Origin of the sequence: Pseudomonas cichorii, from assembly GCF_015471405.1 — a bacterium.
Lineage (GTDB): Bacteria > Pseudomonadota > Gammaproteobacteria > Pseudomonadales > Pseudomonadaceae > Aquipseudomonas > Aquipseudomonas serbiensis.
This window is the reverse complement of sequence record NZ_BLVZ01000004.1, coordinates 343,429-453,725: the sequence shown is the minus strand read 5'-3', so window position 1 is coordinate 453,725 and position 110,297 is coordinate 343,429. Positions and strand designations below refer to the sequence as shown.

Sequence of the window (110,297 nt, the reverse complement as noted above, 5' to 3'; positions counted from 1 at the left end):
TGGATCAATCCGGATCCGGCGGGAGTGGTGGATGGTTTGAATCTGTTCCGCTTCGTTCGCAATTCACCTCTGCGGTATACCGATAGTGAAGGCGCTGATCCCCGCGATGTCATTGTTGCGAAGGGGTTTTCCAATTTTACCCCCCTGCAGCAAGCCAAGCTGAAAGATGCTCTTGATGTGTCTGCCAAGCTATTGCGACGCACCATCGTTGAGCTGGGCAAAAGTCGCCCTGAGCATGGTGTTTCAAAAGCCTTTGCTGCAACCTATGGGCGGGATCTGCCTCCGGAATTAAAGAAGCTTACTGTTGCTGGAGTACGAAAAGAGCTAATCGAACAGAAAAAATTCTTGTCATCCATTCTTAAACCGAAAATAGCCAAATCCCTTGAGCTTTTCGACACCGATACTGACTTATTGGCCACAACGCGTATGACTAATGAAGTGTTCAGTAAGTTTCTCAGGATGCGAATATCCAGAACACATCTTGAATCACATAACGTGCTGAACGTTGCCCATACATTGATTCATGAAGCGTCTCACGCTGTTAGTGGTGCCTTGGATGCTTTTTACAATGAGGAGTTTATTCTTCCAGACAAAGTCAGCCCGGTAGTGGTTAAACAGTGGTCAAAAGAAATCAGAAAGACCCTGAAGTACATCGTGCTGAATGGACCGGAGGCACATGAGTTTGCTCCGTCCGATTATCGAGATGCCATGCTGGCTCTCGATGATAATGCGGACATAAGGGCGCGTCGAACAGAAGCATTTGGTGATCCCAAAATCCGGGCTTCGTTATTACGAATGAATGCCGACACTTATGCTGGACTTGTAATGTCTTCAAGACTGCCGGCAAGGCTGATGGCCAAGCGAGTGCGAAGTGAGATGCGTCAAGAGGCTAAACGTCAGAGAGTGGCATGACTGGCATCGGATTGAACCAATAAAAAACCCCCAACAACACCCTGCGGATGGGGATACGCAGGGTGTTGCCGAGGGCCTGTTGCTCTGTCAGCGACAAGTTGCAAGCTACAAGCCTCAAGTTACTTGAAGCTTCCAGCTTGAAGCTTGCCGCTATCTTTTATCGTGCAATCGTCTGCGTTTTCACGCCCGCTTCCAGCGCACCGGAACGGCCATACACATCTTCGTAGCGTTCGATATCGTCTTCGCCCAGGTAGCTTCCGGATTGGACTTCAATGATTTCCAACGGGATCTTGCCCGGGTTTTTCAGGCGATGGACCGACGCGATCGGGATGTAGGTGGACTGGTTTTCAGTCAGCAGGAACACGTTCTCGTCGCAGGTTACCTGAGCCGTGCCGGATACCACGATCCAGTGTTCGGCGCGGTGGTGGTGCATTTGCAGCGAGAGGCTGGCGCCCGGTTTGACCGAGATGCGCTTGACCTGGAAGCGGCCGCCCATGTCCACCGAGTCGTAGGAGCCCCACGGACGATAGACTTCCAGATGGTTCTGGGTTTCGCTGCGGCCCTGTTCGTTGAGGGTGTTGACCATCTGCTTGACGCCTTGGACCTTGTCCTTGTGGGCGATCATCATGGCGTCCTTGGTTTCGACGACCACGATGTTGTCCAGGCCGATCACCGATACCAGTTTGCCGTTGCCGTGGATCATGCAGTTGCGGCTGTCCTGAATGACGACGTCGCCTTTGGTGACGTTGCCATGGTTGTCTTTTTCCTGCACTTCCCACAGTGACGACCAGCAGCCGACATCGCTCCAGCCTGCCGACAGTGGCACGACGCAGGCGCGCTGGGTTTTTTCCATGACGGCGTAGTCGATGGAGTTGTCCGGGCAGCAGGCGAAGGTCGCGGCATCGATGTCTACGGCGCCGCCGTCGTGCTGGCTGCGCTCAAGGGTCAGCAGGCAGGTGTCGTAGATATCCGGATCGTGTTTTTTCAGCTCTTCCAGGAAGCGGCTGGCACGGAACAGGAACATGCCGCTGTTCCAGTAGTAACCGCCTGCCTCGACGAACTCGGCAGCGCGTTTTTCGTCAGGCTTCTCAACGAAGTGCGACACGCGGCTCACGCCTTCCGGCAGCAGCGCATCGGCGGTGGATTTGATGTAACCGTAGCCGGTTTCCGGTTTGTTGGCCGGTACGCCGAACAGGACCATTTCGCCACGCTCTGCTGCGACGGTGGCCAGGGCCAGTGCGCGTTGCAGGGCTTTCTGATCTTCGATCACGTGATCGGCCGGCAGGACCAGCATCAGCTCGTCGTTGCCTTCATTAACCAGCATCATCGCAGTCAGGGCAACGGCGGGTGCGGTGTTACGCCCGAACGGCTCCATCAGGATGGCCTGGGTGTTGAGGTCCAGTGCTGCCAACTGCTCGTTTACGATGAAACGATGCTCCTTGTTGCAGACCACGATGGGCTCTTGCATACCCTCGAACACCAGACGCTCCAGGGTTTGCTGGAACAGGGTGTGTTCGCCTGTCAGTGCCAGGAATTGTTTAGGGAATTGTTTACGCGAAAGCGGCCAGAGTCGTGAACCGCTACCGCCTGACAAGATCACTGGAATCATTTTGTTTCTCCAATAGCATTCAATAAGGGCTGTTCGTGGTTTTCTGTCGTTTCTGTCTTTTTCTTGTACTGCGCTAGCGGGTCCGTGGCTGACAGAGGCCATGAACCCGCCAACTTGATTTTTAGCGAGTCGCTACCGGTGGCTTGACCCAGACTGGCGACAGGTTGCTGCCGCTGCCGGTGATGTACAGCACGGCGGCTTCACCACGTTCCAGGGCAACAGGCTTCACGTCAGTGACTTTCTTGTCGCCGTCGTACAGCGCCAGGCTGACTTTCACCGGGTTGATTTCACGCTCGCCGGTGCCTTTGGCTCCTACGGTCTTGACCACTTCGGTCTTGCCGTCGGCGGTTTTCAGGGTCAGCGATTTGTCGCTGAGGTTCTGGACGCGAACCAGGGACTTCTGCTTGTTCTTGAACGGTGCTTCTTCAACCAGTTGCGGCTTGCCGCTGGCGTTGTTGACCAGGGTGTAATAACGGTCGCTGGCCAGTTTCACCGGTACGGTCTGGCTGCCGAGCTTGGCGGTGTAGTCGCCTTGCGGCATGAAGCTGAACGCAGTGCTGCCCAGTGGCGCGACTTCGTTGAGGTTGGTGTTGCCAACACTGGCGCTGATTTCTGCGTTGCTGGCGTTGTAGACACGCACGAAGGTCGAGCCTTTCGGTGCGGTCGGGCCGTAGAGGGCAGAGTCACCGGCAAGGGCTTGCAGGGACATCAGGCCGAGGGTTGCGGCCAGTGCGCAGGTTTTGAACAGGCTTTTCTTGGCCGAACGATTTGGAGTGTGCTGTAAGGTCATAATTCAGTCCTCTCAGTTTTGCGCCTGGTTGGGCGACTCGGATTGTTTGGTGTTAAGGGCCAGGTTCTCTTGGCTATCACGTGACTTCTTCAACTCGGCGATCCACTGTGGATCGAACTCGCCAAGGTCGTTGTGAGCAGGCAGATAGCGCTCCGGGAATTCCCAGATGACCACTTGTGGTGGTGTGGTCTTGAACGCATCGGTTTGCAGATACTTGAGCATCGGCAGAATCGGCCCGTGACCGTCTTCTGCGTAGTTGACGACGTCGCTGCGCAGTGCCTGCTTCAGGGCGCCGACGAAGTTCCAGTTGGGGTTGGCGCTGTAACTGGTGCCAACCAGGCCGACCGGAATTTCGGTGTCTGCAAACAGGGCATCATCATCGGCGGCAGTTCCTTCGACCGGATTTGTGCTGCGTTGTTGCAAATCATCCGGCTTTGGAAGCAAATTGCTGAACAGCGGATCCAGTGGCAGGAAGTTGGTCAGGTCGCCTTTGTAGGGCGTGACTTCCTTGGCCTGGGTGACGAATTGCTCGGGTTCGCCGTTCAACGTTGTCTTCCCGGAAATCGCGACACCCAGTTGCTGCGCCGCCACTTCTGCACCCATCGGGGTCCAGTGCGTGTCGGTGCGCAGGAACACCTGGCCTTGCTGCTTGGCGGCCTGCAACGGCGCCAGCAGGTCAGGGGCGAAGATGCCGGCTTGCGCGACCTGAGCATGGAACTGTTGATACAGATCGGTGTGCAGCGTGGCCGGTCTGTTATCGCCAATGTGCTCTGGATACAGGCGGGTCTTGGCTGGAACAATTGCCAGCACCAGTTCCGTGCCTTGCTTTTTCAGCTCGTCGCGCACGCCCTGAATCAATGCCAGGTTGTCCGCTTCGTTCTTCTCGCCGTTGGGAATGGCATCGAACTCTTCGTCGGTGTAGAGCCACTGGTCCTTGCCGACCACGACACCCGGGCGGCCTTCATTGAACAGCTTGAAGTCCAGGGCGGCCCAAAGGTTTGTACCCAGGCGTTTGATCGGGAACTCATCGTCGTAATGAGTTTCCGCCGCCTTGGTCCATTTGCCGTCGAGCACTGTGGTTTCGGCCGAGGTCGAGAAGTTGCTGAAACTGCGCAGCGACCAGGCCCCCAGAACCACCAGCAGGGTCATGAACAGGGTGACGTAGAGGATTCGTAATGAACGGGTCATGTCAGGCTCCTCAGAACTGGAAGTAAAGGAACGGCGAGAAGCTCTGCGCCGAAAGTTTGAGAATCGAAGCGATGAACAGCAGCAGGATCAGCGCACGCATGGCGTAGCGAGACCAGTCGGCAGTCCAGTAGGCCGGTTGCACCTGGGCGTTGGTACCGACGGTGTAGCCAGGCAGGTTGATGCTGCCGGGTGCGTCGCCAGGTACGGCCTTGATGGTGCCGGGCTCTGCGGTTGCCGGGCCGTCGGCCTTGGGCTTGTCGCTTTCCGAGCGGCCCTGGTAGAAGTCGCGCAGACCGAAGTACGCCAGGGTTGCGTAGGCCAGGATCAGTGTCGCTACTTGCAGACCGGTCAGGCTTGCACGGTTGAGTTCCGACAGGTTCCAGTCGCCGAAGCTGAACATGGCGCTGTACATGCGGCCTGCAACGTGCAGGTTTTCAGCGCGGAAGATGACCCAGCCGATAACCACCAGCAGGAAGGTCAGCGCCCAGCGGATCGGGTTGAAGCTGTAAGGCTTGGTGTTGATGCCCACCGCTTTTTCGATCGCCAGCCACATACCGTGCCATGCACCCCAGATGACGTAGGTGATGTTCGCACCGTGCCACAGACCGCCCAGCAGCATGGTCAGGAACAGGTTGCGATAGGTCGCGAACTTGCCGCCACGGTTGCCGCCCAGCGTGATGTACAGGTAGTCACGCAGCCAGGTGGAGAGGCTGATGTGCCAGCGACGCCAGAACTCGGTGATCGACTGGCTGATGTAAGGCTGTTTGAAGTTTTCCATGAAGCGGAAACCCATCATCAGGCCCAGGCCGATGGCCATGTCACTGTAACCGGAGAAGTCGAAGTACAACTGCGCGGTGTAGGCCAGCGCACCCAGCCAGGCATCACCCGTGGTCGGGTTTTCCAGGGCGAAGCAATGGTCTGCGACCACGGCCAGGGTGTCTGCGATGAACACTTTCTTGATGAAGCCCTGCATGAAGCGCGTGCAGCCTTCGGAGAACTTGTCCAGCGTGTGGGTACGGTTGTTGAACTGGTCGGCCAGGTCACGGAAACGCAGCACGGGGCCGGCGATCAAGTGCGGGAAGATCGCGACGAATGCAGCGAAGTCGATCAGGTTGCGCGTGGCCGGTGTGTCGCCGCGATAGACGTCGATGATGTAGCTGATGGACTCGAAGACATAGAACGAGATACCGATCGGCAACAGCACGTGGGTCAGGATGAATGGCTCCAGGCCCATCGAGGTCATGGCCGCGTTGATGCTGTCCACACCGAAGTTGGCGTACTTGAAGTAGCCAAGGATGCACAGGTCCACGCCCACGCCGAGCAACAGCCAGCGTTGTGCCGGTTTGGTCCTGACCCCGCTGGCCCCGATCTGTAGACCGATCCAGTAGTTCCAGACTGTGACGGCGATGAACAACGCCAGGAAGTCCACACGCCACCAGGCGTAGAAGATGTAACTGGCTATCAGCAAGAGCAGGTTGCGATAGCGTTGCCCGCTTATGTAGTACAAGCCGAAGAAGATCGGCAAGAACAGAAACAGGAACACGTTGGATGAGAAAACCATCCTTATCTCTCCGTTTGTCCAACATTCAAGGGCTCAAAGCCCCCCCAAACCCCCCATGAAATTCGGGGGGTAAAACACTCACGCTACCTGTCCTGTGGAAGCGGATTCATCTGCGAAGAGTTCTGTATCTTCGCGAATGAATTCGCTCCTACACGTTCGTCACGAACCGCCCTTGTCACCTTTTTCATGGGACGGGTCGTAGACTTTGGTCAGATCGCCGCCCAGACGGAACGTCTTGAACGGTTGCATCTCGTGCTTGTGTTCGATCACATCCGGGCTGCAGGTGTAGAGCGAGCAGAACGGTTCGAGCCAGGCGAATTTCGGATCTTTCTTCAGCTCGCTCATGTCCTGCTTCTCGCCACCGCGCGAGGCGAAGTCGTTCGGGTTTTTCACCCCGGCGAGTACCCGGTCACCCAGGCGTTTGAGTGCGCCATTGTTTTCATTGCGCAGGTCGAGACCGTTGGCCTGGGCGAAGCTGGCGATCATGGCCAGTGGCGGCAGGGCGTAGTTGTGATACGCCAGGGCGCGCTGACGACGTTTCATTTCGTTCGGCAGGAAGCCGTCCCTGTCGACCTGATTGGCGGCGACCTTGTATTCCTTGACCGCCCAGTCGAACAGGTCGCGGCGGTTGGTGGCGACAGCAGTTGCCATCACTGACCATGCGGCCCAGTAGGAGTGGTTGTTGATCTTCTCCATAGGCAGGTTGCTCCAGTCACTGATTACCTGGTCTGCCAGCTTGCTGAACCAGGCTTCGATGACTTGAGTCTGCTGCTGACGGTTGGCCAGCGGTTGCGACTCGGAGAACTTCAGGCGCAGGTAGGACGATGCCATGCTGCCCAGTGCCCATTTGCGCATGGACTTGCCGGTGTGGTTGAACTCACGTGACTCCAGCGCATCGGCCTGAGCCCAGGTAGTGAGCATGTTCAACGCACAGTCGAGTTGTTCCGGGCGACCGTCGCGCATGTACTGCATCACGACCTTGCTGATACCGCGCTCAAGAGTCGTGATGTCTTTGGTGGCATCGCGAAAGGCTTCTTCGGACTCTTCATTGAGCGTTGCACGTGCCTTGTCGGAGCCTTCGTACTTGCTGCGAAACACCAGTTTGTCGGTGTACGGTTTTGGCACGGCATCACACGTGAAGTCGTGGCTGCCGGTTTTCATTTTTTCGATAGGGGCTGAATACCCCTGCGGGGGAACCAGCGTCGTTGTAGCAGATGCACCCGATGCCCATGCCATCGATGACAGGATTGCCATCGAGAGCAGGGTAGGGCGTATCAGTTTCGGAGTCTGCATAAGTCACCTCATAGTCCGGCTTGAGCGGTGTGTTGCGCCGTGCTTGGGAACACATTGCGCTTGCATACTTTTGCTTCGACTTTCAGTGGTGCTGTCCCTGCTTCCGGGCCCTGTATTTCAAGAGCGAGCAATTGTTGGTTTGCCCAGTCTTCGTCTTCGCGCAGTTCAAAGGCGAAACGTCCGTCGGTATCGGCGGTGTCCGGCTTCTCGATTTTCAGGTCCTCGTGACGACCGTTCATGTACCAGAGCCTGGCCTGAAGGGTTTTCACCGAGGTGTCATCGAACCGGATATCGATCTGGTTCTGGCTGTTGCGGATGTCCTTGATGCCATTCTTGCCGTTGACCAACACTTCGTTGTTGCCCGGCTTGAGAGTGGTGCTGGCGCTCATGACCGCAGGCTTGCCTTCGCAACCGTTATCCAGCAGCGCCATCATCTGGCGGTAGATGGTTTCCTGGTCCAGGCGATACAGTGGCGAGAATTCCCAGATCAGGATCTTCGGTGGACGCTGCTGGAAGTCTTCGCTGCCCAGGTACTGCAGCATCGCGCCTTCCAGACCGCCACCAGGGAATGCCACGTTCAGCACATCGGCACCGATGTATTCCTGCAGGAAGCCACCGAAGTTGTAGTTCTTGCCGCTGTGACTGGTACCGACCAGAGTGATTTCCGGGTTTCCGGAATCGCCGAACAGATCGCCGTCACCTGCTTCACCCTTGGGCTCGGTGGTGAACTGATCCATGTACTGAATCGCGTAGCTGGTGCCGCACAATTGACCTGCCATGTTGTGCAGGGTTCCGGTCTTGCCCATGCGTCCGGACTTGTGGCTCTCGAATTCACGCTTGGGAATGTCGGCATAGCCCGGTACTTTTTTCACGGTTTCGGCAACGATTTTCGCGGTGCGTTGTGCGCCGTACGGTGTCCAGTGCTGGTCGCCACGGAAGTAGAAATCATGGGCCTGTTGCTCGTTGGTCAACGGCGACAGATCCGGCACCCAGTAGCCCATCTTGCTGAAGCGACCGAGCATGGCCTGATAGTTTTTCAGGGCCTTGTCGTAGTCGTACTTTTCACGTTCGGCAGGGAACAGTTTGTTGCGATCCACCAGGCCGCGGGTCGGCTGATAGACCATCACCAACTCCACACCCTTGCTCTTGAAGGCATCGTGCAGTTCCTGCAGGCGGCGATAGCCGGCGGGCGTTGTGTCGAACTCGGTGCGCAAGTCTTCCTGGGTACGGAACAGCCAGTCGCCCTCGGCCTGAACCAGGGTGGTGAAGTTCTGCTGATAGCGCGTGGTGTAGTTCTTCGCGTCATGGGCAGCAGGGCACAGGTTGCAGCAAGGTTCGGCGGTGAAGGTCGGCGCTTGCGAGTCATCTGCGCGAGCCGCGCCAGCGGCGGCCATGAGGGCTGCGGTCAGGCTGGAGAGGCTCAGTAGTTTGATCAGTTGTGCGTGCATAAAAATACCTTTCCTCATTCCCGCAGTTCGGTCTGGCTTTCGACGGGGTCGATCAATACGGCTTTCTTCTGGCGTACCAGCAGGTCGAGGATTTCGTCCTGACGCTCACCCAGGATTCCGTTGAGGCTGATGCCTACCGGTTTGGTCGGTGCGAGCATCGATACGCGATAAAGCTCCACGCTCAGTGGCGAGTCGATGGACAGCGGGCCGGAGCCGTTACTGACCAGCTCGCCGCCCACCAGGATCAGCGACACCTCGGCGTCGAAAGGGTCCAGAGCGATATCGCGGTCGGTATTGGTCAGGTCCTTGATGTGCCCGTAGACGCCCATCAGGCCGTTGCCCATGGCGACGTTTTCATAGAGCTTGATGTTCACGCTGTTACGAACGCGGATACCGTGGCGGCGGTTGGCAATGACACGGTTGCCCCACAGCAGGTTGTTGCCGCTTTCGTACAAGGTGATGCCGTCGGTGTGGTTCTGGTAGATCTCGTTATAGGCAACGATGTTGTTGACGCTATTACGGTCCAGTACCACGCCCGACAGTTTGTTGTTGTGGCTCTTGTTGCGGAAGATGAAGCTGTTGTCCACTTCCCGGGAAATGATGATCCCGTGCTTTTTCTTGGTCCCGTATACGTCGTTCTCGGCAATGATCAGATTGTGCGAGCGGTCATGCGGGTCAATGCCGTAGACGATGTTGTCTTTGTAGGTGTTGCCCTTGACGACAAAGTCGCGGGTTTCGTAGCAGTAGAAGCCGTACCACATGTCCGCGAATTCCGAATCGACGATCCAGCCGGTCGGCTCGGGACGCTTGAGGATCTTCGCGGTGTTGGGCGTGTACTGGGAAATACTGATGCCGTAGGACTTGCTCTGGTCGTAACCCATGCTCGACATCCTGGTGTTGGCGATCCAGGTTTCGGAGCCACCCCAGGTCAGTATGAACGGCCGGAATTCGTCAGGCTTGCGATACAGCGCAAGGCCGTTACGCTCTTCACTCCAGGCGTCGACCTTGGTGTGAGTGATCAGCAACTTGCCTTCGCTGACCAGGAACGAACCCTTTTCCTGAGACAGGCGCAGTTCCTTGGTTCTCTTGTCGATCTCGAAGATGCCGGTTTCCTTGACGAGGATCGGCAGGCGAGCGATGTACACGCCTGGCGATACTTCGTTCAGAAACTGTTTGGGCACTTTCTTGGCCAGGTCCTGCAGGGTCACATAGCCGTCGGAAATCATGATGGCTTGCGGGATGCCGCGCTGGCGGGCAACCCATTCGGCCATCTTGTTATCGCCGCCGATGAACTCCTTGAGGCCCGTTTCTTCCATCATGCGCGCCACGGTTACTTTGCCTGGCTTGCTGCGGTCGATCTTTTTCAGGGCCGCTTCAGCGGTGTAGCCGCTGATGTCTGGCAACACAGGCTTGTCCATCGCCAGCGGCTCGATGGGCGCGCTGCTGATGGTGTAGTTCTTGGCCTGTTGCAGTTCCTTGACGTTTGCCGGGACAGGTGCGACCGGCGCAGTGTTGGCCAGCGCTGCGGTGCTGGCCATCAGCAGCGCGCTGCTCAGCACTGCACTTTCGAGCAGGGCGTGAGGCCAGGTGCGGTTACGCACATTGCTTGCTTGACTGTTCATCTCATCGCACTCCTTTGGCGGTTCGCATCAGAAGCGCCAGATGACGTCGACAATGGCGCGGTGCATGTATTCATCCACGCCGTTGTGGTAAGCGTCGCCGGGCTTGAAGACACCGGCACGCAAGCGCACCAGTGCCGAAGGTTCGTCGATCGACTGGCTCACTGCGGCTGGCAGCAGGCCCTGTTTGAAATACTTGGTGACGACCAGATCCATTTCCTGACCCAGGTCCTTGCGGCCGTCTTCCAGCGGCAGGGAACTGAAGGTGTTGGTCGGTACGCCGTTGGCATCAGTGATTTCCCGGTTAGGGTTGATGCCCGCGCCGCCGATGCCCGAGTTGCCGTCCACACGACGGAACTTGTGGTAGATCAGCGAGGCGTCGTATTCGTCGTTCATGCGCCACGAAGCGAACAGAGAGCCGGTTTCCACGTTGGCCATTTCGCCCTGGAAGGCTTCACCGAAGCGGTGGATGCGTGAGCGAGTGCCGGTCCAGTTGGAGCGGTTACTTTCCAGACCGTTCTGTACGTAGTCCTTGCTGGCGCGCGAGTAGGCTGCACCGACTTGCCATTGCGGATCGAGACGGAACCGCACGCCCAGGTCGGTGGCCCAGCCGTTGAGGTCACGGCTGTTCTTCTGACCGGCCAGGTACTGATCGGTGGCAGGGTTGTAGTTCGCGCCGATTTCGTCGCGGTTACCGGTCAGCCAGGTCAGGCTGCCCCAGTAGTTGATCGGGTTGGTATTGCGGTAGTTGTAAGCGTCGCTGTCGGCAGTCAGACCCAGCCAGGTCAGGTCGCCATTGGAAGTCTTGTCCAGATCGTCCAGGACTTCGTTCTGGTTCTTGAGCTTGCCGTCGTCATGGCTGTAGTGGGCGCGAACACCGGCCCAGTGGCCAGGTGTCCATTGGTAGCTGGCCGAGCCGAACAGGTGCTGGCGGTCTTCATCGTCCGGAGCCAGTTCGGTCAGGTCGGTGCGGTATTCGCTGAAGCGTTGTGCAGCGCCCAGTTCGGCACGCAGCAAGGTAGTGTCGAAGGTCCAGTTGATGGCTTCGATGTTGGTGTCGTGCCACTGACCGTCATCGTTGCGCAGACGCTGGCGACCTACCTTGAGGATTTCACCGGGGTAGGGCGTGAAGCCGCTGTAGCCGATCCAGAACTCGCGCAGTGCCGCATAGCTCTTGTCGACTTCGCGCTCGCTGGAGTTACCGCGTGAACGCTGAGTGCCGGTTTCGCCATTGTTGGAAGTCGTGGTCTGTTCCAGCGGGTCGGTCTGGATGGTATCGGTGGCGGTGACCACCTGGCCCATTGCGTAGGCGCTCCAGTTGCCGCTCTGGCCGTAGACCCAAGGGCGCAGATCAAGACCCAGACCTTTGACGTCACCGCCCGAGCGAGTGCCCAGGTCGCGGTCGTCTTCGGACTGCGCGCTGATTTTTACTTCGATACCGAAATTCTGTTCTTCAGTCAGCGCTGCCAACGTCGGGCAGGCCCACAGCAGAGTAAAACCAAGGCCCATGCCGGCGGCCATCAAAGGATTCAACTTCATAGCGCTTCCTCACCGTCTTTTTCTTCTGTCAGGGTCTGCACCAGCACGTTCTGTCTGGCAGTGACACCCCGGACCTTTTGTTCGCGTTGCAGCAACCCTTGGGCGGCGGCGCGTTTTTCAGGCGGTAGTTGAGAGTCGAGTACTTGCGCAAGCTCGGTGGCTTGCGGTGTGCCTTGAGCCAGTGCCAGCTGGCCAAAGACCCAGGCGTTGACCGGATCGGGCTTGGTGCCCTTGCCTTGGGAGAACAGTTGCGCGATGGCAAAGTCGGCGCTGTTCTGGCCGCCACGGGCGGCGGTCAACAATTCGTCCAGTGCCTTCTGTGGATAGACCTCGCCCAGATAGCCGCGGCGGTAGATCTGACCCAGGTAGTAGTGGGCGGAGATTTCAGTGGCAGCAGCTTTCTGCAGGTGTTCTTCGGCTTTCTTCGCGTCGGCCGGCACCCATTTGCCTTCGTAATAGAGCCTGCCCAGCAGCAGTTCGGCGCGGGGTTGATCCGCTGCGCGACCGTTGTCCAGGTACTCCATCATCTTGTTCACGTCACCCAGTTCAGGGAAGTCGTAAAGCAGCTTGGCCAGCGTGACCCACGAAATCGGGTAGCCCGGCGCGATATCTTCCAGCAGTTGCTGGGCAGTCTTTTCGTCCGGAGTGCCGATCTGGCTGTCGCCCAGCACACGGGCTACGCCGTCCACTCGCTGGGCACTGACACGACCCGAAGCATGGGCGCTCTTGAGTTGCTCGATCAGCGCTGCCTGCTGCTCGGTCTGGCCGCGTTTCTGATAAACGGTGGCCAGTTCGACGTAGCAGATGTCAGTGCTGTTCAGAGCCTGTTTGCAGATGCTTTCGACTTCATTCAGATGCTGGTCATAAGTGCCTTGGGTGCGATAGAGCAGCACCTGTGCCAGACCCGCTTCCGGGTAGCCGTTGGCGCGCCACTGGTTGATCTTCTGCTGGGCATCCACGTTCGGGAAGCTTTGCGGGTATTGCAGGTAAAGCATGGCCAGCGGCAGCAGGGTGCCGGACTCACCATTGGCGAATGCCTTGGTGAGCAGCGCTTCTGCTTCATGGTGCTCGGCCAGTGTGGCATCGGGTTTTACGGCCAGCAGGCGCCCCAGACGCGATTGCGCCCGAGGTGAAGTTGCGGCGGCTGCGCGATAGGTGGCTTCTGCCTCTTTGAGCTGGGCAGGATCACCGGTACCGACCTGGATGTCGGCCAGACCGACTTGTGCATCGCTGTAGCCCAGGTCCGCCAGTTGCCGATAGTTCTGCTGCGCCAATGCAGTGTCGCCGTTTTTAAGGGCTTCATTGGCGAGGCGTTGATCGGGCAGGCCGGCACAGCCGCTCAGGCCGAGCGCGACGGCGAGGCTCAATAGCGTGGGGGTCGACAGGCGTCGTAGTGGGCTGTTCATGATTACAGACCCGCAGCCATGGCTTTATCGATCAGCCAGTTCACGGACGGGCCACGGTCGCTGACGACTTCGACAGGGCGGCCAGCCAGGGTGCTGCTCAGGCTTTCGTCAGGCTGGATCTGAACACGAATGTCGGTGGACAGGTCGGTGTTGCTCAGGTTGCTGCTGCTGACGATCTTGCCGGTGCGCAGTTGATCTTCGCCAGCGATCTGGAAGCTCACAGGCGTGCCAGGCTTGACGTCGTTGAACTGGCGATAGGTGAAGCGGGCTTCGACAGTGGCCGGTGCGTTGCGTGGCACCAACTGGAAGATCACCTGGCCTTTGGATGCGAACTGACCGTCAGCCACCAGTTGACGAACCACGACACAATCGCACGGGCTGGTCATGGTGCCGCTCATTTGCTTGCCATAAAGCTCTTCGATCTTGGCTGGTTGCAGGTCTTCGCCAGTCAGGCTGCCCTTGAGCATTTCCAGCATGCTGGTGTTGAAGGTTGCCAGCGGTGCGCCTTTGGCGGCTTCGCCATTGGCGGGGATCAGGCTTTGCACAGTACCTTCGCGCGGCATGGTGACGTCCATGCTCGGCACCGATACCAGACCTGCCGAAGCGTGGCTGACGAAGTACAGGCCGTACACAGTCTTGAAAATGAAACCGAAGGCCGCGAGGCCGACGATGAAGATACCCAGGCTGAAGGTCACAGCACGCAGACGACCCAGGGCGCTCATACCACCGGATTCGTTCTTGCTCTTGCGGGCCTTGGTGAAATTGTCGCGTTGCAAGGTGGCCAGCACTTCACCCAGGCTGACGATGTCGCCGCTCAGGTGGGACGTGATGATGTGGCGCAGGGTGGCGATGTCTTGTGCTTCAAGGTTCTGGAACTGGCAGCCGACACGACCGCTTGCGCTGCTGATGGAGCGCACTTGCATTTCGACGTCCATGGCCAGGCCAAGGTTGTCGATGAGGAACTGCAGGCGGCCCTTGATCACTTCGCCTTCGGTCAGTTTGATCTGGCTTGGGGCAATGAAGCTCAGACCACCGGCCGACAGGTCTTCGATCCGTACCAGAGGAGCATTCTGCTCGCCGGTGAGCAGGCGCAGCTTGGCTGGAATCTTGACCCGTGCGTGTTGGCGCTGGGCTTCCGATTCATGTACGACGTTCGCATTCACGGCTGTATTCATGGCAATTATTCCTACTTGAGCGATTGATTCATTGGCCCGGTCAAACCATCGTCAGCAGTACTGCGACGAAGATGGTGCCAGCTGAAAAAGTCATGGTTCGGGACGACCAGGTGTTGAACCAGCCCTGAAAGCTGGCCATGTCGCGGCTGAGTTTTGTGTCCTGGCGGGTCCAGGACTGTCGGTCCAGGCGGAAGAAAACGTAGATTTTCATCAGGGCGCCGACGATCTGGTTGTAATAGAGAATGATGGGGTAGGCAGGCCCTATCCTGTGTCCCGAGCAGGACAGCAGCAGTGTCAGGATCAGGCGGGTCATGCCGATCCACAGCAGGTACATCAGGATGAATGCGCCGCCGTACTTGAAGCTGGCAATGATGGCGACGGTCAGGCCCAGGATCGATGTCCACATCGACACGCGCTGGTCGAACAACACCACGCTGGTGAACAGACCCAGGCGACGAATGCCCAGACCCAGTGCGCGGGAGTTCTGACGCAGGTTGTTGCCGTACCAGCGGTACATCAACTTGCGACTGGCCTTGAGAAAGCTTTTTTCAGGAGGGTGTTCAACGGTGTTGATGGCGGCATCGGGCACGTAGAACGTGTCGTAACCCAGGCGCATCAGGCTGAACCAGCTCGACTTGTCGTCACCGGTCAGGAACTTGAAGGTCCCTAGACGCCAGTGATTGAGCGAGTCGCTTTCCACGTCGGCAATGAACTCGGGGTCGGTTACCACGGTGGCGCGGAATACCGACATGCGACCGGTCATGGTCAATACGCGCTTGGACAGGGCCATCGAGCACATGTTGATGTGGCGCTGGGCGAAACGCAGCTTGTGCCATTCGCTCATGATGTAGCCGCCGCGAACCTCACAGAACTCGTTGGTGGTCAGGCCGCCGACATTGTCGAACAGGTGGAACCACGGAACGGTCTTGCTGACGACGCCTTCATTGAGCACGGTGTCGCCGTCGATCACGGCCACTACTGCGCGTTCATCCGGAAGGTGACGCGAGATGGCGCGGAAGCCATAAGCCAGGCCGTCGCGCTTGCCGGTACCAGGGATGCGCACGAAGTCCAGCTTCACACGCTCGGGCGGGTTCATCTTGGCCCACAGGCTCTTGACCAGCAGCTCATCGGACATTTCAACCAGCGAGCAGACGATGGTGGTCGGCAGTCCGCAGTTGATCGCCTCACGAATGACCGAGCTGTAAACCTGAGCAGTGGTCAGAGCTTCGATACGGAAGCTGGTGACCATCAGGAACACATGGGAAGGATCTGCTGCCTTGCCCAGCTTTTTCAGCTTGCGGCGCAAGTGTGGGTAGACCACATACAGAAATATCATTCCGCGTACGAAATGCGTGATCCCCATGGAATAGCGCCAGATACCCACGGCGCCAATCAGGAAAATAAAGTTCCTCGACTGTGAGTCGAAGATACTGGTAGGCAATGCAGTTGCGATGCCCATTAACAAACTTAGGTAAAACAGCCAACCGGCGGCCTCTAGTAGGCCGTGTTTTAGCCTGTCCATAGATTTGTATCCCAAAGTCAGTTGCAAGCCTCAAGCCCCAAGCTGCAAGCGGGAGGCTTGAGCTTGTGGCTTGGTGCTTGGCGCTTGCGGCTGATTTACCAGCAGATACCTTCAGCACGGCCGCTTTCGCCGGTGCTCTTGGACATGAAGCCCACCAGGTCTACAACGTGCTTGCCGTGAGGCGTCTGGTCGGCCAGGGCGCGGAAGCGCTCGTCGCGGTTACCCAGGATGATCACGTCGGAATCGTTGATGACCTGATCGAAGTCCGAGTTCAGCAGGGACGACACGTGAGGGATCTTCGACTCGATGTAGTCCTTGTTGGCACCGTGTACGCGAGCGTATTCGACGTTGCTGTCGTAGATGCTCAGGTCGAAACCTTTACCGATCAGCATTTCGGCCAGTTCGACCAGCGGGCTTTCGCGCAGGTCGTCGGTGCCGGCCTTGAAGCTCAGGCCCAGCAGGGCGACTTTGCGGGTATCGTGGCTGGCCACGATGTCGAAAGCGTTCTGTACCTGAGAGACGTTGCTGCGCATCAGGGAGTTGAGCAGCGGTGCTTCCACGTCCAGGCTGCCTGCACGGTAGGTGAGGGCGCGAACGTCTTTTGGCAGGCAGGAACCGCCGAAGGCGAAGCCTGGGCGCATGTAGTACTGGGACAGGTTCAGTTGCTTGTCCTGGCAGACCACTTCCATCACTTCACGGCCATCGACGCCGACTGCCTTGGCAATGTTGCCGATTTCGTTGGCGAAGGTGACCTTTGTGGCGTGCCACACGTTGCAGGTGTACTTGATCATCTCGGCAACGGCGATGTCCTTGCGGATGATCGGTGCGTCGAGTTCTTCGTACAGCGATTGCAGAACGTCACCGGAAGCCTTGTCGAACTCGCCGATAACGGTCATTGGTGGGTGATCGTAGTCTTTGATCGCGGTGCTTTCACGCAGGAACTCAGGGTTCACTGCAACGCCGAAGTCGACGCCGGCTTTCTTGCCCGAGCAGTCTTCCAGAATCGGGATTACCACATTGGCGACAGTGCCCGGCAGCACGGTGCTGCGAACCACGATGGTGTGGCGGGAGGTCTTGTCACGCAGGACATAACCGATTTCGCGGCAGACGGATTCGATGTAGTCGAGTTCCAGGTCGCCGTTCTTCTTGCTGGGCGTACCCACGCAGATCATCGACAGGTCAGTGGCGCGGATGGCTTCGGAGAAGTCCGTGGTGCCGCGCAGTTTGCCGTTGCGAATGCCCTGTGCCAGGAGGTCTTCCAGGCCGGGCTCGACGATAGGCGATTTGCCGTTATTGATAAGGTCGATCTTGGTATTGGAAATATCCACACCAACAACATCATGACCCCGTGCAGAAAGGCAACCGGCACATACTGCACCGACATAACCCAAACCAAAGATGCTGATACGCATCGTACTCTCCTCGATTTTTCACGCCATAAGTTGGCTGGATATTAATTTTGGCCAGCAGATGTCACACGCAAGTCAGTAAGGCTGTTAAGCCACTTAACTAACGCAGGCATATTTAATGAATGAGTGCCTAAACAAACGAGGCGAACTCAAATGACACTAAGTACAAGCGGCAAGTGACCTGTCCATACGGATCAGGGCCATGCTCTCTTGGATGCGGCAAACCACTCCCTGTATAGCGATCCTTGGCAGGTCGATCCGAAAGCCTTGGCTTTGCCGATCTGGAGCCCTGCTCTGCACACCTCATGGTGTTCGCTTGTCTACCTACTTCAACTAGTGATGTGAGTTTGATTTCAGTACCCGAAGTATTGATTCCGCAGAATCAAACTTAATCCCTGGCAACTTCCCTTTGCTCTCGTAGCGCTGTAAGTGATCTCTTACAGGCTTGTCGAGAATTGTTACGGGATGTAGGAGCATGTGGGTTCGCGATTAGTTCCGGGCCGCTCGTCCTGTTTTTGAGAATTTTTTCGATTGGCCTTTTTGACGGGGTGGTTTCAAAATGATGGCAACTAGCGTGAAGCCCTTAGTTGTAGAGGGGTTCAAGTAGGTGGATGTTTTTTTGCTATTACGGAAAAATGACAGAATGCCATCACTCAAAAAAGTTGTTATTTTTTCGAGAAAACCCACTCGAAAAATGAACGCATCGCTTGGTGATGTTTATATGGCGTCATAAAAATGGCAGAGGGGGCTTGAATTAACGAGCCTATGTTGCGTAGTGCCCGGAGCACTACGCAACATTGACGCCATCACTGTTCTGGACTGTCGCGCAGGAAGACCAGTTTGTCGGGTGTCGATTGTTCGACGCTGTAGCGGTAACCCTGCGCATCGAATTCCTTCAGTGCTTCAGGGGTATTGATCTGCTCGCTGATCACGAAACGGCTCATCATGCCGCGGGCTTTCTTGGCGTAGAAACTGATGATCTTGTACTGGCCGTTTTTCAGGTCCTTGAACTCGGTATCGATGATGCGGGCTTTCAGGGCCGAGCGTTTGACCGCAGAAAAATATTCGGTAGAGGCCAGGTTCAGCAGCAAGTCATCGCCTTGCTCAGCCAGTGCCTGATTCAGCCATTCACTGATGCGCGTGCCCCAGAAGGCATACAGATCCTTGCCGCGGGCATTGGCCAGCTTTGTGCCCATTTCCAGGCGATAAGGTTGCATCAGGTCCAGAGGGCGCAGCAGGCCATAAAGGCCTGACAACATGCGCAGGTGGTCCTGAGCATAGGAAAGCTGGGCATCAGTCAGTGTTTCGGCCTGCAAGCCGGTATAAACATCGCCCTTGAATGCCAGCAGCGCCTGCTTGGCGTTTTCGGGTGTGAAGGCTGGAGTCCAGCTGCCGAAACGCGCCGCGTTCAGTCCCGAGAGCTTGTCGGACAGATGCATCAACTCACCGATCTGCGCTGGCGTCAGCTCGCGAAGCTGGGTAATCAGCTCCTGAGAGTGGTCCAGGTATTGCGGCTGGGTGTAGCGCTCGGTGGTCGGCGGGGTCTCGTAATCGAGGGTTTTCGCTGGGGAAATCACCATCAGCATGAAGTCGTCTCCTGTAATCGTCGGGCGATTCTATGGGGTGATGGGGTATGACTCCAGCTATGGTGGCGATAACAGACCGTGTGAAAACTACTGCGCTCGGTCATGCTGCGTTGAAAACAGGCTCGGAATGCTCATTTACAGCCAGTAAAGTCGAGCGCGACTCCGACCGTTCCTCGCCTGTTTTCGCCTTGCCTGACCTTCGCTCGCTACGTTTTCACACGGTCTGTATAGGCCGTGGCTTTGTAACGCGCCGGACATAAGACACCGCCCCGGATCAGCTATAGTGCCGCGCGGGTGATGGCGTTGATATTGGATCGAGAGGGCATTGGTTTTGCGTATTGTTTTAGCAGTTTGCGCGTGTCTGTTCTGGTTTGAAGCTCAGGCGGCGGTGCCTGAAGTCGCCACGATGGATCGCAGTGTGTGGCCTGAGCGTTTCGAGACGCCGGCCTTGTTCGATGTTGCCTCCCGTGCCGAGATTCTGGCTTTCGCCCATGCCCTGGCTGTCAGCGAGACTCTGGACGAAGAAGGGCTCAAGCAGCGCCTGGGCCTGCGTTATGTCAACGTGCCGTCGCTGAATGTGGTTCGTCATCGCCTGTGGTTGCGCTTGCTGGAGAACTATCAGGCGGCGCAGAAGACCTGTGAGGAAGACGCCAACTTCTGTGTGCTGGTCGAGGACATGGAGCAATTGCGCCAGCGCGCCGAGGAGTATCAGGTTTTGCCGGATTCGTTCTATGCCGCATGGGGCAAGCCGAGTTCGATCTTCCATGAGCGTTACCTGAACGAGTTGCTGTACATGGCGGCTCTGTTCCCTCAGACCAGCAGTGAAATCGAGCGCTACAACTCCGATGAAATGAGTGGCGATGAAATGCCGGATCGCACCTTCATGCTCAATTTCGACAGTGGCCCGAGCCCGGCGGATGGCAATACGGACTGGCTGGCCGATTTCATGCGCCAGCAAAAAATGACCGCGACCTTCTTTGTACTGGGGAAAAGCCTGCAGACGCGCCTGGAGAGCAGCTCGGCAGCCAGCCTGCAGGCGCTCTACAGGCAACAATGCGTGGGTGTGCAGGGCTGGGAATATCGTTCGCACAGTAACTGGGTCGACTGGCAGGATTCCGTGCAGCGCAGTGCCGCTCTGGTCCAGCAGATTCTCCCGGACAACTTCGTTCCGCTGTTCAGGCCGCCTTATGGCCATCGTCGTGCTGACAGCGGCGAATACTTCCGTTCGCAGCACTTGCGGGTGTCGCTGTGGAATATCGATTCGCAGGACGCCACAGGCCGCCTCTCGGCCCAGCAGGTCGGGGACCGGGTGCTGACCCTCATGCTGCTCTGGCGTCGGGGTACGGTGGTATTCCATGACATGGGCAACAAGGCGCAGTCGGCGCTGCCTTTGCTGCTGGCCAATACCGCTCAAAGCGAACTGATCTGGGATGACTGTCGAAATCTGTCTGAAACCCAGGAGGAATAAGGGCTTGAGGGCATAAGAGGAAGGGGGGAAGGCGGGTTTTTTCGGCCAATCCGGCCTGAGGTGACTTCCGACTGTAAACGTGCAGGCGGCACTCGCCAAGCGCTATTCGTCATACTGTGAAATAAACTTCAAAAAACTGTCAAAGAGCTTTTTTCTGTCATCGGTTTTGCTGTATTACGAGAACAGACCGCCGAAACCTGCAACACAGGTGGCGTCCTCAACGACCCATCTTGAGCAACATTCTTCCCTGCCTCAAGGGAAGGAACCGGCGGCCTTTTCGTGGCGCAGCTTTGTAGTGGTTCTGCGCCGCCTGGCTTCTATAAAGGTGAGCGAGTATGGATGATCACGGACGCAACCCTTCCACTAACCAGCCTATCCTTTACGTGCTCGATACCAACGTATTGATCCATGATCCAAACGCACTGCTGAATTTCGAAGAACACCGCGTTGCCATTCCGATGACGGTTCTGGAGGAACTGGACAAGCTCAAGGACGGCAAGCATTCGGTCGCTGCCGAGTGCCGTCAGGCCATCCGCCTGATCGACAAGACTCTGGGTGAAGCTTCACCGGAAGAAGTCGAAAAGGGCGTGCCTATCGACCGGGGGACCGGCGTATTCAAGGGCTTCCTGTCGATTCTGATGAGCAAGCGCGAGGAACCCAACAGCCTTCTTCCCGAGCATTTGAACGACAACATCATCATCAACCAGTTGGTCGACCTGCACGCGCGTAACAAGGATTTGCGTCTGGTGCTGGTGACCAAGGACATCAACATGCGCCTCAAGGCGCGGGCCTGCGGGATTGCCGCCGAGGACTACAGCACTGACCAGCTGGTCGATGACGTCTCGCTGCTGTCGCGGGGTTATCACGATATTCCCGGCTCGTTCTGGGACCGGGTCAGCAAGGTCGAAACCCGTCAGGACCATGGCCGCACCTGGCATCGCGTGCAGTTGAGCGAAAGCCTGCCCGCGGTTCACATGAACGAGTTCATCATCGACGAGCAAGGCTTCGTCGGCTGGATCAAGGGCGTCAGGAGCGACGAGCTGCTGATTCTGGACATGCATCAGGAACCCTTGCTGCACCAGGAAGCCTGGGGCCTGAAACCACGCGATATCTATCAAGGGCTGGCGCTGTTCGCGTTGCTCGATCCTGATATTCATCTGGTCAACCTGTCCGGCGCTGCCGGTTCCGGCAAGACCATCCTGGCGCTGGCCGCTGCCATTGAGCAGACCATGGTCAGCAAACGCTATCGCCGCATCATCGCAACCCGCAGCGTGCAAGGCCTGGATCAGGAAATAGGCTTCCTGCCCGGCACCGAGGCGGAAAAAATGGAGCCATGGCTGGGCGCGATCACCGACAACCTCGAAGCCCTGCACATGGATGACGAAAACACCCATGGCAGTGTCGATTACATCCTCAGCAAGGTGCCGTTGCAGTTCAAATCCCTCAACTACATCCGGGGCCGCAGCTTCCAGCAAAGCCTGATCCTGATCGATGAATGCCAGAACCTGACACCGCACCAGATGAAAACCATCATCACCCGTGCCGGTGCCGGTTCCAAAGTGGTCTGCCTGGGTAACCTGGCGCAGATCGATACCCCTTACCTGTCAGCCACCAGTTCGGGGTTGACCTACCTGACGGAGCGCTTCAAGGATTTCCCCAACGGCGTACACATCACCCTGCAAGGGGTTCCACGCTCGGTACTGGCTGAATATGCCGAGAGTCATCTGTAAGCGGTAAGCGGTAAGCGGTAAGCGGTAAGTTGCAAGCTGCAAGCGAGAAGCCGGAACGTGGTTCGCTTGTAGCTTGCAGTTCTTGCCGCTTGTAGCTGACGCCCTTGGCTAACTACAATCGCCACTCCTGTTCAGGAGTAAGGCTGTGCTGACTCATCTCGATTCCCAAGGTCGCGCCAATATGGTCGACGTCACTGACAAAGCCGTGACGTCCCGTGAGGCTGTGGCTCAAGCGCTTGTGCGCATGTTGCCTGAAACCCTGCAAATGATTGTCAGCGGCGGTCATCCCAAAGGGGATGTGTTTGCTGTTGCGCGCATTGCCGGCATTCAGGCTGCGAAGAAAACCAGTGATCTGATCCCGCTCTGCCATCCGCTGATGCTCACCAGCGTCAAGGTCGAACTCAGTGCCCAAGGGGATGATGCGGTGCTGATCGTCGCGCGCTGCAAGCTCGCCGGGCAGACCGGTGTGGAAATGGAAGCCCTGACCGCCGCCAGTGTTGCCGCGCTGACCATCTATGACATGTGCAAGGCCGTTGATCGCAGTATGACCATCGAGTCGGTGCGGTTGCTGGAAAAACTCGGTGGCAAGAGCGGTCACTTCATTGCCGACGAGCCGGGAGCTGCGCAATGAGTGTGCAGGTTCAGTATTTCGCCCGTTATCGGGAGGCGTTGGGGCTGGATGGCGAGCGTGTCGAGGGCACTTTCGCCACGCTGAACGACCTGCGCCAGCACCTGCTGCTGCGCGGTGAAGCCTGGCAAGTGCTGGCCGAGCAGAACCTGATGTGCGCCCGCAATCAAGAGCTGTGTCAGCTGGACGAACCGCTGGCGGATGGCGATGAAGTGGCATTCTTTCCTACCGTGACCGGAGGCTGAGCATGGCGATTCGCGTGCAAGCGGCGGCGTTCGATCCAGGTGCCGAGGTCAATGCACTGCATGCGGCCAATGTCGGCATCGGCGCGGTGGTGAGTTTTGTCGGTTACGTGCGGGACTTCAACGAAGGACGTGAAGTATCGGGCATGTTTCTGGAGCACTATCCAGGCATGACCGAAAAGGCTCTGGCAAAGATCGTGGTTGAAGCCGAACAGCGCTGGCCACTGCTCAGGCTGGAAGTGCTGCACCGGGTCGGCGCACTGGAGCCTGGCGAGCCAATCGTGTTTGTCGGCGTTGCCAGCGCTCATCGTCAGGCCGCATTCGAGGCCTGTGATTTCGTCATGGACTACCTGAAGACTCGCGCACCATTCTGGAAACGCGAAAACACCGCCGAAGGCCCGCGCTGGGTTGAAGGGCGGCATAGCGATCAGGCGGCTGCGGATCGCTGGAAATGAGTGGTGGTGTTCGCGACTGAAGTCGCTCCTGCACAGAACGCTGCAGGAGCGACTTCAGTCGCGAAAAGTGCTCAGGCCTTGCGCACCACAGCCCGCAACAACTCGGTCGGTGGCATTTCGCAGCTGATCTTGCGGCCCAGTTTCTCTTCGATGGCCGGGAGCTGATAGGAATCGTCTTCCCCGGCAAAGCTGATCGAAACGCCATCTGCGCCCGCACGGCCTGTGCGCCCGATCCGGTGTACGTAATCGTCCGGCACTTCCGGCAGGGTGAAGTTGATCACGTGGCTGATGCCATCGATGTGAATACCGCGGCCTGCGACGTCTGTTGCCACCAACACCCGGATCTTGCCTTCGCGGAAACCTTCCAGGGTCTTGATCCGTTTGTGCTGAGGCACATCGCCTGAAAGTTGTGCGGCGTTTACGCCGTCACGCACCAGACGCTCTTCGATACGGCGCACTTCATCCTTGCGGTTGGCAAAGACCATCACCCGTTCCCAGCCATTGTCGGTGACCAGGTTGTACAGCAGCTTGTACTTGTCAGCCGAAGCCACTGCGTAGATATGCTGTTCGACGTTGCTGTTGGCGACGTTCTCGGCTTCGATTTCGACGATGGCCGGGTCGGTCGTCCATTGCTTGGCGAGGTTCATCACGTCATCGGTAAAGGTCGCGGAGAACAGTAGCGTCTGACGCTCGCCCTTGTGCGGGGTCTGGCGAATGATCTGGCGTACCTGCGGGATAAAGCCCATGTCCAGCATGCGGTCGGCTTCGTCGAGGACCATCACTTCGACCATGTCCAGATGCACTTCACCGCGTTGGTTGAAGTCCAGCAGACGTCCCGGTGTTGCAACCAGAATGTCGCAATGACGGGCTTCGAGCTGCTTGAGCTGTTTGTCGAATTCCATGCCACCCACGAACGTCATGACGTTCAGGTTGGTGTATTTGGTCAGCGCTGCCGCGTCCTTGGCAATTTGCACCACCAGTTCGCGGGTCGGGGCGATGATCAGGGCGCGGGGTTCACCCATGTAGCGCTCTTTGGGTGGTGGCGTCTGGGTCAACTGGGTGATGATCGAGATCAGGAACGCAGCGGTCTTGCCCGTACCGGTCTGGGCGCGACCGATAGCGTCCTTGCCCTTGAGGGTGTAACCCAGCACGCCCGCCTGGATCGGCGTGCAGTACGGGAAACCCAGATCATGAATCGCGTGCATCAGTTCGGGGGCCAGATCGAAGTCATGGAAGCGCGTCTTGCCTTCCTGAGGTTCGACAGCGAAATCTTCGAGCTTCCAGGTGACGACAGGCGGCTTGGGCGCTCGCTCTCGACGTGGACGTTCGGCCTTGGGTTTGTCGCTCCTGGCCTGAGTCGGGGCTGCGGGCTCTTTGACCGAAGCCTGCGCCTTGACCGCACGATTCTGCGATTCGTCTTCAGCGACAGCCCTGGAGGCGGGGGTGGATGCTGCGTGGTTGGGCGCGAGCTGCTCAGCCTCGCTTTTACCGAACATCTTTTTAAGTGCTTTGAGCACGGTCATCTCGTCAATTGATTAAGGAATGTACGCCGAGCAGTGTAATGCAAGAATCGGGCGCGGCGTAGTGTCATCCATGGTTCGCTACACAGGCGCCCGATCAGGCCGGTTCAAAGCTCTATTAAAGAAGACGTTACCGAAGCTTCTCGGCAAGCCAGATCTGGATGTCGGAAATTTCCTGGGGTAACACTTGATGCCCCATTGGGTACTCTTTCCATTGAGCGGTTACACCCAGCGTCTTGAGGTACTCGTAAACGGTACGTCCCATGGCATTGTGGACCACTTCGTCGTGAAAACCATGCAGACAATAGGCCGGAATACGCTGCTGGCTGGCTGACAATGTCATCTGGTCATTGAAGGTTGGCGCGTAGGTGGACAATGCCAGCACGCCACCCAGCGGGCCTTGCCAGCGTTTGTAGGCTGTGTGCAGAACCACGGCGCCGCCCTGGGAAAAACCTGCCAGGAAGATTCTCGCGGGGTCGATGCCACTGTCGCGTTGTTGCTCAATCAGGTCCAGAACCTGTTGGGCCGAGGCTTCCATCTCATCGTGATCGATGGAGCGGGCTTCGGAAGTCATGCTCTTGATGTCATACCAGCTCGGCATTTCATAGCCACCGTTGACGGTAACGGCGCGTTTCGGGGCCTGGGGCAATATGAAGCGAGTGGTCGTCAACGACTCCTGAAGGGCTTCGGCGACGGGAAGAAAATCGTAACGGTCGGCACCCAGGCCGTGCAGCCAGATGACGCAGGCATCGGATTCTGCGGTGGGTTGAAGGATCAAAGGCTCGCTCATGAGTGCTCCAATAGGGTGCATTGATTGTTTTTTGGCGCATTAATTAAGTGCGCGTGCAGTTTAAAAGTGAAAGAAGATGTCGCAAGGTTACAAGTTTTCGACTTGACCTGTCGCTAATTCGACATCGCCAGCATGCTGGTACGGGCTTTGCTATGAAACGTGTGGAGTCAAAGCGCTCACATCGATCGGTAACACTATTAGGCTACTACTTGTAACGATCGAAGGCAGCACGGGAGTCCATGCGTCAGGACTCCCGGCATGATTGATCCTGTACCGCTCTGGTCCGGGGAAAACACGGGGCTTTGGTCTTAGGGCTATAAATGAATGATGAAGGTGAGTGACGAGATGATCTTGCGCTCGATTCATGGTCCAGGCCCAACGTCGTATGACCCAAAAAAAAGCCAGCACGGGTCATTAATGCCTCACAAGGGTGCGGCGTAACCGAAGTCCCACACAATAAAGAGCACACTGGAGGTTTGAATGAAGATGTTGAAATCCACACTGGCGGTCGTGACAGCTGTAGCAGCACTCGGCGTGACCGGTGCAGCTAACGCCGGTGCCACACTTGACGCTATCCAGAAGAAAGGTTTTGTTCAGTGCGGTGTCAGCGATGGCCTGCCAGGGTTCTCCGTTCCAGATGCTACAGGCAAGATTACCGGTATCGACGCTGATGTGTGCCGTGCCGTAGCTGCTGCCGTTTTCGGTGACGCAACCAAGGTCAAATTCAGCCAGTTGAACGCCAAGGAGCGCTTCACCGCACTGCAATCCGGTGAAATCGACATCCTGTCGCGTAACACCACCTGGACCAGCTCCCGTGATTCGGGCATGGGTCTGGTATTCGCCGGCGTGACTTACTACGACGGTATCGGCTTCCTGGTAAACAACAAGCTGGGCGTCAAGAGCGCCAAGGAACTGGACGGTGCAACCGTTTGTATCCAGGCTGGTACCACCACTGAGCTGAACGTCTCCGACTACTTCCGCTCCAACGGTCTGAAATACACCCCGATCACTTTCGACACCTCCGACGAAAGCGCCAAGTCGCTGGAAGGCGGCCGTTGCGACGTACTGACCTCCGACCAGTCGCAGCTCTACGCACAGCGCAGCAAGCTGGCCAAGCCTGACGACTACGTCGTTCTGCCTGAAGTGATCTCCAAGGAGCCACTGGGCCCGGTCGTACGTAAAGGCGACGAAGAGTGGTTCTCCATCGTTCGCTGGACCCTGTTCGCTCAGTTGAACGCGGAAGAGGCTGGTATCACTTCGAAGAACGTCGAAGCTGAAGCCAAGGCCACCAAGAACCCTGACGTTGCCCGTATGCTCGGTGCTGACGGCGAGTACGGCAAAGACCTGAAACTGCCGAAGGACTGGGTTGTTCAGATCGTCAAGCAGGTAGGTAACTACGGCGAGATGTTCGAGCGCAACCTGGGCGAATCGACCCCGCTGAAAATCAAGCGCGGCCAAAACGCTCTGTGGAACAAAGGTGGCATTCAGTACGCTCCACCAATTCGCTGATTGACCCGGCGCCCGACAGGCTTTTTTAGCCTGTCGGGCGTTGTTCTGTTCGATTTTTCCTGGGGCATTTCATGGAAAAGCAAATCGTCGCACCAAAGCAAAAGCTCTCTTTGAGCGACCCAAAAGTGCGCGCGTGGTTATTTCAGATCATCACCGTAGTGGCGGTGGTCTCGTTGGGCTGGTTCATGTTCGACAACACCCAGACCAACCTGCAGCATCGTGGTATTACATCGGGTTTCGGGTTTCTTGAGCGCAGTGCCGGTTTCGGTATTGCCCAGCACTTGATCGACTACACGGAAGCGGACAGCTATGCCCGCGTCTTTGTCATCGGCTTGCTCAATACCCTGCTGGTGTCGATCATCGGTATCTTTCTGGCGACTATCCTGGGCTTCATCATTGGTGTCGCTCGTCTGTCGCCGAACTGGATGATCAACAAGCTGGCGACCGTATACGTCGAAGTCTTCCGCAACATTCCGCCGTTGTTGCAGATCCTGTTCTGGTATACCGCCGTCTTCCTGACCCTGCCCGGACCACGTCAGGCTCATGGCTACCTGGACATGTTCTTTGTCAGCAGCCGCGGGTTAAACATGCCCAAGGCAATTCCTTCCGAAGGCATCTGGGCGTTTCTGATCAGCATCGTCATCGCCATTGTGGCGGTGGTCGCGATGGTGCGTTGGGCCAACAAGCGTTTTGAAGCCACTGGCGAGCCGTTCCACAAGTTCTGGGCCAGCCTGGGTCTGCTGCTGGTCATTCCCGGCCTGAGCATGCTGATCTTCGGCAGCCCGGTGCATTGGGAACTGCCTCAGCTCAAAGGCTTCAACTTCACCGGTGGCTGGGTACTGATCCCTGAACTGATCTCCCTGACTCTGGCGCTGACCATCTACACCGCGGCGTTCATCGCCGAAATCGTGCGTTCGGGCATCAAGTCGGTCAGCCATGGCCAGACCGAAGCCGCTCGTTCCCTGGGCCTGCGCCCTGGGCCAACGCTGCGCAAGGTCATCATTCCGCAAGCCCTGCGGGTGATCATTCCGCCGTTGACCAGCCAGTTCCTGAACCTGGCGAAGAACTCTTCGCTGGCGGCAGCGATCGGTTATCCGGAAATGGTTTCTCTGTTTGCCGGTACGGTGCTCAACCAGACCGGTCAGGCCATTGAAGTCATTGCCATCACCATGAGCGTGTACCTGGCGATCAGTATCAGCATTTCCATGCTGATGAACTGGTACAACAAGCGCATTGCGCTGATCGAGCGGTGAGGAAACGCGCATGACAACTCATACTTTCAAACCTGACATGCCACCACCGAGCAAAGTGTTCGGCCCGGTTGCGTGGATGCGGCAGAACCTGTTCTCCAGCTGGATCAACACGCTGCTGACCCTGCTCTCGTTCTACCTGATCTACCTGATCGTCCCGCCGATGATCAGCTGGTCACTGTTGGACGCCAACTGGATCGGCACCACCAAGGAAGACTGCACCAAGGCAGGTGCCTGCTGGGTATTCGTCCAGCAGCGTTTTGGCCAGTTCATGTATGGCTACTTCCCGACTGAATTGCGCTGGAGGGTCGACCTCACCGCAATCCTGGCGATTGTCGGTGCTGCGCCTCTGTTCATCTCGAAGTTCCCGCGCAAGGCGTTCTACGCCATCGGCTTCCTGGTGCTTTACCCGATCATCGCGTTCTACCTGCTGCATGGCGGCGCGTTTGGTCTGAGCATTGTGGCAACCAGTCAGTGGGGCGGCCTGATGCTGACCCTGGTGATCGCGACCGTCGGTATCGCCGGTGCGCTGCCGCTGGGTATTCTGCTGGCACTGGGGCGTCGTTCCAACATGCCGGCCGTGCGCGTGGTGTGCGTGACCTTCATCGAGTTCTGGCGCGGTGTGCCATTGATCACGGTGCTGTTCATGTCGTCGGTAATGCTGCCGCTGTTCATGCCTGAAGGGATGAACTTCGACAAGCTGCTGCGGGCGCTGATCGGCGTCATCCTGTTCCAGTCGGCGTACATCGCCGAAGTGGTGCGCGGTGGCATGCAGGCAATCCCCAAAGGTCAGTACGAAGCGGCCGCAGCGATGGGCCTGGGCTACTGGCGCGCAATGGGGCTGGTTATCCTGCCGCAGGCGTTGAAGATGGTTATCCCCGGCATCGTCAACACCTTCATTGCCCTGTTCAAGGATACAAGCCTGGTGATCATCATCGGTCTGTTTGACTTGCTCAACAGCGTCAAGCAAGCCACCGCCGACCCGTCATGGCTGGGTATGGCCACCGAAGGCTACGTCTTCGCGGCCCTGGTGTTCTGGATCTTCTGTTTCGGTATGTCCCGCTATTCCATGCATTTGGAACGTAAGCTGGACACAGGCCACAAGCGTTAGGAGTTTTGTGATGAGTGAAGTTATCAGTAAGCCTCTGGGCGCTGAAGGCATGATCCGGATGGAAGGCGTACACAAGTGGTACGGCCAGTTCCATGTACTCAAGGACATCAACCTGAACGTGCGTCAGGGTGAGCGTATCGTATTGTGCGGCCCGTCGGGCTCGGGCAAGTCCACGACCATTCGCTGCCTGAACCGTCTGGAAGAACACCAGCAGGGTCGCATCATCGTTGATGGCACCGAACTGACTTCGGACCTGAAGCAGATCGAAACCATTCGTCGTGAAGTCGGCATGGTGTTCCAGCACTTCAACCTGTTCCCGCACCTGACCATCCTGCAGAACTGCACGCTGGCTCCGATGTGGGTTCGCAACATGCCGAAGAAAAAGGCTGAAGAAATCGCCATGCACTACCTGGAGCGCGTGCGCATTCCAGAGCAGGCGAACAAGTACCCGGGCCAGCTTTCCGGTGGTCAGCAACAGCGTGTGGCGATTGCCCGTGCCCTGTGCATGAAACCGAAAATCATGCTGTTCGACGAGCCGACCTCGGCACTCGACCCGGAAATGGTCAAGGAAGTACTCGACACCATGGTCACCCTGGCCGAAGAGGGCATGACCATGCTCTGCGTAACCCACGAAATGGGCTTTGCCCGCACCGTGGCCAACCGCGTGATCTTCATGGACAAGGGCGAGATCGTCGAACAAGCCGCACCAAACGACTTCTTCGACAACCCGCAAAGCGACCGTACCAAACTGTTCCTCAGCCAGATCATTCACTGAGTCGCAGACGCTGCATGAAAAACCCGGACCTTGTGTCCGGGTTTTTTATGCGCTGCGATTTTTATCGCAGGCAAAAGGAGGAGCGGACTAGAGGTAACCGCGTTTTTTTCTTTCAGCGTGCAGCCCGTATAAAAATATACCGAACAGGATAATCCAAAGCGTTCCGAAGATAATCTTTCGATAGAAAATATCGACGTCAATAAATTCTATGAGTGCCAGACAAATAAGCCCGGAATAAAATGTTGCACAACAAATGCTCGGTATCAAGAGGCTAAATAAGGGTGATAAGAAGTCTGTGATAGGGCTTTTTAGTGTGTAGCTATATTGCGGATTAAAAGAAATGGGTAATGAAGCCTTTCTTGAAAACCAGCGTTTAGGCAGGGATTCTCTGGGGAGTGAAATAATGTGTGCCACTGCCATGAAAATAGAGAACCATTGCAGCAAAGGGCTCGCTGGTGTCCCTGAAAAAGGTACCTCAGTCGTTTGTACCAACTGCCAATGGAGAGCTGAAAAAATAAAATTATAGATAAATGCGATCAAGAATCTATCGCCGGAGTAACCATCACCACTCCATCTGGATTTGGCCCATAGAGAGGGAAGGAAGAAGAGTATGCAGAGTGAAATGATGATGGATTGATAGGAGAGGTCATTCATTTTCAAGCCGTAGGCCATGGGTGTTGTCGTTTTCTAGCTTTGACAAAGGCTGCAAAAACAATCGTTTTGCAAGTGGGCGCGTCAAATCCATCGTTTTAAGTTTCTTTCTGAAGGGAGCGCGTACAGGTAGGCAAAAATCATGAAAAAAGAAAACCACTCAATGGGGGACTCTTCTCGTTGCCCGATAAATGGCAGTTGGCTATTTTTTACAAAGTCGAAATGAATGAACATGAATACATAGTTGTACAGCATTGTTCCCCATAGCTTGTTTCGGGAGAAGTCAGTACCTGAAAATGAAGCCCTTGCCCATAGTGAGGGGATGTACAGCAAGATGCTGATCACGGTAAATACTGAATTGAACATTATGTCATTCACTTTTATTACCCCATTCCTCCGCCATGCCCTTTATCGTTACCCCATCCGAGACCCTGTCGAAAAGAAATGCTCGCCTGGATGTAGCCTCATACGCTCGAATATAATCGGCATCGATGTATCTAAATAATCGCCAGGATTCCTTCATTGCACCTTGCCGGTGATTGTCATGTAACCGTGATGTGCCATACATAATCGTCCTGAAGGTAGGCAATCATCTTATTAATATGGCATCAAACAGGCTGTAGGGCGTTTCTGAAAATTACGACGCTTTATGGTCAGTGGGGCCGCGCATTTTTGTGGATATTCAGAGCGAACTTGTATTCGGCAAGGTTCTCCAACAGGATGCACCCCCTTTGCGCAATGCGCTGTAACACATCCTGCCCACGAGAGACTCATGACGACCAAGGCGCCTCAGGCGAGCACGACCTCAATCCAGCACACTCCCACCCTCAAACGCCCATGGCTGTTATTGCTTGGCCTGGTGCTGGTTGCCCTGAATCTGCGGCCCGCGCTCTCCAGCGTTGCGCCATTGCTCAATGCGGTTTCCGACAGCCTTGGGTTGTCGGCGGCCAGGGCCGGGCTTTTGACGACTTTGCCAGTGTTGTGCCTGGGTTTGTTCGCGCCACTGGCGCCACGACTCGCAAGACGTTTCGGCAGCGAGCGGGTGGTGTTGGGGATTCTGCTGTTATTGGCGGCGGGCATCCTGCTGCGTAGCCATTTCGGTGAGGTCGGGTTGTTCGCCGGGAGCCTGTTGGCCGGGGCGAGCATCGGTATCATTGGTGTGTTGTTGCCAGGTATCGTCAAACGTGACTTCCCGAAGCAGGCCGGAGCCATGACCGGCGTCTATACCATGGCGCTGTGCCTTGGTGCTGCGATTGCTGCGGGTCTGACGGTGCCTTTGACCCAGTATTTCGATGATCGCTGGAGTGTCGGTCTGGGGTTCTGGATGATCCCGGCGGTACTGGCCGCACTGGTCTGGTTGCCCCAGGCTCGCGAGCTGCATGCTCATCATCAGGTGGCGTATCGCGTGCGTGGTCTGCTGCGTGATCCGCTGGCCTGGCAGGTCACGCTGTATATGGGCCTGCAATCCTCTCTGGCCTACATCGTCTTCGGCTGGTTGCCTTCGGTGCTGATCGACCGCGGCATGACTCCGACCCAGGCGGGTCTGTTGTTGTCCGGCTCGATCATTGTGCAGTTGATCAGTGCCTTGAGTGCGCCATGGCTGGCGACACGGGGCAAGGATCAGCGTCTGTCCATTGTGCTCGTCATGCTGATGACTCTGGGGGGATTGTTCGGTTGCCTGTATGCGCCGCTGGAAGGGCTCTGGGGCTGGGCCATTCTGCTGGGGCTGGGGCAGGGCGGTACGTTCAGTCTGGCACTGGCGCTGATCGTGCTGCGTTCGCGTGACTCCCATGTGGCTTCCAACCTGTCGGGCATGGCTCAAGGGATTGGTTACACCATTGCTTCCATAGGCCCGCTGGCGGTGGGCGTGGTGCATGATGTGACGGGAAGCTGGGATTCGATTGGCTGGATCTTTGCTGCATTGGGGTTTGGAGCCATTGTGGCCGGGCTGGGTGCAGGACGGGCGTTGCATGTGAATGTCGTCAGCGAGAAGGTTTGAATCTGCGCTGTGTGGAAGCGAATTCATTCGCGAACAACATTTATCCTGCGAATGATGATGGCAAAGTGTCGAGTTGCCGCTTATCGTGCATCATCTTTTGCTTCCAAACGGACCTGCATGCATGAGCAACGAACAAACAAGCCAAGCCAATAGCGCATTGATTACCCGCTTCTACGAGGCTTTTTCCCGTCTGGATGCCGAAGGAATGGCGGCCTGTTACAGCGATGATGTGCTATTCAGCGACCCGGTATTCGGTGAGCTGCGTGGCAGGCAGGCCGGTGATATGTGGCGCATGCTGACCTCGCGCGCCCAGGACTTCTCGGTGGTTTTCGACAATGTCCGCGCCGATGAGCGCAGTGGCGGCGCGCATTGGGTGGCCACTTACCTGTTCAGCCAGACTGGCCGTACAGTGGTCAATAACATCCAGGCCCGGTTTGTCTTCCATGATGGCAAGATCACTGAGCACCATGACAACTTCGATCTGTGGAGCTGGTCGCGTCAGGCGCTGGGCACCAAGGGCCTGCTGCTGGGCTGGACGCCGCTGGTGCAGAACGCGATTCGCGCACAGGCTCACAAGGGCCTCAAAGTGTTTACAGAAAAACGCCATGCCTGACGTTGTGAATGCCGTTACCGATGTCGCAGCATCTGTGGGTAAACCCTGGTTTGTCTATCTGGTGCGTGCGGCCAATGGTTCGTTGTATTGCGGCATCAGTGACGATCCTTATCGACGCTTTGCCGATCACCAGCGGGGCAAGGGCGCACGCTTCTTCCACTCCAGCCCGGCACTTGCGCTGGTCTACGTCGAGGTCTGGGACAGCAAGGGCGAGGCTTTGCGCCAGGAGCGCCTGATCAAGAAGCTGCGCAAGAGCGCCAAGGAAGTATTGGCGGCAAGCTATGCGGGTTCTCCGATCACTCTGCGTGATGCCGTGTCATCAGTCTGATCCTGTAGGCTGTCCGGGTGCAGGGGGTTAAGCTGTTGCTTTCCCAGTGCCCAAGAGGCCAAAGCATGTCAGAGCTGATTCTTCATCATTACCCTGCATCGCTGTTTGCCGAAAAGGCCCGCCTGATGCTCGGCTTCAAGGGGCTCTCGTGGCGGTCGGTGACGATCCCGCCCATCATGCCAAAACCTGATCTGACGGCCCTTACCGGTGGTTATCGCAAGACGCCGGTTCTGCAGGTAGGTGCGGATATCTACTGCGACACCGCATTGATCGCACGTCGTCTGGAGCAGGAAAAGATTTCCCCGACCTTCTATCCCGAAGGCCACGAGTTTACGGTTGCCGGTCTTGCTGCCTGGGGCGATTCGGTGCTGTTCATGCATGCGGTCAGCCTGGTGTTCCAGCCCGCCTCGCTGGCGGTCCGCTTCGCCAAGGTGCCTCCCGAAGCGGTCAAGGCCTTCGTTGCAGACCGGGCAACCTTGTTCAATGGTGGAAGCGCATCACGCCTGCCGCTGGAACAGGCGCAGCATCAATGGCCAACCCTGATGGCACGTCTGGAGCAGCAACTGGAGCGCAATGGCGACTTCCTGTTTGGCGAGCCTTCGATTGCCGACTTTTCCGTGGCCCACACCCTCTGGTTCCTCAAACAGACCCCCGTGACTGCGCCGCTGGTAGACGACTACCCGACGGTTTCGGCCTGGCTTGGTCGTGTGCTGGGTTTTGGCCATGGAGCGCACAAAGACCTCGATGCTGTCGATGCAGTGCAAATCGCCGCCGATGCCACGCCCGCGGCATTGCCCGATGAGGCGTTTGTCGACCCGAACGGCTTCAAGGCCGGTGATCGGGTGGCGATCTCAGCCATTGATTACGGCGTGGATGAAGTGGAAGGCGAGTTGCTGTTCAGTGGCCGCGAAGAGCTGATCCTGCGCCGTGAAGACCCGCGTGCAGGCCTGGTGCATGTGCATTTCCCACGCCTGGGGTTCCGGATCGAAAAGCGGTCGTGAATTAAATGCTCAGGTAGGAGCGGATTTATCCGCGAAGATCATTTTCGCGAATAAGCGGAGCGCCGCCCGATTGCTCCTACTTCAGCGCCGCCAATATGGCGTCTGGCGAAAAGCCGCGAATCAGCGTCCCGTTGACGTCCAGCAACGGGATACCGCGTCCGCCGAGGGCTTCATAGGCCTTGCGGCCTTCTGCTGACTTCTCGATGTCGTACTCAGTGAACGCGATGCCCTTGCTGTCCAGAAAGCGTCGTGTCTGTTTGCAGTAGCCGCACCATTCGGTCGCATACATCACGACCTTTGCCTGGCTGTAGCTCTGCGCAACGCTGGCGGGTTGCGGGTTGAACAGGTTCTCGATCTTGCCCCAGTTCTGATAGACCACGACCACCAGCATGATCAGCGCGAACTTCTTGAGGGTACGCAGCAGCATCGCGGTTATCGCCGTTTCAACTGATCGGTGAGCTGAGTGGGCAGGCCCTTGATGATCAGGGTGCCGGCCTGTTCGTCATATTCGATCTTGTCACCCAGCAGGTGCGCCTCGAAGCTGATCGACAGGCCTTCTGCGCGGCCCGTAAAGCGGCGGAACTGGTTCAGGGTGCGCTTGTCTGCCGGGATTTCTGGAGACAGGCCGTAATCCTTGTTGCGGATGTGATCGTAGAACGCACGCGGGCGGTCTTCGTCGATCAGTTCGGAGAGTTCTTCCAGGCCCATGGGCTCACCCAGTTTGCTCTGGCTGCTGGCGTAATCCACCAGGGTCTTGGTTTTCTCCCGTGCCGACTCTTCCGGCAGGTCTTCGCTTTCCACGAAGTCGCTGAACGCCTTGAGCAGGGTGCGGGTCTCGCCGGGGCCGTCGACACCTTCCTGGCAGCCGATGAAGTCGCGGAAGTACTCCGAGACTTTCTTGCCGTTCTTGCCCTTGATGAAGGAGATGTACTGCTTGGACTGCTTGTTGTTCTGCCATTCCGAGATATTGATCCGGGCAGCCAGGTGCAACTGGCCCAGGTCCAGATGCCGCGACGGTGTAACGTCCAGCTCGTCATTCACGGCCACGCCTTCGCTGTGGTGCAGCAGGGCGATGGCCAGGTAATCGGTCATGCCTTGCTGGTAATGCGCAAACAGCACATGACCGCCCACCGACAGGTTGGATTCTTCCATCAGCTTCTGCAGGTGCTCCACCGACACACGAGAGAACGCCGTGAAGTCGTTTGCGCCATCCAGATACTCTTTCAGCCAGCCGCTGAAAGGGTGTGCGCCGGATTCGGCATGGAACAGTCCCCAGGCCTTGCCCTGTTTGGCGTTATAGCTCTCGTTGAGGTCCGCGAGCATGTTCTCGATGGCCTGGGACTCAGCGAGTTCGGAGTCGCGAGCGTGGAGAACTGCGGGCGTACCGTCGGGTTTCTTGTCGATCAGGTGGACGATGCAATGACGGATCGGCATGGATATCTCGGCTGATGGTGATGAAGAGCAGGCAGCTCGTTGCAAGGCAGCAAGTGTAACGCACGCCCGCGACAAATGGCCTTGCAGAGCCCTGTTTTCCACTCTGTAGGGTGTTTTGTGATCAATTTTTGTTCTATTACGACTTAAAGCTGACCAAAAGGATAGGTAAGGGCGGATATTTGCCCGGCTCTGTGCTAGTTTTGCGCGGTCTTGCGCACTCTAGCGCGCCAAGCATGCAGATCGTTTACGTGTAGGCCGAACCAAAACCCGGTTTCAGTATCTACATTTCGCGATTAATCGTGGCTGCCAGCGGGAGCCTGGTTCATTGCCCGGCCTTTGGCCGACGTTGCGTTCTGCAATCCAAATGAATTTGATAGGGAAGGAACACCACCATGGCTCTTACCAAAGACCAATTGATCGCCGATATCGCTGAAGCTATCGACGCGCCAAAAACCACCGCGCGTAATGCTCTTGAGCAGTTGGGCCAGATTGTTGCCGACCAACTGGAAAACGGCGTTGAAATCACTCTGCCAGGCATTGGCAAGCTGAAAGTTGCTGAGCGTCCAGCTCGCACCGGCCGCAACCCTTCGACTGGCGCTGCCATCGAAATCGCTGCCAAGAAAGTCATCAAGTTCGTACCGGCCAAAGTGCTGAACGACTCGATCAACAAGTAAGCTCACGCTTGCTGTAAAAAAGCCGTGCGCCGGATAACCGGGCACGGCTTTTTTGATTCTGTAGCGAATGAATTCGCTTCTACATGAAGGTCCAGGCCACGAAACGGCTCTGCTTCTGGCCCTGGCCCATTTCCACGACCCGGCTCTGTAGTGCTCCGGCTCTTGTCAGGGCAGCCTGGATTGCTGGCAGGTTCGAGGCTTTGGAAACCAGTGTACTGAACCAGCGCACTTGTTCAGGCACCTGGGAGCTTTCGTGAATCAGTTGGGTCACGAAACCGATCTCGCCACCTTCGCACCATAATTCCTGGGATTGCCCGCCGAAATTCAGCACCGGCAGCTTGCGTTTGGGGTCAGCCTTGCCCAGTGCGCGCCATTTACGCTGACTGCCGCGCTGCGCTTCCTCCAGTGAAGAATGGAAGGGCGGGTTGCACAGGCTCACCTCGAAGCGTTCACTGCTGTCGAGCAGGCCCAGCAGAATGTGCTTGCGATTGGTCTGCTGACGCACGCTGATGGCCTTGCTCAAGCCGTTGGCCTTGATGATGGTCGTGGCTGCCGCGATGGCAGTGCTGTCGATATCCGAGCCCACGAAATGCCAGCCGTAGTCACTGTGTCCCAGCAGCGGATAGATGCAGTTGGCACCGGTGCCGATGTCCAGCGCCTTGATCGAGGCGCCGCGTGGAATCTCGCCATTGTTCTCGCTGGCCAGCAGGTCGGCGAGAAAATGCAGGTAATCCGCACGCCCCGGAATCGGCGGGCACAGATAGTCTGCCGGAATATCCCAATGGGCAATGCCATACAGCGCCTTGAGCAGTGCCCGGTTGAAGACCCGCACGGCCAGAGGGTTGGCGAAGTCGATGCTTTCCTTCCCATAGGGGTTGAGGATCACGAACTCGGCCAGTTCCGGGCTGCTTTTGATCAGCTTGGGAAAGTCGTAGCGACCCTGATGGCGATTGCGCGGGTGCAGTGTGGCCTTCTCGCGAGGTTCTGCGGGCCTGGCAGGACGCTGGGGCTTCTTGCGGGGAGGTTTGGGTTTGTCTGGCGTGGTCATGGGGAGTCGTTCTGAAGATGCGAATGCTGCGCCCCGTAGGAGCGCGCTTGCCCGCGACCTCGTACTCACAGCGGATATTGATTCCGACTGAAGGTACGCTGTCGCGGGCAAGCGCTCCTATGGCACAGGACTACAAACTGGCGATACGTGCGTGTTGCTCGGCCAGCTTGCTCAGGGCCTGTTCGGCTTCGGTCAGCTTGGCGCGTTCCTTGGCGATGACTTCAGGCGGTGCCTTGTCGACGAACGCTGCGTTGGACAGCTTGCCGCCCACGCGCTGGACTTCGCCTTGCAGACGCTGGATTTCCTTGTCCAGACGCGCCAGCTCGGCACCCTTGTCGATCAGGCCGGCCATTGGCACCAGCACTTCCATCTCGCCCACCAGACCGGTCGCGGACAGCGGTGCTTCTGCACCTTCAGCCAGTACGGTGATGGATTCGAGCTTGGCCAGTTTCTTGAGCAGGTAGTCGTTCTCGCTCAGGCGGCGCTGGTCTTCGGCATTGACGTTCTTGAGGAACAGTTGCAGCGGTTTGCCCGGGCCAATGTTCATTTCGCCACGGATGTTACGCACCGCCAGCATCAGGCCCTTGAGCCATTCGATATCGTCTTCGGCAGCCGGGTCGATGCGTGTTTCGTTGGCCACCGGCCACGCCTGCAGCATGATGGTCTTGCCGTTGATGCCGGCCAGCGGCGCAAGGCGCTGCCAGATTTCTTCGGTGATGAACGGCATGAACGGGTGCGCCAGACGCAACGCGACTTCCAGCACGCGAACCAGCGTGCGGCGTGTGCCGCGCTGACGTTCGATCGGTGCGTTTTCGTCCCAGAGCACGGGCTTGGACAGCTCCAGGTACCAGTCGCAGTACTGGTTCCAGATGAACTCGTACAGCGCTTGTGCCGCGAGGTCGAAGCGGAACTGATCCAGTTGGCGGGTCACTTCGGCTTCGGTGCGTTGCAGTTGCGAGATGATCCAGCGATCCGCCAGCGACAGCTCGACTTCTTCGCCGTTCTGGCCGCAGTCTTCGCCCTTGTCCAGCACGTAGCGCGCTGCGTTCCAGATCTTGTTGCAGAAGTTGCGATAGCCTTCCACGCGGCCCATGTCGAACTTGATGTCGCGACCGGTAGAGGCCAGCGAGCAGAAGGTGAAGCGCAGGGCGTCGGTGCCGTAGCTGGCGATGCCGTCGGCGAATTCCTGACGGGTCTGCTTTTCGATCTTCTTGGCCAGTTGTGGCTGCATCAGGCCGCTGGTGCGTTTCTGCACCAGGGTTTCCAGGTCGATACCGTCGACGATATCCAGCGGGTCCAGGACGTTGCCCTTGGACTTGGACATTTTCTGGCCCTGACCATCACGCACCAGACCATGCACATAGACAGTCTTGAACGGCACTTGCGGCGTGCCGTCCTCGTTTTTCACCAGATGCATGGTGAGCATGATCATCCGGGCGACCCAGAAGAAAATGATGTCGAAACCGGTGACCAGCACGTCGGTGGAGTGGAAGGTTTCCAGTGCCTTGGTCTTTTCCGGCCAGCCCAGTGTGGAGAAGGTCCACAGGCCCGAGCTGAACCAGGTATCGAGTACGTCGTTGTCCTGTTGCAGCGCAACGTCCGGCCCCAGGTTGTGCTTGGCGCGCACTTCGGCTTCGTCGCGACCGACGTAGACCTTGCCGGACTCGTCGTACCAGGCCGGAATGCGGTGGCCCCACCAGAGCTGACGGCTGATGCACCAGTCCTGAATGTCGCGCATCCACGAGAAGTACATGTTTTCGTACTGCTTGGGCACGAAGGCGATGCGGCCGTCTTCCACTGCGGCAATGGCAGGTTCAGCCAGTGGCTTGGTGGAAACGTACCACTGGTCGGTCAGCCATGGCTCGATGATGGTGCCGGAACGGTCGCCTTTCGGGACTTTCAGGGCGTGGTCATCGACGCTGACCAGCAGGCCGGCGGCATCGAATGCGGCGACGATCTGCTTGCGCGCCTCGAAGCGGTCCAGGCCGGCGTATTCGGCAGGCAGGCGGCCGTCGACGGATTCGTTGAGCGTGCCGTCGAGGTTGAACACCTGAGCGGCAGGCAGCACCGAAGCGTTCTTGTCGAAGATGTTCAGCAGCGGCAGGTTGTGGCGCTTGCCGACTTCATAGTCGTTGAAGTCGTGGGCCGGGGTGATTTTCACGCAGCCGGTGCCGAATTCAGGGTCGCAATAGTCGTCTGCAATGATCGGAATGCGGCGGCCAATCAGTGGCAGCTCTACGAATTTGCCGATCAGCGCCTTGTAGCGTTCGTCTTCAGGGTTTACCGCGACAGCGGCATCACCCAGCATGGTTTCAGGACGAGTGGTGGCAACGATCAGGTAATCCAGGCCTTCAGCGGTTTTCGCGCCGTCGGCCAGCGGGTAGCGCAGGTTCCACAGGTGACCTTTCTCGTCGTGGTTTTCCACTTCCAGATCGGAAATCGCGGTGTGCAGCTTGGTGTCCCAGTTGACCAGACGCTTGCCGCGATAGATCAGGCCGTCTTCATGCAGGCGCACGAAGGCTTCCTGTACGGCGGCGGACATGCCGTCGTCCATGGTGAAACGCTCGCGGCTCCAGTCCACGGACGAACCCAGGCGGCGGATCTGACGGCTGATGTTGCCGCCGGACTCATCCTTCCATTCCCAGATCTTTTCCAGAAATTTCTCGCGGCCCAGATCGTGACGATTCAGGCCCTGAGCCTCGATGCGGCGTTCAACCAGCATTTGCGTGGCGATACCCGCATGGTCGGTGCCCGGCTGCCACAGAGTATTGCGGCCCTGCATGCGACGGAAACGGATCAGAGCATCCATGATCGCATTGTTGAAACCATGACCCATGTGCAGGCTGCCGGTCACGTTCGGCGGCGGGATCATGATGGTGTAGGAGTCCCCCGCGCCCTGCGGAGCGAAATAGTTTTCGGACTCCCAGGTCTGGTACCAGGAAGTTTCGATGGCGTGCGGCTGGTAAGTCTTGTCCATGCGCGGCGGGACCCTGTGGCATTGATTCAGAAAAGCCGACAAGTATAGACCGGGGGGAGGTTGCAGGCTACAAGTGGTAAGCGGCAGGTTGGAAGCTACAAGCTACAAGCTACAAGCTACTAAGCGGAAAGCCATGAGCTTTTTCTTGCAGCTTAAAGCTTGCAACTTGTAGCTTCAGACCTTCCCGCTTTTGGTTGAGGCTACAAGCCTCTCCAGCCTCGCCTCAAGCCGCCGCTTTATCTCCGTCTCGATATGCGGGGCAAAGTCGTCGATCACGTCTTGCATGATCAACTGCGCCGCAGCCCGTAGTTCGGTGTCCAGATGCAGCAGGGCATCGGGATTCGGGCGGGTTTCGGGTTCAGGGGCTGGCTGGGGCTCTGCCGCTTGTTGTACGGGGTGTTGTACGGGCGTATCGGGCAGCAGAGTCGGAATGTCCGGATTGTCGAAATCCATTTCCAGTGTCATGTCGGGTTTTGTGCCGACCACATCGAACAGCAACGGGATCTGGCCTTCGCGGTGAACCGTGTCGGTCAGCAAGGGCGGCTGCAGGTTGTCATCGCCGAGCAGTTGGCGGATCGATTCAAGGTCGTCCAGCAGGAGCGCAGGTTCAGCTTTTTTTGAAGTATCCATCGTGTACTCAAAGACGCTGTAGTCGGTGATCTTGCGGAGGATAACCCTGTTCGCGGTAGGAGCGGAAACTCTCTCGTGCCGCCAGACGTATTGCAGGCTCTTCCACGACCACTTCCGCCACACGGGCGAAGCGCTTGAAGAAGGCCGGGATGCGCAGGTCGAGGTTGACCAGCAGGTCCTGATGTTGCCCGGGATCGTCACCAAGCCCCAGTACTACCGGTGCGTCGTGATCGCTTTCGGCCTCGCCATGAGGCAGGAAGACTTCACCCTTGAAGCGCCAGAGCCGGGCATCGAGGTCTTCGCGCTGGGCGTTGTCGCTGCAATGCAGATAAACCTTGTGGCCCAGGCGCCAGGCTTTTTCCGTCAGCTTGCAGGCGAAGTCCAGGCGTGCCGCAGGATCGGCGCTGGGGAGAATGTAAAAGTCGACTTGAGTCATTTCTGTTCCAGTGCAAGCGACGTATCGACCGCCAAGCCGATACGTCGCAAGGCATCTTATGCGCCAGCGCGATCCAGCAGGTATTGGGTCAGCAGCGGAACCGGACGACCGGTTGCGCCTTTGTCCTTGCCACCGCTCAGCCATGCCGTGCCAGCGATGTCCAGGTGCGCCCAGTCATAGGCCTTGGCGAAGCGCGACAGGAAGCAGGCTGCGGTGATGGTGCCGCCTTTCGGGCCGCCGATGTTGGCGATGTCCGCGAACGGGCTGTCCAGTTGCTCCTGATATTCGTCGAACAGCGGCAGTTGCCAGGCGCGGTCGTCAGCCAGCTTGCCAGCGTCCAGCAGTTGATTGATCAGCACGTCGTTGTTGCCCAGCAGGCCGGACGTGTGGCCGCCCAGTGCAACCACGCAAGCGCCGGTCAGGGTCGCGATGTCGATGACTGCCTGCGGTTTGAAACGCTCGGCGTAGGTCAGTGCATCGCACAGCACCAGACGGCCTTCGGCGTCGGTGTTGAGGATTTCGACGGTCTGGCCGCTCATGGTCTTGACGATATCGCCCGGACGGGTTGCGGTGCCGCTTGGCATGTTCTCGGCGCAGGCCAGGATGCAGACCAGATTGATCGGCAGTTGCAGCTCAAGCACGGCGCGCAGGGTGCCGAATACGCTGGCGGCACCGCACATGTCGAACTTCATCTCGTCCATGCCGGCGGCCGGCTTGATGCTTATGCCGCCGGTGTCGAAGGTGATGCCTTTACCGACCAGCACAAATGGTTTTTCGCTCTTCTTGCCGCCCTGATAGTTCATGACGATCAGGCGTGGAGGCTGGGCGCTGCCTTGTGCGACGGCCAGGAAAGAACCCATGCCCAGTTCGGCCAGTTTCTTCTCGTCGTGGACTTCGACTTTCAGATTCTTGTGAGCCTTGCCCAGTGCCTTGGCTTCTTCGCCCAGGTAAACCGGGTGACAGATGTTCGGCGGCAGGTTGCCCAGGTCGCGGGTGAAAGCCATGCCTTTGGCGATGGCCTGGGCGTGGGTCGCTGCGCGCTCGACATCGGCAACACTGGCCTTGGCGGTCAGCAGGGTGATTTTCTTCAGGGCGCGAGGTTCGGCTTTCTGGCTCTTGAAGCGGTCGAACACGTATTCGCCGTCAGCCAGGGTTTCGACCAGCAGGCGAGCCTTGCCGTAAGTGTCGCGATTCTTCACCGCTACCTGATCCAGCGCGATGGCTGCATCGCTGCCGCCCAGCCCCTTGAGGGGCGAGAGCACGCTGGCGATGACTTTCTTGAATTGACGATCCGACAGTTCGGTTTCCTTGCCGATCCCTACCAGCAGGACGCGCTCGGCCTTGAGGTTGGGCAGGCTGTGCAGCAACAGGCTCTGGCCAACCTTGCCTGCCAGATCCCCGCGTTTGAGAACGGCGGCAATGGCGCCGCCGCTTAGCGCGTCTACGCTTTGAGCAGCAGCGCTCAGAACGCGATTTTCGCCCACTGCAACCACCAGGGTGGCGGTCTTCAAGGTTTCTGGGCTTACGCTTTTAACAACCAATTCCATGTCGGGTCCCCGAATAGACTGCGAGCTTTCGCAAAATGAATGATGTGTGCGGCAAATCGAGGCCTTTTGCAGCCGGTGCCAGCGTCAAGCCTTGCAGTTTGACCCCGCTTTGCAGCCGCTGACAACCCCGAAAAACCGCTTCTACGGTCTGTGTAGGAAGTTGTTGTGAGATCTATCCAGACCGCGCAGTGACAGGAACACCCAATCACAGGATAATGCCGCATATTTTTTGGCGGCTCGCACCTTTGCCGGGTGTGAATGTCTGGTTGCCGTGGCTCATTTTTTCTTGTTTGGCTGCCTGAGCCTGACAACTCTGGAGTGTCTGGTTTGATTGTCTTCCGTTATCTGTCCCGAGAAGTGCTGATCACCTTGAGCGCGGTAAGCGCCGTATTGCTGGTGATCATCATGAGCGGGCGTTTCATCAAGTATCTGGCCCAGGCTGCGTCGGGTGCGCTCGATCCGGGCGTGCTCTTCATGATCATGGGGTTTCGCCTGCCGGGCTTCCTGCAACTGATCCTGCCGCTGGGTCTGTTCCTCGGTATTCTGCTGGCGTATGGCCGTCTGTACCTGGAAAGTGAAATGACCGTGCTCGCCGCTACCGGCATGAGCCAGCAGCGTCTGCTCGCTATCACCATGGCACCGGCAGCCGTTGTGGCACTGCTGGTTGCCTGGCTGAGCTTCAGCCTCGCGCCGCAAGGTGCAACCCAGTTCTCGCTGCTGATCAACAAGCAGGATGCGATGACCGAGTTCGACACTCTGGTGCCAGGACGTTTTCAGGCGTTGCGCGACGGTACACGGGTCACTTACACCCAGGAGCTGTCAGAAGACCGCACCAATCTGAGTGGTGTGTTCATTTCCGAGCGGCGTGTTCCCGCCGACACGACCAAGGAGCCGAGCATCACGGTATTGGTGGCTGACAAGGGGCACCAGGAAGTGCGTGCCGATGGCAGCCGTTTCCTGATTCTGGAAAACGGCTATCGCTACGACGGTAATCCAGGCGAGGCCGATTATCGTGCGATCAAGTACGACACCTATGGCGCGATGCTGCCCAAGCCGGAAATCAGCGAGGAAATCACCGACCGCGAAGCCATTCCCACCAGTGAGCTGATCGGCAACGACACGCCGCGCTACCGGGCCGAATTGCAGTGGCGTATCTCGCTGCCGATCCTGGTCTTCATCGTGACCTTGATGGCAGTGCCGCTAGCGCGGGTCAATCCGCGTCAGGGGCGTTATCTGAAACTGCTGCCGGCGATTCTGCTTTACATGTCCTACCTGACAATCCTGATTGCCGTGCGCGGTGCCCTGGAGAAAGGCAAGCTGCCGATCGGCCTTGGCATGTGGTGGGTCCACGGGATTTTCCTGCTGGTGGGTCTGGCATTGATTTACTGGGAGCCATTGCGGCTGAAAATGGCGAGTCGCCGTAGCGTAGCGGAGGTGGCTCGTGGTTAAGCTCGACCGATATATTGGCAAGAGTGTATTTCTGGCGATCCTGGCGGTATTGGGGATCATTCTGGGCCTTGCTTCGCTGTTCGCCTTCATCGACGAGATGGGTGATATCAGCGACAGCTACACCCTGATGGACGCTGGCAGTTTCGTTCTCATGACTGCTCCGCGGCGGGTGTACGACATGCTGCCGATGGCGGCCCTGATCGGTTGCCTGATCGGCCTGGGCACGCTGGCCAGCAGCAGTGAACTGACCATCATGCGCGCAGCCGGTGTGTCCATTGCGCGCATCGTCTGGGCGGTCATGAAACCCATGCTGTTCCTGATGGCTGCGGGTGTTCTGGTGGGCGAGTATGTTGCGCCCTACGCGGAAAACCAGGCGCAGGCCGCCCGTTCGCTGGCTCAGGGCAGCGGCGACTCGCAGAGTGCCAAGCATGGTTTGTGGCACCGTCAGGGTGACGAGTTCATCCACATCAACACGGTTCAGCCCAACGGGTTGATGTACGGCGTGACACGTTATCGCTTCGATGAGCAGCACCATATGCTGACCTCAAGCTTCGCCAGACAAGCCAACTACATGACGGATTACTGGGAGCTCAAAGACGTCTCTACCACGTATTTCCGTGATGGCAGCACCGAAGTCATCAAGACCCCGGTCGAGCGCTGGGAAGTGTCCCTCAGCCCGCAACTGTTGAGCACGGTCATCATGCCTCCCGAATCGCTGTCGATTTCCGGGCTCTGGAGCTATGCGCACTATCTGGCAGAGCAAGGCTTGAGCAATGGCCGTTACTGGCTGGCTTTCTGGACCAAGGTCCTGCAGCCGCTGGTGACTGTGGCGCTGGTGCTGATGGCGATCTCGTTCATCTTCGGTCCGCTGCGTTCGGTGACCCTGGGGCAGCGTGTGTTCACCGGTGTGCTGGTCGGCTTTACCTTCCGCATCATCCAGGACCTGCTTGGCCCGTCGAGTCTGGTGTTCGGTTTCTCGCCGCTGTTCGCGGTGCTGGTGCCGGCAGCTGCTTGTGCTCTTGCGGGTGTGCTGTTGTTGCGCCGCGCCGGATAAGCGACTCCCTGAATCGAAAAAGCCGACGTGAGTCGGCTTTTTCATGGACGCTTACTTCTGTTTGGGCACCCGCACCAATCGGGTGTTGGAATACATGTCGTGCCAGGTACGCTGTTGCTTGTCGAACAGGCTCCAGATAAAGCCCAGCCCTACGCACAGCCATGAAGCGATAGAGACGATAAAGCGCAGCAGTGCCTGCATCAGGCTGATGGCGGTGCCGTCGGCGTTCTGTACGCGAATGCCCCATACCTGCATGCCCAGTGTCTGGCCGCCATGGGTCCAGAATTTGGCGAAGAAGCCGAAGGTGGCAAGCAGGAGAATGGAGGAGAGCAAGGGGTCGCCATCCAGTGAACCGGATTCGGTCAGGGCGCGCAGTCTGGCTTCACCGATGAAAGCCATCAGCACCAGCTTGTAGATGAATGCGGTAACCAGTTGTAGGGCGAAGCAGAGGAGGGCGTCGTAACAGATGGCGGCCAGGCGTCGAGCGAGGCTGGCGGGCGCGAAATCGCCTTGCGGTCGAAGCAGGTGTTTGGGCATCGCGAAGTTCTCGATCACGGTAAAGACCGCATCTTACGAAATCGCGCTGATAAAAAAGCCCCTGAGATCAATAATCAGGGGCTTTTCGGGTTTCAGCTATTAAGCTTCTGCCTGCACTTCATCAGCCTGCATGCCTTTTTGGCCCTGCACTGCAATGAAGGTTACCTTCTGGCCTTCTTTCAGGCTCTTGAAGCCGTTACCTTGAATTGCGCGGAAATGTACGAACAGATCCGGACCGCTTTCTGGAGTGATAAAACCAAAACCTTTTTCGTCGTTGAACCACTTGACGGTGCCGCTCTGACGTTGGGACATTTTCTTATTTCCTTGACGCTTGAATTGATGACAGCCTCTTTCACACGAAAGAGTACTGGGGCTGGTTGCAAGAAGTAAGAAACGTAGAACGGGATGTAGCAACGCTTTGAGCTACTGCCCAGGTCCAGATTCAGCGACCTATGCAAACACAGTCAGGAAACTCTACGCCAACTCTCGTTACAAAAACAAGCCCCGCTTTGTCCCTTGTTTCCTTGGCTGCAACTGATGTGCAGCGATCTTTCACCCAGGCTGAAAAACTGCCCGTTTTTGGCTCGTCGTGCCCGTTGGCGGGGCATTTTTTCAATGGCAGAAACCCTGTTGCGCGCCTCTTGTTAAAGAGTCATGCAGCAGGGTTATTACGCCATGAATAATTGCTGTTTTTTTGACGCTGTTATTTGCCGCGGAAGTAACGCTGTGCAACAAAAGGCATTTTACTCACCAGCATCGCAACCTTCTTGCCGCGCACGACAGCCCAGACTGGCGTATCCAGCGCAGTGAAGCGGCTGTCCAGATAACCCATCGCCAGAGGACTGCCCAGGCTTGGGCCAAAACCGCCACTGCAAACGCTGCCGATTGTCTGGCCTTCTGCATCGACGATTTGTGAGCCTTCACGCACCGGCGTACGTTCCTGTGGCAACAGACCGACACGTTTTTTATCCACTGCGGCCTGTTGCTGGGCAAATATTTTTTCTGCTCCGGGGAATCCGCCAGCCCGAACGCCATCGGCGCGCCTTGCCTTGGATATCGCCCACAACAGGCTGGCTTCGACAGGGGATGTCTCGGTGTTCATGTCGTGGCCGTACAGGCAAAGACCGGCTTCCAGGCGCAGTGAGTCTCGGGCACCCAGACCGATCGGAGCCACTTCCGGCTCCTCCAGCAGACGACGCGCCAGGGCTTCGGCCTGAGCGACCGGAACCGAGATTTCATAGCCGTCTTCGCCGGTGTAGCCAGAACGGCTGACATAGCAGCCAACGCCCAGCAACGTGATGCTGGCGAACTGCATGAAGGTCATGTCTGCCACTTGCGGTGCCAGGCGTGCGAGCACTGTGGCAGCCTGCGGGCCTTGAAGGGCGAGCAGGGCGCGCTCTTCAAACAGTGGCTCTATGGTGCATTGAGACGCCAGGTGTTTGCGCAGGTGTGCCAGGTCTTCGTTCTTGCAGGCGGCATTGACCACCAGCATCAATTGATCGTTGCCCAGGTTGGCGACCATCAGGTCATCGAGAATGCCGCCGTTCTCGTTGGTGAACATCGCATAACGCTGCATGCCGACCGGCAGGTCGATGATATCCACCGGGACCAGGGTTTCCAGCGCCTGTGCGGCACCGGCACCGGTCAGGAGAATCTGGCCCATGTGCGACACATCGAACAGGCCGGCTTTTTCACGGGTGTGCAGGTGCTCTTTCATCACGCCGGCCGGGTATTGCACGGGCATGTCGTAACCGGCGAAGGGCACCATTTTGGCGCCGAGTTCACGGTGCAGGGCGTGTAGCGGGGTGGTCAGCAATTGTTCTGTGGGCATGATGGGTTCCATATACAAGAGAAGGCCTTCGCGAATGAATTCGCTCCTGCAGGAGGAGCGTTCTTCGCGAAGGCTGGGCGATCACGCCTCTTGGTAGCTTTCGATGGACGGGCAGGCGCAGACCAGATTGCGGTCGCCGAACACGTTGTCGACACGACCGACAGGGGGCCAGTATTTGCCTTCGATCAGCGACTCGACCGGATACACGGCCTGTTCGCGGCTGTATGGATGGCTCCATTGACCGACGATTTCGGCGGCTGTGTGCGGAGCGTTTTTCAGCGGGTTGTCATCCTTGTCCAGAGTGCCGTTCTCGACCGCGTGGATTTCTTCGCGGATCTTGATCATGGCCTCGCAGAAACGGTCCAGTTCTTCCTTGGATTCACTTTCGGTCGGCTCGATCATCAAGGTACCGGCCACCGGGAACGACATGGTCGGTGCGTGGAAGCCGAAGTCGATCAGGCGCTTGGCGACGTCATCGACGCTGATGCCACTGGTTTCCTTGAGCGGGCGCAGGTCCAGAATGCATTCGTGTGCCACCAGACCGTTGCTGCCGGTATAGAGCACCGGGTAATGGTCTTCCAGGCGACGGGAAATGTAGTTGGCATTGAGAATCGCCAGTTGCGAAGCGCGTTTGAGGCCTTCGCCGCCCATCATGCGAATGTACATCCAGGTGATTGGCAGAATGCTCGCGCTGCCGAACGGAGCTGCGCAGACTGCGCCTTCCTTGCGCTCCATATGGCCGTGGCCGGGCAGGAACGGTGTCAGGTGCGATTTCACGCCGATCGGGCCGACACCCGGGCCGCCACCGCCGTGGGGGATGCAGAAGGTCTTGTGCAGGTTCAGGTGCGAAACGTCGCCGCCGAACTTGCCCGGTGCGCAGAGGCCGACCATGGCGTTCATGTTGGCGCCGTCGATGTAAACCTGGCCGCCGTTGTCATGGATGATGCCGCAGATTTCACGGATGCCTTCCTCGAACACGCCATGGGTCGACGGGTAGGTGATCATCAGTGCAGCCAGTTGGTCGCGGTGTTCGATGGCCTTGGCGCGCAGGTCTTCGATATCGACGTTGCCGCGTGCATCACAGGCCGTCACCACCACGCGCATGCCAGCCATATGGGCGGTGGCCGGGTTGGTGCCGTGGGCGGACGATGGGATCAGGCAGATATCGCGGGCTTCATCGCCACGGCTCTGGTGATAGGCGCGGATCGCCAGCAGGCCAGCGTATTCGCCTTGTGAACCGGCGTTGGGTTGCAGGGAAATGGCGTCGTAACCGGTGGCGGCGCAGAGCATCGTTTCCAGTTCGCTGGTCAGTTGCTGGTAACCGGCGCTTTGCTCGGCAGGCGCGAACGGGTGCAGGTTGCCGAACTCGGCCCAGGTGACCGGGATCATTTCGCTGGCGGCGTTGAGCTTCATGGTGCAGGAGCCCAGCGGGATCATGGTGCGGTCCAGAGCCAGGTCCTTGTCTGCCAGCTTGCGCAGGTAGCGCATCAGCTCGGTTTCGGAGTGATAGCGGTTGAAGACCGGATGGCTGAGGATTGCCGATTGACGACGCAGGGCCTTGGGCAGATACGACTTGGCGCTGCTGGCCAGGGTGGCGAAGTCCGGCAGGCTCTGGCCATCGGCGGCAAAGATCGTCCACAGGGTTTCGATGGCCGACTGCGAAGTGGTTTCGTCGAAAGACAGGCCCAGGTATTCGGCGTTGATTTCCCGCAGGTTGATATGTTGCGCGCGGGCCTTGCTGTGCAGCGAGGCGGTTTTGGCGCCGGTATTGATTGTCAGGCTGTCGAAGAAGAACTCCTGCTCGACCTTCAGGCCTAGCTGGTTCAAGCCTTCAGCGAAGATCGCCGTCATGCGAAGCACGCGATTGGCGATTTGCGTCAGGCCAGCAGGCCCGTGGTAGACGGCATACATGCTGGCGATGTTGGCCAGCAGCACTTGCGCGGTGCAGATGTTGCTGGTTGCTTTCTCGCGACGGATATGTTGCTCGCGGGTCTGCATGGCCAGACGCAGTGCCTGTTTACCGTGGCGGTCCACCGATACACCGACCAGACGGCCGGGCATGTCGCGCTTGAATGCATCGCGGGTGGAGAAGTAGGCCGCATGCGGGCCACCGAAGCCCAGCGGCACGCCGAAACGCTGGGCGCTGCCGATGGCCACGTCGGCACCGAATTCACCCGGCGGAGTCAGCAGTGTCAGGGCCAGCAGATCGGCGGCAACCGCCACCAGCGCGTTGGCGCTGTGGAAGCGTTCGATCAGTTCGCGATAGTCGAATACATCGCCATTGCTGGCCGGGTATTGCAGCAGCGCACCGAAGTAGTCGCTGACATCGCCCAGTTCCGCTTCATCGGCCACTACAACGGTGATACCCAATGGCTCGGCGCGGGTGCGCAGCACGTCCAGGGTTTGTGGATGGCAGTGGGCCGAGGCGAAGAAGTGCTGGCTGCTTTTGTTCTTGCTCAGGCGCTTGCAGAAGGTCATGGCCTCCGCGGCGGCGGTGGCTTCATCCAGCAGCGAGGCGTTGGCGATGGGCAGGCCGGTGAGGTCGCTGATCAGGGTCTGGAAGTTGAGCAGCGATTCCAGGCGGCCCTGGGAAATCTCTGGCTGGTAAGGCGTGTAGGCGGTGTACCAGGCCGGGTTTTCCAGCAGGTTGCGCAGGATCGGAGCCGGTGTGTGAGTGTTGTAGTAACCCTGGCCGATGTAGGTCTTGAACAACTGGTTCTTGCTGGCGATGGCCTTGATCGAAGCCAGGGCATCGGCTTCGCTCTGGCCGGCCGGCAGGTTCAGCACGCTGGTGCCCTTGATGCTCTGCGGGATCACGCTTTCGCTCAGCGCTTCGATGGAGTCGAAGCCCAGGGTTTGCAGCATGGCTTGCTCGTCGCTGGCGCGCGGGCCGATGTGGCGGGCAATGAATTCGTTGGCGGTGCTCAGTTCGATAGAGTCAGTCATGTCTCGCTCCTCAGGCTTCAGCGTTGGCTTTGATCAGTCGGTCGTAGGCGTCCTGATCCAACAGGCCGTGAATGGCATTGACGTCTTGCGGGATGAAGCGAAAGAACCAGCCGGCGCCGAGCGCGTCTTCATTGACCAGTTCAGGGGTGGCGTCGAGGGCGGAATTGACTTCGACCACCTCACCGTCCAGCGGCATGTTGATGCTGCTGGCAGCTTTTACCGATTCCACGACCGAGACTTCGGCGTGTTGAGTGTAGGCCTGTAATTCCGGGAGCTGCACAAAGACCACATCGCCGAGCGATTCCTGTGCATAAGGCGTGATGCCTACCGTGACACTGCCATCGGCTTCGGCCCGCAGCCATTCGTGTTCAACGGTGAATCGCAACTCGCTCATAACAACTCCTCAAGGGTAAAGGCCGCGGCTGATGCCGGCATAATGAAAAGCTCAGTAGCAATTTTGCGGCCAATATAAATTTATTGTTTTAAATCAATAGGTTGAGATGTTTTTGAGGGCGAGGAATCTAGAAGGCTGTAGCGAAATCGATACAGCGATGGAGGGCTGCAAAATTCCCGTGGGATCAAAGCCTTGCTGGCTGGGGATCGGGGAGGTCTGGATCGAATTCGTTACAGTGGAATGATTTTGTTACGTTTCTTCGCGAATTCATTCGTGAAAAGGTCGGCCACTATTTCCCTATCCCGTACTTGCGCAACCGATGGGCAATCGCGGTATGCGAGGTATGCAGCCGTGCCGCCAGTTGGCGGGTCGAGGGGTAATCGGCATAAAGCTTCTGCAGCAGCTCACGCTCGAAATCTTCGACAGCCTTTTCAAGGCTGCCGACTTCGCCATCGTTCTGGCGGGCGACGGCGGTGCCTGCGATGTCCAGGTCGCCAATGTCCACCAGCGTGCTTTCGCTGATGGCGGCGGCGCGGAAGATCACGTTCTGCAACTGGCGCACGTTGCCCGGCCAGCGGTTGCCCAGCAAGGCGGGGTAAGTACCGGTTGCCAGGCGACACACCGGGCGCTGGATCTGGGTGCAGGCCTGTTCCATGAAATAGCGGGCCAGCAGCAGAATGTCCTGCCCGCGCTCGCGCAGTGGCGGGACTTCCAGGTTCAGCACGTTCAGGCGATAGAACAGGTCTTCACGAAAGGTGCCTTCGCTGACCATCTTTTCCAGATCGCGATGAGTGGCGCTCAGGATGCGCACATTGACCCTGACTTCCCGGTCCCCGCCCACTCGCCTGAAGCTGCCGTCGTTGAGAAAACGCAGCAGCTTGGCTTGCAGGTAAGGCGACATTTCGCCTATTTCATCGAGAAACACGGTGCCTTGGTTGGCCAGTTCCATCAGCCCCGGCTTGCCTCCGCGCTGGGCTCCGGTGAACGCGCCGGGTGCATAGCCGAACAGCTCGCTTTCAGCCAGGTTTTCCGGGAGCGCCGCGCAGTTGAGTGCCAGGAAGGGCTCACCATGGCGAGCGCTGCTGGCGTGACAGGCTCGGGCGACCAGCTCCTTGCCGGTGCCGGTTTCGCCCTGAATCAACAAGGGCGCATCCAGCGCGGCGACTCGCTGGGCGCGGGCCTTGAGGATGCGGATGGCGGGGGATTCTCCCAGCAGGGCATCGAAGCCTTCTGCATGGTCATGATGCAATGCCGACAGGCGCTCACCGATCCGGCTGGGCAGGTACAGCGTCAGCAAGGCACCTGCTTCGGTAATGGGCGTTGCGTCCAGCAGCAAGGCTTCGCCATTGAGCGTGACCTCGCGCATGGGCAGGCGAAAACCGTTTTCCAGCAGCGTGGCTTGCAGGCTTGGGTCGGCGAACAGTTCGCCTATGGGCTCGCCTTCAGGTTCACGGCCAATCAGCGCGATCAGCGCCGGGTTGGCCAGCAGCACGTGCCCGGCACTGTCGAGTGCCAGCACCGGGTCGGTCATGGCGGCGAGCAGGGCATCGAGTTGCAGGTGGCGACGCTGGCCGGGAAGGATATCCACGACGGTAATCGCTTCGACACCGCGTACCCGGAACAACGCATCCTTGAGCTCTTCGAGCATCTGAGGGCTCAGGGTCGGCGCATCGATGTAAACGTTGGGCGGCACCATCTCAACAGCATCGAGATTCAGATTGCGTCCACCCAGAATGGCCAGCACTTCCTGGGTGATACCGACGCGGTCGATGAAGCAGACATGGATGCGCATGAGGCGTTATGGGTTCTGGGCTGCGAGGGTGGCCAGTATGCCTTGCCGGGGTGTTTGTTGATACGCCGTCGCGGCCAAGGCCCCTCCCACAAAATCGTTATTCCAGATGCTCAGGCTTCACAGGCTCACCCGGTTTGGCATTCAGCTTTTCGCGCACGTCCTTGAACATCCTGTCGTAGTCCTTGTGCAGGTCGATGGGCATTGCGGCGAGGTTGGGCAGGCCGTGTTTCATGCCGATGCGCCCTGCGTCATGGGCGAAATTGAAGGCCAGATCCCTTGGTAACTGAAACTCTTCAGAGAAGGCCTTGCCGTTGATCTCGCCTTGCATGGTGAAGTGCATGCAGGTTCCTTCCTCGGGATCTTCGCGCACTTCGTAATGGACATGAATGTCGTAGCTGAACCCTGAGCGTTGCAGGGCCGCGTGGGTGATGTGCAGATGACCTGGCTCAAACATTGAGGTCGCTCCGTCAGAAATTGAAAGTGTACGGGTAGACCCCGGCATGTGTTCCGGGGTTCAGCACCATGAACAAACACCTGACAGGATAGCCGGGCTGTTCTTTTTGGTTACTGATTCAGATCACGGGCAGGCTCGGGCCTGGACCAGAGCCACATATTGCCCATCGCCATGCCCGCGATGGCGAGGTAGAGCCACCAGACATGGGTGAGCAGGCTCAGCATCAGGATGGCGCAGACCAGCATGCTGATGGTCGCGCTGATTTTGGCGCGGCGTGCGACCAACCGGCCATTACGCCAGTTGTGCAGGATCGGGCCGAACACGCGATGGTTTTCCAGCCAGGCGTTCAGGCGCGGCGAACTGCGGGTCGCGGCCCAGGCGGCCAGCAGAATGAATTCCGTGGTCGGCAGGCCGGGGATGAATATGGCGGCAATGCCTATACCCAGGCTGACATAAGCGAGGATGCCAAACAGAAAGCGCGAAAGTCTGGAGCCGGGCGGTTTATAGGTCATGGTCACTACGGGCTGGTTCAAAAAGCCCGGCCAGCTTAACAGCACCGGGCGCTTTTTCATGCTTGAACCTGTTCGATCTCAGGCGCATGGGCGTAAGCGTGTTGCAGCAGAACCGTGAAACGCTCGAAAGCCTCGATGGCGCCCTGATCGGCCTGTGCTTCCTCTTCGGCGCTGAACTCCAGGCCATCCAGGATTCTGATAAAGGTTTTCCAGCCTTCGGCGCGGCCACCGGCGGGTTCGCCCAGATGCCGTGCGCCAAAGCTTTCGCTGAGGTTCAGGGCGGCAGCGCGCTTGATCAGAAAGGCCGCACCCAGTTTTGAGCCTTCGGAGACGAACAGCCAGCCCAGGGCCTTGGCCTTGCTCGGATTCTGCACGGCACCGGCGATGGATCGAGGAATGTCGGTGTTCAGGTCTGCGAGATCGGCCTTGGCTTGCTCGGCGCGGCAACGGGCGGGCAGGTCGGCGATGATCTCGATCAGTTCAGGATCGTTGTAGAGGCTTTGCAGTTCGGCCTGAAACAGATATTGGGCGACGACGAAACGCTTGTAGCTGTCGAGGGTTTCAAAAGGCGCATTGGCCTTGACCGCCTTGTCGAGCTGTTCGTGGGGCGCATGGGTAATCTGGTTGAGCCGCTGGGAACGCAGGGCAGGACGAGTCTGCTCGGTTGTCATCAGGTTCTTCCTTGCAAAAGTAAGAGGGCGTTGTTGAATAGACGAATGGCCAATCCACGGAGCGTAAAAAAACACGCCGCCGATCACTGTCGATGGCGTGTTTTTCACAGGGCTTGTTGCGCCAGGAATCAGATGTCCCAGACCAGATTGACGCTGAAGTTGCGTCCTGGCTGAGTCAGGCGATCCATGTTGGCCGGAGCAGTAGCACTTGCCTCGCCTACGCCGTCGTATCCGCGCACGTCATCCCACAGCCAGTACTTTTTGTCGGCCAGGTTGTAGAGGCCCGCATTGACGGTGACGTCGTCGGTGACCTTGTAGTAGCCGGTCAGGTCCAGAATGCCGAAGCCCGGTGTGCGGAACTGTGATGAAGAACCGTCCGGCTCATGGAATTCACTGTCATCCACACGTGTCTTGCGTTTGACCAGCGTCCAGCTCAGCAGGCCGCCGTAGCTGTCCTGCTCATAACCCAGGCCGAAAACGCCGGTCAGCGGGTTGACGCTGTTGAGTGGTTCGCCGGTGTCGTTGTTGCGGCCTTGCGCGTAGGCAATCGAGCCCTGGGTGTAGAGACCTTGCGGTGCGCCGAAGCTGTCCAGGTTCAGACGACCCTTGATCTCCGCGCCTTTGATGGTGGCGTGCTTGATGTTGTAGGACTGGAAGGTAAGTTCGTCATAGCCGGCAGCCAGACCGTCTTCGTTGATGAAGTCGCGGTACTTGTTATAGAACACGGCAACGTCGAACGAGCCCGACTCGAAGCGGCCACGCAGACCGGTTTCATAGCTTTTGCTCTTTTCGGGCTCCAGGTTCGGGTTGGGTTCGACCAGATAACCGGTTGTGGTGTTTTCAAAGCTGCCATACAAGGCCTTGGCCGACGGAGTCCGGAAACCTTCGGCGTACTGGCCATACCAGGTGTATTCGTTGCTCAGGGCGTAGGTCACGCCGAACTTGGGTGATACGCGATCCCAGGTCTTGTCCTTGTTATTGCCGCCACTCGGATCGTTCAGGCCTTCGGAGTTGAGGAACTCTTCGGTCATTTTCGGGCTCAGGCGGGTGTAGCTGTAGCGCACGCCAGGAATGAAGGTCCATTTGTTCCAGCTGATCTGGTCTTGAGCGAACAGCGCATAGCTGGTGATGGTCGGGTCGGGGAAGTCGCTGGCTGGCACAGGGTTATCACTGGCTACAGGACTGATGGCACCGGCCACGGTACAGGCGCCGAACACCCGCGCACAGGTTGCACTGCCGGTACGCAGGCCTGTGACTTTCTGCCGTTTTACAGTGGTGCCGTAGGTCAGCTCATGGTCGGTGCTGGCAATCGAAAACGCCTTGTCGAACTGGGCATCGAATATCCACTGTTTTTCCTGATAGGTCGTATCGCGATTACGGTACAAGTCACGGACGAACGGGAAGTAGCGTTCGCGGGTGCTTTGCTCGGTCTTGGCATTCTGGTAATTCAGGCTCCACTTGACGTTGTCGACCAGCAGGCTATCGAGAGCAAAGGTGTGTTCGATGCCGAAGCGTTCGCGAGTGACGGTGTCATTGGTGGTACGGCCCCGATACATGCCAACCCCGACGCCGTTGCCGAACGGCCCGCCGACGGCGCTGAGCTGATTGGTGTCGCGATCATCCTTGTACTTTTCGTAGGTCAGCGCCAGACGCGAGTCTTCGGCGTAGTTCCAGCCCAGTTTGGCCAGCACATTGGTTGCGCGCTGGTCTTCAGGGTTGGCCTCGGTACGGGTCAGGCCGGTGCCGCTGGTGCTGCCGTAGGATTCGGTTTCATGGCCTTCGCGCTGGCTCAAATGCAGCAAGGCGTCGAAATCGCCATGGCGGCCAGCAACGGTGCCTGAGGTCAGCCAGCTTTCATCGGCCGAGCTGTAACCGGTTTTCAGGCGGGCGCCGACGTCTTTTCCGGGCTTGATGATGTCGCTCGGGTCCAGGGTGTAGTAACTGACTACGCCACCGATGGCGCTGCTGCCGTAAAGCGCCGAAGCCGGGCCGCGCAGTATCTCGACGCGCTTGACGATTTCCGGGTCGACGTAATTGCGGCGGGTCTGGGCGAAAGGACCGGTGAAGAAGCTGTCCGGGATTTCGACGCCGTCCACCTGGGTCAGGATCCGGTTGTTGTCGATACCACGGATGTTGTAGCCAGTGGTGCCGCCGCGCTGACCGGCACCACCGACCGAAACGCCCGGCTCGTTGCGTACCAGATCGCGGATGTCATTGACGTTGCGACGGTCCAGTTCTGCGCGTGTGTGTACGCTGACGGTATTGGGAACCGAGGAGATATCCTGTTCCTGGCGCGTGGCACTGACGGTGGTCTGCTCAAGGGCGATGACGCCAGAGACGCGCTTTTCCAGTACGACGTTGTTGTCGCCCAGGTTGCGATAGCTCAACTGGCTGCCCGACAGCAGGCGCTCCAGGGCCTGGGCGGGTTGCAGGTTGCCATTGGCGCCAGGGGAGACAACGTTTTGCGCCAGGTCCGACGACACGCCCACCTGCCAGCCGGTGACACGGCTGAATTCATTGAGTGCCGATACCAGCGGTTGTCTGGCGATCGAGAACGTGTAAGTGCCGGCAGCTCGTGCCTGTGGAGCGCTTTCTGTTGCTGCGACGGCGGGCATCGCTTGCATGCCGGCGCTGAAAATCGCCACGGTCAGCAGCGAAAGTGTGAATCGCTTGCGTGAGTGAGTGAACGAGGATGACATACGGTGGCGCTCCCTGACGAACTGCTGGTTATAGTGTTGTGCTGTCGATTCTTAATGCGAATCAGTTGCATTGGCTATGACTAGACGAACGAGGGACGGGGAGTGCGTAAAAAAAGTTTTACCGATCAGTTGATGAGCACTAGCGCAGGTATTTCCTGCACATTGGCTGAAGTGATCTGCGCCAGTGAACGTATCACGTTCAAGGGGTTATCCAGCTTGTAGTTGCCTGTGACGGTGACGCGATCCAGTGCGGGGTTGGTGTTGATGATCCAGCCGGGATAATAGCGACGCAGCTCGGCCAGAACTTCGCTGAGCGGGCTGTTATCGAAGATCAGTCGACCCTGGACCCAGGCCAGGTCCCTGGCCGGATCGAGCCTTTCCCGATGGCCAAAACCCGATGGACCTACGCGAACGCTGTCGCCCGCGCCAAGGCTGACTCTGGAGTCGCCGCGTATGGCGCTGACGTCTACCGCGCCACGCTGAACCTGAACCCGCGCTTCGCCATCAAGGTAACGCACCGAAAACTCGGTGCTGTTGGCGCTCATGCGGATCGGGCCGGCTTCGATCTCCATCGGCACGTTCGGATCGAGGGCTACATTGAAATAGGCTTCCCCTTGATACAGGCGTGCCACCCGTTGCTTGTCATCAAGGTGGCTGGAAAAGGCCGAGTTGGTATTGAGCAGGACTTTCGAGCCGTCGCTCAGTTGCAGGCGCTGGCGTTCGCCGACTACCGTCAGGTGGTCGGCCTGGATGCGCAAGGGCAGGTTGCTGAAGTTGAACAGCCCCAACAGCAGAACAGCCGCTGTGGCCAAGGTTTTCCAGTGCGGTCGGATGCGTTGCCAGCGCGAAGGCTTGTGCGGTTGTTGCAAGGCCGCTGCCGCGTGCTGAACGGTTTGCGAGTCCCATATCGCCCGGGCCTTGGTGAAAGCTTGCGCATGGGCAGGGTCGGCCTGCAGCCAGGCCTCGAAGTGTGCCTGCTGCTGAGGATCTGCGCCTTCCAGTTCGATCAGCCAGGTCAGGGCTTGATCCATTGCGCTGTCGCTCAGTACATCCTGCGCAAGCGACTGCGGGCGTTCTGTTCCTGGGGTCACGGTGTTCCTCGGCAAACTCGGTTTGATCGATGTGCGTGCAATGGGAGTGGCAGCCTGCGACAGTGTCCAGGTCTGGTCAAGCCTGGTCGAGTCTCGCCAGCACTCCCACACAGATCGCCATGATCAGTTTCAGTTCTTTTTGTACGGTGCTTGCAGAGATGTCCAGTTGCTCGGCGATCTCCAGATAACTGCATCCGTTGAGGCGACTCAGGGTGAATATGTTCTGTTGGCGCGTGCTGAGTTTACCCACAGTGGTGCTGAGGCTTTCAAGCAGGCGTTTGGCGTGGGTGGCCTCTTCCGGTGTGCTGAGCTGTGCGACCACACTTTCGATCTGCTCGGCGGGCGCATCTTCGACCAGGGTCCGGCCATGGATGCGGCGCGAGCGCAAATGATCCAGCGCCAGGTTGCGGGCGGTCTGGTAGACGAAGGGTTCCAGGTGATCTATCGGGCGTTCGGTCAGGGCGCGGGTGACGCGCAACCAGGTTTCCTGCAGCAGGTCTTCAGCGGTGCTGTGGTTGCCCACCATGCCTTGCAAGGTTCGCAACAACACTTCGCGTTGAGCGACAAATACGTCATTGAAGTGCGCCTGCGACACAGAAGTACCTGACCGGAAAAATCAGTGGATGATAATGCTTATCATCCACATATTCGGTCAAGTCGGCTTTCTGTATTTTTCTTAATACTTCGCTGTCACTGTGCGTTATGCAGCGCCAGGCAGTTGTCGAGCATGCGGTTGGAGAACGCCCACTCGTTGTCATACCAGGCCAGCACCTTGAGCAGCTTGCCGCTGACTTTGGTGTGGTTGGCGTCGAAGATCGACGACAGCGGGTTGTGGTTGAAGTCGTGGGAAACCAGCGGCAGGGTGTTGTAGCCCAGAATCCTGGAGTGCTGGCTGGCTTCCTTGAGCAGCGCGTTGACTTCGTCTGCGGTGGTTTCGCGCTTGATGTTGACGGTCAGGTCCACCAGCGAAACGTTGATCACCGGCACCCGGACGGCCATGCCGGTCAGTTTGCCCGCCAGTTCCGGCAATACCAGGCCCACGGCTTCGGCGGCGCCGGTCTTGCTCGGGATCATCGAATGAGTGGCCGAACGGGCGCGGTACGGATCGGTGTGATACACATCGATCAGGTTCTGGTCATTGGTGTAGGCATGGATGGTGGTCATCAGACCGCTTTCGATGCCCAGTTCGCGATGCAGTACCTGCGCGACAGGTGCCAGGCAGTTGGTGGTGCAGGAGGCGCTGGAGATGATCTGGTGCGACTGGCGCAGGGTGTCGTGGTTGACGCCATAGACGATGGTAGCGTCCGCGCCTTTGGCCGGAGCTGAAATAATGACCTTCTTTGCCCCGGCGGTGATATGCGCGGCGGCTTTTTCACGGTCGGTGAACAGACCGGTGCATTCAAAGACGACATCGATGTTCTGGGCTTTCCATGGCAACTCGGCAGGGTTGCGTATGGCGCTGACAGCGATACGGTCACCATTGACTGTCAGGCTTTCGCTGTCGCACTCGACGGTGCCGCTGAAAGGGCCGTGAACGGTGTCGAAACGCAGCAGATGAGCATTCATCTCGCTGTTGCCCAGATCGTTGATGGCGACGACCTGCAGGTCTTGTCGGTAGCCTTGGGTATACAGTGCGCGTAGGACGTTACGGCCGATGCGGCCAAAACCGTTGATTGCAATGCGAATAGTCATACAGTCGTCCTTCAAGAATTGTTGTTGGAATTACAAGATTATTCTCATAAAAATAGAAAACAAGCCTTTTTAGTGGCAATATTTTGTTTTATCTACAACTACAAGCCTGAAAGGCTGGTTCAGTTGATCGAGATCAGGCTTTTGCGCCTTGGCGCCGGGTCCCGATAACTGGCATGGTCTTTACGGGTGACCATAGACGTTAGCCTGGAGTTCATCACATGCATCCCCGCATTCTTGAGGTAACCGAGCGTCTTATCGCTCGTAGTCGCGAAACCCGTCAGCGTTACCTGCAACTGATTCGCGGCGCAGCGAGCGACGGCCCGATGCGTGGCCAACTGCAATGCGCCAACTTCGCCCACGGCGTTGCCGGATGCGCACCCGAGGACAAGCAGAACCTGCGCCTGATGAACGCCGCCAACGTGGCAATTATTTCTTCATATAACGACATGCTTTCGGCGCATCAGCCGTACGAAGTCTTTCCTGCCCAGATCAAAAAGGCTTTACGTGACATTGGTTCGGTCGGCCAGTTCGCGGGCGGCGTGCCGGCCATGTGCGATGGCGTGACCCAGGGCGAGCCGGGCATGGAACTGGCCATCGCCAGCCGTGAAGTGATCGCCATGTCCACGGCGGTGGCGCTGTCCCACAACATGTTCGATGCCGCATTGATGCTGGGCATCTGCGACAAGATCGTGCCGGGCCTGATGATGGGCTCGCTGCGTTTCGGTCACTTGCCAACCATCTTCGTGCCCGGCGGGCCGATGGTTTCCGGTATTTCCAACAAGGAAAAGGCCGATGTGCGCCAGCGCTACGCCGAAGGCAAGGCGACCCGCGAAGAGCTGCTGGATTCGGAGATGAAGTCCTACCACGGTCCGGGCACCTGCACGTTCTACGGCACAGCCAATACCAACCAGTTGTTGATGGAAGTCATGGGCCTGCACCTGCCGGGCGCTTCGTTCGTCAATCCGGGCACGCCGTTGCGTGAGGCGCTGACAGCCGAGGCGGCGCAGCAGGTCACTCGCCTGACCAAGCAAAGCGGCGACTTCATGCCAATTGGTGAAATCGTCGATGAGCGAGTGCTGGTCAACTCCATCGTCGCCCTGCACGCCACGGGCGGTTCGACCAACCACACCTTGCACATGCCGGCGATTGCTCAGGCCGCAGGCATCCAGTTGACCTGGCAGGACATGGCCGACCTCTCGGAAGTCGTGCCGACCCTGAGCCACGTCTATCCAAACGGCAAGGCCGACATCAACCACTTCCAGGCGGCGGGCGGCATGTCGTTCCTGATCCGTGAACTGCTGGCTGCCGGTCTGCTCCACGAAGACGTCAATACCGTGGCCGGTCATGGCTTGAGCCGCTACACCAAGGAACCTTTCCTGGAAGATGGCAAGCTGGTCTGGCGCGAAGGTCCACTGCAAAGCCTGGACGAAAACATTCTGCGCCCGGTGGCGCGTCCGTTCTCGCCGGAAGGCGGCCTGCGGGTCATGGAGGGCAACCTGGGGCGTGGCGTGATGAAAGTCTCCGCCGTGGCGCCCGAGCATCAGATCGTCGAAGCACCGGCCAGGGTTTTCCAGGATCAGCAGGATCTGGCCGATGCGTTCAAGGCCGGTGAGCTGGAGCGTGATTTCGTGGCGGTGATGCGCTTCCAGGGGCCGCGCTCCAACGGCATGCCTGAACTGCACAAGATGACGCCATTCCTGGGCGTGCTTCAGGATCGTGGCTTCAAGGTTGCCCTGGTGACTGACGGGCGCATGTCCGGAGCCTCGGGCAAGATTCCGGCGGCGATTCATGTCTGCCCGGAAGCCTTTGATGGTGGCCCTTTGGCTCTTGTGCGAGATGGTGACGTGATTCGCGTCGATGGCGTAAAAGGCACGTTGCAAGTTCTGGTCGAAGCGTCAGAATTGGGAGCCAGACAACCGGCAGTCGGTCAGCTCGACAACGGTGTCGGCTGTGGCCGGGAACTGTTCGGTTTCATGCGCATGGCCTTCAGCTCGGCGGAGCAGGGCGCCAGCGCCTTTACTTCAAATCTGGAGACGCTCAAGTGAAATTGGCTCTGGTCGGTGATATTGGCGGCACCAATGCACGTTTTGCCATTTGGGAAGACGACAAACTGCATTCGATTCGGGTATTCCCGACCATCGATTACGCCGGGCCGGAACAAGCCATCGAGATCTACTTGCAGGATCTTGAGTTGCAACGTGGCGATGTCGGCTTCGTCTGTCTGGCCGTGGCCGGGCCGGTGGATGGCGATGAGTTCTATTTCACCAACAGTCACTGGCAACTGAGCCGGTCGAAGTTCTGCGAAAACCTGAAAGTCGATGAACTGCTGCTGATCAACGACTTCACGGCCATGGCGCTGGGCATGACCCGCCTGCGTGATGACGAATACCTGACCATCTGCCACGGTCTCGGCAAGCCGGATCGCCCGCGTGTGGTGATCGGGCCGGGGACCGGGCTTGGGGTCGGAACCTTGATCAGCGTCGGCGAAGACCGCTGGACGGCCTTGCCCGGCGAGGGTGGTCATGTGGATCTGCCGATCGGCACCGCCCGTGAAGCCTTGCTGTGGACACGTCTGATGGCCGAGCACGAGCATGTCAGTGCCGAGACGGTATTGAGTGGCGCGGGCCTGTTGCAGTTGTATCAGGTCAGTTGTGCGCTGGACGATATCGAGCCAGTGCTCAAGTCGCCGGCTGCCATTACCTCGGCGGCTGTGGCGGGTGACCCGGTGGCGGCAGGGGTTCTGGATCAGTTCTGTGTATTTCTGGGCCGGGTGGTGGGCAACAACGTGCTCACTCTGGGTGGCCTGGGTGGGGTCTATATCGTTGGCGGCGTGGTGCCACGTTTCGTCGACTTCTTCAGCAACAGCGGTTTCAAGCGCGCACTCGCTGAAAAGGGCGTGATGAGCGATTACTTCAAGGGCCTGCCGGTCTGGCTGGTCACTGCCGAATACCCCGGTTTGATGGGGGCAGGCGTAGCATTGCAACAGGCATTTGGAAAGGATCTCTGATTCGTTTTTCACACGCTGCGTGTCATGGATGGCAACCCAATAACAACAACGTCACTGCTAACAAGGACGATTCAATTTGAGCTCAGTCAGTAAATCGATTCTGTTGGTCGATGATGACCAGGAGATCCGCGAGTTGCTGGATACCTACCTCAGCCGTGCCGGTTTTCAGGTGCGTACTGTTGGGGACGGCGCGGATTTTCGACAGGCGTTCAACGAGGCTCCCAGCGACCTGCTGATCCTCGACGTCATGCTGCCCGATGAAGACGGCTTCAGCCTGTGCCGCTGGGTGCGCCAGCATCCGCGCCAGCCCCATGTGCCGATCATCATGCTTACCGCCAGTTCCGATGAGGCCGACCGTGTCATCGGCCTGGAACTCGGGGCTGACGATTATCTGGGTAAACCTTTCAGCCCCCGTGAATTGCAGGCCCGGATCAAGGCCTTGTTGCGTCGTGCCCAGTTTGGTCAGGAACGCAGCGGCAATGACGTGATGGTGTTCGATGAGTGGCGTCTGGACATGGTCAGCCACCGGCTGTTTCACAACGATGGCGAGGAAGTGATTCTTTCGGGGGCGGACTTTGCGCTGCTCAAGCTGTTTCTCGATAACCCGCAGCAGATCCTGGATCGCGACACCATCGGCAACGCCACTCGCGGGCGTGAACTGATGCCGCTGGAGCGCATTGTCGACATGGCCGTCAGTCGTCTGCGCCAGCGTTTGCGCGACACTGGCAAGGCGCCGCGCCTGATACGCACGATACGCGGCAGTGGTTACCTTCTGGCGACGAACGTTAGCGTGCACGCCAGCAATGGCTACTGAAACGACCCTCTTGAAGTTGCGCCGCCCAAGGCTGCCGCGTTCACTGTTGGGGCGGATGCTGTTGCTGACGCTGCTGGCGGTCTTGATGGCTCAGGCCTTGTCCAGCGTCATCTGGCTTTCCCAGTTGCGGGCCACGCAAATGGTCGGGCTGGTGACCAGTGCGCGCAGCCTGGCGTATTCCATGGCGGCCAGTGTCAGCTACTTTCGCTCGTTGCCTCTGGCCTACCGTCCGCTGGTGCTGGATCAATTGCGCAGCATGGGCGGTACGCGCTTTGTCGTATCGCTCAATGACCGTCCGCTGGACATGCAGATATTGCCGCCCACGCCTCGCAAGCAGGCGGTGTTGCAGGTTGTCGATGAAGTATTGCGCCAACACCTGGGCAATGATCCCGACATTGCCGTGTGGTTCGTGCGCCCGGATGACCTGCGGATTTTCAACAGCGGCCTGAAGCTCGATGAGTTGCCACGCTCCTGGGCGCATTACGCGCTGACCCTTGAGCCGCTGAACCCTCCTGTTCTGGTGACCCAGATTGAACTGGCTCCCGGCGAATGGCTGTATATCGCGTCACTGCTGCCTGAGCCCTATACCTCTCTGGAAGAGCAGGAGCTTCCTTTGCAGCAGGTCTGGTTCATTGCCCTGACCAGTGTTTTTCTGCTGTTCTTCATCGGCCTGCTGGTGCATTGGCAAAGCCGGCCCCTCAAGCGTCTGGCGCGTGCGGCGCGTGACATGTCCCTGGGCGCCGATGTCGAGCCGGTGGTCGAGGGCGGTGGCAGTGAAGTGGTTGAGGTCAGCCGCGCCTTCAATGCCATGCGCAACCGGATCAGTCGTTATCTGACGGAGCGCGGCCAGTTGTTCAGCGCCATTTCTCATGACTTGCGCACGCCCATCACCCGCTTGCGGTTGCGTGTCGAGTTGCTGGAAGACGAAATGATGCAGACCAAGTTCAGCCGCGATCTCGATGAGCTTGAGCTGCTGGTCAAAGGCGCGTTGCAATGCGTGAAGGACACCGACATTCACGAGAACATCGAGCAGGTGGACCTCAATCACTTGCTTGAATGCCTGATCGAGCCCTATCTGCGTGACGGGCGTGTCACGCAGAAGGGGGTTGCCGAAGCGGCTTATCCCGGCAAGCCGCTGGCGCTCAAGCGTTGCATCGGCAACCTGATCGATAACGCCATCAAGTACGGGCATCGCGCGCATTTGAAGGTCGAAGACAACGACCTGGCTTTCGTCCTGCACGTGGATGACGAAGGGCCGGGGGTGCCGGAAAAGCGACTGGAACATGTGTTCGAGCCGCATTTTCGTCTGGCTGGCAGCCAGCAACAGGGCTACGGTCTTGGCCTGGGCATCGCTCGCAATATCGCCCACAGCCATGGAGGCGAAGTGAGCCTGCAGAATCTGCGCGAGGGCGGATTGCGGGTGACACTGTTTTTGCCTCGGTCAGTGGATTGAGGCAGATCATCATCGGCGGTGCCTGGACACCGCCTCGGTACAAGCGAATTTATTCGCGAATGAATTCGTTTCTATGTGTGGTCTGTGTCTGTTTCAACTGATGAATCGATAAATGGCATTGGGTGAAAAACCCGTTATAACACTGGAATAATAGGCCCCGGTGTCCGGATCTTCGCTCAGATAGTTCAACCCCTCGATTTCTTCGTAGTAACACACGCCGTCTGCTCCCAGGCTGGTGTCTGGCTGCCCGTTTTCGAGCAGACGGGCCATGAAGCCTGTCAGTTTCGGTATCGCGTTTATGTGTCTGCCAGCCACTACAATCCGCCCGGAGCGGTCGACAATAGCCGTGAAGTTTACCGGTACGACATTGTCGGGTTCTCTTGATTCGATCAGTACGGTTTCTCCCTGATTGAACTCTGGAATACGTTGACCATTCATGTCTAACTTGCAAATGGCCAGAACGCCTCTGCCGCGAACGATGTTTACACTGCCTCTGTTTCCTGCGCAGACAATATTGCCATCAGCGTCCTGTATAAGCGAATTCCAGCTTGAATAAGCGTAATTGCCAAAGTCTGTAAAATATCCATCTGAGGCGAATGTGGTATCGAGAGCCCCGTTTTCATGAAATCTGGCAATAAAGGGAACACCTGGATGTTCGCCGCCGATGACAAACATTCCATTGTCTTGCACGATTAAACGATAAGGCTTGAACCACACATAACTTTCAGGCTCCATCAGGCCATCGGTATTGAAGGTCGGGTCCGGTTCTCCGTCCGGGGTGAGTCTCAGGACATAAGTGCGATGAACATATTCAACCATGTCTCTTACCGTGGTGAGGACGAGCAGTTTTCCATCGCTCAATACCTTGAGGTCACCGTATTGTTCATCGGGGAATCGCAGGGATTGAGGCTGGGGAATACGGCTGGCAAGCTTGCGCAATGGCGACGGCCATTGTCCCGGGTTGCCGGGGAGTGGATACAGGCGCAGCCCGTTGTTGCCAAAGTCCGGGTCTTTCTGGCCATCCGCTGTAAAACAGGCCAGTACCAGGCTACTGACCCGCTGGCCCTTGATCGTTATTGTGGTATCCAGCCTGGCCAGATACCGGCCGTCTGGCAATAGATCCACATTCAGCAGATAACCGTCGTTCTCGGCCAGAGGGGCGCTACGTACATTAACGAAGGCGTAGCCATTCTGGCCGAAGGTTGTATCAAGGCTGTTATCAGGTTTTATTCTGACCAGGCAGGGAAGTTGTCGATAGTTCTCATCCTGGCAGCCAGCAATGAAAGAGCCATCGGCCAGCCTGAGCAAGGTATCGACAGAAAAAAGTCTTTGGCCTTCAACCGGGTTGGGAACGACGACGGGTTGAAAGCCCGGATCAATTTCACCGGACCTGGGCGAAACAGGAGTGTTGTTCATTGTGTTATTCCTTGTGAATGAAAATGCACGTCCGTTTATGCTCTTTTAACAAGAGTTGAAGTAAGGGGGCGTGATGAAAGGCGTCCTGCCTTTTAATTCTAGGTAATCAAGTGTGCGGCAATCGTTTCAAGTTATATTCATTTGCACTATGAAGTAGAGGGTTTCACGTAATCCGAGTGACGGTATGAAGTCAATGATGTCGTTGTGATTGAATTTTCGTTGGATGACCGGTTCTGGAAAAATGAACTAACCTGCCTTGAGGTTGGGTGTTGCTGTCCAGAGGACGGGTGGTGAATGTAACCATCCTGTGACTTTTGCGCGTCCCTTCGTTACCGTGCCTGAAAAACCCTTGGTTAAACTGCTTTGAGCGCAAGCACAGACTTGCTCATGCATAACAACAAGAAAGGTCAAATCGATGAATTCAATCTCACGTCTCGCTGTTGTCATTTCCCTCGCCTCGTTGTTCCCTCTGAGCGTTACTGCTGCTGATTCCAAAGGCACTATCGAAGTCGTGCACTGGTGGACGTCCGGTGGCGAAAAGGCCGCTGTCGATGTTTTGAAAGCGCAGGTTGAAAAAGACGGTTTTACCTGGAAGGACGGCGCGATTGCCGGCGGTGGCGGTGCGACGGCAATGACCGTGCTCAAGAGCCGTGCAGTAGCGGGTAACCCGCCTGGCGTAGCACAGATCAAAGGCCCGGACATTCAGGAATGGGGTTCCACCGGCCTGCTCGATACCGATGCGTTGAAGGATGTTGCCAAGGAAGAGAAGTGGGATTCTCTTCTGGACAAGAAAGTCTCCGACACCGTGAAATTCGAGAACGAATACGTTGCCGTGCCGGTGAACATCCACCGCGTCAACTGGCTGTGGATCAACCCGGAAGTCTTCAAGAAAGCCGGTATCGAAAAGCCCCCGACCACCCTTGAAGAATTCTACGCCGCTGGCGACAAGCTCAAGGCCGCCGGTTTCATTGCACTGGCCCATGGCGGTCAGCCATGGCAGGACAGCACCGTATTCGAGGCTGTAGTCCTCTCGGTCATGGGTGCAGAAGGCTACAAGAAGGCCCTCGTCGATCTTGACCAGAAAGCCCTGACCGGTCCGGAAATGGCCAAGTCCTTCGCCGAACTCAAGAAAGTCGCCACCTACATGGACGCCAACCGCGCCGGTCGTGACTGGAATATCGCGGCAGCCAGTGTCATCAGCGGCAAGGCTGGCATGCAGATCATGGGCGACTGGGCCAAGAGCGAGTGGACTGCCGCCAAGAAAGTCGCAGGCAAGGATTACGAGTGCGTAGCCTTCCCGGGCACTGAAAAGGCGTTCACCTACAACATCGATTCGCTGGCCGTGTTCAAGCAGAAAGACAAGGGCACCACCGCTGCGCAACAGGACCTGGCCAAGGTCGCGCTGGGTGAAAACTTCCAGCAGGTCTTCAGCATCAACAAAGGCTCCATTCCGGTTCGTAACGACATGCTGGCCAATATGGAGAAGCACGGTTTCGATTCCTGCGCCCAGGCTGCTGCAAAAGATTTCCTGGCTGACTCGAAAACCGGCGGTCTGCAGCCAAGCATGGCTCACAACATGGCGACTACGCTGGCGGTACAAGGCGCATTCTTCGATGTCGTGACCAACTACATCAACGATAAAGATGCCGACCCTGCCGCAGCAGCCAGGAAACTGGGCGCGGCAATCATGTCAGCCCAGTAATTATCGTTACCTGAACCCCAGCCGCAGTTCGTGCTGATGAACCCGTACCCCGGTTTCACACACGCCTGCGGCCTGGATTCGATATTCCGGATTGGATACTCCCGATGAGCTCTGTCGCTGTGTTCAGCAAAGCCTCGCCTCTGGATGCGCTGCAACGCTGGTTGCCCAAGTTGGTACTGGCACCCAGCATGTTCGTCGTGCTGGTTGGTTTTTACGGTTACATCCTGTGGACCTTCGTCCTCTCCTTTACCAACTCGACTTTTCTGCCGACCTACAAATGGGTCGGGCTGGCGCAATACATGCGCCTTATGGACAACGATCGCTGGTGGGTGGCGAGCAAGAACCTGCTCATGTTCGGCGGCATGTTCATCGCCATCAGTCTGGTGGTCGGCGTGGTGCTGGCGGTGCTGCTGGATCAGCGCATTCGTCGTGAAGGTGCGATTCGCACCATCTATCTCTACCCGATGGCGCTGTCGATGATCGTCACCGGTACAGCCTGGAAATGGTTGCTCAACCCCGGCCTTGGTCTGGACAAGATGCTGCGCGACTGGGGCTGGGAAGGCTTTCGCCTGGACTGGCTGGTCGATCCGGACCGCGTTGTGTACTGCCTGGTCATCGCGGCGGTCTGGCAGTCTTCCGGGTTTGTCATGGCGCTGTTTCTGGCGGGCCTGCGGGGTGTCGACCAATCGATCATTCGCGCTGCACAGATGGATGGCGCGAGCTTGCCGCTCATCTACTGGCGCGTGATATTGCCCAGCCTGCGTCCGGTGTTCTTCAGTGCCGTGATGATTCTGGCGCACATCGCCATCAAGAGCTTCGACCTGGTGGCGGCAATGACGGCCGGCGGTCCCGGTTACTCGTCGGACCTGCCAGCGATGTTCATGTATTCCTTCACCTTCAGTCGTGGCCAGATGGGCATGGGCTCGGCCAGTGCGATTCTGATGCTCGGCGCGATCCTGGCGATTCTGGTGCCGTACCTGTATTCCGAGCTGAGGACAAAACGCCATGAGTAGTCATGTTGGCAAACCTTCCATCAGCTTCAGCCGGATTCTGATTCATGCCGTGCTGCTGCTGGCCTGTCTTCTGTATCTGGTGCCGTTGGTGGTCATGCTCCTGACCAGCTTCAAGGCACCTGAAGATATCGGCAGCGGTAACCTGCTGAGCTGGCCAAGCGTGGTCACGGCTATCGGCTGGATCAAGGCCTGGGATATCGTCGATGGCTATTTCTGGAACTCGATCAAGATCACCATCCCGGCAGTGATCATCTCCACAGCCATCGGTGCGCTGAACGGCTATGTGCTGTCGATGTGGCGCTTTCGCGGTTCGCAGCTGTTCTTCGGCCTGTTGCTCTTCGGTTGCTTCCTGCCGTTCCAGACCGTGCTGCTGCCAGCGTCCTTTACCCTCGGCAAGATGGGGCTGGCCAGTACCACCACCGGCCTGGTGTTCGTGCATGTGGTCTACGGGCTGGCATTCACCACGCTGTTCTTTCGCAACTACTACGTCAGTATCCCGGATGCGCTGGTCAGAGCGGCACGTCTTGACGGTGCGGGTTTCTTCACGATTTTCTGGCGGATCATCCTGCCGATGTCCACGCCCATCATCATGGTCTGCCTGATCTGGCAGTTCACCCAGATCTGGAATGACTTCCTGTTTGGCGTGGTGTTTTCCAGTGGCGAATCCCAGCCCGTCACCGTGGCGCTGAACAACCTGGTCAACACCAGCACCGGGGCCAAGGAATACAACGTTGATATGGCGGCGGCGATGATCGCCGGGCTGCCGACACTGCTGGTCTATGTGCTGGCTGGCAAGTATTTCCTGCGTGGGCTCACGGCCGGCGCGGTCAAGGGGTAATCATGGCGACTCTCGAACTACGTAACGTAAACAAGACCTACGGCGCCAACCTGCCGGACACGCTCAAGAACATTGAGCTGAAAATCAATGATGGCGAGTTCCTGATCCTGGTCGGCCCGTCCGGTTGCGGCAAGTCGACGCTGATGAACTGCATCGCTGGCCTTGAGAGCATCAGTGGCGGCGCGATCCTGATCGATGGCGAAGACGTCAGCGGTACCAGCCCGAAGGATCGTGATATCGCGATGGTGTTCCAGTCCTACGCGCTGTATCCGACCATGAACGTGCGGGAGAACATCGAATTCGGCCTGAAAATCCGCAAGATGCCTCAGGCTGCCATCGACGAAGAAGTGAGTCGGGTTGCCAAGCTGTTGCAGATCGAACACCTGCTCAATCGCAAGCCGGGCCAGTTGTCCGGTGGTCAGCAGCAGCGGGTCGCCATGGGGCGTGCCCTGGCGCGGCGTCCGAAGATCTACCTGTTCGACGAACCGCTGTCCAACCTCGACGCCAAGCTGCGGGTCGAGATGCGCACCGAAATGAAACTGATGCACCAGCGCCTGAAAACCACCACCGTCTACGTCACCCACGACCAGATCGAGGCGATGACCCTGGGCGACAAGGTGGCCGTCATGAAGGACGGGATCGTTCAGCAGTTCGGTACGCCCAAGCAGATCTACAACGATCCGGCCAACCTGTTCGTCGCCAGTTTCATCGGTTCGCCGCCCATGAACTTCATTCCGTTGCGTCTGCAACGCAAGGAAGGCCGCCTGCTGGCGGTACTCGACAGCGGTCAGGCCCGATGCGAGCTGCCATTGGGGCTGAGCGATGCAGGGCTGGAGGACCGCGAGGTGATTCTGGGCATTCGTCCGGAGCAGATCACCCTGGCGTCTGGCGAGCCCAACGGGTTGCCGACCATTCGTGCTGAAGTGCAGGTCACCGAGCCGACCGGGCCGGACACACTGGTTTTTGTCACCCTGAATCAGAGTAAAGTCTGCTGTCGTCTGGCGCCGGATGTCGCGCCTCAGGTGAGCGAAAGCCTGACCCTGCAATTCGACCCGTCCAGGGTCCTGCTTTTCGATGCCCAGAGCGGCGAGCGTCTGGGTGTTTTGGGAAAGCAGCAAACGGCTGAGCGCGTGGGCAATGTCACGCAGATGATTCGTTAGACGTACCGAGCACAGCTGGCTGGTCAAGTGCTGCCATACCGCATGACCCGCCAGTGAACACGAAGCAGTAAGTAAAACGTGCACCAAAGCTAATAACAATAAAACGAGGATTGATGGGATGAAGAAGATAAAGGCTAAATCGCTTTCCCGGTTCCAGTTGGTACGCAAGCTTTCGGTTGTGGGTGCGATGAGTCTGGCGGGCGGCGCTCATGCTGCCGATGCGTTCGATGCCAACTCACCGTGGATGACAGGTGACTGGGGCGGTACGCGCACCGAGTTGCTCGACAAGGGTTACGACTTTTCTCTGGAGTACGTCTCCGAGATGGCCAGCAACCTCAAGGGTGGCTATAACGACGACACCACGGGCCGTTACAGTGACCAGTTCGCTTTTGGCTTGAAAGTCGATCTGGAGAAGGCCTTTGGCCTCAAGGATGCCGAGTTCAAGCTGGCGATTACCGAACGTAGTGGTCGCAACATTTCCAATGACCGGATCGGTGATCCTCGTGCCGGCACGCTCAGTTCCTCGCAGGAAGTCTGGGGTCGTGGTCAGACCTGGCGTCTGACCCAGTTGTGGGTCAAGCAGAAGTATTTCGATGGCGTGCTGGACGTCAAGGCTGGCCGTTTCGGGCCGGGCGAAGACTTCAACTCCTTCCCGTGCGACTTCCAGAACCTGTCGTTCTGCGGCTCGCAGGTGGGTAACTACGTCAACACCTGGTACAACTGGCCAATCAGCCAGTGGGCCTTGCGCATCAAGTACAACATCACGCCTGAGGTCTATGCCCAGGTCGGTGTGTACGAACAGAACCCGTCTAACCTCGAAACCGGCAACGGCTTCAAGCTCAGCGGTAGCGGCACCAAGGGCATGATCCTGCCGGTTGAACTGGTCTGGACTCCGACCGTCAACTCGCTGCCTGGCGAATACCGTGTCGGTTTCTACAAGAGCACGCCTAATGCCGACGACGTCTATGAAGGTGCCGACGGTCAGGCTCAGCCGATCTCCGGTGGCGCGTTCAAATCTCATGACAGCAAACATGGCTGGTGGATCGTGGCCCAGCAGCAGTTGACGTCGCACAATGGCGATGCCTCCCGTGGTCTGAGCATCTTTGCCAACGCTACCGTGCATGACAAGGAAACCAACTTCGTCGATAACTACCAGCAGATCGGCCTGACCTACAAAGGTCCGTTCGATTCGCGTCCAAAGGATGACATCGGTATCGGTATCGCCCGTATCCACGTCAACGACGATGTGCAGGACCGTGTTCGTCTGGCCAACCAGCTTAGTGGCATCAACGACTACGACAACCCGGGCTACCTGCCGGTACAGGACACCGAGTACAACTCGGAAATCTACTACGGCTTCCACGTCACCAACTGGCTGACCGTGCGTCCCAACCTGCAATACATCAAGCATCCTGGCGGCGTGAGCCAGGTCGACGATGCCATTGTTGCGGGTCTGAAAATTCAGTCGAAGTTCTGATTTCATAAACCGATCAAGGTCGTGTGTGCTTTGCGGGCAGCCTGGCTGCCCGTTTTTTTATGGTCATGAATTCTTTTATTTTCAGAGGTGCGATTGGCGATGTCCCTCACGAACGCGCAGATGCTTGAGCACCCCTTGCAACGCTTTTTCACATCCCGACGTGCCCGCCCGACTTTCGAGTGGGAGCGCTATCAGCTACGCGATGTGCTGGTGATCGATCATCCCCAGTGCCAGGCCGTGTTCAGCCGCCAGGGCGGGCAGTTATTGCATTTCCAGCCTCGGGGTCAGAAACCCTGGCTCTGGTGTGCTGCGCAATGGCCGCAGGTCGGCGCCATTCGTGGTGGCGTGCCGGTCTGCTGGCCCTGGTATGGTCGTCATCCCAGTGAAAGCGGCTGGCCTGCCCATGGCTGGGCGCGTCTGCTCAACTGGAAGCTGATCGACAGCGCTGAAAGCGAAGTGGGCGTGACCCTGCACTGGCAATTGCAGCTCTGGGACTGGCAGGTCGATCTGCATGCCGAGCTGGGGCAGGAGATGGCGCTGCGTTTGAGCACCCGTCATGAGGACAGCGAACCCTGTCATTTCAGTCACGGGCTGCATGCCTACTGGCGCATCAGCGATGTGGCTGGCGTGGCGCTGGAGGGGCTCGATGGCGCGCAGGGCTATGACAAGCTGAACCGACAGGCGTGTCAGCAGGAAGGCGAGCTGCGGGTTGCTGGAGGTTGCCAGAGGGTCTTTGAGCACTCCGGCGCCTTGCAGCTTCAGGACCGGGCCTGGAAGCGGCGTTTGCACATCGATACCAGCGACAGCCCGAGCACCGTGGTCTGGCATCCTGGCAGCAGGCCGTTATTGGGCGTCTGTGGCAGCGAAGCCAGCGGATTCGTCCGTGTTGAAGCGACTTCATGTGAGAGCGAACACGGAAGCCTGGAGCCGGGAGAGCAGGCGCAGATCAGGTTGCAGGCCTGTCTGGCTTGATGGGCCTGTGCCAGCGGATGTGGGAGGGGCCTTGGCCGCGACGGCAATTTGAAGTGCGCCCCAAAAGTTTTTTCTGAACTCACCGGCCCTGTCGCGAGCAAGCTCCCTCCCACATAGAGGCAGGATTGGGCTTAGCCCTGATCCTCTGCCGGATACCGGCTGTCATTCAGGCTTTCCTTGATCTTGCGCAGGTGTGGCTGGAAGTCCACGCCACGGCGCAGGGTCATGCCGGTGGCCAGCACGTCGAGGACGGTGAGCTGGATGATCCGCGACGTCATCGGCATGTAGATATCGGTGTCTTCTGGCAGCGGGATATTCAGGCTGACGGTGCTGGCCTTGGCCAGGGGAGAGCCGGCAGCGGTGAGGCCCAGTACCGAGGCGCCATTGGCCCGCGCAATGCGTGCCACTTCCACCAGTTCACGGGTGCGACCGGTGTAGGAAATGATCACGAATAACTCACCGGTATGCGCCACCGAGGCGATCATGCGCTGCATCAGCACGTCGGCATGGGCGGTGACCGCCAGGTTGAAGCGGAAGAACTTGTGCTGTGCGTCCAGCGCCACGGGGGCCGAGGCGCCCAGGCCGAAGAAATGGATCTGGCGGGCCTGGATCAGCATGTCCACCGACTTGCTGATCAGGTTCGGGTCCAGTTGCTGGCAGGCGCTGTCCAGTGACGCGATGGCGCTACCAAAAATCTTCTGAGTGTAGGCCTCGGGGTTGTCGTCGGCTTCCACGGCGCGGCTGACATAGGCCGCACCGCTGGCCAGGCTTTGCGCCAGTTGCAGTTTCAGCTCGGGATAACCGCTGACGTTGAACGAGCGGCAAAAGCGGTTGACCGTCGGCTCGCTGACCTTTGCCGCCTGGGCGAGGGCCGCGATGCTGAGCCGCGTAGCCATCTGCGGGTTGAGCAGGATCACCTCGGCGACCTTGCGTTCAGCCTTGTTCAGCTCTTCGAGCCGACCCTGGATCTGCTCCAGGAGATTTCTTGCGCGGTCCATTAAAAGTCCTTGTCGCGGCTGATTAACCAACGGTTTTGTATTAGCTCTTTAGCCTGTAGCAAAGGTGGCCTATCGTACTGGTGGCCTGTGTTGATCACCACTGGAATATGGTTTTAGACAAAATGTTGTGGTTATTACTACATTCGGCCTTGAGTAACGCCTTTAAAAAAGGTATTTGTAGCCTAACTTGATAAAAGAACCAACATTATGCCCTCGATTACGGTTGAACCGTGCACTTTTGCCTTGTTTGGCGCCTTGGGTGACCTGGCAGTGCGCAAGCTGTTCCCGGCTCTTTACCAACTCGACCGCGCCGGATTACTGCATGAAGACACCCGGATTCTTGCCCTGGCGCGTGAACCTGGCACCGAGCAGTCGCATCTGGCGTACATCGAAAAATCCATGCGCCGCTTCATTCCCGAGGCTGAACTGGAGACGGATAACGTTGAGCGTTTCAAGTCGCGCCTGAGCTATCTGCACGTGGACTTCCTCAAAGGCGAGGATTATGTCGCGCTGGCCGAGCGTGTCGGTAATGCTGAAACGCTTATTGCCTACTTCGCGACACCTGCATCGGTCTACGGCGCCATCTGCGAGAACCTGGCCTCGGTCGGTCTGGCCGATCGTACCCGTGCCGTGCTGGAAAAGCCCATCGGTCATGATCTGGCGTCCTCGCGACGGGTCAATGATGCCGTCGCGCAGTTCTTCCCGGAAAACCGCGTCTACCGGATCGACCACTATCTGGGCAAGGACACGGTGCAAAACCTCATTGCCCTGCGTTTCGCCAATAGCCTGTTCGAGACTCAGTGGAACCAGAATCACATCTCCCACGTTGAAATCACCGTGGCCGAGAAGGTCGGCATCGAAGGCCGCTGGGGCTATTTCGATCAGGCCGGCCAGCTGCGCGACATGATTCAGAACCACTTGCTGCAACTGCTCTGCCTGATTGCCATGGACCCGCCCAGCGACCTGTCGGCCGACAGCATCCGCGACGAGAAGGTCAAGGTGCTCAAGGCGCTGGCACCCTTCACGCCCGAGCGTCTGGCGACCCAGGTGGTGCGTGGGCAATACACCGCCGGTTACAGCGAAGGCAAATCGGTGCCCGGCTATCTGGAGGAAGAAAACTCCAATACCCAGAGCGACACCGAAACCTTCGTGGCCCTGCGCGCCGACATCCGCAACTGGCGCTGGTCGGGTACGCCGTTCTACCTGCGTACCGGCAAGCGCATGCCGCAGAAGCTGTCGCAGATCGTGATCCACTTCAAAGAGCCGCCGCACTACATCTTCGCGCCTGAACAGCGCTTGCAGATCAGCAACCGCCTGATTATCCGCCTGCAACCCGATGAGGGCATTTCCCTGCAAGTGATGACCAAGGATCAGGGGCTGGATAAAGGCATGCAGTTGCGCAGCGGCCCGTTGCAATTGAATTTTTCCGACACTTACCGCAGCGCTCGGGTCCCCGATGCCTATGAGCGGTTGCTGCTGGAAGTGATGCGCGGCAATCAGAACCTGTTTGTTCGCAAAGATGAGATCGAGTATGCGTGGCAATGGTGCGATCAGTTGATCGCTGGCTGGAAGAAGGCAGGCGATGCGCCCAAGCCTTATGCCGCCGGTTCCTGGGGACCTATGAGCTCCATTGCCCTGATTACTCGTGACGGGAGGTCGTGGTATGGCGATATGTGATCTTGAGCTGCCAGCAGGGCTGGTGGCACGCGAATTCGATAGCCCGCAACAGTTGGCCAGTGCGCTGGCAGGCAATGTGGCCGAGCGCCTGAAAGCGGCTATCGCCGCCAATGGCGTGGCGACCCTGGTGGTGTCCGGTGGACGCAGCCCGGTGGCGTTTTTCCAGAGCCTGGCTGAGCAGCCTGTTGACTGGTCCAAAGTGGTCATCAGCCTGGCTGACGAGCGCTGGGTTCCTGTCGAGCATGCCGACAGCAATGCTGGCCTGTTGCAGCGCCACTTGCTGCAAGGCCCGGTGGCCGAGGCGAAGTTCATTGGCCTGTACACGCCAGCCGCGAGCCTGGAAGAAGCGGCTCTGGCAGCCGATGAGATTCTGGCGCAGTTGCCAGCCATCGATGTGCTGATCCTCGGGATGGGCGACGACGGGCACACGGCGTCCCTGTTCCCCGGCAGCCCGAACCTTGCCCAGGCACTGGACCTGAATGACGAGCGCCGCTGCCTGCCGATGCTGGCTCCCAGCGTGCCGCATCAGCGCCTGACCCTGACTCGCCGCCTGCTGGCTTCGGCGCGTCACCCGATTCTTTCCGTGTCCGGCCAGGCCAAGCTCGACACTTTGCGCACGGCGCTGGCGGGCGATGACATTGCTCAACTGCCGGTCCGTGCCTTCCTCAACTCAACACTTGAGATTTACTGGTGCCCATAAGCAAAGGAACCGTCGCCATGACAACGAACGAAAATAATCAGCCGCGAAACAGCATGGCGAACAAGATTGCCCAGATCGACGAACTCTGCGCCAAGGCCAGAATCCTGCCGGTCATTACCATTGCCCGCGACGAGGATGTCCTGCCGCTGGCCGATGCCCTGGCGGCCGGTGGCCTGACAGCCCTGGAAATCACCTTGCGTTCAGCGTTTGGCCTGAGTGCGATCCGTATCCTGCGCGAGCAGCGCCCCGAATTGTGCGTGGGCGCGGGCACCGTGCTGGATCGCAAGATGCTGGCCGATGCCGAAGCGGCTGGCTCGCAATTCATCGTGACGCCCGGCAGCACTCATGACCTGCTGCAAGCGGCGGTGGATAGCCCGCTGCCGATGCTGCCCGGTATCAGCAGTGCCTCGGAAATCATGATCGGTTATGCCTTGGGCTATCGCCGTTTCAAACTGTTCCCGGCTGAAATCAGCGGCGGCGTGGCGGCGATCAAGGCCTTGGGCGGCCCGTTCAACGAAGTGCGTTTCTGCCCGACTGGCGGCGTGAATGCCGAGAACCTCAAAAGCTACATCGCACAGCCTAACGTGATGTGCGTGGGCGGGACCTGGATGATCGATAACGCCTGGGTCAAGAATGGCGACTGGGGTCGCATTCAGGAAGCCACGGCAGAGGCGCTTGCGTTGTTTGACTGAACACTTGGCCTCGGGCATCAGGCGCGAGGCCTTTAAAGAAGTTGTTGTTGGTTTGTATGGTTTTGCGGTGCCCCCTGGTCCGGGGCGCCGCTTTTTTTTGCCTGCGTATCAAGGCCGCCTCGTGAATGAATTCGCTCCTGCAGCGTCCGGGTAGGAGACTTCAGTCGCGAAGAGACTGGCGAGGCCTTGTCCGCAGCGGGTCCAGCAGCGCGCTCAGGCCGTTATGGTCGATTTCCTGCATCAGGGCCAGCAGCCCACCCAGCTCGCCCTGTGGGAAACCTTCACGAGCGAACCAGTTCAGGTAATGGCCCGGCAGGTCGGCAATCAGCCGGCCCTTGTATTTGCCGAACGGCATTTCACGGGTGACCAGCAGTTTTAGTTTTTCCGGGTTCATGTGTAAGCCATCAGTAACGTAATGCAAATGAGAACCTGCCTGCATTCTGCATGCAGGCAAAACGACAGTTCATGCAGAAAGAGCGGGTGATGTATTGGCTGGTTTTTCTAAGTCATTGAAAAATATCTATAAAAAATAATGAAAGAAGCTGGCATGGGCTCTGCAATCACTAAGGTCAGCAACATTACTTTTCCACACTGCCTAGTAAGGATATTGAAATGACCGACGTCAATAAAGAATCCATTGACCTGCTCAACGATCTGATCGAAACCAGCAAAGACGGTCAAAAGGGCTTTGAAACCAGCGCTGAGGATCTGAAAAACCCTTTGCTCAAGAACTTTTTCCAGACCCGTGCTACCGAGTGCGGTGTCGCTGTCAGCGAGTTGCAGGCTGAAGTCCGGGCGCTGGGTGGCAAGCCGGAAACCAGTTCCAGCGCTGCTGGCTCTCTGCACCGCGTCTGGGTTGACCTCAAGTCAGCGCTGACCGGCAAGAGCGACGAAGCCATTCTCAATGAAGTGGAGCGTGGCGAGGATCATGCTCTGGAAGCCTACAAGAAAGCCCTGCAAAAGGCTCAGGAGAAATCCTTGCCTACCAACGTGGTTGCCCTTGTGCGCAAGCAGCTTGATGGCACCCAGCGCAATCACGATCAGGTCAAGGCATTGCGTGATCAGGTGCGTCGCGCTTCCTGATAGCGGTTTGCCGCAGGCTTGAAGAAAAACGCCAGCCAGTCTGGCGTTTTTTGCGTTCAGCTCCGGGCGAACAGCCTCTGTTCCACTCTGTTGCGTCCATTGTTCTTGGCCTGATACAGCGCCTTGTCGGCCAGCCCGAACAGGGCTTCGAGCTTATTGTCCTGATGGACGATCTGTGATGCGACACCAATGCTGACCGTGATCGATTGTGTGTCGTCGGTAAACGGAGGAATGGATTCGACTGCCAGACGGATCGACTCAGCCAATACCATCGCGCCCTGCAGATCGGTTTCAGGCAGCACCACGACAAACTCCTCGCCACCATAGCGTGCGGCTATATCGCCAGGGCGACGGATATTGCGTGAAATGGTGTAGGCGACCTTGCGCAGTGCCTCATCTCCGCCTTGATGGCCATGGCGTTCGTTGAAGGCCTTGAAATGGTCCACATCGATCATCAACAGCGACAGTGGCTTGCCGGAGCGCAGCGCTCGCGCCCATTCGATGTCCAGCGCATCATCGAGCTGACGCCGGTTTGCCAGCCCGGTCAGGCCATCGGTCGCGGCGAGGCTGGCCAGTTTGTCTTCAGCCATGTGGCGGCGGCGCAGTTCACGGCACAGCAGCAAGGTCAGCCAGACAATCCCGATGCACAGCACACCAGTGGCGCTGCCCACCAGCCAGGCATTGCGTCTCCAGACCGCATACACCTCTTCCTCGGCCTGACCGATCACAACAATCAGTTGTAAATCGCCGACACGGGAAAAGGTATAGAAGCGCATGGCCTTGAGCTGGGATGACATGGCGGTGAAGCTGCCGGTGCCTTCCTGCACGATACGCTTGAAGTTTTCCGAGGCGCTGTAATCCTTCCCCGTCAGGTCCTGGCCTTCAATATCTGGGTAGCGGACCAGCATGGTGCCCTGTGCCGTGATCAGGCTGATGCTGCTGCCTTTTTCCAGCACCTGGCTCTTGAACAGTTGCTTGAAGTAAATCAGCCGTATGACGCCACTGGCGACGCCTTCGAATTCGCCATTGGGGCCAGACATGCGACGGCTGAGGCTGATGCACCAATCCGGATTGCCCCAGCGTGTCTTGAACGGACCGCTTACGTGCAGGCCCTGGGACGGGTTTTTCAGGTGGCTCTGGAAATAGGCACGATCTGAAAAGTTATCGTTACGCGGCGTCACCGACAAAGAGTCCGCAATAATCTTTCCGGTTTTATCCAGCAGCACCATATCGCCCTTGAACGGCGCTATTGTGGAGCGATCAAACAGGACAAGCTGTCGCAGTTCCGGCGAAATGTCTGGCAGGTCCGGACGCTTCCACGACTTGAGGATGCCTTGTAATGAAGTGTCATACAGCTCGGCATTGCGCAGTACATCGGCATTGATCAATTGAACGATATTGGAGGCTGTACGGGCCGCTGACAATGTTGCGTCAGAACGCTCACGCGCCAGCAGGAACGCGACAATGAGCAGTATGGCCAGCATTGACAGCGAGCTTCCACAGATCAGCACGTTCTCGGAACGAGTCCATTTATATTTTGCAGATTGCACGGGCACAGGAGAATTCATCGCAGCCGTTGTACGTCCAAAACAGGGCGGTTCAGGCCGGGATATATATCACGCTCTTTATGAAAACATATGAATTAATTCAAGTAAGGACGGGTTTTTCGGGGGCAGCACAGTGAATAAGAATATTTCATTAGTGTGCTGTTTGTTGGCGTGGTTTTTATGACGCTGGAGTTAGAGCGGTAAATGGATTCCGAACGTATTGAAACCCTGCTCGCTTTTCACAAAGACTGTACCGCCGTGCATCAGCGCAATGGCTTTGACGATCGCCAGCCCCAGGCCATGATTTGCGCCGCTGTTGCTGCGTGATGCATCTACCCGATAGAAGCGCTCGAACAGTCGGGGCAGATGTTCTCCCGGTATCTGGGGGCCGGGGTTGGCGACGCCGATGCTGACATGCCCGCTGCCTGGCTGAATGTCCACGCGAATCACTTCGCCCGGCTCGGTATGTTGCACCGCATTGTGCAGCAGATTGATCAGGGCCCGGCGAAGATGGGCTTTCTCGATAGGCACGCTGGCGTCACCTTGCACCTCGACTTTGACCTGAGCGTCTTCAAGGATGAAATCCAGGTAATCGAGGGTGGTGGCGACTTCCTGAGCAAGAGAGGAACAGGTCAGCTCAGTGACCTTACTGCCCTGATCGGCACTGGCCAGGAACAGCATGTCGTTGATGATCGAGCGCAGCCGCTCCAGTTCTTCAAGGTTCGATTGCAGCACCTCGAAATAATGCTCGGCCGAGCGACCGCGAGTCAGTGCTACCTGAGTCTGGCCGATGAGGTTGGTCAGCGGTGAGCGCAGTTCATGGGCCACATCGGCGTTGAAAGACTCAAGCCGTGAATAGGCCTGTTCGACACGCTCCAGCGTCGAGTTGAAAGAGGTGACGAACTGTTCCAGCTCCGGGGGCAATGGCGACATTTGCAGGCGACCGGACAAATGCGGCGGTGACAGTTTCTGGGCCTCCCACGAAAGGCTGGCCAGCGGTCGCAAGCCAATGCGCGCCACCCAGTAGCCCAGCACTGAAGCCAGGGCAATCCCGACGACTGCCAGGCTGACCAGCGCAATCAGCAGCGAGTGCTGTGTATGCCAGAACGTTTCCGTGTCGATGGCTGTCATGAAGCGCAGCGTGGGGCGCTGGTCCTTGGCTGGAAACTCGCTGACCAGTACCTTGAAAGGATACGGGTGATCGGCCAGTTTCAGATCGCGCATGCCCAGCGGACCGTGGGCAAAATTGCGGATATCGGCGCTCGGGCGACCATACTCATAGACCGGATCGTCGCTGACGACCCAGAAGCGGATACGCTTGTCTTCTTCGCTCAGCAAGGTGAGCTTGTTCTTGATCTTGCCCCAGTGCTCGGGGTTGCCGAAGCGACTGACTGCCGACTCCAGCACACTGTAGCGCGCATCCACTTCGGCTTTGGGCAGCAGGTCCAGGCTCTTGTCGACTTGCAGGTACAAGGCCCAGCCGATCAGCAGAAACACCCCGAAGGCGACCAGCGCGAACAGGCCGCTCAGGCGCAAGGCGATGGAGTCAGTCCGCACCACGGTTCTCCAGCACGTAGCCCATGCCGCGAATGGTGTGCAGCAGTTTCTGTTCGTGAGGGCCGTCCAGCTTGGCGCGCAGACGCTTGATCGCGACTTCCACGACATTGGCGTCGCTGTCGAAATTGATGTCCCAGACCATCTCGGCAATGGCGGTCTTGGACAGAATCTCGCCCTGACGTCGGGCCAGTACACTGAGCAGCGAGAACTCCTTGGCGGTCAGTTCCAGGCGTACGCCGGAGCGCGTGGCCTTGCGGCTGATCAGGTCGATCCACAGGTCGGCGATGCTGATCTGCACCGGTTCATGGCCGCCGCTGCGCCGGGTCAGCGCTTGCAGGCGTGCGACCAGTTCCAGGAAGGAAAACGGTTTGCCCAGATAATCGTCTGCACCTTCGCGCAGGCCGCGAATCCGGTCATCGACCTGCTCGCGTGCGGTCAGCATGATCACGGGTGTCTGCTTCTTTGCCCGCAATGCGCGCAGCACGCCAAAGCCATCAAGGCCTGGCAGCATGACATCGAGGATGATGACCTCGTATTCGTTTTCAAGGGCCTGGTGCAGCCCTTCGATACCGTCCCGGGCCAGATCCACGGTATAGCCTTGTTCGGTCAGGCCGCGATGCAGGTAATCCGCTGTTTTCTCTTCGTCTTCGATAATCAGCACGCGCATGGGACGACTCTCACTTGTGGATGGCCAGCGCTGGCGCAGGCTCTGGCTGGCGGCGATGGAACAGCCGCTCCAGTTGCAGATAGATGACCGGCGTGGTGAACAGCGTCAGCATCTGGCTGACCAGCAGGCCGCCGACCACTGCAATCCCCAGTGGCTGGCGCAGTTCGGCACCGACCCCGAAGCCGAGCATCAACGGCAGCGCGCCGAGCAGGGCGGCGAGGGTGGTCATGATAATCGGACGAAAGCGTGTCATGCAGGCTTCATAGATTGCTTCCCGTGGCGTCAGACCTTGTTCACGCTGGGCTTCAAGTGCGAAGTCCACCAGCAGGATGCCGTTTTTCTTGACGATGCCGATCAGCAGCACCACACCGATCAGCGCCATGATCGAGAAGTCCTGGCCCATCATCCACAGCAACAACAGCGCGCCGATGCCCGCCGAGGGCAGGGTGGAAATGATGGTCAACGGGTGAACGAAACTCTCGTAAAGCACACCCAGAATGATGTACACCGCCACCAGCGCCGCCAGAATCAGCCATGGCTGGTTGGCCAGTGAACTCTGGAATGCCTGGGCTGCGCCCTGGAAGTTGCCGATGATTGCCGCTGGCATGGCGATTTCTTTCTTGGCCTCATCCAGCATCCGTACTGCATCGCCCAGTGCCACGCCTGAGGCAAGGTTGAATGACAGGTTAGCGGCCGGGAACATGCCGTCATGACTGATGGACAGCGGCCCCATGGTCGGCGCACTGACCTTGGCCAGTGCCGACAGCGGCACCATCTCGTTGGTCAACGGCGAGCGCAGGTAGAAGTAGTTCAGGCTCTCGGCCTTGCCGCGCTGTTGTGCGTCCAGCTCCAGCACGACCTTGTACTGGTTGACCTCGGTCTGGAATTCACTGATCTGCCGCTGGCCGAAGGCGTCGTAGAGCGCCTGATCGACATCGGCGGTGGTCAGCCCGAAACGCGAGGCGGCGCTGCGGTCGATTTCGATATGGGTCACGCTGCCGCCCAGTTGCAGGTCGTTGGACAGGTCGCGGAATGCCGGATTGCTGCGCAGTTTTTCGGTCAGGCGCTGGGTCCAGGTATTGAGCAGGTCGCCATCGTTGCTCTTGAGCACATATTGATACTGGCTACGGCTGGGGCCGGAACTGAGGTTGATGTCCTGCCCGGCGCGCAGGTAAAGAACGATGCCGGGGACCTTGGCCAGTTTCGGACGCAGGCGGTCGATGAACTCATTGACCGACACATCACGCTGGGCTCGGGGCTTGAGAGAAATCCAGAAGCGGCCGTTGGCGATGGTCTGGTTGTTGCCGCTGACCCCGACCGAATGCGAGAACGCCAGCACCGCCGGGTCGGCCCCGACGATCTTTGCCAGCTCCAGGTGTTTTTTCACCATGTCCGGATAGGAAATATCGGCTGCGGCTTCGGTGGTCCCCAGAGCGAATGCGGTGTCCTGGACCGGGAAGAAACCCTTGGGAATGACCACATAACCGACAACCGCGAGGACCAGCGTCAGGCCGAAGACCCCGAGCGTCAGACGCTGGTGAGCCAGAGCCTTGCGCAAGCCGCGCTCATAGAGCGCCAGCAGCCGCTCGCCAAAGCCCGGTTTCTGATGCTGGCTGTGCTTGGGGGCGCGCATGAACATGGCGGCGAGCGTTGGAGCCAGTGTCAGGGAAACCACGACGGAAATCAGAATGGTCGCCGTGGCTGTCAGGGCGAACTCCTTGAACAGTCGCCCGACCACGCCGCCCATGAACAACAGCGGAATGAAGGCGGCCACCAGAGAGAAACTGATCGATACCACCGTGAAGCCGATTTCCCCCGAGCCCTTGATCGCCGCCTCACGCATGCCTTGGCCTGTTTCAAGATGGCGATGGATGTTTTCCACCACGACAATCGCATCGTCCACCACGAAGCCGACGGCCACCACAATCGCAACCAGCGTCAGGTTGTTCAGGCTGAAGCCCATGACGTACATCATCGCAAAGCTGGCAACCAGCGACACGCCCAGTACGCTGCTGACGATCAGCGTGGCCGACAGCTGGCGCAGGAACAGTGCCATGACTGCGATCACCAGCAACACGGCGATCAGCAGGGTCAGCTCGACTTCATGCAGCGAGGCGCGGATGGTGCGGGTCCGGTCGTTGAGGACCGAGACGTCTACTGACGCGGGCAGCATTTCCTGCAAGCGTGGCAGTTCGCGTTGAATGCGGTCCACGGTATCGACAATGTTGGCGCCGGGCTGGCGGAAAATCGCGATGTTGACGCCCTGTTGGTCGCCGGACCAGGTCTTGACGTAAGCGTTTTCCGAACCGTTGATGACTCTCGCCACATCCTTGAGGTGGACGGGGGCACCGTCCTTGTAGGAAACGATCAACTGCGCGTAGTCCTGCGGCTTGAACAACTGATCGTTGGAGGACAGCGTGGAAATACTGTCCTTGCCATACAAGGCACCTTTGGCCAGGTTCAGGCTGGTCTGTTGCACGGACTGGCGTATATCCGCCAGGGTCAGGCCCAGTGCGGCGAGTTTTTCCGGTGCAGCCTGGATACGGATCGCCGGGCGTTGCTGACCGGCGATGGCAACTTGTCCCACGCCTTCTATCTGGCTGAGCTGGCGGGCCAGAAGGGTTTCGGTGATGTCACTCAGTTCGGTGCCGGGCATCAGGTTGGAGCTGACACTCAGGATCAGCACCGGGCTGTCGGCCGGGTTGACCTTGCGCCAGGTCGGCAGGTTCGGCAGGTCGGCGGGCAAGCGGCCAGCGGCCGTATTGATGGCGGCCTGGACCTCCTGGGCGGCGGTATCGATGCTTTTGTTGAGTGTGAATTGCAGCGTCAGGTTGGTCGACCCCAGCGCACTGCTGGAGGTCATTTGTGTCATGCCCGGTATCGCGCTGAACTGCACTTCAAGGGGCGTGGCGACCGAAGAAGCCATGGTTTCCGGGCTGGCGCCGGGAAGCTGCGCGTTGACCTGGATCGTCGGAAATTCCGCTTCGGGCAGCGGGGCAATGGGCAGGCGCGGGAAGGCGATGACACCCAGCAGCACCAGAGCGAACGTCAGCAGTAGAGTGGCGACCGGATGATCGATGCACCAGGCCGAAATGGAACCCTGGCCCTTCATTTAGCACTCCCCACTTTGAGCAGGGGAGGCTGAGGCGACTCATTCACGACTTCGATCCGCACGCCCGGCTTGAGTCGGGATTGACCGTCGCTGACCAGTACATCACCGGCACTTGGCCCGCTGATCAGAGTCAGGTCGCTATCCTGATAAAGCACGGTGACGGGCACGACTTCGACTTTCTGTTCGCTCGTCACCCTGTAGACATAATGCTGATCGATACCGCGCTGCACGACTTGAGGCGGAACCTTGAGCGAGTTGCGTTCGATGCCGGTCTGGATTTTTACCGTGACCAGTTGCCCGGGCCAGAGTTTTTCCTCGGCGTTGTCGAACTGTGCCTTGGCGCGAATGGTGCCGGTGGTGGCCGAGACCTGGTTATCGATCAAGGCCAGTTTGCCTTCACCCAGCAGCGTGCCGTTGGCGCCATCGCCCAGATAAGCCTTGACCGTCGCCGAGGTGGTGTTCGCGGTCAGGCTCTGCAAAGTGGGCAGCATCTGTTGCGGCAGGGAGAACTCGACCGCTACCGGGTTTATCTGGGTAACGGAAAACATTCCGGCGGTATCGCTGACGCGCAGGAAGTTGCCTTCATCCACATTGCGAATCCCGACCCGGCCTGTCACTGGCGAGCGAATCTGAGTGTGGGAAAGCTGGACCTGTGCGGCATTGATCGTTGCCTGATTACCCAGCACGGTGGCACTGAGCTGGCGAACCAGGGCCTGTTGCTGATCGAAGGTCTGCCTGGAAATGCCATTGTCGTCAGTGAGCTGGCGGTAGCGCTTGAGGTCCACTTGCGCCACATCCAGTTGCGCCTGGCTCTGGGCCAGTTGTGCCTTGGCCTGTTCGAGTGCGGCCCGAATCGATCGATCATCCAGGGTTGCCAGCAGGTCGCCGGCCTTGACCGATTGCCCTTCCTTGACCAGCAGGCGGGTGAGGATGCCGTCTACCTGCGGGCGAATCACTACGCTTTGCAAGGACAGCACCGAACCTATTCCGGTTACGAAGCGCGGTACGTCTTCGGCACTGACACTGATCACTTTGACCGGCACGGCGACCGGGGTGCTTATCTTGGCAGCAGCAGGGCGAGTCAGGTTCCAGGCGGCAATCGCGGCAAGCGTTGCAAGGGTGGCCACAATAATGACGATTCTGGTCTGTTTACGCATGTGAAGGAGGCGCCGGGAGGGTCAAGTGAGAAACCGCAATGTCAGGTGTTCCTTATAACGGGTAAATCCGGTCAGTAGAATGACTTTTAGCTGTCAGAAATGTCAGCAAGCGTCATATGACAGGCACAGCATCAAGAAAAGCCCGCTTCGGGCGATATCTGGTTTATAGGTTGAACTGGAAAACGCTTGAATCGCTCATGGTACGTGTGCGGAAAGTTATTGCAGATACGGTGCAGGCATTTCGCACTTCTATGAGAAAAGTCCTACGTGTGCGTGTGATTTTTCTGGCGGTTAATCCTTTCGTCGACTTAACTGAAATCTGTCAGATGATCAAACGGAGTGTTGCCATGAAGAGCGAGGCGTCGGTTTGTAGATGTTTTCTGGAAGCTCTGTCCAAAGCTCGAAGAGTGGCTGCCGCGATGGTTATTCCCGGGCTGTTCCTGGCTGTTCCTGTAACGGTGCAGGCGGAGGCGCTGAGGTTTCACGGCAAAGTTGTCAATACCGGCTGTGATATCGTGCAGGCCGCTGCCGTCGGGCCTGGCAATGATGTCCGGTATGTCCAGGTTTCCGGTATCACGTTCCAGATGAGTACCTCGCGCAATGCATGCAGCGATAAAGCCATTCCGTTCAGCACGCAGTACCAAGTGTTGTCATCCACTTCATTGCAGGCAACCCTACAGAATCAGAGTAAAAACCAGACAGGGTTGTTAATAATTACCTACCAGTAACTATTTCCCTTCTCTCCAACCGTCACGTTTGCCAATGTGACGGTTTTTTTATGCCTGAAAAACAGAAAAGTGTTTTTATCCAAATGCAATCTTTGGTTGACTCTTTTAGTGGGTTTTTCTGCGACATCCTTGAATTATATGGCGTGTAGGCTGTTTTTTACTTTTCCTACAGAAAAGTACTTCACGTTAAATCTTTTTATCTCGCGTTTCAAAGTCATTGGCCTGACAGCGGCGAAAAAGTCCGGGACCTATAGTGCTCGCCGTCCGATAGTGGGCACACACGAAATAACACAAGGAATGTCGTTGGTATGAAAAAGTTTTCTCTCACGTTGGCTGTAATGGGTGTACTGGGTTTGGGTACCGCAAACATGGCTAATGCGGCCAACAACGGTAAGTTGATATTCAATGGAACATTGACCAATATTTCCTGTGATGTTGCTCCGGGTACCGGTGTCAGCCCTGGCACCAACCCTGGTGAGATCAATGTCGATCTGGGAAATGTTTCGTTTTCCGATATCGGTCTTTCGAGTGAAAGCAAGCTTGAAACGGCGATGCCCATTCAGTTGCTGGTCAACTGCAGCGCGGGTGCCGATCAATACAACATGGTGAAGATGCGCTTTACCGCCCGTAATGGCAGTGGTCTGGATAACAATGATTCAAAACTGTTGCGCACTACCGGTGCAGCGGACGGTGTCGGCATTGGTTTGCTTAACGCATCCAATGTACTTATGGATCTGAGCGGTAACGAAACTATCGACAACACCCTGATCAAGGACGGCGCGGGTGGTGCGACGGCAGAAATCAACTTCGGTGCTGTCTATGTCCTCAATGGCACGCCAACCAATCCGGGTAATGCCGATGGTTTCATGCCTTTCGTGCTGGACTACGAGTGATGAAACGGCAGGGTGAGCGTTGCTCGCCCTGCCTCATGCCGAACTCAAAGCGAATGCTCCCATGTCTTTTACCTATTTTCGCTCTGCCGTACTTCTTGCGGTGGGGTTATGGATGTCCGTCGTCGAGGCGGGCATTGTGCTCAACACTACACGGGTCGTTTATCAGGGCGGTGACAAGGAAGCCAGTTTTGGCGTACACAACAGCGGCGGAGGGGAGATTCTCCTGCAATCCTGGCTTGAGGCTCCGGCTACGGAGTCCGTTGCGGCCAATACCGTGGCTGCAAAACTGCCTTTTGTCGTGACGCCGACCCTTGCCCGGATGGCCGGTGGCAGCAAGCAATTGCTGCGTATCATCTATGCCGGTTCCGGTTTGCCGCAAGACCGCGAATCAGTGCTCTGGCTCAATGTGCAGGAGATTCCCCAGACGGCATCGGAAAACACATTGCAGATCGCGATACGCCAGCGCATCAAGGTTTTCTTCCGGCCCCAGGGCCTGCCGGGCGACCCGACGGTTGCCCCGGAGACGTTGCGCTGGCGGCTACTCAAGGGGGATATCCTGGAGGTGGAAAATCCGGGTCCTTACCATGTATCGATGCTCAAACTGTCCACCCGCCAGGGCGGCAAGGAACTGGCCAGCCTTGAAAGCCAGATGCTTTCGCCGGGCCAGAGCCTGCGTCTGACGTTGATGCACAGGTCCGCTGGCGGGCCAGTGTCGCTAAGTTTTATCAGCATCAACGACTTCGGTGGGCAAGTTCCTTATCAAGCGACCTTGAAGGGGGAACAAATCACTCTGGCCAGTAAAGCCCGATAGCGATAACTCTCCCAATATTAGCCTGGACGCTTTTATTGATTCTTAACCCTTTGAGTCCTGACGATAACAGTGGCTCGGTAGCCGTGCATCTGCGTGAAAGGATTCCGCTGCACGTTAAATCTGCGAAGTAGAGTGAAAACAGCTAATGGAATGGCACAACCAGAACAACAAGAAAGTCATGTCGGGCTTTGACCTTTATGACACAGCACACTGGATGAACTGCAATACCCGAAGGTCATTGCGGCGTTGTCGGCTGGCAATGGTGGGGATGAGTTTATGCATGACCGCGCTCACCAGCGCATCGGCGGACACGCGAAGTGTCCAAGCCGTCAAGTTCAATACCGCTTTCATTCAAGGCAGTGACCAGCCTCCTGATCTTCAGGAGTTTCTGCGCGCCAACAGCGTATTACCCGGTACTTATCGGGTGGATGTGTATGTCAACCGGGCATTGAGCGGCCGCCGGGATATTACGTTCATTCCTGACAGCCAGTCAGGTCTGATCGAGCCCTGCCTGAGCCCGGATATGCTTCAGAACTTCGGGCTGGACCCAAAGTATCTGACGGGCGCTGCGCAGCAAGAGTGTTTCGATCTGGCAGCCAGTATTGAATTTGCCCGCGTCGATTATCGCCCCGATGCCTTGCGGCTCGATATCAGTGTTCCCCAGGCTGTCATGGCGCGCAGCAGGCGAGGCTATGTGTCGCCGGAGCTTTGGGACCAAGGCGAAACGGCAGGCTTCGTCAATTACAACTTCAATGGCGCAAGGCGCCGTCAACGCGGGCTGCAAACGGATCAGTATTATCTGGGGCTGCGCAATGGATTCAACATCGGTGCCTGGCGATTGCGCAATGAGTCTTCGCTGGTCCATGGCGATAATCAGTCCTATCGTTTTCGCAGCAACCGCACTTTCGCCCAGCGCGATATCACGGCTCTCAAGAGCCAGTTGACCCTGGGTGAAACCTTCACCGATTCCCAGGTCTTCGACAGTGTGCGTTTCAAGGGCGCTGCGATGGCGTCTGACGATGGAATGCTGTCCGACAGCGAGCGCACTTATGCGCCCGTGATTCGTGGCACCGCCGAAACCAATGCCACGGTCGAGGTTCGGCAAAACGGTTTCATGCTTTACAGCGGCAACGTCTCGCCGGGGCCGTTCGAGATCACCGACATCTATCCCAGCGGTTCCAATGGCGATCTGTTGGTGACCATTATCGAGGCTGATGGCCGGCGGCGTACTTTCACTCAGGCGTATGCATCCTTGCCGATCATGGTGCCTGCCGGTTCGTTTCGCTACAGCCTCGCCGCAGGGCAGGTGGACAGCAATGACGATCATCAGGCCTCGCCCGACTTCACCAGTGCTGCCGTGATATATGGCCTTTCCGAGCGGGTCACCGGCTTTGGTGGTCTGCAACTGGCCGAAGACTACAACGCCGCCAATGTCGGGGCCGGGGTCAATACCGGGCTGGGGGCGGTCTCTCTCGATATCACCCATTCGATCAGCGAGTTGAAGGAGCAGACCCGTAGCGGCCAGAGCATACGGGTACGTTATGCCAATACGCTGGATGTGACCAACACCACACTGGCTGTGGCTGGCTATCGCTATTCGACCGAGCAGTATCGAACCCTCAACCAGCATGTCAGTGAAACGGACGAGCGGCCTGCCCTGATTCCAAACGGGCGAGCGAGGGACCGGCTGGAGCTTAACGTCACTCAGGTATTGCCGAGCCAGACGGGCTCGCTGAGCCTGACCGCTTCCGAGCAGCGTTACTGGAACCTGCCCGGCAAGACCCGGCAGCTTTATCTGTCCTACAACGCCGTCTGGCGCACCTTGAATTACAGCCTGTCCCTCGAACGCAACCAGGAGTCCGGTACTGACAGGAGGGGAGAAACCGATAACCGCATTGCCCTGAGCATGACCTTGCCACTGGGCGACAAGCCGGGGTCTTCGCGTCTCTCGTTCAATGCCGTGCGTGATGACTCCGGCGAATACTCCATGCAGACCGGGCTCAACGGTCAGGTGCTGGATCAGCGCGACCTGTTCTATTCCGTCCAGGCCGGTCATGACAGCAACTCGGGCAGTTTTGGTGCCGGCAAACTCAATGTCACGACGCCTTTCGGTCGTTTCGAGACGGGCTACAGCCAGGGTCGAGACTATGACGCCTTGACCCTGGCCGCGTCCGGTTCATTGGTGGCCCATGGTGCAGGGATCAACCTGGGTCAGCCGCTGGGGGAAACCTTCGCGCTGGTGCAGGTGCCTGATGTCGGTGGTGCAAAGCTGAAGTCCTACAACAATGTGGAAACTTCGGACAATGGCTATGCGGTCCTGCCTTATGCCCAGCCTTATCGTTCCAACTGGGTTTCGCTGGACACCCGTCAACTGGGTGCCGATATCGATCTGGATAACGCGATCTCCCAGATCGTGCCGCGTCGTGGCGCAATACCATTGGTGGTTTTCAAGGCCTCGCAAGGTCGGCGTGTGCAGTTCGAGCTGGTACGTGCCGATGCCACGCAGATTCCACTGGGCGCCACGGTCGAAGACGAACAGGGTAAAACCCTTGCCGTTGTCGATCCGAACAGTCAGGCATTGGTGCTTAGCGAGAAGGACAGCGGCGTGTTGCGCGTGCAGTGGTCCGGGCAAGGTTGCCGGGCTCCGTTCACTTTGCCACCCAAAGACCCCAGGCATGCGTATGAACGGCTCAAGGTGGTTTGCCAATGAGTCGGGCATTTCGTAACGGGCTGGTTGTGTTGCTCTGCTGGGCGTGCGGCAGTGTGCAGGCAGCAGTGTCGCTGGCGGGCACCCGACTGATTTTTGATGGTGCCTTCCGGGAAGCCACTATCCAGACCAGCAACCCCGGTGAGCATGAGGTGCTGGTTCAGGCCTGGCTGAGCGCTCCGCAGGACAGCGATGAAACCCCAAGGGAGCAGCGCACTGTTCTGCCATTTGCCATCACCCCGCATTTTTTCCATCTGCCATCGGCTGGAAAGCAGGAGCTGCGGGTGCTGTATCAGGGCGCAGGCATGCCTGAGGACCGTGAGTCCCTGTTGCACCTGTATGTTCTGGAGGTGCCCAGGCGTCGTGAGGGCAGTAACCAGCTCAATATTGCTGTGCGCCAGCGTATCAACGTGTTCTATCGGCCTCCCGGTTTGCAGGGCGATCCGGCTGAAACCGCACAGCGCCTGAGCTGGAATCTGGCTGATGAAGAGGTGCAGGTCCGCAATCCCACGCCTTACCACGTCACGTTGCAAACCGTGAGGCTCGGTGACCTTCTGCTCAGTGATTATCTGTTGCTGGAGCCGGGGGCTCGCCTTGAACTGCCAGTGCCTCGACGCATCCAGCCGCAGATATTTTCATTCAAGGCGCTGACCGACTACGGCGCTCAGCGCGCCTATTGCACGCGGTTGAAAGGGCGGATGCCCTTCACGCCCGACTCCATCAAACTTCAAGAAGAATGCTGACATGACCTGTTTCCCTGCCAATCGCTGGTTGAAAACCCTCGTTCTTTCAGTGGCACTGAGCCCGGCCACCGGTTTTGCTCTGGTGTGCAAGACACAGGGGACGGGTGAGTCCGCCATTCATGGTGACTTGAGCAGCACGGTCGCCATACCTGCCTCGGTCCCCGATGGGGACGTGGTATGGCGTTCCGAGCGGCTGAACATTCAGGTCGAATGCGCTCGGGAAGGGCAGCAGTCCGTGCAGCAGGAAGTCTTCATCTACCTCAACCCGGACAATCGGGTGATCGGCCAGGGTATTCGGGCCGGTTTGACCCTCGATGGCGTGGACTACCTGCAAACCAGCGGGCGTATCAGTACCCGGCAGTACGTGCCGGTGTGCCATGAAGGGGATTCCAATATCGGCGCTTGTCCCAAGGTGCGTTTCAATATGGCGTTTTCGGTGTTCGTGCAAAAGCATGGGCCGACACCGCCTTCGGGAGTGGCCAGCGACCTGCTGGATTACCGGATGTTCCAGCTTGACGATGCTGCTGGCCTGGACCCGGTGCCGGGCCGCAGCCTGAGTTATGTCATCAACAACCTGTCGGGTTTGCGTTTCATTGCCTGTGAGGCCCAGTTGCAGGTCTTGCCCGAAACACTGGAGTTCGGTTCGCTGGGCATTCAGCGTGTAGAGGTCGGGAAGGTTTTTGCCAGGCGTCCGTTTTCGCTCCTGGCCAACCGCAGCTGTGAATCACCGTTCAGTCTCAATGCGCGTTTCAGGCCCGTGACGGGACGCCTGTCCGGCGATGTTCTGGTGCCGGGCAACAACAATTCATTGGGCATTCGCATCGTGAGCGAACGGACTAATGCGCCACTGCGTTATAACGAGCTGTTTCATCTGGCCGATCTGCTGGGTGAAAACCAGGCGGCGAGGGTGGACTTCAATGCCGAGCTGCTTTGGCAGACTACCCGACCCAAGGCCGGGCCGTTCGAGGCAGAGGTCATGGTGGATCTGTTCTACAAATGATGACGACGCACGGCTGATGTCTGGCCGGGCAAGCGTTCAGCGATTGAGGTATGCTGCGCGCCCACGGGCATGTGCCCGGCCATTTCGACTTTTGGTGTCGCCATGACAACCCCTGAACAAACACCAGCTCCAGAAGCCGTCACCGACTCAGTGCCGGAGACTGACAAGAAACCCGCGATTGCACCGTTCAGCTTTCCGTTCAAGCCTTCTGAATTCGCTCAAGCCAAGAAAGATCAGGCCTGGTATCAGAAAGCGGGCAAATCTTCGCACCACAAGACTCCCGGCGCTGCGCCTGCCGGAACCCGTCGTTCGATGGGCAAGCGCTGATTCGGGCGGCCTGCGTTCAGGCTGCCTGCACTCAGGTGGCTTGCAGGGGAATGAACATATAGGACAGCGGGTCGCGGGTTGTCACTTCGGCACCTGCCAGGCTCAGCGTGCTGATGACCTCTTGCCCGGCCACGTGAAATTCCCAGCCTGTATCACCCGCAACCAGCTCTGTGCCGTGAGTGACCTGTTCGATGGCGGCTGCAAAAGCCTGCATGTCCGGCAGGTAAGCCACAAACCCGTTGCCCTTGAGCGCCGTGGTGCGAATCCCCAATAGCTGGCAGATCGATTGTTTGGTAGCGATTTCATCCCTGTCGGCCTGACGTGATTGCTCGATCAGCGCCATCAGTTGGGTATCGACCAGCTTGTTGCCAACGATCAAGTCCGGACCCTGCTCCCAGGATTCCGGCGGGCAGTCCTTGGCTTCGGGGCGCAGTGGAATGTGCGGGTTGATCTCCATCGGATAGATACGGCACACCAGCGGGCGGCGTTCGTAGATGCGGCAGAGGTTTTCTGCGTCAAGATTCCGGCAACGACCGACGTTGTAAGCGGCAAAGGTGATCGCCACATAGGCTTGTGCAGAACCGCTGTTCACCACTGTCGAGCGGCGTGTGGCGTGGGTCAGTTGTGCTTCGGGCACACCGTAGCCATTACTCAGGAACGCCTCGGTCAGAATGATCACCGAACCGCCGTCAGCCGCCCATTGCGTGGCTTCGACCAGGGTCAGGGGAACATGGTGATCGGTGCAGCAGCCACCGCAACCTACGCAGGAAAACTGAGTGTTCATTGTTTCGGTAACCCGTTCAGAGTAGCTGCCGCGACTGCCAGCGAGTTGCTGTCATTCGCGGCCTGGACAGGTTGCAAAGCAAATTGTGCGCCAGCGCTGCTTCACTTGAGGGGGAGGCTGTCCCATTCGGTCACGCTGGCTTGCCGGTTTTTACGGCTGTACAGGCACAGCTCGGTGCCCTTGCGGTTGTTCATGTGTTTTTGGGGGTAGCGTCCTTGCAGGAGCAGGGCGCTGTAGCCAACCCGGTCATCGAACTGTGCGCTGGTGCCGACGGGTTTACTGCCCTTGAGCTGGCTGGCCTTGAGGCAGGCGTCGAGCATGGCCTTGTCCAGAGCATCCCATGCTTGCGGGGTGGCCGCATTGGCCTGGCAGGCGAGAGCCGAGAGGATTATCGGCAGTGCGAGGAATGGTTTCATGATCGACCTCCAGGGGCAGTGCTTCGGGCCTGGATTATGGCAGATCACTCCTGTTCGATTGCTGAGCGTCGGATGTAGGACATATCTGATTTTTCATACAGTCGCCGGGCCGATAGATTGTTCTCCATCACCAACAGGTCGACACATGCTTCGCCGCGTTGGCGCAAGTGCCCGAACAGATGAGTCAGCAGCGCCATCGCGACGCCTTTGCGGCGAGCCCGTGGGTGAACCACAAGATCCTTGATGAAGGCGCTGGTCCAGCAGGTAATCACACCGACCGGTCCTTGATCGTCCTGAGCGACGAAACACAGGTCGGTGTCGAACTCGGGGTCATGCTCGAAAGCCATTAGCCAGTGGCGATAGTCCGGCACGCTTCCGCTGCCACCCCGATAACCCAGGGTCAGCAGGCAATGGATGTCCGGGGCTTGATCAAGCGTAAAGGGCAGGGGGCGCACAGGCGCGGGCCAATGCTGCAAAGGCACTGGCTGCCCGAGATCCCGACGCATCAGCCAGCAATGTCGGGCTGATGCGTCGGTACTGGATGGGCCTGCTGGACGTGGCGGGTTGCGGGTCAGATATCCTGAGCCACGACCGAGTGTGCCGCCGTGATCAGACATTTGGTCAACTCGGGGGACGAGAACTTGGTCAGTACCGCATTGGCGCCTGCCAACTGAGCCTTTTCGCCATTCATCGCGCTGTCCAGAGAAGTGTGCAGCAGGATGTACAGCTTCTGGAAGTCCGGGGTTTCGCGCAGGGTCCGGGTCAGGGCATAGCCATCCATTTCGGACATTTCGATGTCTGAAACCACGATGTTGATTTGCGCCGGGGTGCCTTGCAGTTCAAGCAAGACATCGATGGCTTCCTTGGCGCTACGGGCTGTGTGGCACTCCAGACCAAGATTGCGCAAGGTGATGATCGATTGCTGCAGGGCGACCTGGCTGTCGTCGACGACCAGAATCCGGGCCTGGGACAGAACCATGACGTCTTCGGCAGGCAACTCGTCGGACTGGACAACGATTTGTGCCGGAGCGATGCCGTGAATCACTTTTTCGATATCCAGCACTTGTACCAGGACGCCATCGACCTGGGTCACGCCGGTGATGAACGAGCGGCCGCTCGAACCGAAAGGCGGAGGACGGATATCGGTGGTCAGGCAATGGACAATCTTGCTCACCGCCTGCACATGCAGACCCTGCTTGGAGCGGCTTACGTCGGTGACGATCAGGCACCCGCCATCGGGATCGGCCAGCGGACGCTCGCCGATGGCTCGGCTGAGATCGATCACCGACAGAGAGGCACCGCGCAGTGTCGCAACACCTTTGACGTGCGGATGGGATTCGGGCAGGTGAGTCAGGGGCGGGCAGGGGATGATTTCACTGACCTTGAGCAAGTTGATCGCCATCAGCTTGCCGCTGCGTAAAGTGAACAGCAGCAGCGAAAGTGAATCTGCTCGGACGTTGGTGGGTGACATAAAAACCTTCTGGCTATAGGTGTTCGTCGCTACAGGGCGCAAAACAACTTTCAGTGACAGGTTATCGACATGCGACAGGCTGGCTTTAGGCTAACTGGCCGCAGCGTTGAAGGCCTGTGTGTTCAGTCACTCTTCTTGAAAAGTGATTTTCACTTCGTGCAGGATTGTTTTCGGCCGCAAGAGCCGGGGTCGCAATACTGGCAGTTTGATTTGTTTGACGTCAAACGGTTGATTGCGTCACAGAACGAAAGAGAATTACCGATTGTGTCTTTCAGGAGCCGGTGGCTGTGTCCCGGGATTGCCCTGCGGTAAACTGTCGCACTTCGGCTTGCAGAGGGTCGGGTGCGACAAAAAGACGCATCCTTCTATATATAAGGAAGAGATCTGTTTTTTCACCTCGGTCCTCCACTTCCTCTTTCGGCCCTCGGGAACCATCCGGTTGGTAAATACATCCGTATGGCGGGTGGGTGCTTGAGTTGGCGGAGACGAGAGATGAATATCGCGCACGCCCCGACAGAGGGTGTTTACACTCGCGGGTCAGCCCTCCTGCAAGTGCCAGTGCTGGCCCTGCGCACCTGCACACCATTTCGATAAGGTATGTGAATGAGCGACAACACGTTGTACCTGAGGCGTGAAAAGCGTTTTCTGGTCTTGCTGGGAATTATCTGCCTGTCCCTGATCGGTGGCGCCCTGTACATGCAGATCGTGCTGGGCGAGGCGCCTTGCCCGCTGTGCATCCTGCAACGCTATGCATTGCTGTTCATCGCCATCTTCGCTTTCATCGGCGCGGCCATGCCGGGCCGCCGCAGCATCACGGTGCTGGAAACCCTGGTGACCTTCAGCGCCCTGGGCGGTATCGCAGCAGCCGGTCACCATGTCTACACCCTGGCGTATCCGGCCGTCAGCTGCGGCATCGACACCCTGCAACCTATCGTCGACGGCCTGCCTCTGGCATCGCTTTTCCCGCTGGTATTTCAGGTCAGTGGTTTCTGCTCCACTCCCTATCCGCCCGTCATGGGGTTGTCATTGGCTCAGTGGGCTCTGATAGCATTCGTTCTGACGGCCGTTCTGGTCCCGGCAGGGGTCATTCGTAACCGCCGTAGACCTTACTGATCACAAGGGCTTTGGTGGAAAAATGCCTCGTTTTGACGAGGCATTTTTTCTGGTTATGAAGATCAATGATTTGCGATTGTTGCAAGTTTTGATATTAACTGTTACAAAATTAGGCATAGTCAATAAAAATTTACATATCTACAATCGCCAGCACTCATCGTCCAGCCAGGCTTGGCGATCAGAAATTTTGAGGCTCGGAGCGCCCTGTGCAGGCTAAACAGGCAGCGCAATGCTTGCCTCTGAGCGCGCAGGAATGACCGCGTGCAAGGCGATTGAACTGCGAAAGCGGGGCAGTTTCCGGCGACTCAGAATAAGAATTCATAGCTAAACCCCCGGATTTGTCGTTTCGCAACAGAGCGTTCCGGCAGGTCCTTGTTCAATTTAAAAAAGATGCCGGCACTGGCAGGGTAAAGTGTTGGCGGTCGAAACCCACTGCACCGCGCAAGCTGCTTTTAGAGGTCGTGAGATGAGTAAAAAAAGGTACCCCAGGTTTTTTGGCTACTTGGCCCTGTTCAGCATGCTGTTGCTCAGCGGCTGTGACGGCGTCCCTCTGCTCGATCCGAAAGGGCAGGTGGGTATCGAGCAGCGGAACCTGATCATCATCGCCACGTTGCTGATGCTGATCGTGGTCATCCCGGTCATCGTCCTGACCTTCGTCTTCGCCTGGAAGTATCGCGCCTCCAACAAGGCTGCCAAGTACACGCCAGACTGGTCGCACTCGACCAAGATCGAAGTCGCGGTCTGGGGTATCCCCATGATCCTGCTGGTCTTCCTGGGCTACTTCACCTACATCTCCACTCACTCGCTGGACCCGTACCGTCCGCTTGAGTCAGACGTCAAGCCTGTGACCATCCAGGTTGTCGCACTCGACTGGAAATGGGTGTTCATCTATCCGGAACAAGGCATCGCCACGGTCAACAAGATCGTCTTCCCTGCCAATACCCCGATCAATTTCCAGGTTACATCCGACTCTGTAATGAACTCGTTCTTCATTCCAGGCCTGGGTGGCCAGATCTACGCAATGGCTGGCATGCACACCAAGCTGCATCTGATCGCCAATGAAAACCACGAGTTCAACGGTATCTCGGCCAACTACAGTGGCGCGGGTTTCACCGGCATGAAATTCAAGGCTATCGCCACCAGCCAGGCTGATTTCGATGCCTGGATCAACGAAGTCAAGAGTTCACCTAAACAGCTTGGTGCTGCTGAATACGCTGAACTGGCCAAACCTAGCGAACGCAATCCCGTCGAACTTTATTCCACGGTTACTCCGAACCTGTTCCAGATCATCATCGACAAGTATGAAGGTATGAATCCAGGCAAGAAGGTTATCCCTGGTGAGAAGGAAGTTGCCGGTACCGAAGGTGCGGAAAAGGGCAAAAATTCAGCTGCTGGGGCAGAGGAGTAAACGATGTTAGGTAAATTAAGTTGGGAATCGGTACCCTTCCACGAGCCGATAGTCATGGTGACCCTTGCCATGATCGCGCTCGGTGGTCTGGGCGTTGTCGGGGCAATCACTTACTTCAAGAAGTGGTCTTACCTGTGGACCGAGTGGCTGACGTCCGTCGACCACAAGAAAATCGGCGTGATGTACATCATCGTTGCCATGATCATGCTGCTGCGCGGTTTTGCCGACGCAATCATGATGCGTGCCCAGCTGGCCATGGCCCAGAATGGCGCCGAAGGCTTCCTGCCGCCTGAACACTATGACCAGATCTTCACCGCTCACGGTGTGATCATGATCATCTTCATGGCGATGCCGTTCTTCACCGGTCTGATGAACATCGTTCTGCCACTGCAGATCGGTGCTCGTGACGTAGCCTTCCCGTTCCTGAACTCCCTCAGCTTCTGGCTGCTGGTATCGGGCATGCTGCTGATCAACATCTCCCTGGGTGTCGGCGAGTTCGCCAAGACCGGCTGGGTTGCGTATCCGCCGTTGTCGGGTCTGCAATACAGTCCTGGAGTAGGTGTTGACTACTACATCTGGGCGCTACAGCTATCCGGGCTAGGTACGACCCTTACGGGCGTCAACTTCCTGGTGACCGTGCTGAAGATGCGTACCCCTGGCATGAAACTGATGGACATGCCGATCTTCACCTGGACCTGCACCTGGGCAAACATCCTGATCGTGGCTTCGTTCCCGATCCTGACCGCTACCCTGGCGTTGCTGACCCTTGACCGTTACCTGGACTTCCACATCTTCACGAACGAAATGGGCGGTAACCCCATGATGTACGTGAACCTGTTCTGGGCATGGGGTCACCCTGAGGTTTACATCCTGATTCTGCCTGCGTTCGGTGTCTTCTCCGAAGTCATCTCGACGTTCTCGGGCAAGCGTCTGTTCGGCCACAAGTCCATGATCTTCGCTTCCGGCGCGATCTGTGTACTGGGCTTCATGGTCTGGCTGCACCACTTCTTCACCATGGGTGCGGGTGCGAACGTCAACGCCTTCTTCGGTCTGGCGACGATGCTCATCGCGATACCGACGGGTGTGAAGCTATTCAACTGGCTGTTCACCATCTACCAGGGCCGCCTGCGCTTCACTGCGCCAGTACTCTGGACCCTGGGCTTCATGGTCACCTTCTCGATCGGCGGCATGACCGGCGTTCTGTTGGCGATTCCTGGTGCTGACTTCGTACTGCACAACAGCCTGTTCGTAATCGCTCACTTCCACAACGTCATCATCGGCGGTGCGGTATTCGGTTACATCGCCGGCTTCGCGTTCTGGTTCCCTAAAGCGTTCGGTTTCACCCTGAACGAGAAGTGGGGCAAGGCAGCGTTCTGGTTCTGGATCAGCGGTTTCTTCGTTGCATTCATGCCGCTGTACGCGCTGGGCTTCCTGGGTATGACCCGTCGCCTCAACGCTACCGACATGCCTGAGTGGAACATCTACCTGAACGTTGCTCTGTTCGGTGCGTTCCTGATCGCAGCCGGTATCGCTTCGCAGCTGATCCAGTTGTTCGTCAGTATCCGTGACCGCAACAAGAACCGCGATCTGACCGGTGACCCATGGAATGGCCACACGCTTGAGTGGTCCACTTCTTCGCCACCGCCGTTCTACAACTTTGCCGAGCTGCCTGAGGCAAAAGACATCGACGCATTCACGGATGCCAAGCGCGCAGGTACCGCCTACAAGGTTCCAGCTCACTACTCGGCTATCCACATGCCTAACAACACGGCCACCGGCCTGTACATGGGCCTGCTGTTGACCGTCTTCGGCTTCGCGTTCATCTGGCACATCTGGTGGCTGGTTGGCGTAAGTCTGGTAGCGACCATTGCTGTGTTCGTTGCTCACGCTGCACGTGACGATCAGGGCTACATGGTGCCTGCTGAAGATGTAGCGCGTATTGAAGGTGAGCATCACAAGGTCCTGGCGGCCAACGGTGCATACACTCCTGTCAAGTCCTCGCTGGAACAGGTTTAAACATGTCAAATATTGCTATCAACTCCGGAGCCCACGGTCATGACGCTCATGACCATGGGCATGACGATCACCACGACAGCGGTGGAATGACGGTCTACGGCTTCTGGCTGTACCTGATGACCGACTGCGTGTTGTTCGCATCGTTCTTCGCGGTCTACGCCGTGATGGTCAACAGTGTCGCGGGTGGCCCGTCGGGCCAGGACATCTTCCTGCTGCCTTTCGTGGCGGTCGAAACCGCGTTCCTGCTGATCAGTAGTATCACTTATGGCTTCGCCATGCTGGCGCTGTACAAAGGCAAGAAGAGTCAGGTCCTGGGCTGGTTGGCCCTGACCTTCCTCTGTGGTGCTGCCTTTATCGGTATGGAAATCTACGAGTTCCATCACCTGATCCACGAAGGCTACGGTCCTAGCCGCAGCGGCTTCCTGTCGGCGTTCTTCGCCCTGGTCGGCCTGCACGGTCTGCACGTAACCAGCGGTCTGATCTGGATGGGTATCATGATGTATCAGGTCCAGAAAAAGGGCCTGACCAACACCAACAAGACCCGCCTGAGCTGCCTGAGCCTGTTCTGGCACTTCCTGGACGTGGTCTGGATCGGTGTGTTCACTATCGTCTATCTGATGGGAGCCCTGTAAATGGCGAATTCACATCATCCAGCTGAAGACAATAGCCACGGTTCCGTGAAGTCCTACATCATCGGTTTCGTGCTGTCGATCATCCTGACCGCCATCCCGTTCGCCCTGGTCATGTCCCCGGTTCTGCCGAAAGACCTGACCATTGCGATCATCCTGGCCTTTGCGATCGTTCAGATCCTGGTGCATCTGCATTACTTCCTGCACCTGGACTTCACGAGTGCGCAACGTAACAACGTGCTGGCGTTTGCCTTCACCGCGTTGGTTATCGTTCTGCTGGTCGGCCTCTCGCTGTGGATCATTTTCAGTATCCATCGCGAAATGATGGCGCATTGAGGAATACCAGATGTCCCTGAAGCACTTTATCCAAATCACCAAGCCGGGGATCATTTTCGGTAACGTGCTTTCGGTGGCAGGTGGCTTTTTTCTGGCTTCCAAGGGGGATATCGATTTCATCGTGTTTCTTGCGGCGGTAATCGGTACCTCTCTGGTCGTAGCGTCAGGTTGCGTATTCAACAACTGCATCGATCGGGATATCGACCAGCGCATGGAGCGGACTCGCAACCGTGTGCTGGTGCAGGGTCTGGTGTCCATCAAGCTTGCACTGCTCTATGCCACGATTCTTGGCATCGTCGGTGTCAGCCTGCTGTACACCTATGCAAACCCGTTGGCTGCCTTGCTGGCAGTCATCGGTTTTGTGATTTACGTGGGCTTCTACAGCCTGTACTTCAAGCGTAAATCCGTGCATGGCACCCTGATAGGCAGCCTGTCGGGGGCCATGCCTCCGGTGATTGGCTACTGCGCAGTAAGCAACAGCTTCGACTTTGCTGCCTGGACGCTACTGGTGATGTTCAGCCTGTGGCAGATGCCGCATTCGTATGCGATCGCGATCTTCCGTTTCAACGACTATCGTGCAGCGAAAATTCCGGTATTGCCGGTCAAGCGCGGCATTCTGGTCACCAAGCGTCACATCCTGCTCTACATCCTGGCGTTCCTCGTGGCGACCCTGATGTTGACGTTCGGCGGTTACGCGGGTCTGAACTACCTCGCCGTTGCGGCGGGCATGGGCATGTACTGGTTGTACATGGCCTGGAAAGGCTACAAGGCTGCGGACGATACTGTCTGGGCCCGCAAGCTGTTCGTGTTCTCCATCTTCACCATCACTGCACTGAGCGTGATGATGTCGGTGGACTTTCAGGTGACCAAAGAGTTGCTGGTGACTTACGCCTTCTGACTTGCACCTGAGCCCGAAAATCAGAAACCCTGTTCCGAAAGGCACAGGGTTTTTTTTCGTCTGCTCATTTCACTTCGTCTTTTGTCACGTTGCCCGCCTTGAAGCGCTTGATGTCTTCAGGAGTGACAACCGCATTGTTTGTGGACGGCTGCTGGCTTCGGGGCTGTTGAGCCGTGGTGCTCTGGCTCGTTGTCGGCTTGCTTGAGTTGACAGGCTTGCTGTCAGCCGCACTGGCCACGCTGACGAGGCCGGTCAGGGTCAAGGCCAGCAGGATTTTTTCTACACCCATGGTTGTGCTCCGTCATTTCTGCGTGGGGGGTTGTAGTTTCGTTAGCTGAAGGTATAACAAAACAACGCTGAATGACTAAATGATCGCCAAGGAAAGGCAGTCATCGTTCACTAGATACTCAAGCTCCTGGTGGCCAGGGGCAAGAAAAATGACGGGGCTCTGGCAGCTACCGTTTCAAAACCCGCGGATTATGCTTATTTCAAGCCTCAGGGTCGAAATGATCTGGCAGAATACGGCATTGGCCTGACTCGTCCAGGCAGCGGCTAAATGATAGAGGGCGTTATGAGTCAAGAAAGCATTAACTGGGAAACCCTGGGTTTTGACTACATCAAAACCGACAAGCGCTACCTCTCTCACTGGCGTGACGGTGCCTGGGATGAAGGCTCGCTGACTGAAGACAACCTTCTGCATATCAGCGAAGGTTCTACCGCGCTTCATTACGGTCAGCAGTGCTTTGAGGGCCTGAAGGCCTATCGCTGCAAGGATGGCTCGATCAACCTGTTTCGTCCTGACCAGAACGCCCAGCGCATGCAGCGCAGCTGTTCGCGCCTGCTGATGCCCCATGTGCCGACCGAAGTCTTCATCGAGGCGTGCAAGAAGGTCGTCAAGGCCAACGAACGCTTCATCCCGCCTTATGGCTCGGGCGGTGCCCTGTACCTGCGTCCGTTCGTGATCGGCGTAGGCGACAACATCGGCGTGCGAAGCGCACCTGAATTCATCTTTTCGATCTTCTGCATTCCGGTCGGCGCCTATTTCAAGGGTGGCCTGAAGCCGAACAACTTCGTGATCTCCGGTTACGACCGTGCCGCACCGAACGGCACCGGCGCGGCCAAGGTGGGTGGCAACTATGCCGCCAGCCTGATGCCAGGCTCCGAAGCCAGAAAGCACAGCTTCGCTGACTGCATCTATCTGGACCCGCAGACTCACTCCAAGATCGAAGAGGTCGGTTCGGCCAACTTCTTCGCTATCACGGCCGACAACAAGTTCATCACACCCAAGTCGCCTTCGGTGCTGCCAGGTATTACACGCCTGTCGTTGATGGAACTGGCTCAAACCCGTCTGGGCCTGACCGTGGTGGAAGATGATGTGCTGATCGACAGGATCGGTGACTTCACGGAAGCTGGCGCCTGCGGCACGGCTGCTGTCATCACCCCGATCGGCGGCATTTCCTACAAGGAAAAACTGCACGTCTTCTATAGCGAAACAGACGTCGGCCCCGTGACCCGCAAGCTTTATGCTGAACTGACTGGCGTACAGTCCGGTGATGTTGAAGCGCCTGCTGGCTGGATCGTGAAGGTCTGATTTCCCCACGATCGATGCAGGAGCGAATTCATTCGCGAATGAATTCGCTCCTGCCCAATCACTCCTTCGCTGGCCCCAGCACAATCGCCAGATGCCGCAGGTCGTCGACTTCGACGCTGAAGCTTTTCCCCGATGGGCTTTTGACGACATTCCCCAGTGCATAAACCGTGAAGAACTTCACTTCATCGGCATGGCTCAACAGTTCGGTGATGTAGCGACTGGACCGATAAGCCTGCATCTGCGCCGGTGACACGTACAGCGTCACCAGCTTGGCTTCAAGACGGTCGAAGAACTTGAACTTGAACCCCAGACCATAACGTTCCACCAGCCCGCCGCCATACAGCACGCGGCCGTTGTCGCCTGTCTGCGCATATTTGATATGGCGAAAGTACGAGCGCAGGGACAACTCGCCCTGGCCGGGAATCCTCAAGGTCAGCAGTTTGAAATCATCGGGCGGCAGTTGCGCCTTGGCCTGGCGATAGCTGTCCACCAGACGTTCAAGATTATTGGTGCGTGTTTCACTGTAGCGCGGTGCTGCGGGCGTCGAAGCTTCTGCCGCTGGAGAGTCGTTCGTGGTCTGTGGTGCGCGAGGGCCGGACTTGTCTGCCCCGGCCTTTTCCTTGACCGGGTCTTTTATGACCGGATCGAAGACATCGATGTAGTCATCGAGCTTGCGCTTGGCCTTGCGGATACGGGCCTGTGGATCGGTCTCTTCAACCTCGGGTTCTTCCCTGGCTTGCCGGGCGTCTTCCTCGACCCACTCGCAGGTGGCGTGATGCTCGTAATGCGGGTTGGCGCGAAAGTGTGCGGCCACGAAGGTCGGGTTGTCCTGAGGCTTTACGTCATACCTGACGCCTGTCACCTTCGCACCCAGCGCACGGCAGGCTTCACTTGAGCACAGAAAATCGAATCGCGAGCGCGGTGGCTCCTGAGAGAAGTACTCGCGGCGGGCGGCGGTAATGGACAGTTCCTGCTGCAACTCGACACAGAACGCACGAGTGATGGTTTTGCTGGGTTTCATGCGTCTTTCCTTGATCGTCCAAGGCAATACGCTATTTCAGGACGGACTGGCTTTCAACCGAATGTTTGGCTGGAAGACACTCTTTGCGCTGCTGGCAGCGCAAAGAGTGTGTCTTGGGTCAGGACAGGCGGAAACGTCCGACGATGCCGCTCAGATCCACAGCCAGTCGTGACAGCTCGCGGCTGGCCGTACTGGTTTGCTGTGCGCCGGAAGAAGACTGCGCCGACAGGTCGCGGATGTTCACCAGGTTACGGTCAACTTCCCGCGCAACGTGCGCCTGCTCCTGTGCAGCGCTGGCGATCACCAGGTTGAGATCGTTGATCTCGCTCACTGCCGCATTGATCTTGCTCAGCGCCTCGTTGGCACCTTCGGCGATGCCCAGCGTTTCGCTGGCCAGTTCGGTATTGCCGCGCATGGAACCTACCGCGCGTTCAGTGCCGCTCTGGATGTTGGTGACCAGACGTTCGATTTCGCTGGTCGATTGCTGTGTACGGTGGGCCAGGGCGCGGACTTCGTCGGCAACCACGGCAAAACCACGGCCGGCTTCACCCGCACGTGCTGCTTCGATGGCGGCGTTCAGTGCCAGCAGGTTGGTCTGCTCCGCCAGGCCCCGAATCACGTCCAGCACCTTGCCGATATCACGAGACTGATCTGCCAGCTCGCCGATCAGGCTGGCTGTCTTCTGTACATCATTGCTCATGGTGTCGATGGCGCTGACCGTCTTTTTGACCAGCCCGAGCCCGTCCTGCGCAGCACCTGTCGCACTGCTGGAAGAGCGTGCCGTGTTCTCGGCATTGCGGGCCACTTCTTCCACTGCGCTGGTCATTTGATTGACTGCCGTGGCGGCCTGATCGATCTCGTTATTCTGTTTGTGCAGCCCCTTGACGCCATCTTCGGTAATGGCGGTCATTTCCTCGGCTGCCGAGGCGAGCTGGTTTGCCGAGCTGGAGATCTGCTGCAATGTCTCGCGAAGCTGCGCCTGCATGGCACCGACGGCAGCCACCACGCTGGACTTGTCATTGCTCGCAACGTTGATGGTGCTGCTCAAGTCCCCCTTGGCGATGGTGCGGGTGATACCAGCCACCATGTCGGGTTCTCCACCAATGGCGCCGAGAATGCTGCGAGTCGTCAGCAGCGTCGCGATGACACCCAGCAGAGCAATGACCAGCGTCGCGCCAATTGCCAGGCTATTGGCCTTGCTGGCGCTCGCTTCCTGCGCCTCGAAGCGTTTGCCGGCCTGTTGCTTGCCTTGCTCGCGCAGGGTTTGCAGTGTCTTGAAGACCTGCTCCGCGAAAGGCTTGACCTCGGTGCGGTTGATATTGGTCGCGCCGGCAATGTCGCCGGTCTGGATCACGCTGGTCTGATGGCGCATGCCGTCACGCAACTTCGCATAGTCACGCTGCAATTGCTGGGTCAGTTGGGCATCCAGAGTGCCAGTCGTTTCCTGGCTCAACTGACTCGTCAGCTTGTCCAGTTGAGTGAAGGCGTTTTCGTTCTCGGTTTTCCAGACGGCGGTCTGCTCCGGGTTGCCAATTGCGATCATGCGCAGAATGTTGATGTCCACCCGAGTGAGGGTGCCATCAATATTGTTCACGGTCTCTGTCGCCAGAAAGTCGCGGTTATAGAGCGCATCGACGTTTTCGGTCGAGGTCTTGAGCGTCTGGATCATGAAAACCGACAAGACGAAAAACGCAACGATGATCGCGAAGGTCGAGAACATCAAACGCTGTTTTACGGTGAGGCCGGTTCTGGTGGCGACTTGAGCGTGTGCCATGACTTTCCCCTTGATGGAGCGTGTTGCGCAGATTGGAGATGCCGCGCTCTGAAGGCGCGTTATCTTTTATCGGCGTGTAACTCCTGAGCTAAAGCCATGGCCTGGAGTTTATTGGCCCGGTACCGCCAACCACTCACTCAGCGCCTGCTGGTAGGCGCCTGTAGCTTTACTCAAGTGCAACCACTGGTCGACATAGCTTTTCCAGGCCACGTCATCCCGTGGCAGCAGATAGGCTTTTTCACCGTATTGCATGTAACGGGTCGGGTTGACCGAACACAGGCCCGGCATGCGCTTCTGCTGATAGAGCGCTTCGGAGGCATCGGTGATCATCACGTCGGCCTTCTTGTCCAGCAACTCCTGGAAGATGGTCTTGTTGTCGTGGAAGGCAATCGGAGCCTTGGGCAGATAGGCGCGGGCGAAAGCTTCATTGGTGCCACCGGCCGGTTCGATCAGACGTACGGACGGCTGGTTGATTTGCTCGATGGTCTGATACAGCGCCTGGTCCTCGCAGCGGACCAGCGGGATCTTGCCGTCGACATCCAGCGTGTTGCTGAAGAAAGCTTTCTTCTGGCGCTCCAGGGTGACGGAGATGCCGCCCATGCCGATGTCGCATTTGCCGGCGACCATGTCCGGCATCAGGGTCTTCCAGGTGGTGGGAACCCATGTCACCTTGACCCCCAGGCTTTTGGCCAGCGAGCGGGCCATGGTGATGTCGATGCCTTCGTACTCGCCGTCCTCGCGCAGGAAGGTGTAAGGCTTATAGTCGCCGGTGGTACACACTGACAGTTCACCGGCCTGAATCACCTTGTCCAGATGCGAGGCTGATTCCTGTGCCTGAGCCATGCCTGTCAGGCCCAGCAGAAGGGCGGCCGGTACGCTGTATTTCAGATTCATCATGGGGCTGGATACTCGCAGCGGTTTGATTGGTTTGGTCGGACGCGGCAGAGTGCTTCATTTGCCAGGGCGATGTGAAGCCGCAACAGAGCCATGCCCGTTCGTTGAACTAACGGGTAAGCATTTCGTCATTTCACAGGACGTTGAACAGACAGGAGATCGATCATGAGCAACACAACCATTTATGTACAGGCCGGTGGCGGTTACGAGCGCGTTATTGTCGGTGACAGCGAAGTGCTGGCGCCCAAGGCCGGGGAAATCACCGTGCGCCTGCATGCCAACTCCCTCAATTACCACGACTTCGCAGTGGTCAGCGGCATGTGGGGGCCTAGCGAGTCACGCATTCCCATGGCCGACGGCGCTGGCGTGGTCACGGCGGTGGGAGAGGGCGTCAGCGAGTTCAAGGCCGGGGATTCAGTCGTCAGCACCTTCTTCCCGGACTGGATCAGTGGTGAGCCACTGGTAGAAGGTTTTGTCACGGTGCCAGGCGATGGCATCGATGGCTATGCCCGCCAACAGGTCACGGCCCGCGCCACTTCCTTCACCCACGCCCCTATCGGCTACACCCATGCCGAAGCCTCGACCCTGACCACCGCTGGCCTGACCGCATGGCGTGCGTTGATGAGCGATGGCGGCCTGAAAGCAGGCGACACCGTATTGGTTCAGGGCACAGGCGGCGTTTCGATCTTCGCCCTGCAAT

The 110,297-nt window shown here is 57.9% G+C and carries 97 protein-coding genes and 2 pseudogenes (1 of these 99 running past the window's edge); 46 read left to right on the top strand and 53 right to left on the bottom strand.

Annotated elements, in window-relative coordinates; genetic code table 11:
• Positions 1–912, top strand: a pseudogene (locus JL015_RS08175) (RHS repeat domain-containing protein); the annotation flags it as partial.
• Positions 913–1,069: 157 nt separating this feature from the next.
• Here the strand turns inward: JL015_RS08175 and JL015_RS08170 are convergent.
• The 13 genes from JL015_RS08170 to yaaA all read right to left on the bottom strand — a co-directional run bounded on the left by JL015_RS08170 (position 1,070) and on the right by yaaA (position 19,057).
• Positions 1,070–2,521, bottom strand: a complete 1,452-nt coding sequence (locus JL015_RS08170) for a mannose-1-phosphate guanylyltransferase/mannose-6-phosphate isomerase (RefSeq protein ID WP_200995183.1) — start codon at positions 2,519–2,521, stop codon at positions 1,070–1,072.
• Between the two features lie 121 nt (positions 2,522–2,642).
• On the bottom strand, positions 2,643–3,311 hold the full coding sequence (locus tag JL015_RS08165) for an alginate O-acetyltransferase AlgF (RefSeq protein WP_201018085.1): 669 nt from the start codon (positions 3,309–3,311) through the stop codon (positions 2,643–2,645).
• Between the two features lie 12 nt (positions 3,312–3,323).
• The gene (locus JL015_RS08160; protein ID WP_201018084.1) at positions 3,324–4,499 is read right to left on the bottom strand and encodes an alginate O-acetyltransferase; all 1,176 of its coding nucleotides are present in this window, start codon (positions 4,497–4,499) and stop codon (positions 3,324–3,326) included.
• A 10-nt stretch (positions 4,500–4,509) separates the two neighbouring features.
• A complete protein-coding gene (locus JL015_RS08155) occupies positions 4,510–6,060 on the bottom strand; it encodes an MBOAT family O-acyltransferase (protein ID WP_201018083.1) in 1,551 nt (516 codons plus the stop codon).
• 159 nt (positions 6,061–6,219) lie between these two features.
• The gene (locus JL015_RS08150; protein ID WP_201018082.1) at positions 6,220–7,353 is read right to left on the bottom strand and encodes a mannuronate-specific alginate lyase; all 1,134 of its coding nucleotides are present in this window, start codon (positions 7,351–7,353) and stop codon (positions 6,220–6,222) included.
• 8 nt (positions 7,354–7,361) lie between these two features.
• Positions 7,362–8,801 (bottom strand): alginate O-acetyltransferase AlgX-related protein, encoded by a 1,440-nt coding sequence (locus tag JL015_RS08145; protein ID WP_201006078.1) that lies wholly within the window; start codon positions 8,799–8,801, stop codon positions 7,362–7,364.
• A 14-nt stretch (positions 8,802–8,815) separates the two neighbouring features.
• A complete protein-coding gene (gene algG, locus JL015_RS08140; protein WP_201018081.1) occupies positions 8,816–10,423 on the bottom strand; it encodes a mannuronan 5-epimerase AlgG in 1,608 nt (535 codons plus the stop codon).
• Between the two features lie 27 nt (positions 10,424–10,450).
• Positions 10,451–11,959, bottom strand: coding sequence for an alginate export family protein (locus JL015_RS08135; protein WP_201006074.1), 1,509 nt, complete (start codon positions 11,957–11,959; stop codon positions 10,451–10,453).
• Positions 11,956–13,365 carry an alginate biosynthesis TPR repeat lipoprotein AlgK gene (algK, locus tag JL015_RS08130; RefSeq protein ID WP_201018080.1) on the bottom strand — a complete coding sequence of 470 codons (1,410 nt, stop codon included), beginning with the start codon at positions 13,363–13,365 and terminating at the stop codon, positions 11,956–11,958. The genes JL015_RS08135 and algK overlap by 4 nt, the downstream gene beginning before the upstream one ends.
• Before the next feature lie 2 nt (positions 13,366–13,367).
• Positions 13,368–14,540: an alginate biosynthesis protein Alg44 gene (locus JL015_RS08125; protein WP_201018079.1), complete on the bottom strand. Its 1,173-nt coding sequence runs from the start codon at positions 14,538–14,540 to the stop codon at positions 13,368–13,370.
• Positions 14,541–14,580: 40 nt separating this feature from the next.
• Positions 14,581–16,062 (bottom strand): mannuronan synthase, encoded by a 1,482-nt coding sequence (alg8, locus tag JL015_RS08120; RefSeq protein ID WP_201006069.1) that lies wholly within the window; start codon positions 16,060–16,062, stop codon positions 14,581–14,583.
• Between the two features lie 95 nt (positions 16,063–16,157).
• A complete protein-coding gene (locus JL015_RS08115; RefSeq protein ID WP_201006067.1) occupies positions 16,158–17,474 on the bottom strand; it encodes a nucleotide sugar dehydrogenase in 1,317 nt (438 codons plus the stop codon).
• 803 nt (positions 17,475–18,277) lie between these two features.
• Positions 18,278–19,057 carry a peroxide stress protein YaaA gene (yaaA, locus tag JL015_RS08110; RefSeq protein ID WP_201018078.1) on the bottom strand — a complete coding sequence of 260 codons (780 nt, stop codon included), beginning with the start codon at positions 19,055–19,057 and terminating at the stop codon, positions 18,278–18,280.
• 331 nt (positions 19,058–19,388) lie between these two features.
• Here yaaA and JL015_RS08105 point away from each other — a divergent pair, with 331 nt between their 5' ends.
• The 5 genes from JL015_RS08105 (at position 19,389) to moaE (ending at position 23,580) form a co-directional block, all read left to right on the top strand.
• Positions 19,389–20,525: a polysaccharide deacetylase family protein gene (locus tag JL015_RS08105; protein ID WP_201018077.1), complete on the top strand. Its 1,137-nt coding sequence runs from the start codon at positions 19,389–19,391 to the stop codon at positions 20,523–20,525.
• A 335-nt stretch (positions 20,526–20,860) separates the two neighbouring features.
• Complete coding sequence (locus JL015_RS08100) at positions 20,861–22,255, top strand: PhoH family protein (protein WP_201006061.1); 1,395 nt, start codon at positions 20,861–20,863, stop codon at positions 22,253–22,255.
• Between the two features lie 145 nt (positions 22,256–22,400).
• On the top strand, positions 22,401–22,886 hold the full coding sequence (gene moaC, locus JL015_RS08095; RefSeq protein WP_201018076.1) for a cyclic pyranopterin monophosphate synthase MoaC: 486 nt from the start codon (positions 22,401–22,403) through the stop codon (positions 22,884–22,886).
• Positions 22,883–23,128 (top strand): MoaD/ThiS family protein, encoded by a 246-nt coding sequence (locus JL015_RS08090; protein WP_201018075.1) that lies wholly within the window; start codon positions 22,883–22,885, stop codon positions 23,126–23,128. Before moaC ends, JL015_RS08090 begins: the two co-directional genes overlap by 4 nt.
• A gap of 2 nt (positions 23,129–23,130) precedes the next feature.
• Positions 23,131–23,580, top strand: coding sequence for a molybdopterin synthase catalytic subunit MoaE (gene moaE / locus JL015_RS08085; protein WP_201006055.1), 450 nt, complete (start codon positions 23,131–23,133; stop codon positions 23,578–23,580).
• Between the two features lie 71 nt (positions 23,581–23,651).
• On the opposite strand, the gene rhlB is transcribed toward moaE, so the two are convergent.
• A complete protein-coding gene (rhlB, locus tag JL015_RS08080) occupies positions 23,652–25,103 on the bottom strand; it encodes an ATP-dependent RNA helicase RhlB (protein ID WP_201018074.1) in 1,452 nt (483 codons plus the stop codon).
• A 127-nt stretch (positions 25,104–25,230) separates the two neighbouring features.
• Complete coding sequence (locus tag JL015_RS08075; RefSeq protein WP_201018073.1) at positions 25,231–25,890, bottom strand: alpha/beta hydrolase; 660 nt, start codon at positions 25,888–25,890, stop codon at positions 25,231–25,233.
• 480 nt (positions 25,891–26,370) lie between these two features.
• Here JL015_RS08075 and JL015_RS08070 point away from each other — a divergent pair, with 480 nt between their 5' ends.
• From JL015_RS08070 to JL015_RS08055, 4 genes are all read left to right on the top strand, one after another.
• Entirely contained in the window at positions 26,371–27,399 is a 1,029-nt protein-coding gene (locus tag JL015_RS08070) for an amino acid ABC transporter substrate-binding protein (RefSeq protein ID WP_201006049.1), read from the top strand.
• 71 nt (positions 27,400–27,470) lie between these two features.
• A complete protein-coding gene (locus JL015_RS08065) occupies positions 27,471–28,652 on the top strand; it encodes an amino acid ABC transporter permease (protein WP_201018072.1) in 1,182 nt (393 codons plus the stop codon).
• 10 nt (positions 28,653–28,662) lie between these two features.
• Positions 28,663–29,760, top strand: coding sequence for an amino acid ABC transporter permease (locus JL015_RS08060; RefSeq protein ID WP_201018071.1), 1,098 nt, complete (start codon positions 28,663–28,665; stop codon positions 29,758–29,760).
• Positions 29,761–29,770: 10 nt separating this feature from the next.
• A complete protein-coding gene (locus JL015_RS08055) occupies positions 29,771–30,535 on the top strand; it encodes an amino acid ABC transporter ATP-binding protein (RefSeq protein WP_201006044.1) in 765 nt (254 codons plus the stop codon).
• Between the two features lie 87 nt (positions 30,536–30,622).
• Here JL015_RS08055 and JL015_RS08050 read toward each other — a convergent pair whose 3' ends face one another.
• Positions 30,623–31,207, bottom strand: a complete 585-nt coding sequence (locus tag JL015_RS08050; RefSeq protein WP_201018070.1) for a hypothetical protein — start codon at positions 31,205–31,207, stop codon at positions 30,623–30,625.
• Between the two features lie 751 nt (positions 31,208–31,958).
• On the opposite strand from JL015_RS08050, the gene JL015_RS08045 reads away from it, so the two are divergent.
• The 4 genes from JL015_RS08045 (at position 31,959) to JL015_RS08030 (ending at position 35,127) form a co-directional block, all read left to right on the top strand.
• Entirely contained in the window at positions 31,959–33,185 is a 1,227-nt protein-coding gene (locus JL015_RS08045) for an MFS transporter (protein ID WP_201018069.1), read from the top strand.
• Between the two features lie 121 nt (positions 33,186–33,306).
• Positions 33,307–33,798, top strand: a complete 492-nt coding sequence (locus tag JL015_RS08040) for a nuclear transport factor 2 family protein (RefSeq protein WP_201018068.1) — start codon at positions 33,307–33,309, stop codon at positions 33,796–33,798.
• Entirely contained in the window at positions 33,791–34,126 is a 336-nt protein-coding gene (locus JL015_RS08035; protein ID WP_201018067.1) for a GIY-YIG nuclease family protein, read from the top strand. Before JL015_RS08040 ends, JL015_RS08035 begins: the two co-directional genes overlap by 8 nt.
• A gap of 65 nt (positions 34,127–34,191) precedes the next feature.
• The gene (locus JL015_RS08030; RefSeq protein ID WP_201018066.1) at positions 34,192–35,127 is read left to right on the top strand and encodes a glutathione S-transferase family protein; all 936 of its coding nucleotides are present in this window, start codon (positions 34,192–34,194) and stop codon (positions 35,125–35,127) included.
• Positions 35,128–35,203: 76 nt separating this feature from the next.
• Here the strand turns inward: JL015_RS08030 and JL015_RS08025 are convergent, their stop codons facing one another.
• Both JL015_RS08025 and yejK read right to left on the bottom strand, forming a co-directional pair.
• The gene (locus JL015_RS08025) at positions 35,204–35,554 is read right to left on the bottom strand and encodes a glutaredoxin family protein (protein WP_201018065.1); all 351 of its coding nucleotides are present in this window, start codon (positions 35,552–35,554) and stop codon (positions 35,204–35,206) included.
• A 5-nt stretch (positions 35,555–35,559) separates the two neighbouring features.
• Entirely contained in the window at positions 35,560–36,561 is a 1,002-nt protein-coding gene (yejK, locus tag JL015_RS08020; RefSeq protein ID WP_201018064.1) for a nucleoid-associated protein YejK, read from the bottom strand.
• A gap of 392 nt (positions 36,562–36,953) precedes the next feature.
• Between yejK and JL015_RS08015 the strand changes: the two genes are divergently transcribed.
• Positions 36,954–37,235: an HU family DNA-binding protein gene (locus tag JL015_RS08015; protein ID WP_020304671.1), complete on the top strand. Its 282-nt coding sequence runs from the start codon at positions 36,954–36,956 to the stop codon at positions 37,233–37,235.
• A gap of 79 nt (positions 37,236–37,314) precedes the next feature.
• On the opposite strand, the gene rlmF is transcribed toward JL015_RS08015, so the two are convergent.
• From rlmF to JL015_RS07990, 5 genes are all read right to left on the bottom strand, one after another.
• Positions 37,315–38,283: a 23S rRNA (adenine(1618)-N(6))-methyltransferase RlmF gene (gene rlmF, locus JL015_RS08010; protein ID WP_201006024.1), complete on the bottom strand. Its 969-nt coding sequence runs from the start codon at positions 38,281–38,283 to the stop codon at positions 37,315–37,317.
• 130 nt (positions 38,284–38,413) lie between these two features.
• Positions 38,414–41,260 carry a valine--tRNA ligase gene (locus JL015_RS08005; protein WP_201018063.1) on the bottom strand — a complete coding sequence of 949 codons (2,847 nt, stop codon included), beginning with the start codon at positions 41,258–41,260 and terminating at the stop codon, positions 38,414–38,416.
• A 174-nt stretch (positions 41,261–41,434) separates the two neighbouring features.
• The gene (locus JL015_RS08000; protein WP_201018059.1) at positions 41,435–41,890 is read right to left on the bottom strand and encodes a DNA polymerase III subunit chi; all 456 of its coding nucleotides are present in this window, start codon (positions 41,888–41,890) and stop codon (positions 41,435–41,437) included.
• 7 nt (positions 41,891–41,897) lie between these two features.
• On the bottom strand, positions 41,898–42,326 hold the full coding sequence (locus tag JL015_RS07995) for a DNA polymerase III subunit chi (protein ID WP_201006018.1): 429 nt from the start codon (positions 42,324–42,326) through the stop codon (positions 41,898–41,900).
• A 56-nt stretch (positions 42,327–42,382) separates the two neighbouring features.
• Positions 42,383–43,873, bottom strand: a complete 1,491-nt coding sequence (locus JL015_RS07990; RefSeq protein ID WP_201018057.1) for a leucyl aminopeptidase — start codon at positions 43,871–43,873, stop codon at positions 42,383–42,385.
• Between the two features lie 327 nt (positions 43,874–44,200).
• Between JL015_RS07990 and lptF the strand changes: the two genes are divergently transcribed.
• Complete coding sequence (gene lptF, locus JL015_RS07985) at positions 44,201–45,322, top strand: LPS export ABC transporter permease LptF (RefSeq protein ID WP_201006014.1); 1,122 nt, start codon at positions 44,201–44,203, stop codon at positions 45,320–45,322.
• Complete coding sequence (lptG, locus tag JL015_RS07980; RefSeq protein ID WP_201006012.1) at positions 45,315–46,376, top strand: LPS export ABC transporter permease LptG; 1,062 nt, start codon at positions 45,315–45,317, stop codon at positions 46,374–46,376. The genes lptF and lptG overlap by 8 nt, the downstream gene beginning before the upstream one ends.
• A 51-nt stretch (positions 46,377–46,427) precedes the next feature.
• Here lptG and JL015_RS07975 read toward each other — a convergent pair whose 3' ends face one another.
• From JL015_RS07975 to gap, 13 genes are all read right to left on the bottom strand, one after another.
• Complete coding sequence (locus tag JL015_RS07975; RefSeq protein WP_201018100.1) at positions 46,428–46,913, bottom strand: RDD family protein; 486 nt, start codon at positions 46,911–46,913, stop codon at positions 46,428–46,430.
• Positions 46,914–47,012: 99 nt separating this feature from the next.
• Complete coding sequence (locus JL015_RS07970) at positions 47,013–47,225, bottom strand: cold-shock protein (RefSeq protein WP_007977299.1); 213 nt, start codon at positions 47,223–47,225, stop codon at positions 47,013–47,015.
• 391 nt (positions 47,226–47,616) lie between these two features.
• Positions 47,617–48,744 (bottom strand): glycine cleavage system aminomethyltransferase GcvT, encoded by a 1,128-nt coding sequence (gene gcvT, locus JL015_RS07965; protein WP_201018054.1) that lies wholly within the window; start codon positions 48,742–48,744, stop codon positions 47,617–47,619.
• Positions 48,745–48,825: 81 nt separating this feature from the next.
• On the bottom strand, positions 48,826–51,690 hold the full coding sequence (gcvP, locus tag JL015_RS07960) for an aminomethyl-transferring glycine dehydrogenase (protein ID WP_201018053.1): 2,865 nt from the start codon (positions 51,688–51,690) through the stop codon (positions 48,826–48,828).
• Positions 51,691–51,700: 10 nt separating this feature from the next.
• The gene (gcvH, locus tag JL015_RS07955; protein ID WP_201018052.1) at positions 51,701–52,084 is read right to left on the bottom strand and encodes a glycine cleavage system protein GcvH; all 384 of its coding nucleotides are present in this window, start codon (positions 52,082–52,084) and stop codon (positions 51,701–51,703) included.
• Between the two features lie 289 nt (positions 52,085–52,373).
• Entirely contained in the window at positions 52,374–53,876 is a 1,503-nt protein-coding gene (locus tag JL015_RS07950) for a sigma-54-dependent transcriptional regulator (RefSeq protein ID WP_201018051.1), read from the bottom strand.
• Between the two features lie 97 nt (positions 53,877–53,973).
• Positions 53,974–54,330, bottom strand: coding sequence for a DUF5064 family protein (locus tag JL015_RS07945; protein WP_201006002.1), 357 nt, complete (start codon positions 54,328–54,330; stop codon positions 53,974–53,976).
• A 110-nt stretch (positions 54,331–54,440) separates the two neighbouring features.
• Complete coding sequence (locus JL015_RS07940) at positions 54,441–54,902, bottom strand: YbaN family protein (protein WP_201018050.1); 462 nt, start codon at positions 54,900–54,902, stop codon at positions 54,441–54,443.
• Positions 54,899–55,513 (bottom strand): biliverdin-producing heme oxygenase, encoded by a 615-nt coding sequence (locus tag JL015_RS07935; protein WP_201018049.1) that lies wholly within the window; start codon positions 55,511–55,513, stop codon positions 54,899–54,901. The genes JL015_RS07940 and JL015_RS07935 overlap by 4 nt, the downstream gene beginning before the upstream one ends.
• Before the next feature lie 128 nt (positions 55,514–55,641).
• The gene (locus tag JL015_RS07930; RefSeq protein ID WP_201018048.1) at positions 55,642–58,212 is read right to left on the bottom strand and encodes a TonB-dependent receptor; all 2,571 of its coding nucleotides are present in this window, start codon (positions 58,210–58,212) and stop codon (positions 55,642–55,644) included.
• A 125-nt stretch (positions 58,213–58,337) separates the two neighbouring features.
• Positions 58,338–59,303, bottom strand: coding sequence for a FecR family protein (locus JL015_RS07925; RefSeq protein ID WP_201018046.1), 966 nt, complete (start codon positions 59,301–59,303; stop codon positions 58,338–58,340).
• Between the two features lie 76 nt (positions 59,304–59,379).
• Complete coding sequence (locus tag JL015_RS07920) at positions 59,380–59,898, bottom strand: RNA polymerase sigma factor (RefSeq protein WP_201018044.1); 519 nt, start codon at positions 59,896–59,898, stop codon at positions 59,380–59,382.
• A gap of 95 nt (positions 59,899–59,993) precedes the next feature.
• Complete coding sequence (gap, locus tag JL015_RS07915) at positions 59,994–60,995, bottom strand: type I glyceraldehyde-3-phosphate dehydrogenase (RefSeq protein WP_201005990.1); 1,002 nt, start codon at positions 60,993–60,995, stop codon at positions 59,994–59,996.
• Positions 60,996–61,213: 218 nt separating this feature from the next.
• On the opposite strand from gap, the gene edd reads away from it, so the two are divergent.
• From edd to JL015_RS07895, 4 genes are all read left to right on the top strand, one after another.
• Positions 61,214–63,040, top strand: a complete 1,827-nt coding sequence (edd, locus tag JL015_RS07910) for a phosphogluconate dehydratase (protein ID WP_201018043.1) — start codon at positions 61,214–61,216, stop codon at positions 63,038–63,040.
• Complete coding sequence (locus JL015_RS07905; RefSeq protein ID WP_201018041.1) at positions 63,037–64,002, top strand: glucokinase; 966 nt, start codon at positions 63,037–63,039, stop codon at positions 64,000–64,002. Before edd ends, JL015_RS07905 begins: the two co-directional genes overlap by 4 nt.
• A gap of 76 nt (positions 64,003–64,078) precedes the next feature.
• Positions 64,079–64,816: a response regulator gene (locus tag JL015_RS07900; protein WP_201018040.1), complete on the top strand. Its 738-nt coding sequence runs from the start codon at positions 64,079–64,081 to the stop codon at positions 64,814–64,816.
• Positions 64,806–66,269: an ATP-binding protein gene (locus JL015_RS07895; RefSeq protein WP_304575448.1), complete on the top strand. Its 1,464-nt coding sequence runs from the start codon at positions 64,806–64,808 to the stop codon at positions 66,267–66,269. The genes JL015_RS07900 and JL015_RS07895 overlap by 11 nt, the downstream gene beginning before the upstream one ends.
• Positions 66,270–66,362: 93 nt before the next feature.
• On the opposite strand, the gene JL015_RS07890 is transcribed toward JL015_RS07895, so the two are convergent.
• A complete protein-coding gene (locus tag JL015_RS07890) occupies positions 66,363–67,685 on the bottom strand; it encodes a delta-60 repeat domain-containing protein (protein ID WP_201018039.1) in 1,323 nt (440 codons plus the stop codon).
• A gap of 415 nt (positions 67,686–68,100) precedes the next feature.
• Here JL015_RS07890 and JL015_RS07885 point away from each other — a divergent pair, with 415 nt between their 5' ends.
• The 6 genes from JL015_RS07885 to JL015_RS07860 all read left to right on the top strand — a co-directional run bounded on the left by JL015_RS07885 (position 68,101) and on the right by JL015_RS07860 (position 74,847).
• Positions 68,101–69,387 carry an ABC transporter substrate-binding protein gene (locus JL015_RS07885; RefSeq protein ID WP_201018038.1) on the top strand — a complete coding sequence of 429 codons (1,287 nt, stop codon included), beginning with the start codon at positions 68,101–68,103 and terminating at the stop codon, positions 69,385–69,387.
• 104 nt (positions 69,388–69,491) lie between these two features.
• A complete protein-coding gene (locus JL015_RS07880; RefSeq protein WP_201005981.1) occupies positions 69,492–70,400 on the top strand; it encodes a carbohydrate ABC transporter permease in 909 nt (302 codons plus the stop codon).
• Entirely contained in the window at positions 70,393–71,238 is an 846-nt protein-coding gene (locus tag JL015_RS07875; protein ID WP_201018037.1) for a carbohydrate ABC transporter permease, read from the top strand. Before JL015_RS07880 ends, JL015_RS07875 begins: the two co-directional genes overlap by 8 nt.
• Before the next feature lie 2 nt (positions 71,239–71,240).
• On the top strand, positions 71,241–72,398 hold the full coding sequence (locus JL015_RS07870) for an ABC transporter ATP-binding protein (protein ID WP_201005977.1): 1,158 nt from the start codon (positions 71,241–71,243) through the stop codon (positions 72,396–72,398).
• A 118-nt stretch (positions 72,399–72,516) separates the two neighbouring features.
• Complete coding sequence (locus tag JL015_RS07865) at positions 72,517–73,875, top strand: carbohydrate porin (RefSeq protein WP_201018036.1); 1,359 nt, start codon at positions 72,517–72,519, stop codon at positions 73,873–73,875.
• Positions 73,876–73,995: 120 nt separating this feature from the next.
• Positions 73,996–74,847, top strand: coding sequence for a D-hexose-6-phosphate mutarotase (locus JL015_RS07860; protein WP_374063393.1), 852 nt, complete (start codon positions 73,996–73,998; stop codon positions 74,845–74,847).
• Positions 74,848–74,978: 131 nt separating this feature from the next.
• Here the strand turns inward: JL015_RS07860 and JL015_RS07855 are convergent, their stop codons facing one another.
• Positions 74,979–75,845 carry a MurR/RpiR family transcriptional regulator gene (locus tag JL015_RS07855; RefSeq protein WP_201005971.1) on the bottom strand — a complete coding sequence of 289 codons (867 nt, stop codon included), beginning with the start codon at positions 75,843–75,845 and terminating at the stop codon, positions 74,979–74,981.
• Between the two features lie 207 nt (positions 75,846–76,052).
• Here JL015_RS07855 and zwf point away from each other — a divergent pair, with 207 nt between their 5' ends.
• Genes zwf through JL015_RS07840 form a run of 3 tightly spaced genes read left to right on the top strand, consistent with a single transcriptional unit; the run spans position 76,053 to position 78,914 of the window.
• Complete coding sequence (gene zwf, locus JL015_RS07850) at positions 76,053–77,522, top strand: glucose-6-phosphate dehydrogenase (RefSeq protein WP_201005968.1); 1,470 nt, start codon at positions 76,053–76,055, stop codon at positions 77,520–77,522.
• On the top strand, positions 77,509–78,222 hold the full coding sequence (pgl, locus tag JL015_RS07845; protein WP_201018034.1) for a 6-phosphogluconolactonase: 714 nt from the start codon (positions 77,509–77,511) through the stop codon (positions 78,220–78,222). The genes zwf and pgl overlap by 14 nt, the downstream gene beginning before the upstream one ends.
• Positions 78,223–78,239: 17 nt before the next feature.
• Complete coding sequence (locus JL015_RS07840) at positions 78,240–78,914, top strand: bifunctional 4-hydroxy-2-oxoglutarate aldolase/2-dehydro-3-deoxy-phosphogluconate aldolase (protein WP_117164408.1); 675 nt, start codon at positions 78,240–78,242, stop codon at positions 78,912–78,914.
• A gap of 160 nt (positions 78,915–79,074) precedes the next feature.
• On the opposite strand, the gene JL015_RS07835 is transcribed toward JL015_RS07840, so the two are convergent.
• A complete protein-coding gene (locus JL015_RS07835; RefSeq protein WP_025258777.1) occupies positions 79,075–79,308 on the bottom strand; it encodes a DUF3820 family protein in 234 nt (77 codons plus the stop codon).
• Positions 79,309–79,526: 218 nt separating this feature from the next.
• Here JL015_RS07835 and JL015_RS07830 point away from each other — a divergent pair, with 218 nt between their 5' ends.
• Complete coding sequence (locus JL015_RS07830; protein WP_201018033.1) at positions 79,527–79,997, top strand: ferritin-like domain-containing protein; 471 nt, start codon at positions 79,527–79,529, stop codon at positions 79,995–79,997.
• Positions 79,998–80,053: 56 nt separating this feature from the next.
• Here JL015_RS07830 and JL015_RS07825 read toward each other — a convergent pair whose 3' ends face one another.
• The 5 genes from JL015_RS07825 to JL015_RS07805 form a co-directional block, all read right to left on the bottom strand.
• Positions 80,054–81,565, bottom strand: coding sequence for a sensor domain-containing diguanylate cyclase (locus JL015_RS07825; RefSeq protein WP_201018032.1), 1,512 nt, complete (start codon positions 81,563–81,565; stop codon positions 80,054–80,056).
• A gap of 171 nt (positions 81,566–81,736) precedes the next feature.
• Positions 81,737–83,101 carry a heavy metal sensor histidine kinase gene (locus JL015_RS07820; protein ID WP_201018031.1) on the bottom strand — a complete coding sequence of 455 codons (1,365 nt, stop codon included), beginning with the start codon at positions 83,099–83,101 and terminating at the stop codon, positions 81,737–81,739.
• Positions 83,091–83,768 carry a heavy metal response regulator transcription factor gene (locus JL015_RS07815; protein ID WP_201005960.1) on the bottom strand — a complete coding sequence of 226 codons (678 nt, stop codon included), beginning with the start codon at positions 83,766–83,768 and terminating at the stop codon, positions 83,091–83,093. Before JL015_RS07815 ends, JL015_RS07820 begins: the two co-directional genes overlap by 11 nt.
• A gap of 10 nt (positions 83,769–83,778) precedes the next feature.
• Entirely contained in the window at positions 83,779–86,880 is a 3,102-nt protein-coding gene (locus JL015_RS07810; RefSeq protein ID WP_201018030.1) for a multidrug efflux RND transporter permease subunit, read from the bottom strand.
• Positions 86,877–88,037, bottom strand: a complete 1,161-nt coding sequence (locus JL015_RS07805) for an efflux RND transporter periplasmic adaptor subunit (protein WP_201018029.1) — start codon at positions 88,035–88,037, stop codon at positions 86,877–86,879. Before JL015_RS07805 ends, JL015_RS07810 begins: the two co-directional genes overlap by 4 nt.
• A gap of 116 nt (positions 88,038–88,153) precedes the next feature.
• On the opposite strand from JL015_RS07805, the gene JL015_RS07800 reads away from it, so the two are divergent.
• The 7 genes from JL015_RS07800 (at position 88,154) to JL015_RS07770 (ending at position 95,246) form a co-directional block, all read left to right on the top strand.
• Positions 88,154–88,765: a hypothetical protein gene (locus JL015_RS07800; protein WP_201018028.1), complete on the top strand. Its 612-nt coding sequence runs from the start codon at positions 88,154–88,156 to the stop codon at positions 88,763–88,765.
• A 308-nt stretch (positions 88,766–89,073) separates the two neighbouring features.
• A complete protein-coding gene (locus JL015_RS07795) occupies positions 89,074–89,658 on the top strand; it encodes a fimbrial protein (protein WP_201005956.1) in 585 nt (194 codons plus the stop codon).
• A gap of 61 nt (positions 89,659–89,719) precedes the next feature.
• Positions 89,720–90,469, top strand: a complete 750-nt coding sequence (locus JL015_RS07790; protein WP_201018027.1) for a fimbrial biogenesis chaperone — start codon at positions 89,720–89,722, stop codon at positions 90,467–90,469.
• A 280-nt stretch (positions 90,470–90,749) separates the two neighbouring features.
• Positions 90,750–93,179 carry a fimbria/pilus outer membrane usher protein gene (locus JL015_RS07785; protein ID WP_374063386.1) on the top strand — a complete coding sequence of 810 codons (2,430 nt, stop codon included), beginning with the start codon at positions 90,750–90,752 and terminating at the stop codon, positions 93,177–93,179.
• Positions 93,170–93,919, top strand: coding sequence for a fimbrial biogenesis chaperone (locus tag JL015_RS07780; protein WP_374063385.1), 750 nt, complete (start codon positions 93,170–93,172; stop codon positions 93,917–93,919). The genes JL015_RS07785 and JL015_RS07780 overlap by 10 nt, the downstream gene beginning before the upstream one ends.
• Position 93,920: 1 nt before the next feature.
• The gene (locus JL015_RS07775; RefSeq protein WP_201018024.1) at positions 93,921–94,919 is read left to right on the top strand and encodes a fimbrial protein; all 999 of its coding nucleotides are present in this window, start codon (positions 93,921–93,923) and stop codon (positions 94,917–94,919) included.
• A gap of 102 nt (positions 94,920–95,021) precedes the next feature.
• A complete protein-coding gene (locus JL015_RS07770) occupies positions 95,022–95,246 on the top strand; it encodes a hypothetical protein (protein WP_201018023.1) in 225 nt (74 codons plus the stop codon).
• A gap of 31 nt (positions 95,247–95,277) precedes the next feature.
• Here JL015_RS07770 and JL015_RS07765 read toward each other — a convergent pair whose 3' ends face one another.
• The 4 genes from JL015_RS07765 to JL015_RS07750 form a co-directional block, all read right to left on the bottom strand.
• On the bottom strand, positions 95,278–96,030 hold the full coding sequence (locus JL015_RS07765; RefSeq protein ID WP_201018022.1) for a YkgJ family cysteine cluster protein: 753 nt from the start codon (positions 96,028–96,030) through the stop codon (positions 95,278–95,280).
• A 101-nt stretch (positions 96,031–96,131) separates the two neighbouring features.
• Complete coding sequence (locus tag JL015_RS07760) at positions 96,132–96,446, bottom strand: hypothetical protein (protein WP_201018021.1); 315 nt, start codon at positions 96,444–96,446, stop codon at positions 96,132–96,134.
• A 44-nt stretch (positions 96,447–96,490) separates the two neighbouring features.
• On the bottom strand, positions 96,491–96,952 hold the full coding sequence (locus JL015_RS07755) for a GNAT family N-acetyltransferase (protein ID WP_201018098.1): 462 nt from the start codon (positions 96,950–96,952) through the stop codon (positions 96,491–96,493).
• A gap of 65 nt (positions 96,953–97,017) precedes the next feature.
• Positions 97,018–97,917, bottom strand: coding sequence for a chemotaxis protein (locus JL015_RS07750; protein WP_201018020.1), 900 nt, complete (start codon positions 97,915–97,917; stop codon positions 97,018–97,020).
• Between the two features lie 603 nt (positions 97,918–98,520).
• Here JL015_RS07750 and JL015_RS07745 point away from each other — a divergent pair.
• From JL015_RS07745 to cyoE, 6 genes are all read left to right on the top strand, one after another.
• Positions 98,521–99,030, top strand: a complete 510-nt coding sequence (locus tag JL015_RS07745; RefSeq protein ID WP_201005946.1) for a disulfide bond formation protein B — start codon at positions 98,521–98,523, stop codon at positions 99,028–99,030.
• A 466-nt stretch (positions 99,031–99,496) separates the two neighbouring features.
• Positions 99,497–100,438: a ubiquinol oxidase subunit II gene (gene cyoA, locus JL015_RS07740; RefSeq protein ID WP_201005945.1), complete on the top strand. Its 942-nt coding sequence runs from the start codon at positions 99,497–99,499 to the stop codon at positions 100,436–100,438.
• Positions 100,439–100,441: 3 nt separating this feature from the next.
• Positions 100,442–102,454, top strand: a complete 2,013-nt coding sequence (gene cyoB, locus JL015_RS07735) for a cytochrome o ubiquinol oxidase subunit I (protein WP_201005943.1) — start codon at positions 100,442–100,444, stop codon at positions 102,452–102,454.
• Between the two features lie 2 nt (positions 102,455–102,456).
• Positions 102,457–103,086: a cytochrome o ubiquinol oxidase subunit III gene (gene cyoC / locus JL015_RS07730; protein ID WP_201005941.1), complete on the top strand. Its 630-nt coding sequence runs from the start codon at positions 102,457–102,459 to the stop codon at positions 103,084–103,086.
• On the top strand, positions 103,087–103,419 hold the full coding sequence (gene cyoD, locus JL015_RS07725; protein WP_025258799.1) for a cytochrome o ubiquinol oxidase subunit IV: 333 nt from the start codon (positions 103,087–103,089) through the stop codon (positions 103,417–103,419).
• A gap of 10 nt (positions 103,420–103,429) precedes the next feature.
• Positions 103,430–104,317 (top strand): heme o synthase, encoded by an 888-nt coding sequence (gene cyoE, locus JL015_RS07720; RefSeq protein ID WP_201005939.1) that lies wholly within the window; start codon positions 103,430–103,432, stop codon positions 104,315–104,317.
• Between the two features lie 64 nt (positions 104,318–104,381).
• On the opposite strand, the gene JL015_RS07715 is transcribed toward cyoE, so the two are convergent.
• Positions 104,382–104,606, bottom strand: coding sequence for a hypothetical protein (locus tag JL015_RS07715; protein ID WP_201018019.1), 225 nt, complete (start codon positions 104,604–104,606; stop codon positions 104,382–104,384).
• Positions 104,607–104,888: 282 nt separating this feature from the next.
• On the opposite strand from JL015_RS07715, the gene JL015_RS07710 reads away from it, so the two are divergent.
• A complete protein-coding gene (locus tag JL015_RS07710; RefSeq protein WP_201018018.1) occupies positions 104,889–105,908 on the top strand; it encodes a branched-chain amino acid aminotransferase in 1,020 nt (339 codons plus the stop codon).
• 58 nt (positions 105,909–105,966) lie between these two features.
• Here the strand turns inward: JL015_RS07710 and JL015_RS07705 are convergent, their stop codons facing one another.
• The 4 genes and pseudogenes from JL015_RS07705 to JL015_RS07695 all read right to left on the bottom strand — a co-directional run bounded on the left by JL015_RS07705 (position 105,967) and on the right by JL015_RS07695 (position 109,600).
• Positions 105,967–106,929 carry an ATPase gene (locus JL015_RS07705; protein ID WP_201018017.1) on the bottom strand — a complete coding sequence of 321 codons (963 nt, stop codon included), beginning with the start codon at positions 106,927–106,929 and terminating at the stop codon, positions 105,967–105,969.
• A 118-nt stretch (positions 106,930–107,047) separates the two neighbouring features.
• Positions 107,048–108,190 carry a methyl-accepting chemotaxis protein gene (locus JL015_RS28055; RefSeq protein ID WP_445177105.1) on the bottom strand — a complete coding sequence of 381 codons (1,143 nt, stop codon included), beginning with the start codon at positions 108,188–108,190 and terminating at the stop codon, positions 107,048–107,050.
• Positions 108,164–108,703 (bottom strand): annotated as a pseudogene (locus JL015_RS28050) (MCP four helix bundle domain-containing protein); the annotation flags it as partial. The pseudogene JL015_RS28050 and the gene JL015_RS28055, both read right to left, overlap by 27 nt.
• A 108-nt stretch (positions 108,704–108,811) precedes the next feature.
• Positions 108,812–109,600 carry a transporter substrate-binding domain-containing protein gene (locus JL015_RS07695; RefSeq protein WP_201018015.1) on the bottom strand — a complete coding sequence of 263 codons (789 nt, stop codon included), beginning with the start codon at positions 109,598–109,600 and terminating at the stop codon, positions 108,812–108,814.
• A 162-nt stretch (positions 109,601–109,762) separates the two neighbouring features.
• On the opposite strand from JL015_RS07695, the gene JL015_RS07690 reads away from it, so the two are divergent.
• On the top strand, positions 109,763–110,297 hold the 5' portion of the coding sequence (locus JL015_RS07690; RefSeq protein WP_201018014.1) for a zinc-dependent alcohol dehydrogenase family protein. It continues 476 nt past the right edge of the window; 535 of the gene's 1,011 nt are visible here — the first part of the coding sequence; the start codon lies at positions 109,763–109,765; its stop codon lies beyond the right edge, outside the window.

Bases quoted from the DNA above. Each gene is read 5' to 3' on its own strand.
- JL015_RS07775 (WP_201018024.1), top strand. From the start codon at position 93,921: ATGACCTGTTTCCCTGCCAATCGCTGGTTGAAAACCCTCGTTCTTTCA.
- JL015_RS08125 (WP_201018079.1), bottom strand. From the start codon at position 14,540: ATGAATACAGCCGTGAATGCGAACGTCGTACATGAATCGGAAGCCCAG.
- JL015_RS08030 (WP_201018066.1), top strand. From the start codon at position 34,192: ATGTCAGAGCTGATTCTTCATCATTACCCTGCATCGCTGTTTGCCGAA.
- JL015_RS07815 (WP_201005960.1), bottom strand. From the start codon at position 83,768: ATGCGCGTGCTGATTATCGAAGACGAAGAGAAAACAGCGGATTACCTG.
- JL015_RS07990 (WP_201018057.1), bottom strand. From the start codon at position 43,873: ATGGAATTGGTTGTTAAAAGCGTAAGCCCAGAAACCTTGAAGACCGCC.
- JL015_RS08160 (WP_201018084.1), bottom strand. From the start codon at position 4,499: ATGACCCGTTCATTACGAATCCTCTACGTCACCCTGTTCATGACCCTG.
- JL015_RS07950 (WP_201018051.1), bottom strand. From the start codon at position 53,876: ATGCGCATCCATGTCTGCTTCATCGACCGCGTCGGTATCACCCAGGAA.
- cyoD (WP_025258799.1), top strand. From the start codon at position 103,087: ATGGCGAATTCACATCATCCAGCTGAAGACAATAGCCACGGTTCCGTG.
- edd (WP_201018043.1), top strand. From the start codon at position 61,214: ATGCATCCCCGCATTCTTGAGGTAACCGAGCGTCTTATCGCTCGTAGT.
- cyoE (WP_201005939.1), top strand. From the start codon at position 103,430: ATGTCCCTGAAGCACTTTATCCAAATCACCAAGCCGGGGATCATTTTC.
- JL015_RS07785 (WP_374063386.1), top strand. From the start codon at position 90,750: ATGACCGCGCTCACCAGCGCATCGGCGGACACGCGAAGTGTCCAAGCC.
- JL015_RS07835 (WP_025258777.1), bottom strand. From the start codon at position 79,308: ATGAACCCGGAAAAACTAAAACTGCTGGTCACCCGTGAAATGCCGTTC.
- JL015_RS07880 (WP_201005981.1), top strand. From the start codon at position 69,492: ATGAGCTCTGTCGCTGTGTTCAGCAAAGCCTCGCCTCTGGATGCGCTG.
- cyoA (WP_201005945.1), top strand. From the start codon at position 99,497: ATGAGTAAAAAAAGGTACCCCAGGTTTTTTGGCTACTTGGCCCTGTTC.
- JL015_RS07855 (WP_201005971.1), bottom strand. From the start codon at position 75,845: ATGGACCGCGCAAGAAATCTCCTGGAGCAGATCCAGGGTCGGCTCGAA.
- yejK (WP_201018064.1), bottom strand. From the start codon at position 36,561: ATGCCGATCCGTCATTGCATCGTCCACCTGATCGACAAGAAACCCGAC.
- JL015_RS08135 (WP_201006074.1), bottom strand. From the start codon at position 11,959: ATGAAGTTGAATCCTTTGATGGCCGCCGGCATGGGCCTTGGTTTTACT.
- cyoB (WP_201005943.1), top strand. From the start codon at position 100,442: ATGTTAGGTAAATTAAGTTGGGAATCGGTACCCTTCCACGAGCCGATA.
- JL015_RS07840 (WP_117164408.1), top strand. From the start codon at position 78,240: ATGACAACGAACGAAAATAATCAGCCGCGAAACAGCATGGCGAACAAG.
- algK (WP_201018080.1), bottom strand. From the start codon at position 13,365: ATGAACAGCCCACTACGACGCCTGTCGACCCCCACGCTATTGAGCCTC.
- JL015_RS07710 (WP_201018018.1), top strand. From the start codon at position 104,889: ATGAGTCAAGAAAGCATTAACTGGGAAACCCTGGGTTTTGACTACATC.
- JL015_RS08070 (WP_201006049.1), top strand. From the start codon at position 26,371: ATGAAGATGTTGAAATCCACACTGGCGGTCGTGACAGCTGTAGCAGCA.
- JL015_RS07930 (WP_201018048.1), bottom strand. From the start codon at position 58,212: ATGTCATCCTCGTTCACTCACTCACGCAAGCGATTCACACTTTCGCTG.
- JL015_RS08015 (WP_020304671.1), top strand. From the start codon at position 36,954: ATGGCTCTTACCAAAGACCAATTGATCGCCGATATCGCTGAAGCTATC.
- JL015_RS08155 (WP_201018083.1), bottom strand. From the start codon at position 6,060: ATGGTTTTCTCATCCAACGTGTTCCTGTTTCTGTTCTTGCCGATCTTC.
- JL015_RS08150 (WP_201018082.1), bottom strand. From the start codon at position 7,353: ATGCAGACTCCGAAACTGATACGCCCTACCCTGCTCTCGATGGCAATC.
- JL015_RS07770 (WP_201018023.1), top strand. From the start codon at position 95,022: ATGACAACCCCTGAACAAACACCAGCTCCAGAAGCCGTCACCGACTCA.
- JL015_RS07865 (WP_201018036.1), top strand. From the start codon at position 72,517: ATGAAGAAGATAAAGGCTAAATCGCTTTCCCGGTTCCAGTTGGTACGC.
- pgl (WP_201018034.1), top strand. From the start codon at position 77,509: ATGGCGATATGTGATCTTGAGCTGCCAGCAGGGCTGGTGGCACGCGAA.
- JL015_RS07935 (WP_201018049.1), bottom strand. From the start codon at position 55,513: ATGACAACCGAGCAGACTCGTCCTGCCCTGCGTTCCCAGCGGCTCAAC.
- alg8 (WP_201006069.1), bottom strand. From the start codon at position 16,062: ATGGACAGGCTAAAACACGGCCTACTAGAGGCCGCCGGTTGGCTGTTT.
- JL015_RS08145 (WP_201006078.1), bottom strand. From the start codon at position 8,801: ATGCACGCACAACTGATCAAACTACTGAGCCTCTCCAGCCTGACCGCA.
- cyoC (WP_201005941.1), top strand. From the start codon at position 102,457: ATGTCAAATATTGCTATCAACTCCGGAGCCCACGGTCATGACGCTCAT.
- JL015_RS07945 (WP_201006002.1), bottom strand. From the start codon at position 54,330: ATGTTTGAGCCAGGTCATCTGCACATCACCCACGCGGCCCTGCAACGC.
- rlmF (WP_201006024.1), bottom strand. From the start codon at position 38,283: ATGACCACGCCAGACAAACCCAAACCTCCCCGCAAGAAGCCCCAGCGT.
- JL015_RS08055 (WP_201006044.1), top strand. From the start codon at position 29,771: ATGAGTGAAGTTATCAGTAAGCCTCTGGGCGCTGAAGGCATGATCCGG.
- algG (WP_201018081.1), bottom strand. From the start codon at position 10,423: ATGAACAGTCAAGCAAGCAATGTGCGTAACCGCACCTGGCCTCACGCC.
- JL015_RS08000 (WP_201018059.1), bottom strand. From the start codon at position 41,890: ATGGATACTTCAAAAAAAGCTGAACCTGCGCTCCTGCTGGACGACCTT.
- gcvH (WP_201018052.1), bottom strand. From the start codon at position 52,084: ATGAGCGAGTTGCGATTCACCGTTGAACACGAATGGCTGCGGGCCGAA.
- JL015_RS07895 (WP_304575448.1), top strand. From the start codon at position 64,806: ATGGCTACTGAAACGACCCTCTTGAAGTTGCGCCGCCCAAGGCTGCCG.
- JL015_RS07760 (WP_201018021.1), bottom strand. From the start codon at position 96,446: ATGAAACCATTCCTCGCACTGCCGATAATCCTCTCGGCTCTCGCCTGC.
- JL015_RS07890 (WP_201018039.1), bottom strand. From the start codon at position 67,685: ATGAACAACACTCCTGTTTCGCCCAGGTCCGGTGAAATTGATCCGGGC.
- JL015_RS07830 (WP_201018033.1), top strand. From the start codon at position 79,527: ATGACCGACGTCAATAAAGAATCCATTGACCTGCTCAACGATCTGATC.
- JL015_RS07745 (WP_201005946.1), top strand. From the start codon at position 98,521: ATGAGCGACAACACGTTGTACCTGAGGCGTGAAAAGCGTTTTCTGGTC.
- JL015_RS08090 (WP_201018075.1), top strand. From the start codon at position 22,883: ATGAGTGTGCAGGTTCAGTATTTCGCCCGTTATCGGGAGGCGTTGGGG.
- JL015_RS07825 (WP_201018032.1), bottom strand. From the start codon at position 81,565: ATGAATTCTCCTGTGCCCGTGCAATCTGCAAAATATAAATGGACTCGT.
- JL015_RS08115 (WP_201006067.1), bottom strand. From the start codon at position 17,474: ATGCGTATCAGCATCTTTGGTTTGGGTTATGTCGGTGCAGTATGTGCC.
- JL015_RS07940 (WP_201018050.1), bottom strand. From the start codon at position 54,902: ATGAAAAAGCGCCCGGTGCTGTTAAGCTGGCCGGGCTTTTTGAACCAG.
- JL015_RS07790 (WP_201018027.1), top strand. From the start codon at position 89,720: ATGTCTTTTACCTATTTTCGCTCTGCCGTACTTCTTGCGGTGGGGTTA.
- JL015_RS07975 (WP_201018100.1), bottom strand. From the start codon at position 46,913: ATGCCCAAACACCTGCTTCGACCGCAAGGCGATTTCGCGCCCGCCAGC.
- gcvT (WP_201018054.1), bottom strand. From the start codon at position 48,744: ATGCCCACAGAACAATTGCTGACCACCCCGCTACACGCCCTGCACCGT.
- yaaA (WP_201018078.1), bottom strand. From the start codon at position 19,057: ATGCTGATGGTGATTTCCCCAGCGAAAACCCTCGATTACGAGACCCCG.
- JL015_RS07805 (WP_201018029.1), bottom strand. From the start codon at position 88,037: ATGCGTAAACAGACCAGAATCGTCATTATTGTGGCCACCCTTGCAACG.
- rhlB (WP_201018074.1), bottom strand. From the start codon at position 25,103: ATGACCGTGCTCAAAGCACTTAAAAAGATGTTCGGTAAAAGCGAGGCT.
- JL015_RS07970 (WP_007977299.1), bottom strand. From the start codon at position 47,225: ATGTCCCAACGTCAGAGCGGCACCGTCAAGTGGTTCAACGACGAAAAA.
- JL015_RS07705 (WP_201018017.1), bottom strand. From the start codon at position 106,929: ATGAAACCCAGCAAAACCATCACTCGTGCGTTCTGTGTCGAGTTGCAG.
- JL015_RS07810 (WP_201018030.1), bottom strand. From the start codon at position 86,880: ATGAAGGGCCAGGGTTCCATTTCGGCCTGGTGCATCGATCATCCGGTC.
- JL015_RS08035 (WP_201018067.1), top strand. From the start codon at position 33,791: ATGCCTGACGTTGTGAATGCCGTTACCGATGTCGCAGCATCTGTGGGT.
- JL015_RS07860 (WP_374063393.1), top strand. From the start codon at position 73,996: ATGCTTGAGCACCCCTTGCAACGCTTTTTCACATCCCGACGTGCCCGC.
- JL015_RS07800 (WP_201018028.1), top strand. From the start codon at position 88,154: ATGACAGGCACAGCATCAAGAAAAGCCCGCTTCGGGCGATATCTGGTT.
- JL015_RS08075 (WP_201018073.1), bottom strand. From the start codon at position 25,890: ATGAGCGAGCCTTTGATCCTTCAACCCACCGCAGAATCCGATGCCTGC.
- JL015_RS08050 (WP_201018070.1), bottom strand. From the start codon at position 31,207: ATGGCCTACGGCTTGAAAATGAATGACCTCTCCTATCAATCCATCATC.
- JL015_RS08040 (WP_201018068.1), top strand. From the start codon at position 33,307: ATGAGCAACGAACAAACAAGCCAAGCCAATAGCGCATTGATTACCCGC.
- JL015_RS07795 (WP_201005956.1), top strand. From the start codon at position 89,074: ATGAAAAAGTTTTCTCTCACGTTGGCTGTAATGGGTGTACTGGGTTTG.
- gap (WP_201005990.1), bottom strand. From the start codon at position 60,995: ATGACTATTCGCATTGCAATCAACGGTTTTGGCCGCATCGGCCGTAAC.
- JL015_RS08060 (WP_201018071.1), top strand. From the start codon at position 28,663: ATGACAACTCATACTTTCAAACCTGACATGCCACCACCGAGCAAAGTG.
- JL015_RS07995 (WP_201006018.1), bottom strand. From the start codon at position 42,326: ATGACTCAAGTCGACTTTTACATTCTCCCCAGCGCCGATCCTGCGGCA.
- JL015_RS08170 (WP_200995183.1), bottom strand. From the start codon at position 2,521: ATGATTCCAGTGATCTTGTCAGGCGGTAGCGGTTCACGACTCTGGCCG.
- JL015_RS07870 (WP_201005977.1), top strand. From the start codon at position 71,241: ATGGCGACTCTCGAACTACGTAACGTAAACAAGACCTACGGCGCCAAC.
- zwf (WP_201005968.1), top strand. From the start codon at position 76,053: ATGCCCTCGATTACGGTTGAACCGTGCACTTTTGCCTTGTTTGGCGCC.
- JL015_RS08045 (WP_201018069.1), top strand. From the start codon at position 31,959: ATGACGACCAAGGCGCCTCAGGCGAGCACGACCTCAATCCAGCACACT.
- JL015_RS07765 (WP_201018022.1), bottom strand. From the start codon at position 96,030: ATGAACACTCAGTTTTCCTGCGTAGGTTGCGGTGGCTGCTGCACCGAT.
- JL015_RS07885 (WP_201018038.1), top strand. From the start codon at position 68,101: ATGAATTCAATCTCACGTCTCGCTGTTGTCATTTCCCTCGCCTCGTTG.
- JL015_RS07755 (WP_201018098.1), bottom strand. From the start codon at position 96,952: ATGCGTCGGGATCTCGGGCAGCCAGTGCCTTTGCAGCATTGGCCCGCG.
- JL015_RS08025 (WP_201018065.1), bottom strand. From the start codon at position 35,554: ATGCTGCTGCGTACCCTCAAGAAGTTCGCGCTGATCATGCTGGTGGTC.
- gcvP (WP_201018053.1), bottom strand. From the start codon at position 51,690: ATGACTGACTCTATCGAACTGAGCACCGCCAACGAATTCATTGCCCGC.
- JL015_RS08065 (WP_201018072.1), top strand. From the start codon at position 27,471: ATGGAAAAGCAAATCGTCGCACCAAAGCAAAAGCTCTCTTTGAGCGAC.
- JL015_RS07875 (WP_201018037.1), top strand. From the start codon at position 70,393: ATGAGTAGTCATGTTGGCAAACCTTCCATCAGCTTCAGCCGGATTCTG.
- JL015_RS07715 (WP_201018019.1), bottom strand. From the start codon at position 104,606: ATGGGTGTAGAAAAAATCCTGCTGGCCTTGACCCTGACCGGCCTCGTC.
- moaE (WP_201006055.1), top strand. From the start codon at position 23,131: ATGGCGATTCGCGTGCAAGCGGCGGCGTTCGATCCAGGTGCCGAGGTC.
- JL015_RS07695 (WP_201018015.1), bottom strand. From the start codon at position 109,600: ATGATGAATCTGAAATACAGCGTACCGGCCGCCCTTCTGCTGGGCCTG.
- JL015_RS08100 (WP_201006061.1), top strand. From the start codon at position 20,861: ATGGATGATCACGGACGCAACCCTTCCACTAACCAGCCTATCCTTTAC.
- JL015_RS08165 (WP_201018085.1), bottom strand. From the start codon at position 3,311: ATGACCTTACAGCACACTCCAAATCGTTCGGCCAAGAAAAGCCTGTTC.
- JL015_RS07750 (WP_201018020.1), bottom strand. From the start codon at position 97,917: ATGTCACCCACCAACGTCCGAGCAGATTCACTTTCGCTGCTGCTGTTC.
- JL015_RS08005 (WP_201018063.1), bottom strand. From the start codon at position 41,260: ATGGACAAGACTTACCAGCCGCACGCCATCGAAACTTCCTGGTACCAG.